This is a genomic window from Winslowiella sp. 2C04 (assembly GCF_050037805.1).
GTDB lineage: Bacteria > Pseudomonadota > Gammaproteobacteria > Enterobacterales > Enterobacteriaceae > Erwinia > Erwinia toletana_A.
In genome coordinates, this window is sequence record NZ_CP188300.1 from 4605166 (window position 1) to 4720508 (window position 115343).

The 115343-nt window shown below is 51.6% G+C and carries 93 protein-coding genes, 1 tRNA gene and 2 pseudogenes (2 of these 96 only partly in view); 49 read left to right on the forward strand and 47 right to left on the reverse strand.

Going from position 1 to position 115343, the window contains the following annotated elements; all coding sequences use genetic code 11:
• Positions 1-179, reverse strand: partial view of a fluoride efflux transporter CrcB gene (gene crcB / locus ACP3TC_RS20985; RefSeq protein ID WP_426818308.1) — the 5' end (the start) only. The gene continues 196 nt to the left of window position 1, outside the view; 179 of the gene's 375 nt are visible here — the first part of the coding sequence; the start codon lies at positions 177-179; the stop codon falls past the left edge of the window.
• 103 nt (positions 180-282) lie between these two features.
• Between crcB and ACP3TC_RS20990 the strand changes: the two genes are divergently transcribed.
• Positions 283-870 (forward strand): sugar O-acetyltransferase, encoded by a 588-nt coding sequence (locus tag ACP3TC_RS20990; RefSeq protein ID WP_313854890.1) that lies wholly within the window; start codon positions 283-285, stop codon positions 868-870.
• A gap of 8 nt (positions 871-878) precedes the next feature.
• Here ACP3TC_RS20990 and ACP3TC_RS20995 read toward each other — a convergent pair whose 3' ends face one another.
• A complete protein-coding gene (locus tag ACP3TC_RS20995) occupies positions 879-1901 on the reverse strand; it encodes a zinc-binding alcohol dehydrogenase family protein (RefSeq protein ID WP_313854889.1) in 1023 nt (340 codons plus the stop codon).
• Between the two features lie 138 nt (positions 1902-2039).
• Here ACP3TC_RS20995 and ACP3TC_RS21000 point away from each other — a divergent pair, with 138 nt between their 5' ends.
• Complete coding sequence (locus ACP3TC_RS21000; RefSeq protein WP_313854888.1) at positions 2040-2942, forward strand: GntR family transcriptional regulator; 903 nt, start codon at positions 2040-2042, stop codon at positions 2940-2942.
• Between the two features lie 229 nt (positions 2943-3171).
• Positions 3172-4530, forward strand: a complete 1359-nt coding sequence (locus ACP3TC_RS21005; protein ID WP_426817188.1) for an MFS transporter — start codon at positions 3172-3174, stop codon at positions 4528-4530.
• A gap of 40 nt (positions 4531-4570) precedes the next feature.
• Here the strand turns inward: ACP3TC_RS21005 and ACP3TC_RS21010 are convergent, their stop codons facing one another.
• Both ACP3TC_RS21010 and azuC read right to left on the reverse strand, forming a co-directional pair.
• Positions 4571-5113: a cysteine hydrolase family protein gene (locus ACP3TC_RS21010; protein ID WP_426817189.1), complete on the reverse strand. Its 543-nt coding sequence runs from the start codon at positions 5111-5113 to the stop codon at positions 4571-4573.
• A gap of 178 nt (positions 5114-5291) precedes the next feature.
• Positions 5292-5369, reverse strand: coding sequence for a stress response protein AzuC (gene azuC / locus ACP3TC_RS21015; RefSeq protein WP_390902558.1), 78 nt, complete (start codon positions 5367-5369; stop codon positions 5292-5294).
• A 285-nt stretch (positions 5370-5654) separates the two neighbouring features.
• Between azuC and ACP3TC_RS21020 the strand changes: the two genes are divergently transcribed.
• A complete protein-coding gene (locus ACP3TC_RS21020; RefSeq protein ID WP_426817190.1) occupies positions 5655-6086 on the forward strand; it encodes a DUF1090 domain-containing protein in 432 nt (143 codons plus the stop codon).
• Between the two features lie 127 nt (positions 6087-6213).
• On the opposite strand, the gene mntP is transcribed toward ACP3TC_RS21020, so the two are convergent.
• Positions 6214-6786, reverse strand: coding sequence for a manganese efflux pump MntP (mntP, locus tag ACP3TC_RS21025; RefSeq protein ID WP_426817191.1), 573 nt, complete (start codon positions 6784-6786; stop codon positions 6214-6216).
• Between the two features lie 340 nt (positions 6787-7126).
• Between mntP and ACP3TC_RS21030 the strand changes: the two genes are divergently transcribed.
• Both ACP3TC_RS21030 and ACP3TC_RS21035 read left to right on the forward strand, forming a co-directional pair.
• Positions 7127-7369: a DUF1158 domain-containing protein gene (locus ACP3TC_RS21030; protein WP_313854880.1), complete on the forward strand. Its 243-nt coding sequence runs from the start codon at positions 7127-7129 to the stop codon at positions 7367-7369.
• Positions 7370-7391: 22 nt separating this feature from the next.
• On the forward strand, positions 7392-8843 hold the full coding sequence (locus ACP3TC_RS21035; protein WP_313854879.1) for an alpha/beta hydrolase: 1452 nt from the start codon (positions 7392-7394) through the stop codon (positions 8841-8843).
• On the opposite strand, the gene ACP3TC_RS21040 is transcribed toward ACP3TC_RS21035, so the two are convergent.
• A complete protein-coding gene (locus ACP3TC_RS21040) occupies positions 8821-10275 on the reverse strand; it encodes a PLP-dependent aminotransferase family protein (protein ID WP_426817192.1) in 1455 nt (484 codons plus the stop codon). The two genes, ACP3TC_RS21035 and ACP3TC_RS21040, sit on opposite strands and share 23 nt — an antisense overlap.
• An 82-nt stretch (positions 10276-10357) precedes the next feature.
• Here ACP3TC_RS21040 and ACP3TC_RS21045 point away from each other — a divergent pair, with 82 nt between their 5' ends.
• Together ACP3TC_RS21045 and ACP3TC_RS21050 are read left to right on the forward strand one after the other, a co-directional pair.
• Positions 10358-10813 carry a carboxymuconolactone decarboxylase family protein gene (locus ACP3TC_RS21045; protein ID WP_426817193.1) on the forward strand — a complete coding sequence of 152 codons (456 nt, stop codon included), beginning with the start codon at positions 10358-10360 and terminating at the stop codon, positions 10811-10813.
• Between the two features lie 314 nt (positions 10814-11127).
• Entirely contained in the window at positions 11128-12765 is a 1638-nt protein-coding gene (locus ACP3TC_RS21050; protein ID WP_426817194.1) for a malate:quinone oxidoreductase, read from the forward strand.
• A 323-nt stretch (positions 12766-13088) separates the two neighbouring features.
• Here the strand turns inward: ACP3TC_RS21050 and ACP3TC_RS21055 are convergent, their stop codons facing one another.
• A complete protein-coding gene (locus tag ACP3TC_RS21055) occupies positions 13089-13313 on the reverse strand; it encodes a helix-turn-helix domain-containing protein (protein WP_313854877.1) in 225 nt (74 codons plus the stop codon).
• A 394-nt stretch (positions 13314-13707) separates the two neighbouring features.
• On the opposite strand from ACP3TC_RS21055, the gene ACP3TC_RS21060 reads away from it, so the two are divergent.
• Genes ACP3TC_RS21060 through queF form a run of 3 tightly spaced genes read left to right on the forward strand, consistent with a single transcriptional unit; the run spans position 13708 to position 16056 of the window.
• Positions 13708-14331, forward strand: coding sequence for a helix-turn-helix domain-containing protein (locus ACP3TC_RS21060; protein WP_426817195.1), 624 nt, complete (start codon positions 13708-13710; stop codon positions 14329-14331).
• A gap of 26 nt (positions 14332-14357) precedes the next feature.
• Entirely contained in the window at positions 14358-15236 is an 879-nt protein-coding gene (locus ACP3TC_RS21065; RefSeq protein WP_426817196.1) for a queuosine precursor transporter, read from the forward strand.
• Positions 15220-16056, forward strand: coding sequence for an NADPH-dependent 7-cyano-7-deazaguanine reductase QueF (queF, locus tag ACP3TC_RS21070; protein WP_426818309.1), 837 nt, complete (start codon positions 15220-15222; stop codon positions 16054-16056). Before ACP3TC_RS21065 ends, queF begins: the two co-directional genes overlap by 17 nt.
• A gap of 47 nt (positions 16057-16103) precedes the next feature.
• Here queF and ACP3TC_RS21075 read toward each other — a convergent pair whose 3' ends face one another.
• The gene (locus ACP3TC_RS21075) at positions 16104-16688 is read right to left on the reverse strand and encodes a LysE family translocator (protein ID WP_313854873.1); all 585 of its coding nucleotides are present in this window, start codon (positions 16686-16688) and stop codon (positions 16104-16106) included.
• Between the two features lie 136 nt (positions 16689-16824).
• Between ACP3TC_RS21075 and ACP3TC_RS21080 the strand changes: the two genes are divergently transcribed.
• Positions 16825-18282 (forward strand): PLP-dependent aminotransferase family protein, encoded by a 1458-nt coding sequence (locus ACP3TC_RS21080; protein WP_313854872.1) that lies wholly within the window; start codon positions 16825-16827, stop codon positions 18280-18282.
• Positions 18283-18285: 3 nt separating this feature from the next.
• Here the strand turns inward: ACP3TC_RS21080 and ACP3TC_RS21085 are convergent, their stop codons facing one another.
• Positions 18286-18909 carry a glutathione S-transferase family protein gene (locus ACP3TC_RS21085; RefSeq protein ID WP_426817197.1) on the reverse strand — a complete coding sequence of 208 codons (624 nt, stop codon included), beginning with the start codon at positions 18907-18909 and terminating at the stop codon, positions 18286-18288.
• Between the two features lie 113 nt (positions 18910-19022).
• Between ACP3TC_RS21085 and ACP3TC_RS21090 the strand changes: the two genes are divergently transcribed.
• On the forward strand, positions 19023-19874 hold the full coding sequence (locus ACP3TC_RS21090; protein ID WP_313854868.1) for a PhzF family phenazine biosynthesis protein: 852 nt from the start codon (positions 19023-19025) through the stop codon (positions 19872-19874).
• 64 nt (positions 19875-19938) lie between these two features.
• Here the strand turns inward: ACP3TC_RS21090 and ACP3TC_RS21095 are convergent, their stop codons facing one another.
• Complete coding sequence (locus ACP3TC_RS21095) at positions 19939-20697, reverse strand: SDR family NAD(P)-dependent oxidoreductase (RefSeq protein ID WP_426817198.1); 759 nt, start codon at positions 20695-20697, stop codon at positions 19939-19941.
• 116 nt (positions 20698-20813) lie between these two features.
• On the opposite strand from ACP3TC_RS21095, the gene ACP3TC_RS21100 reads away from it, so the two are divergent.
• From ACP3TC_RS21100 to ACP3TC_RS21110, 3 genes are all read left to right on the forward strand, one after another.
• A complete protein-coding gene (locus ACP3TC_RS21100) occupies positions 20814-21713 on the forward strand; it encodes a LysR family transcriptional regulator (protein WP_313854862.1) in 900 nt (299 codons plus the stop codon).
• Between the two features lie 54 nt (positions 21714-21767).
• On the forward strand, positions 21768-22790 hold the full coding sequence (yhjD, locus tag ACP3TC_RS21105) for an inner membrane protein YhjD (protein ID WP_426817199.1): 1023 nt from the start codon (positions 21768-21770) through the stop codon (positions 22788-22790).
• Between the two features lie 327 nt (positions 22791-23117).
• Complete coding sequence (locus tag ACP3TC_RS21110; protein ID WP_313854858.1) at positions 23118-24440, forward strand: MFS transporter; 1323 nt, start codon at positions 23118-23120, stop codon at positions 24438-24440.
• A 54-nt stretch (positions 24441-24494) separates the two neighbouring features.
• Here the strand turns inward: ACP3TC_RS21110 and ACP3TC_RS21115 are convergent, their stop codons facing one another.
• On the reverse strand, positions 24495-26555 hold the full coding sequence (locus ACP3TC_RS21115; protein ID WP_313854857.1) for an AsmA family protein: 2061 nt from the start codon (positions 26553-26555) through the stop codon (positions 24495-24497).
• Positions 26556-26617: 62 nt separating this feature from the next.
• Positions 26618-27391, reverse strand: coding sequence for a cyclic-guanylate-specific phosphodiesterase (gene pdeH / locus ACP3TC_RS21120; protein WP_313854856.1), 774 nt, complete (start codon positions 27389-27391; stop codon positions 26618-26620).
• A gap of 285 nt (positions 27392-27676) precedes the next feature.
• Here pdeH and ACP3TC_RS21125 point away from each other — a divergent pair, with 285 nt between their 5' ends.
• Positions 27677-28609: a sugar kinase gene (locus ACP3TC_RS21125; protein ID WP_313854854.1), complete on the forward strand. Its 933-nt coding sequence runs from the start codon at positions 27677-27679 to the stop codon at positions 28607-28609.
• A gap of 166 nt (positions 28610-28775) precedes the next feature.
• Entirely contained in the window at positions 28776-29036 is a 261-nt protein-coding gene (locus ACP3TC_RS21130) for a type II toxin-antitoxin system prevent-host-death family antitoxin (RefSeq protein ID WP_426817200.1), read from the forward strand.
• Positions 29037-29332: 296 nt separating this feature from the next.
• Here the strand turns inward: ACP3TC_RS21130 and ACP3TC_RS21135 are convergent, their stop codons facing one another.
• From ACP3TC_RS21135 to bcsR, 8 genes are all read right to left on the reverse strand, one after another.
• Entirely contained in the window at positions 29333-30823 is a 1491-nt protein-coding gene (locus ACP3TC_RS21135) for a M16 family metallopeptidase (protein WP_426817201.1), read from the reverse strand.
• A 266-nt stretch (positions 30824-31089) separates the two neighbouring features.
• Positions 31090-32364: a dicarboxylate/amino acid:cation symporter gene (locus ACP3TC_RS21140; RefSeq protein WP_313854847.1), complete on the reverse strand. Its 1275-nt coding sequence runs from the start codon at positions 32362-32364 to the stop codon at positions 31090-31092.
• Positions 32365-32555: 191 nt separating this feature from the next.
• The gene (hmsP, locus tag ACP3TC_RS21145; protein ID WP_426817202.1) at positions 32556-34580 is read right to left on the reverse strand and encodes a biofilm formation regulator HmsP; all 2025 of its coding nucleotides are present in this window, start codon (positions 34578-34580) and stop codon (positions 32556-32558) included.
• Positions 34581-34747: 167 nt separating this feature from the next.
• The gene (gene bcsC / locus ACP3TC_RS21150; RefSeq protein ID WP_426818310.1) at positions 34748-38203 is read right to left on the reverse strand and encodes a cellulose synthase complex outer membrane protein BcsC; all 3456 of its coding nucleotides are present in this window, start codon (positions 38201-38203) and stop codon (positions 34748-34750) included.
• Positions 38204-38247: 44 nt separating this feature from the next.
• Positions 38248-40575, reverse strand: a complete 2328-nt coding sequence (gene bcsB / locus ACP3TC_RS21155; protein ID WP_426817203.1) for a cellulose biosynthesis cyclic di-GMP-binding regulatory protein BcsB — start codon at positions 40573-40575, stop codon at positions 38248-38250.
• Between the two features lie 10 nt (positions 40576-40585).
• Positions 40586-43180 (reverse strand): UDP-forming cellulose synthase catalytic subunit, encoded by a 2595-nt coding sequence (bcsA, locus tag ACP3TC_RS21160; RefSeq protein WP_426817204.1) that lies wholly within the window; start codon positions 43178-43180, stop codon positions 40586-40588.
• Entirely contained in the window at positions 43177-43908 is a 732-nt protein-coding gene (bcsQ, locus tag ACP3TC_RS21165; RefSeq protein ID WP_313854842.1) for a cellulose biosynthesis protein BcsQ, read from the reverse strand. Before bcsQ (ACP3TC_RS21165) ends, bcsA (ACP3TC_RS21160) begins: the two co-directional genes overlap by 4 nt.
• Positions 43908-44117, reverse strand: coding sequence for a cellulose biosynthesis protein BcsR (gene bcsR / locus ACP3TC_RS21170; protein ID WP_313854840.1), 210 nt, complete (start codon positions 44115-44117; stop codon positions 43908-43910). The genes bcsQ (ACP3TC_RS21165) and bcsR overlap by 1 nt, the downstream gene beginning before the upstream one ends.
• A 165-nt stretch (positions 44118-44282) precedes the next feature.
• Between bcsR and bcsE the strand changes: the two genes are divergently transcribed.
• From bcsE to bcsG, 3 genes are read left to right on the forward strand one after another with little or no spacing between them, the layout of a single operon-like run.
• Positions 44283-45836 (forward strand): cellulose biosynthesis protein BcsE, encoded by a 1554-nt coding sequence (gene bcsE / locus ACP3TC_RS21175; protein ID WP_426817205.1) that lies wholly within the window; start codon positions 44283-44285, stop codon positions 45834-45836.
• Positions 45837-45841: 5 nt separating this feature from the next.
• Positions 45842-46024, forward strand: a complete 183-nt coding sequence (locus ACP3TC_RS21180) for a cellulose biosynthesis protein BcsF (protein ID WP_426818311.1) — start codon at positions 45842-45844, stop codon at positions 46022-46024.
• On the forward strand, positions 46021-47682 hold the full coding sequence (bcsG, locus tag ACP3TC_RS21185; RefSeq protein ID WP_426817206.1) for a cellulose biosynthesis protein BcsG: 1662 nt from the start codon (positions 46021-46023) through the stop codon (positions 47680-47682). Before ACP3TC_RS21180 ends, bcsG begins: the two co-directional genes overlap by 4 nt.
• Before the next feature lie 181 nt (positions 47683-47863).
• Here bcsG and ACP3TC_RS21190 read toward each other — a convergent pair whose 3' ends face one another.
• The 16 genes from ACP3TC_RS21190 to ACP3TC_RS21265 form a co-directional block, all read right to left on the reverse strand.
• Positions 47864-53158 (reverse strand): hypothetical protein, encoded by a 5295-nt coding sequence (locus ACP3TC_RS21190; RefSeq protein ID WP_426817207.1) that lies wholly within the window; start codon positions 53156-53158, stop codon positions 47864-47866.
• A 266-nt stretch (positions 53159-53424) separates the two neighbouring features.
• On the reverse strand, positions 53425-54438 hold the full coding sequence (locus tag ACP3TC_RS21195; RefSeq protein WP_426817208.1) for a glycosyl hydrolase family 8: 1014 nt from the start codon (positions 54436-54438) through the stop codon (positions 53425-53427).
• Positions 54439-54450: 12 nt separating this feature from the next.
• Entirely contained in the window at positions 54451-54918 is a 468-nt protein-coding gene (bcsD, locus tag ACP3TC_RS21200; RefSeq protein ID WP_426817209.1) for a cellulose biosynthesis protein BcsD, read from the reverse strand.
• Between the two features lie 2 nt (positions 54919-54920).
• On the reverse strand, positions 54921-58865 hold the full coding sequence (locus ACP3TC_RS21205; protein ID WP_313854833.1) for a cellulose biosynthesis protein BcsC: 3945 nt from the start codon (positions 58863-58865) through the stop codon (positions 54921-54923).
• Between the two features lie 7 nt (positions 58866-58872).
• A complete protein-coding gene (gene bcsB / locus ACP3TC_RS21210; protein ID WP_313854831.1) occupies positions 58873-61365 on the reverse strand; it encodes a cellulose biosynthesis cyclic di-GMP-binding regulatory protein BcsB in 2493 nt (830 codons plus the stop codon).
• 6 nt (positions 61366-61371) lie between these two features.
• Positions 61372-63462 carry a UDP-forming cellulose synthase catalytic subunit gene (gene bcsA, locus ACP3TC_RS21215; protein ID WP_426817210.1) on the reverse strand — a complete coding sequence of 697 codons (2091 nt, stop codon included), beginning with the start codon at positions 63460-63462 and terminating at the stop codon, positions 61372-61374.
• A gap of 91 nt (positions 63463-63553) precedes the next feature.
• Positions 63554-64351, reverse strand: coding sequence for a cellulose biosynthesis protein BcsQ (gene bcsQ, locus ACP3TC_RS21220; RefSeq protein ID WP_313854828.1), 798 nt, complete (start codon positions 64349-64351; stop codon positions 63554-63556).
• Positions 64342-64938, reverse strand: a complete 597-nt coding sequence (gene bcsO / locus ACP3TC_RS21225; RefSeq protein WP_426817211.1) for a cellulose biosynthesis protein BcsO — start codon at positions 64936-64938, stop codon at positions 64342-64344. The genes bcsQ (ACP3TC_RS21220) and bcsO overlap by 10 nt, the downstream gene beginning before the upstream one ends.
• Before the next feature lie 306 nt (positions 64939-65244).
• Positions 65245-66252: a dipeptide ABC transporter ATP-binding subunit DppF gene (gene dppF, locus ACP3TC_RS21230; protein ID WP_313854825.1), complete on the reverse strand. Its 1008-nt coding sequence runs from the start codon at positions 66250-66252 to the stop codon at positions 65245-65247.
• The gene (gene dppD / locus ACP3TC_RS21235; RefSeq protein ID WP_313854823.1) at positions 66242-67228 is read right to left on the reverse strand and encodes a dipeptide ABC transporter ATP-binding protein; all 987 of its coding nucleotides are present in this window, start codon (positions 67226-67228) and stop codon (positions 66242-66244) included. The genes dppF and dppD overlap by 11 nt, the downstream gene beginning before the upstream one ends.
• A 12-nt stretch (positions 67229-67240) precedes the next feature.
• Positions 67241-68143, reverse strand: coding sequence for a dipeptide ABC transporter permease DppC (gene dppC, locus ACP3TC_RS21240; protein ID WP_313854822.1), 903 nt, complete (start codon positions 68141-68143; stop codon positions 67241-67243).
• Between the two features lie 10 nt (positions 68144-68153).
• On the reverse strand, positions 68154-69173 hold the full coding sequence (gene dppB / locus ACP3TC_RS21245; RefSeq protein WP_313854821.1) for a dipeptide ABC transporter permease DppB: 1020 nt from the start codon (positions 69171-69173) through the stop codon (positions 68154-68156).
• Between the two features lie 184 nt (positions 69174-69357).
• Positions 69358-70968 carry a dipeptide ABC transporter periplasmic-binding protein DppA gene (dppA, locus tag ACP3TC_RS21250; RefSeq protein ID WP_313854820.1) on the reverse strand — a complete coding sequence of 537 codons (1611 nt, stop codon included), beginning with the start codon at positions 70966-70968 and terminating at the stop codon, positions 69358-69360.
• Between the two features lie 690 nt (positions 70969-71658).
• A tRNA-Pro gene (locus tag ACP3TC_RS21255) sits at positions 71659-71735 on the reverse strand.
• A gap of 115 nt (positions 71736-71850) precedes the next feature.
• Entirely contained in the window at positions 71851-73542 is a 1692-nt protein-coding gene (eptB, locus tag ACP3TC_RS21260; RefSeq protein ID WP_313854819.1) for a kdo(2)-lipid A phosphoethanolamine 7''-transferase, read from the reverse strand.
• Positions 73543-73815: 273 nt separating this feature from the next.
• Positions 73816-74244, reverse strand: coding sequence for an organic hydroperoxide resistance protein (locus tag ACP3TC_RS21265; protein WP_313854817.1), 429 nt, complete (start codon positions 74242-74244; stop codon positions 73816-73818).
• A 256-nt stretch (positions 74245-74500) separates the two neighbouring features.
• Between ACP3TC_RS21265 and ACP3TC_RS21270 the strand changes: the two genes are divergently transcribed.
• A complete protein-coding gene (locus tag ACP3TC_RS21270) occupies positions 74501-75082 on the forward strand; it encodes an HD domain-containing protein (protein WP_313854816.1) in 582 nt (193 codons plus the stop codon).
• A 14-nt stretch (positions 75083-75096) separates the two neighbouring features.
• Here ACP3TC_RS21270 and ACP3TC_RS21275 read toward each other — a convergent pair whose 3' ends face one another.
• Both ACP3TC_RS21275 and ACP3TC_RS21280 read right to left on the reverse strand, forming a co-directional pair.
• The gene (locus ACP3TC_RS21275; protein WP_426817212.1) at positions 75097-76149 is read right to left on the reverse strand and encodes a Fic family protein; all 1053 of its coding nucleotides are present in this window, start codon (positions 76147-76149) and stop codon (positions 75097-75099) included.
• A gap of 128 nt (positions 76150-76277) precedes the next feature.
• Positions 76278-76574 (reverse strand): HTH-type transcriptional regulator, encoded by a 297-nt coding sequence (locus ACP3TC_RS21280; protein WP_313854815.1) that lies wholly within the window; start codon positions 76572-76574, stop codon positions 76278-76280.
• A gap of 282 nt (positions 76575-76856) precedes the next feature.
• Here ACP3TC_RS21280 and ACP3TC_RS21285 point away from each other — a divergent pair, with 282 nt between their 5' ends.
• Positions 76857-78458 carry a gamma-glutamyltransferase family protein gene (locus ACP3TC_RS21285; protein ID WP_313854814.1) on the forward strand — a complete coding sequence of 534 codons (1602 nt, stop codon included), beginning with the start codon at positions 76857-76859 and terminating at the stop codon, positions 78456-78458.
• A gap of 47 nt (positions 78459-78505) precedes the next feature.
• Here ACP3TC_RS21285 and ACP3TC_RS21290 read toward each other — a convergent pair whose 3' ends face one another.
• On the reverse strand, positions 78506-78931 hold the full coding sequence (locus tag ACP3TC_RS21290) for a putative T6SS immunity periplasmic lipoprotein (RefSeq protein ID WP_426817213.1): 426 nt from the start codon (positions 78929-78931) through the stop codon (positions 78506-78508).
• Between the two features lie 237 nt (positions 78932-79168).
• Here ACP3TC_RS21290 and ACP3TC_RS21295 point away from each other — a divergent pair.
• Positions 79169-79636 (forward strand): annotated as a pseudogene (locus ACP3TC_RS21295) (gamma-glutamyltransferase); the annotation flags it as partial.
• Positions 79637-79670: 34 nt separating this feature from the next.
• On the opposite strand, the gene ACP3TC_RS21300 reads toward ACP3TC_RS21295, so the two are convergent.
• Positions 79671-80108, reverse strand: coding sequence for a putative T6SS immunity periplasmic lipoprotein (locus ACP3TC_RS21300; protein ID WP_426817214.1), 438 nt, complete (start codon positions 80106-80108; stop codon positions 79671-79673).
• The gene (locus ACP3TC_RS21305) at positions 80105-80653 is read right to left on the reverse strand and encodes a hypothetical protein (protein ID WP_426817215.1); all 549 of its coding nucleotides are present in this window, start codon (positions 80651-80653) and stop codon (positions 80105-80107) included. The genes ACP3TC_RS21300 and ACP3TC_RS21305 overlap by 4 nt, the downstream gene beginning before the upstream one ends.
• Before the next feature lie 273 nt (positions 80654-80926).
• On the opposite strand from ACP3TC_RS21305, the gene ACP3TC_RS21310 reads away from it, so the two are divergent.
• The 5 genes from ACP3TC_RS21310 to ACP3TC_RS21330 all read left to right on the forward strand — a co-directional run bounded on the left by ACP3TC_RS21310 (position 80927) and on the right by ACP3TC_RS21330 (position 86311).
• On the forward strand, positions 80927-81643 hold the full coding sequence (locus ACP3TC_RS21310) for a DUF3053 domain-containing protein (RefSeq protein WP_313854808.1): 717 nt from the start codon (positions 80927-80929) through the stop codon (positions 81641-81643).
• A 462-nt stretch (positions 81644-82105) separates the two neighbouring features.
• Positions 82106-84037, forward strand: a complete 1932-nt coding sequence (locus tag ACP3TC_RS21315) for a PTS mannitol transporter subunit IICBA (RefSeq protein WP_313854807.1) — start codon at positions 82106-82108, stop codon at positions 84035-84037.
• A 100-nt stretch (positions 84038-84137) separates the two neighbouring features.
• Positions 84138-85292 carry a mannitol-1-phosphate 5-dehydrogenase gene (mtlD, locus tag ACP3TC_RS21320; protein ID WP_313854806.1) on the forward strand — a complete coding sequence of 385 codons (1155 nt, stop codon included), beginning with the start codon at positions 84138-84140 and terminating at the stop codon, positions 85290-85292.
• Between the two features lie 45 nt (positions 85293-85337).
• A complete protein-coding gene (gene mtlR, locus ACP3TC_RS21325) occupies positions 85338-85883 on the forward strand; it encodes a mannitol operon repressor MtlR (protein ID WP_313854805.1) in 546 nt (181 codons plus the stop codon).
• 65 nt (positions 85884-85948) lie between these two features.
• Positions 85949-86311 carry a YibL family ribosome-associated protein gene (locus tag ACP3TC_RS21330; RefSeq protein ID WP_313854804.1) on the forward strand — a complete coding sequence of 121 codons (363 nt, stop codon included), beginning with the start codon at positions 85949-85951 and terminating at the stop codon, positions 86309-86311.
• A gap of 129 nt (positions 86312-86440) precedes the next feature.
• On the opposite strand, the gene ACP3TC_RS21335 is transcribed toward ACP3TC_RS21330, so the two are convergent.
• The 5 genes from ACP3TC_RS21335 to fdhD all read right to left on the reverse strand — a co-directional run bounded on the left by ACP3TC_RS21335 (position 86441) and on the right by fdhD (position 91918).
• Positions 86441-87514, reverse strand: coding sequence for a sugar ABC transporter substrate-binding protein (locus ACP3TC_RS21335; RefSeq protein ID WP_426817216.1), 1074 nt, complete (start codon positions 87512-87514; stop codon positions 86441-86443).
• Between the two features lie 30 nt (positions 87515-87544).
• A complete protein-coding gene (locus tag ACP3TC_RS21340; RefSeq protein WP_426817217.1) occupies positions 87545-88543 on the reverse strand; it encodes an ABC transporter permease in 999 nt (332 codons plus the stop codon).
• On the reverse strand, positions 88540-90045 hold the full coding sequence (locus ACP3TC_RS21345) for a sugar ABC transporter ATP-binding protein (RefSeq protein ID WP_426817218.1): 1506 nt from the start codon (positions 90043-90045) through the stop codon (positions 88540-88542). The genes ACP3TC_RS21340 and ACP3TC_RS21345 overlap by 4 nt, the downstream gene beginning before the upstream one ends.
• 303 nt (positions 90046-90348) lie before the next feature.
• Positions 90349-90966 carry a superoxide dismutase [Mn] gene (gene sodA / locus ACP3TC_RS21350; RefSeq protein ID WP_052898057.1) on the reverse strand — a complete coding sequence of 206 codons (618 nt, stop codon included), beginning with the start codon at positions 90964-90966 and terminating at the stop codon, positions 90349-90351.
• Positions 90967-91117: 151 nt separating this feature from the next.
• Complete coding sequence (gene fdhD / locus ACP3TC_RS21355; RefSeq protein ID WP_426818312.1) at positions 91118-91918, reverse strand: formate dehydrogenase accessory sulfurtransferase FdhD; 801 nt, start codon at positions 91916-91918, stop codon at positions 91118-91120.
• A 913-nt stretch (positions 91919-92831) separates the two neighbouring features.
• Here fdhD and ACP3TC_RS21360 point away from each other — a divergent pair.
• From ACP3TC_RS21360 to ACP3TC_RS21450, 19 genes are all read left to right on the forward strand, one after another.
• Complete coding sequence (locus tag ACP3TC_RS21360; protein WP_095922324.1) at positions 92832-93023, forward strand: DUF4762 family protein; 192 nt, start codon at positions 92832-92834, stop codon at positions 93021-93023.
• A 138-nt stretch (positions 93024-93161) separates the two neighbouring features.
• Positions 93162-93836, forward strand: coding sequence for a DsbA family protein (locus tag ACP3TC_RS21365; protein WP_313854790.1), 675 nt, complete (start codon positions 93162-93164; stop codon positions 93834-93836).
• A gap of 185 nt (positions 93837-94021) precedes the next feature.
• Positions 94022-94783 carry an ABC transporter gene (locus tag ACP3TC_RS21370; RefSeq protein WP_426817219.1) on the forward strand — a complete coding sequence of 254 codons (762 nt, stop codon included), beginning with the start codon at positions 94022-94024 and terminating at the stop codon, positions 94781-94783.
• A 63-nt stretch (positions 94784-94846) separates the two neighbouring features.
• Positions 94847-96985, forward strand: a complete 2139-nt coding sequence (locus ACP3TC_RS21375; protein ID WP_313854787.1) for a peptidase domain-containing ABC transporter — start codon at positions 94847-94849, stop codon at positions 96983-96985.
• Positions 96982-98163, forward strand: a complete 1182-nt coding sequence (locus tag ACP3TC_RS21380) for an efflux RND transporter periplasmic adaptor subunit (protein ID WP_390902476.1) — start codon at positions 96982-96984, stop codon at positions 98161-98163. The genes ACP3TC_RS21375 and ACP3TC_RS21380 overlap by 4 nt, the downstream gene beginning before the upstream one ends.
• On the forward strand, positions 98156-100099 hold the full coding sequence (locus ACP3TC_RS21385; RefSeq protein WP_426817220.1) for a MacB family efflux pump subunit: 1944 nt from the start codon (positions 98156-98158) through the stop codon (positions 100097-100099). Before ACP3TC_RS21380 ends, ACP3TC_RS21385 begins: the two co-directional genes overlap by 8 nt.
• On the forward strand, positions 100096-101490 hold the full coding sequence (locus ACP3TC_RS21390; RefSeq protein ID WP_313854784.1) for an efflux transporter outer membrane subunit: 1395 nt from the start codon (positions 100096-100098) through the stop codon (positions 101488-101490). The genes ACP3TC_RS21385 and ACP3TC_RS21390 overlap by 4 nt, the downstream gene beginning before the upstream one ends.
• A 3-nt stretch (positions 101491-101493) precedes the next feature.
• Positions 101494-102765 (forward strand): beta-ketoacyl-[acyl-carrier-protein] synthase family protein, encoded by a 1272-nt coding sequence (locus tag ACP3TC_RS21395; RefSeq protein WP_426817221.1) that lies wholly within the window; start codon positions 101494-101496, stop codon positions 102763-102765.
• Positions 102765-103589: a MaoC/PaaZ C-terminal domain-containing protein gene (locus ACP3TC_RS21400; RefSeq protein WP_426817222.1), complete on the forward strand. Its 825-nt coding sequence runs from the start codon at positions 102765-102767 to the stop codon at positions 103587-103589. Before ACP3TC_RS21395 ends, ACP3TC_RS21400 begins: the two co-directional genes overlap by 1 nt.
• A 54-nt stretch (positions 103590-103643) precedes the next feature.
• A complete protein-coding gene (locus tag ACP3TC_RS21405) occupies positions 103644-103898 on the forward strand; it encodes an acyl carrier protein (protein WP_313854778.1) in 255 nt (84 codons plus the stop codon).
• A gap of 8 nt (positions 103899-103906) precedes the next feature.
• Entirely contained in the window at positions 103907-104641 is a 735-nt protein-coding gene (locus tag ACP3TC_RS21410; protein WP_313854777.1) for an SDR family NAD(P)-dependent oxidoreductase, read from the forward strand.
• Between the two features lie 702 nt (positions 104642-105343).
• A complete protein-coding gene (locus ACP3TC_RS21415) occupies positions 105344-105892 on the forward strand; it encodes a tyrosine-type DNA invertase (RefSeq protein ID WP_095922315.1) in 549 nt (182 codons plus the stop codon).
• A 496-nt stretch (positions 105893-106388) separates the two neighbouring features.
• A complete protein-coding gene (locus ACP3TC_RS21420; protein ID WP_313854769.1) occupies positions 106389-106910 on the forward strand; it encodes a fimbrial protein in 522 nt (173 codons plus the stop codon).
• Positions 106911-107000: 90 nt separating this feature from the next.
• Positions 107001-107687 (forward strand): fimbrial biogenesis chaperone, encoded by a 687-nt coding sequence (locus ACP3TC_RS21425; protein ID WP_426817223.1) that lies wholly within the window; start codon positions 107001-107003, stop codon positions 107685-107687.
• A 102-nt stretch (positions 107688-107789) separates the two neighbouring features.
• The gene (locus ACP3TC_RS21430) at positions 107790-110348 is read left to right on the forward strand and encodes a fimbria/pilus outer membrane usher protein (protein ID WP_313854764.1); all 2559 of its coding nucleotides are present in this window, start codon (positions 107790-107792) and stop codon (positions 110346-110348) included.
• Positions 110349-110362: 14 nt separating this feature from the next.
• Entirely contained in the window at positions 110363-111451 is a 1089-nt protein-coding gene (locus ACP3TC_RS21435; RefSeq protein ID WP_426817224.1) for a fimbrial protein, read from the forward strand.
• Between the two features lie 32 nt (positions 111452-111483).
• A complete protein-coding gene (locus ACP3TC_RS21440; protein ID WP_313854761.1) occupies positions 111484-112041 on the forward strand; it encodes a fimbrial protein in 558 nt (185 codons plus the stop codon).
• Positions 112042-112183: 142 nt separating this feature from the next.
• On the forward strand, positions 112184-112897 hold the full coding sequence (locus ACP3TC_RS21445) for a response regulator transcription factor (protein WP_313854759.1): 714 nt from the start codon (positions 112184-112186) through the stop codon (positions 112895-112897).
• Between the two features lie 75 nt (positions 112898-112972).
• Positions 112973-113623: a LuxR C-terminal-related transcriptional regulator gene (locus ACP3TC_RS21450; protein ID WP_426817225.1), complete on the forward strand. Its 651-nt coding sequence runs from the start codon at positions 112973-112975 to the stop codon at positions 113621-113623.
• Between the two features lie 119 nt (positions 113624-113742).
• Here the strand turns inward: ACP3TC_RS21450 and ACP3TC_RS21455 are convergent, their stop codons facing one another.
• Complete coding sequence (locus ACP3TC_RS21455; protein ID WP_313854757.1) at positions 113743-114294, reverse strand: tyrosine-type DNA invertase; 552 nt, start codon at positions 114292-114294, stop codon at positions 113743-113745.
• A gap of 720 nt (positions 114295-115014) precedes the next feature.
• Between ACP3TC_RS21455 and ACP3TC_RS21460 the strand changes: the two are divergent.
• Positions 115015-115343: pseudogene (locus tag ACP3TC_RS21460) on the forward strand (fimbrial protein) (it continues 193 nt past the right edge of the window).

Consider the following 115343-nt stretch of genomic DNA (forward strand, 5'->3'; position numbering starts at 1 on the left):
TGCGGATTTTTAATAAAATACGCCAGCGCCATACCGATAATAAACCCGCCCACCAGATTAACGATCAGCGTTCCCGGCGGCAGATTGGGAAATAACGGATTAAAGCGCACTGAAATCAGCCAGCGTATTACGCAGCCTACCGAGCCCCCTACCACTACCGCCAGCAAAGATTTAATCATCATTGAAACATCCTCAAATCTGTCTGCCAGAGAGTATAGTTGCGCTGGGTGTAACTAAAACTAAACTGTGAAGCATTACTCAGCTGAAAACCAGGTTTCACTCATGAAAGAGATGGAAAAAGCCGCTGCGGGATTGCTGTACGACGCTAATTACGATGCAGAAGTTTTGCGTCAGCGCGAAGAAGCGAAAGCGAAGTTATTTGACTACAACCATACGCATCCGCGTGACGGTGCCGGGCGCACGGCGCTGCTGCGATCCCTGCTGGGAAAGACCGGTGAAAACTTCCTGTTTGAACCGCCATTTTATTGTGATTACGGTTTTAATATCGAAGTCGGTGAAAACTTCTACGCCAATATGAATCTGGTGATCCTCGATGGCGCGAAAGTCACTATTGGGGATAACGCGTTTATCGCGCCGAACGTCGGTCTGTATACCGCCGGGCATCCGCTGGATGCCGGGCGCCGTAATCAAGGGCTGGAATACGCTTTTCCTATCACTATCGGCAATAATGTGTGGATTGGCGCAGCCGTCTCAGTGATGCCGGGCGTGACGATTGGCGATGGCTGCGTAATTGCCGCCGGCAGCGTAGTGACTAAAGACCTGCCGCCAAATGTGCTGGCCGCCGGTAATCCCTGCCGGGTGATGCGTGAAATTACCGAGGCCGATAAACTGAAGTATCGCGAGGCTTAAACGCGGCTTCAGAAGTGAATCACAGCCTTAATTAACTGCCGGTTATTAATCACCTGCTCCTCAAACACGTCAGCCAGACTGGCAAATTCGAAGTGCTGATTCAACATCATACCGGCGGTGATTTTACCTTCGCCCATCAATTGTCTGACCCGGGTAAAATCCTCCAGCGTGGCATTGCGGCTGCCCATCATTGTGGTCTCTTTCTTGTGGAACTCCGGATCAGAGAACTGCAAATCGCCTTTAAACAGCCCGACAAACACAATCGTGCCACCATGCCGAATCAGGCTGATGGTGTTGTTCATCGCCTGTGGACTACCGGTAGCATCTATCACTTTCGCGGCCAGCATGCCGGAGCAATGCTGACGCAGTGCCATTTCGAAATCCGCGTCGAGCGGGTTCAGCACCGGTAAACCAAGCGTGTCGGTAACATGCTGACGACGAAACTCGCTGGTGTCGGCGACGATGACATTCGCTCCTGACGCTTTGGCTATCGCCGCCACACCCAGGCCAATCGGCCCGGCACCCACCACCAGCAGATCTTCATCCGGCTGCAATCCGGCGCGGCGCACCGCGTGGGCACTGATAGCAAAAGGCTCGATCAACGCCGCGGTTTCCGCCGGTAGATCGTCAACCGCCAGCAGATTCGCCGCAGGCACGCTGAGATAGTCGCCAAACCCCCCATCCTGATGAACACCAATTACCGAAATATTTTCGCAGCAGTTGGTTTTACCGCTGCGGCAAGCACCACAACGTAAACAGGACACATAAGGAATCAGCGCCGTGCGTTGACCAATATGCAGATGCTTCACCTCACTGCCGAGCGCCACGACTTCGCCGCACAGCTCATGACCGAGTACGCGTGGATAGCTGAAAAACGGCTGATTTCCTGCCCAGGCATGAATATCGGTGCCGCAAATTCCTGCGGCGATGATTTTGATCAGCGCTTCATTCGCTTTCGGGGTCGGTTTCTCAACCTGCTGATAAACCATTTTTCTCGGTTCCGGGCATACCAGCGTGTTCATCATCGTCATGGCTAATCTCCTGTTGTCTGTGCGCTGTTATGGCGTAAAAAAACGACGCGGAAATTTCATCAGTGCAGAACTGTGACCGTCGACTGATTTTTTGGTCTTCATGTGGTTTTTAATAGCTTAAAAAAACCGGGAGACACCATGAGCCGATCGCTGGAACTTCGTCAGAACGTGATCAATCAGATGATTGACGCCATGGTGCATCGGCATATCCGTTCACCGCTGCCCCCGCAGGCGGCACTGGCCGAAATGTTTAATATCAGCCGGACCACCGTGCGCCATACGCTGGCGCATTTTGAGCAATGTGGCGTGCTGGAGAACGTTGCCGGATGCTATCTGATTGCCCGTCAGCCCAATGAGCAGGACGGTTTTAGCGAGCTTTATCCACCGGTGGATAAACAGACCACACTGTTTGAACAGGCTTTTTTCCAGATGATTAATCAGCGCCAGCTGAAAGCGGGCGACACGTTTTCGGAAATTAAGCTGGCACAGTCGGTAAAGGTCAGCCCGGTGGTGGTAAGGGAGTTTTTACTGCGCTTCTGCCGCTATGACCTGATTGAACAGGTGCGGCGCGGCTACTGGCATATGAAAAAATTCGATCAAAACTACGCGGAAAAACTGTTTGAGCTGCGCGAAATGCTGGAAACGCACGCGCTTAATCGCTTTATGAATCTGCCTGGCGATGACGGACGCTGGATGCAGGCCAGAGATCTGCTCGATCGCCATCGCCAGATGCGCGATACCATTGCCAGCAGTTACCGCATGTTTGCCCAGCTGGATAAAGAGATGCACTCACTGATTCTGTCAGCGGCAAATAATCCCTTCTTCAATCAGTCTCTTGAAATTATATCGGTCATTTTTCATTCACATTATCAGTGGGATGAAAGCGATTTAAAATCACGCAATATCGTTGCGCTGGAAGAACATATGGCGATTCTCACCGCGATGCTGAGCCGCAATGACGTAGACGCTCACTGTGAACTGCATCGCCATCTGTCTACCGCCAAGCAATCGATGATTCGCTCAATTAATCAGTACAACTGAGTCTGCGGCAGCGTTTTTTTTCATCCTGTCGCCAGAAAAAGCGATTAAGTACCGATAAAAAACCGCAAAGCATTAGCTGTCGCACGGAAATGAAACAACCTCGTAACACGCTCAATTTTTGCCCTCTAGTCTGCTGATCTGTTAATCCCCAAACCCCGACTGGCAACCGACCCTCTGGTGAGGTTGCCGATGCAAAATAATAAAACTCTACATATTCCGGGAGTGAGTAATGGAAAATAGTCGCAGCGTAACCGGTAACGAAGCCAGTACCGCTAAGGGCGCCGATCCCGTTGATTTCGTGCCTGCTCGCGGCGCGATTTTACGATCGCCACGGATCAAAAAGATTCAGACCACCGCAATGATATTGTTGTTCCTTGCGGCCATCATCAACTATCTCGACCGCAGTTCACTGTCGGTCGCAAATATGACGATTCGCGGTGAGCTGGGCCTGAGCGCCACTGAAATTGGCTTTCTGCTGTCTGCTTTCTCACTGGCCTACGGCATTGCTCAGCTGCCCTGCGGCGCGCTGCTGGACCGCAAAGGGCCGCGCATCATGCTGGGTATCGGCATGTTTGTCTGGTCATTTTTCCAGGCGCTGTCCGGGCTGGTACATAACTTCACCCAATTTATTCTGGTGCGCATCGGGCTGGGTATTGGTGAAGCGCCGATGAACCCGTGTGGCGTTAAAGTGATCAACGACTGGTTTAATATCAAAGATCGCGGCATGCCGATGGGGATTTTCAACGCCGCTTCTACCGTCGGCCTGGCGATCAGCCCCCCCATCCTTGCGGCAATGATGCTGGTAATGGGCTGGCGCGGCATGTTTGTCACTATCGGGATACTGGGGATGTTCCTCGCGGTGGGCTGGTACATGCTGTATCGCAACCGCGATAACAGCACTCTGACCAGGGAAGAGATTAATTATCTGGAGGCGGGCAGCGTCCGCGCCAGCAAAGAACCGTTGAGTTTTCGCGAGTGGCGTGGACTGTTCAGAAACCGCACCATGTGGGGGATGATGATTGGCTTCAGCGGCATTAACTACACTGCCTGGCTGTATCTGGCCTGGTTACCGGGTTATCTGCAAACCACGTATAACCTCGACTTAAAAAGCACCGGCCTGTTGTCCGCGATTCCTTTCCTGTTTGGCGCTGCTGGTATGTTGCTGAATGGTTTTGTCGTCGATGCGCTGGTGCGCAAAGGCATGGAACCGCTGAAAACCCGCAAAATCTGTATTGTCGCCGGTATGCTGTTCTCTGCCGCCTTTACTGCGGTGGTGGTGCGCGCCGACAACACCGGCAGTGCGGTGGTGTTAATTGGTATGGCGCTCTTCTGCATCCACTTTGCCGGCACCTCCTGCTGGGGCCTGATTCACGTGGCGGTTAACTCGCGGATGACCGCGTCAGTCGGTGGCATCCAGAACTTTGCCAGCTTTGTCTTTGCCTCATTCGCCCCGGTAGTCACCGGCTGGATCCTTGACACCACTAACTCGTTCAGTCTGGCACTGACCATCTGTGCCTGCGTCACGGTGCTGGGTGCGATGTCCTACCTGTTTGTCGTTCGCGACCCGATTATCGATACGAAACTCTGAGTTTGTAACCGGCTGGCGGCAGCACTGTCGCCAGCTTTCATCAGCGCTTAAAGCTCACTTCATCGCTTGTCAGTAAAGTAACAAATGGACCCGAAAGCAGCTTATTGTGGTGAGCCACGATTTGCTCAGCGCTCTGCACACCATTAGCGAAAGTACTGTGAGCATCACTGACCAACACGGTGTCCAGACCCAGATCGCGGCCAGCACGACAGGTGGTATCGACACAGTAATCCGTCTGCATTCCCGACACTATCAGCTTTTTGATACCTTTCTCTGCCAGCAGGCTCATTAACGACGTCTGGTAAAAACAACTTGGCCGCGTTTTGGTCAGATAGCTGTCGTGCTCTTCCCGCTGCAATTCGGGCGCGATCTGCCACATCTCGCTGCCTTGCGCCAGAATCGTTCCATCCGGCCCGGTATGCTGCACAAAGATAATGGTTTGCTGGCTTTCGCGCGCTTTAGCGATCAGCTTATTAATATTATTAAGTAAGCTTTCTCTGGCCCAGGGCGTCTTTTCACCATTTACCAAACCATTTTGCATATCAATAATCAGCAGAGCAGCAACGTGTTGACTCATCATCATCTCCGGTTAAATCGCCTGTAGGGATAGCCAGACTGGTTTAACTAATACATTGCCTGATAAGGGAAAAATAGCAAGAAGAGAGAATTTACAGGGAGAAAAGCAGAGGTTTGATAACCATCGGTCGATCCTTAACCGTGGCTATCGAGGGTTCTTTGCTGACCGGTTTCGGGATGAAAACTCAGTGCAGTGCGCCCGGCGGTACGTGCTTATAAGCTTCAACGTAGGTGCGAAATACATATTTAAAGAATTTTTTCATGGTGCTACCTGGTTCAAATTTTGTTTAATAACGCAAAAAATTATACAATCCGCACGTTTTTCAGGCAAATTTATTTGAAGTAGATCACAAAATCTTACCTGAACAGCCAGATTCAACGTTAATGACCACTTGATTAGTGTTGACTTATCAGCTTGCGCCCACCACCATCCATGCCTGCTCGCAGGGAATGTTTTTCAAAAAAATGAGAGCGCATCTGCACGACTCTTCAGCCTGCAAAACTTGCCGTAGCATTTGGCTCCGGCGACTCATCAATTAAGGAAAAAGATGATGAAAAAATTAGTATCCGTTCTGGCCGTTGTGGCTTCAGTTGGTATGTTCGCCTCTGCGCATGCAGCAGAAAGCTGTTCCGCGAAAAGCGCAGCTCTGGAAAAAGAGATCAGCATCGCTGAACAATATGGCAATACCTATAAAGTCGCCGGACTGAAAAAAGCGCTGGCGGAAGTGAAAGCGCACTGCACTCCTGCAAGCGTGCTGGCTGACGCGCAGCAAGACGTGAATAAGCTGGAGAAAAAGCTGGCTGAAAAAAATGATGATGTTGCTGAGGTTGAAGCAGACCTGAGCACCGCGAAAGCCAAAGGTGATAGCCAAAAAATCGCTAAATACCAACGCAAGTTAGCCGAAAAGCAGTCTGATGTGAGTGAAATTCAGCAGGAGCTGAAACAGGCACGCACTGAGCTGAATGCGCTGCAAAAATAAGTCGTGATAAAGCTTATTGCGGGCAGCACGTCTGCCCGCAATACTTATTTAATCAGGGATGAAGTTTCGTCGCCGATTGCGGAAGAAAATCATGCCATTTCAGTGAGATAAGACGTTTTAAGCGCACTTAGCCCAGCAGCTCTAAATGTTCCACCAGAATGCTACAGCCAATACCAATCAGCACCACACCCCCGACCACTTCAGCCCATTTTCCCATTACCGGGCCAATAAAGCGGCCTAACAAAATCCCGCTTGCCGCCATCAAAGCCGTCATAGCACCAATGGTCAGTGCGGTTGCCACAATATTGACCTGCAGGAATGCCAGACCCACACCAACTGCCATGGCGTCGATGCTGGTCGCTATCGCAGTGGTGACCAGCAGTAAAAAGCCGTGGCGCTGTGGCTGTTGATGCTCTTCGTGCTGCGGGCGGCGAAAACCTTCAACGATCATCCGCGCACCGAGAATAAACAACAGGGTGAAAGCCACCCAGTGATCCCACGCCATAATATACTGGCTGGCCGCAAGGCCGATGGCCCAGCCGATCAACGGCGTTAAAGCTTCAACCGTGCCAAAAATCAGCCCGGTACGAATCGCTTCTTTCAGCGTCGGGCGGTGCAGCGCGGCGCCTTTACCCAATGCAGCGGCAAAAGCATCCATTGACATAGCAAATGCAAGAATCAGTGTGGCGTAAACGTTCATTGTTGTTATACCGACTGCGTGCTGACGAAATTAAAAGTCTGCTTTTCGTCAAAATTGTGCGAACTTTCCAAAAGAGCGCGCATGCTATCACGCAGTGGTTCAGATAAAAAGACAATAAAATCATGGATTTGAGTATAGCCTTGGCTATACATTTTAACGCAGGCTAACTTGCCCGTTGCTGAATTCTGTGGGCCAGACGACGCTGGCCCTATACAGATCAAAGCGTTATCTTTGGAAATGCCTGAGAAGATGCGCAGCCTGCTGGCACGGGCATGAATATTGAATCTGAAGGAATATTATCTGACAATGCCGGTTCACTTTAGCGAACAAGTCTGAACGCATGAAAAGCACCTTTGAAACCTTTCTGATCCCAATGGGCATCCTGATGCTCGGTTTTCTGTCAGCCCTGCTGCTGCCGGCACCGTGGTTTGGCGTGCAGCTGACTAAATCGCTGATGGCAACCTTCCATTTGCAGGATATTGGCCAGCTGTACACGCTGGTATTTTGCCTGTGGTTTCTGTTATTAGGCGCTATTGAGTATTTTGTTATCCGCTATATTTATCGCCGGTACTTTAAAATTTAATCGCTAAAGGCACAAAATCACGATGTTAAAACGGACCAGGACCTGGCTGAAACGCGCAATCATTTCGTTTGTCATCGTGGCAATTGTGCTGCTGGCAATACGTATTACCGTGACAGAGCGCGGGCCAGATCTTGAGCTGTGGCACACCTATGTACCGGAAGAGCTGAGCGCCAGCGCGATGGACAGAGCCAACTGGGCTACGTGGGCAGAAAATGAAAACCGTGTTTTTGCCGCAGTAAAAGCCAACGTCACTGACAAACTCAGTGACGATCAGCCGGAAACGTTCAATCGCTACGCCGCGAAAAGTCCGGTTTATCCACCCGGCTTTGCCCATGACTGGAACCGTTCTTATATCTTGCTGCCAGAAGGAAAACCACGCGGTGCGGTAGTGTTGCTGCACGGCCTGACGGACTCGCCTTACAGCCTGCGTCATTTTGCGGAAAATTATCAGCAGCACGGCTTTGTTGCTGTCGCTATTCGTCTGCCAGGACACGGCACCGTGCCGGGCGGACTGACGCGCGTCAACTGGGAAGACTGGATGGCGGCCACGCGGCTGGCAGTGCGTGAAGCCCGCCAGCGGGTTCCGGCCGATGCTCCACTGCATATTATGGGATTTTCCAATGGCGGTGCGCTGGCAATGAAATATGCGCTGGACGCGCTGGATGATCCACGGCTGGTGATACCGCAGCGTTTGGTTCTGATTTCACCAATGATTGGCGTCAGCGGCTATGCCCGTTATGCCGGACTGGCCGGGCTGCCTTCACTGTTACCGGCATTTGCCCGCACCGCGTGGCTCGGCATCCTGCCGGAGTTTAATCCATTTAAATACAATTCATTTCCGGTAAAAGCTGCGCGGCAGTCTTATTTGTTAACCCGTGCGCTACAGAAGGAAATTCTCGATTTTGCGCGCGCTGATGGCTTAAACCGACTGCCTCCGGTACTGACCTTCCAGTCGGTAGCGGATGCCACCGTCAGTACGCCTGCGGTAATCAATGCGTTATACAATCAGTTACCGGCTAACGGCAGCGAACTGGTGTTATTTGATGTCAATCAGTCGGTACGCCTGTCACCGTTAATGCGCAGCAGCTCACTGCATGCAAGTGAACACTTACTACCGCCCCCTCCAAGGCGTTACACTACTACACTGATCACCAGCGCCTCCCACACCAGCAGTGAAGCTGTCGCTATACGCACGCTGGCCGGTGAAACCGTCTCGGTGACCGAGCCGCTGGGGGTGAAATATCCGACGGATATCTATTCACTGTCGCACGTCTCGCTGCCGTTCCCACTTAGCGACTCGCTGTATGGCCGCTACCCGGACAAACCAGAAGAATTTGGCGTCAGTTTTGGCAGCCTGACGCCGCGCGGCGAACGCTCGGTGCTGATTGTCAGCCTTGATATGCTGATGCGTATCTCATCCAATCCGTTCTATCCCTGGATGTTGCAGCGCGTCAATCAGACCCTGGAGAAGTAACCACCGGCAAATGTGCGTCAACTAACTGGCGCAGTTTTTGCGCGCACTGTTCAAAGCCGTCGCCTGGCATATTGGTCACCCCTAATATCAGGCCATACTGGCGCAGCTCATCACGCTGAAACCATGCTGACAGCGGCGAGGGAGCCATACCCCAGGCCAGCGCTTCACGAGCAATGATACGGTCGGCGATTCCCGCCGGTAGCTGCACGATAACCGCCAGCCCGCCGCGCCGGAGCTGGGGAAAATGCGGTTGCAGCGCCTGCATCATTTTCTCCATTCGCTCGGCATAGAGGCGCTTCATGCGGCGCAAATGGCGTAAAAAGTGACCCTCACGCAGAAACTCCGCCACCGCGTTATGCGATACAGCACCCGATGCCGGAGCCATTGCCGCCGCGATATCACCAAAGCGCGCAGCCAGCGCCAGCGGGACGACGACAAAACCGAGGCGCAGCGCGGGACTGAGCGTTTTGCTGAACGTGCCGATATGGATGACCCGCCCGGCGCTGTCTCTTGAAGCCAGCGCCGGAGCCGCGCGGCTGCTAAGCTGCAACTCGCCTAAGTAGTCATCTTCAATAATCCAGCGGTGATTTTCCTGTGCCCATGCCAACAGCTCACTGCGACGCTCCGGCGACAGTGCCATACCCAGTGGTGACTGCTGCCCGGCAGTCACCAGCGCGAAGCTGGCGGCAGGCGCACGCTGTATCCCTTCACTTACCCTGATGCCCTGCTCATCAACCGCAATCGGCACCGGCTCAATACCGACTAATCCCAGCGCCTTACAGGCCAGTAAGTAGCCCGGTTCCTCAATCCACGCCTGAGCGTCACGAAAACCCATTGCCAGACAGACCAGCCCCAGCGCACCGGCGTAGCCGTTAGTAATAATGATTTGCGCTGCCTGACAGTTAACGCCACGCGACATCGCCAGGTACGCCACCAGTTCCTGACGCAGTGCCAGGCTACCACGCGGATCGGGATAACAGACTGGCTGGGTGGCACTACTACGTGCATGGCGTTGCAGAATACGTGACCAGACGCTGGCCGGAAAGGCATCAGTTGCCGGTACGCCCATCTGAAAGGTCAGTGGCGGCGTATCATAGTCACAGACGATATCCGGCAGTGGCGTCAGTGCCACGGATGGCACGGAGTTTGAAATTGTGATCGGCGGATATTGGGTAATAAAGGTTCCGGCCGCACCTTTCGCTTCCAGCAGCTGACTGTCAGCCAGCATATCGTAGGCGCTTCGCACAGTGCCACGCGCAACGCCAAGCTGCGCGGCAAGGTCGCGGCAGGACGGCATTCGCGCCCCCGGTTTTAATCGTCCTTCACCGATCGCCTGAGTAATGGCACTGCGAATCTGCTCGGTTAATCCGCTACGCGCATCGCGATTGACGCTGATTCTGAATGGACCACTATTTTTATCAGTTCCTGGCACTTTTTCTATTCCATCACAGAGAAGAGAATACTCATCAACGCCACAAGGCTAACCCAACATTAATGATGGCAGGAGAGATATAATGAGCGAACGTATTGATTTTTCTCAGGTTGCACCGGCAGGCATGAAGGCACTCGGCGTGGTTTACAGCTATGTCTCGCAAAGCGGCCTTGCGCATGAGCTGGTCGAATTGGTGTTCCTGCGCGTTTCACAGATTAACGGCTGTGCATACTGTATCGATATGCACACTAAAGCGCTGCACAAAGCGGGCTTAAGCTGGGATAAAATCGTGCTGACGCAGGTGTGGCATGAGTCGGGCACGCTGTTCAGCGCAAAAGAGAAAGCAGCGCTGGCGTGGGCCGAAAGCCTGACATTAATCGCAACGCAAGGCGCGCCTGACTCATTATATGCGTCACTGGCTACTCAGTTCAGCGAAAAAGAGATTATTGATCTGACTATCGCGATTGGCCTGATGAATACCTATAACCGGCTGGCTATCAGTACGCGAAAATTACCGGACAGCGCGCCGCGCGACTGATCCGCTGTCGATAATCTTTTGAAAGCAATTTTTGTTAACATTTCAGGCTGATACCCTCTTCAGCCTTATCGTTTCAGCCCGTCAAAATCCCGCTACATATTTTAAATTTTAAACAAATTGTTCAAATTAATTTCAGGAATGTTATATTTCTGCTCGCATGTATAACGTGCAGTTAAGCAAAATGACGCTTTATGTTGCTTTACTCGTGAGTGTCCTTTTTATCGTGGTGGAAATAGATTAACCGCTCATCAGAAGCTGGAACTCTATCGCCTGCAAAGAAATGTTGAGAAATCAACGGTTGGAGATGTCGCATAATGCGCAAAACAGCATTAATTCTCGCGCTGTGTATGAATGCTTTTGGCTTTAGCAAACAAGCAGTTGCAGAACAAGAAAAGAACGTCGATGTATTGCTGATCGGCGGCGGAGTTATGAGTGCCACTCTGGGGACTTATCTGCATGAACTTGAACCGAATTGGTCCATTGAGATGGTCGAACGTCTTGATGGCGTAGCACAAGAGAGCTCTAACGGCTGGAACAACGCCGGTACCGGCCACTCAGCGCTGGCTGAGATGAATTACACGCCGGAAAAAGAAGATGGTTCGATTGATATCTCCAAAGCCGTAGAGATTAACGAATCCTTCCAGATTTCACGTCAGTTCTGGTCTTATCAGGTACAGAAAGGCGTGCTGCAAAATCCACGCAGCTTTATTAACACCACTCCGCATATGAGCTTTGTCTGGGGCGACGATAACGTCGATTTCCTGCGCAAGCGCTATGCCGCACTGCAACAGAGCACGCTGTTCCGCGGAATGGAATTCTCAGAAGATCATCAGCAAATTGAACAGTGGATCCCACTGGTGATGGAAGGTCGCGATCCTAAGCAGAAAGTTGCCGCGACGCGCATTACCATCGGTACTGATGTTAACTTTGGCGAGATCACCCGTCAGTTAGTGGCATCACTGTCAAAAAGCGACAAATTTAATCTGCAGACCAGCCACGAAGTGCGCGATATCACGCGTAATGACGACGGTAGCTGGAATGTCACCATCGCTGATCTGAAAAATAATGGCGCAGAGAAAACCATTAAGGCGAAATTCGTCTTTATCGGTGCCGGTGGCGCAGCGCTGCCACTGCTGCAAAAGTCAGGTATTCCTGAAGCGAAAAACTATGCCGGTTTCCCGGTTGGCGGCGAATTCCTCGTCACTGAAAACCAGGAAGTGGTAAAACGTCACCTGGCGAAAGTGTACGGTAAAGCCTCCGTTGGCGCGCCGCCAATGTCCGTTCCGCACCTCGATACCCGCGTACTGGATGGCAAACAGGTTCTGCTGTTTGGTCCGTTCGCTACCTTCTCCACTAAGTATCTGAAAAACGGTTCACTGTGGGATATGTTCGGTTCCATCACCACCTCTAACGTGATGCCGATGATGCACGTTGGCATGGATAACTTTGATCTGGTGAAATACCTGATCAGCCAGGTGATGCTGTCTGATGACGATCGTTACGAGGCGCTGAAAGAGTACTTCCCGGACGCGAAGAAAGAGGACTGGCATTTAGTGATTGCAGGCCAGCGCGTGCAAATCATCAAGAAAGATGCCGAGAAAGGCGGCGTACTGCGCCTGGGCACCGAAGTGGTCTCCTCGCAGGATGGCAGCATCGCCGCACTGCTCGGTGCTTCACCTGGCGCATCAACTGCGGCACCTATCATGCTGGATCTGATGAACAAAGTGTTTAAAGACAAAGTCGCTACGCCAGAGTGGCAGGCTAAACTGAAGGAGATCATCCCTTCTTACGGCCAGAAACTGAATGGTAACGTTGCCGCGACAGAAAAAGAGTTGGGTGATACCAGCCGTATTCTGCAGCTTGATTACACGCCAATGACCCCAGCGGCGAACGACGATTCAAACGCTAACGACGCTCCGGCAGCAGCACCCGCCGCGGCAGCGCAGAACTAGTCGATAAGTCAGCTTGTCTGAACAACGGCGGCAATTATGCCGCCGTTTTTTTTTGCGATAATCCTGTTTCGTAGACATTATTTGCCCTTTAACTCACGCGGCAATTCCTTACGCAGGAGAACGTTAAGCCGCGCCTTACCGAAGGGGAATACCGCGGTAATCAAGCTCGCTGTCAGACTTTTTAGCCAGATTCTTTAATTCAGCCTGGCGTTTATCAGTCAGCATCTTCAGCAAAATAAAAATCTAAATTTCCCTGGTGTGGAGCAAAGAGATAACAGCAAAACAAGCTGTTATGTAAGGCTATGAAAATAAATATTAATTTATTAAATTTTATTCAGATATCGGCTGGGCCATATCTCTTCAGGTGCGACTCCAATGGCGTGAGAGATAATCTTTTCCCCACGCGGCCAGGGCCTTTGTAATGCGTTAGTCAGCGTACCTGATGACAGACCATTTTCTCTCGACAGAGCAGCAAGCGACTTTTTCTTCTTTCTGACGGCAGCAAGGATATCTTCCCGATGCCAGTCTTGCGAAGTGACTCCATTCATTTTATCTCCTGAGAATAAAAATTTTAAATTAAGAGTTAACAATCAAGCCCCGTCACTAATTTACGCTCCATTCTACTTCTGACTCTAAATTTTCAGTTAAACCATCAGCCAGTCATACTTACGATGAAAATTAACTTTTCCCCTCAATAAAAGTCAACATAAATAATATATTTCATAAAAGTAAACGTAAAAGAATACAGTTTGCATAATTAAATGTATCTAATTAGAACATGTAATTACAGCAACATGTAAAACATTGGCCTTATTGAAAAACACAATTAATAATAGCGTATTTTTATATATTTATACTTTCTTTTACTATTAAATTATAGTAAAGAAATTAGAAGTACCTATATTCTGAAACAGTTATGTCAAATGCAGGGAAAGCTAATCTATGAAAGTATCCGGCTCTCAAAGAAAAGAAAACATAATCAATAATATAGAATATATTATACGAAGTCGGGGTGAAACGAAGGTGTCGTTTTCCAACCGCACCGGCGTAACGCGTGCAACGTTATATAAAATCCTTGAAGGTAAGGTAGATAACGTCCAGCATTCTACCATAACCCGTATTGCTGACTTCTTTGGCGTGGCATGCGATATCATTGAAAACCATGATTTAGAGCAGATTGAGTTCATTGAGAAGATGCTCTCACCTGAAGGAGATAAAAATCCTGCGGCAATTCCGGTGATACCGCAGTCAGTTTTTATGTCGTGTTTTAAACAAAGAATTGGATTTCTGGCTACTCAGTATCCGGTAACATGGTACTTTGGTGACGTGTCTAATATGGTGGCATTAAAAGTAGAAGACAATATAAAAAATATATTTTTCCCTGGAGATATACTTATTATAAAGCGTCACAGCCCGCCATCTAATAAACAGCTTGGACTCTTTTATTCAGAAAAAAACGGAATAAATTTCAGTCAAAATAATAATGTTGATGATAATATGCTACAATATAATGAAATTCTGCTGGGAGCAGTTATTGAAGAAAGAGTGAGTTTAAATGAAATGTAGTTTAAATATTTAAGGATGAATATTAAATGGACTGCAATAAAAAATACAAGCTGCTGGGATTTAGTCGCGCCAATACAATAAAAGCCAATATTATGGTTCTTGCAACGGGCAAGCATATTAATATTGGATTACAAGAATTAGAAAACAGTATAATAACCGATGACTTTAGTCGCAATGAGCTTAAGGCTCTCTATCGTCGTTTATATGGTGATACCAATACTATTACCTCTTACGATCTGACTGATCGACATGAACGATCCTGGTATGCTTATCTAATCATCAGTGTTGCAATGAGTGTGATCTATATTCTCTGTACTATCAGCGGGGTTAAAGCCATTCATATCTCTCTGATTAATTTTGTAGTTCCACCGGCCATTTTCTTTTACCCTTTAACATTTATTTTCGTTGATATCCTTAATGAATTTTTCGGGCTAAGAATGGCCAGAAGAACCATTCTTATCTCTTTTATCGCCAATATCTTATTTGTTACCGGATTATGGGCTACCAGTCTGTTGCCCGGCCTGAGCGAATGGGATCTGAATAAATCCTACAGTGAGTTTGTCGAAAGCATTATCGCCGTGCTGTTTGCATCAAGCTGTGCCTATCTGATTTCAGAAAATATAAACTCCTTACTGTTATGTAAAATAAAAGAGCTGACTAATTCCAGATTTCTGTTTATCCGGGTGATTACCAGTACGGTGATAGCTTCGGCTATAGACAGTATTATATTCTGTACTCTTGCTTTTTATAACGTACTGAGTACAGAAACCATACAAACCATGATTATTTCACAATTTATCATAAAGTTAGCCTACGCCATCATCGGTGTCGGGCCGATCTATGCAGCTCGTGAGTTATTCAGTAGATATATTAACGCACAAAAAAGGAATGCCTGTGAAAAGTAACGAAGGAATCACCCTGCTCGGTAAAAATACTGAATATATTCAGTATTACTCACCCGATTTACTGGAATCTCTGCCAAGAGCTTATGGCCGGGATGAAATTGATATTAAGCCAGACAACTTGCCATTTTCAGGCTTTGATCTCTGGACTGGATTCGAGCTTTCCTGGTTAAATCCGCGCGGTAAGCCGATTGTTGCTATTGCCGAGTTTATTATTCCGGCAACCAGCAGTAATCTGATCGAATCGAAATCTTTTAAACTCTATCTTAATAGTTTTAATCAAAGCAAATTTGATACGCCGGATCATGTTTCGGCAGCACTTAAAAAAGACTTATCCCAGGCCGCCAACGGTCAGGTTAGCGTTAAAATTTATCCTCACCTCAATCATTATCCCTTATTAACCACCTCACTTCCGGGAGAGTGCATTGATCATCTTGACATACAGATCGATGATTATGACTTTAATCCTCAATATCTTTCTGACGCCACTTCCGGCGACTATGTTTATGAGTCACTCTCTTCTAATCTGTTAAAGTCTAATTGTCTGGTGACTAATCAGCCTGACTGGGGAAGCGTTGTAATTAAGTATAAAGGAAACAGGATAGACAGAGAAAAACTATTGCGATATCTGATTTCATTCAGAATGCATAATGAATTTCACGAACAGTGCGTTGAACGAATTTTTAATGATATCAACCATTACTGCCGTCCCGATAAATTAACTGTTTTTGCCAGATATACGCGCAGAGGAGGTTTAGATATTAATCCATTCCGCAGCAATTTTGAAGAAACTCCTGAAGTTCCGCGCTTAATCAGACAGTAAACCAACCTGCCCTCATTTGCGATGAGGGCTTTTTATCAGATGTGCCATTAATATTGCAGCGCCTCAATCAGCATCCATAGTGTGGTAGCCACCAGCGACAACGCCATTACGCTATTAAACAGCTTCAGCTTCCACGGTATTTGCAGATGATGACGTAAACGATCGCCCATCACCGCCCAGACCAGGATACAGGGTAGATTAAGCAGCATAAAACCTGCCATCACGGTTAATACTCCGCTGCTGGCGCTGTACAACAAGGCAACATTGGTCGCCATCAGCCAGGCTTTGGGATTTACTGCCTGAAACAGTGCGCCGCCAATCAGCGTCATGGGCCGACCGTTGGCCCGCATTTCCGGTGCCGATGAGCGAAACAGTTTCCACGACAGCCAGAGCAGATAAGTACAGCCGAGCAAAGTCAGCGGCAAACGCACCTGGCTCATCCAGTGCAGTAACACCTCCAGCAGTAAGCCAGCCAGCATGGTTTGTATCGCACAGCCAACTAAAATACCGAAAACCATTGGCAGCGTCCGCCGCAGGCCAAAGTTAACCCCTGACGTTGCCAGCAACAGGTTATTTGGGCCGGGTGTGATCGACATTACGGTGACATAACTGAAAAATGAGGGATCGAGCATGGTGCACCTGTTTATGAATTATCAGAGCACCAGTGTAAAAACTACTGCATGATGGTAACAGATACACAAAATGACTATTGTATTGAGTACAATCTGACAAATGAACGCATTGTAACCATCAGGTCAGGAGGAAATTGTGTCCATCATCGAACCACAGGAAACGACGCTCTATCATCAGCTGGCCGAAACCTTTGCCACTGCGATTCATCATGGCACTTATCCTCCTGGCAGCCGATTACCGGCGATTCGTCGGGTTGCAGGTTCACATCAGGTTAGCGTCAATACGGTGTTAAATGCCTGGCGGATCCTTGAAGATCGCGGCCTGATAGAAGCGCGACCGCAGTCGGGTTATTTTGTCCGTGGGGTACTGCCGTCCGTGACCAAAGCCAGTAAGCATCGTGCTCAAGTTTCGTCACCGAGTAGTGAAAAACTGGATCTTATTGATACCGTTTTTGCCGCACAAAATCATCCTGACTACACCAATATTTCACTGGCCTGCCCGCAAAATGGCGATTTCTATCCGGCGGCCAGGTTGAGCCGCATTATGGCCTCACTGCTGCGCCGCCAGCCGGGAATGATTGGTCGCTATGCCATGCCGCCTGGCAGCATGCGCCTGCGCCGGGAGGTCGCCAGACGCGCGATGGATTCCGGCATGGCACTGGTTGCTGACGATATTACGCTGACCCACGGCTGTATGGAGGCGCTGCAACTGGCACTACGCGCCCTGACTAAACCGGGAGACTGTGTCGGACTGGAGACTCCGACCTATTTTTTCCTGTTTCCGCTGCTCGCCAGCCTCGGACTAAAATCGATTGAAATTCCCACCGATCCACAGCGTGGACTGTCGCTGGATGCGCTGGAAATGCTGTTAATTGAGAAACGCATCTCGGCGCTGATAGCCATGCCGAACGTGCAGAATCCGCTGGGTTGCAGCATGTCACTGGAAGATAAAAAGCGACTGGCGCAGCTGGTTAATCACTACCAGGTTCCGCTAATTGAAGACGGGTTATACGGCGAGTTACAGTTCTGCACGCCGCTATCACCTGCGGTAAAAGCCTTTGATCGCGATGGCTGGGTGATTTACTGCTCCAGCTTTACCAAAACGCTCGCACCGGATTTCCGTGTCGGCTGGATAGTAGCAGGTCGCTTCAGCGCGGAGATTGCGCGATTAAAAGCGGTGTCATCGATGTCAGAATCGATACTGCTTTCGGAAACGCTGGGGCATTTCCTTGAGTCGGGTGGTTACGATCATCATTTGCGCAGTCTGCGCCGTCGCTATATCAGTCAGCTGGATGAAGCGCGTGGTCTGATTGCTCGCCACTTCCCCCAAGGTACACGCGCCACCCTGCCGCAGGGCGGCTTTGTCTTTTGGGTTGAGCTACCGGGTAATGTCGATGGTATTGCGCTGTTCCACCGTCTGCTCCAGGAGAAAATCTGCGTTACGCCAGGCGCACTCTATACCCTGAGTGAACGCTGTAATAACGCGCTGCGACTCTCCTGTTGCTACCCGTTTGATGAGCGTTACACTTACGCAATTAAACGTACCGGCGCGCTGGCCTGTGAGATGAGCGGCCTGTCGCCGGGCATCGGTTAAATCTCAGGGCGTTCCGTTACGTCCCCAGGTGGCATAGCCGCTGCGCTCGGTCAGACGCTCGTAATAGGCGCGCACCGCGGGCAAACTCGGATGATCCAGCGGCGTCTCATACCAGCGGTTAACCGACAGCCCGACCGGAATATCCGCCAGCGAAAAATGACGCCCCGCAACATAGCGACCGGTTCTTTCCAGCTGTTTATTCAGAATGCCCATGGTGTGCGACCAGCCTTTACAGGCGGCGGCCAGTAACCTTGGGTCCTGATGCGCAGGCGAGTTACGCACCAGCGACATAAATGCATAGCGCCAGGACGTGTTGAGTTCAGTGGCCTGCCAGTCGATCCACTGATCAACCGGCGCACGGGCGCGTGGCTGCTGGGGATAGAGCCATTCGCCGCCATAAGCGTTCGCCAGATAGCGAATAATGGCGTTCGATTCCCACATCACCAGATCACCGTCCTGAATCACCGGAATCATTGCATTCGGATTAAGGGCTAAAAATTCTGCTTCATGAGGCGATTTGAACCCTTCGCCCCACTCTTCACGATGAAAATCGATATCCAGTTCGTCGCACAGCCACAGTACTTTTCTGACGTTAATCGATGACGCTCTTCCCAGAATTTTCAGCATAAAACCGTCACTTTCTCTTAAGGTACATAGTGTTATTCATAAACCCATTGGTTGACGATGGCAATCTCTTCGCAGTAGTAATAGAGCTTATTCGTCAGCATAGCGAGATCTCAATGTCACAATTCATACCGTTTAAACAGGTCGATGTTTTCACCAGTTCTGCTTTTAATGGCAATCCGCTGGCGGTGATTATGCAGGCCGACGGCTTAAGCGATTCACAGATGGCTGATATTGCGCGCTGGACCAATCTGTCGGAAACCACGTTTGTGCTGCCAGCCACTGACGCAGCGGCTGACTATCGCCTGCGCATTTTCACGCCGGATTATGAATTGCCGTTTGCCGGGCACCCGACGCTTGGCAGCGCCCATGCGCTGCTGGAAGCAGGCATTGCGTGTAAAAACGCCGGGCAAATCGTGCAGCAGTGCGGTGTTGGTCTGGTGACGATCAATATTGCCGACGACGGCTCGCTGGCCTTTGCCGCCCCGGCCGCTACTCTGACACCGTACAGTGATGCACTGCTCACGTCGGCGTTAAACAGTGATGCCTTTGATCAACAGCAGCCGGTTATGGTGGCAGATATGGGGATTCGCTGGCTGCTGGTGCCGATGCTTTCTGCGGAGGCGGTACTGGCAATAAAGCCGAATCCGGCAGATCTCGAACGCCTGCAACAACACGCCAACGTCAACGGCGTGATGCCGTTTGGTCCACTGGCCGAAGGGGATGAGCAGTATGAAGTGCGTGGCTTGCTGATTGAGCAGGGATCACTGACGGAAGATCCGGTAACCGGCAGCGCCAATGCCTGTCTCGCTCGCTATTTTCAGCAGCAGGGAAAAAACGATGATTACCGGGTGCGTCAGGGCACGGCGATGCAACGCAATGGCCGAGTGCAGGTCAGCTACAAGAATGATGACATCTGGATTGGTGGCCAGACGGTGACGGTGATTGATGGCACTATCCGGCTTTAATCAACAATGACATCAGTACGGGAGCCGAAAACGGCTCCCGTACGCCAGAGGCATCAATGCCGCCTCAGATAAACATCCCGCCAGACACTTCAATACGTTGCGCATTGATCCAGCCGCTTTCATCACTGAGAATCGCCGCAATCGCATCGCCAATATCATCCGGTAACCCAACGCGCCCCAGCGCAGTTTGTGAAGCGATAAAAGCATTTAACTCGCTGTTATCCCTGACCACGCCACCACCAAAATCAGTTTCAATGGCACCCGGCGCGATAATATTTACCGCAATGCCACGTGCGCCCAGCTCTTTCGCCTGATAACGCGTCAGCACTTCCATCGCGCCTTTCATTGCTGCATACGCGGAGTAGCCCGGCAGGCTGAAGCGCGCCAGCCCACTGGAAACGTTCAGAATACGGCCACCGTTAACCAATAGCGGCAACAACTTTTGCGTCAGGAAAAATGGCCCTTTGAACTGAATATTCACCAGTTGATCGAATTGCGCTTCACTGGTCTCTTCAAACGGAGCGTGAATGCCAATACCCGCATTGTTTAATAAATAATCAAAACTCTCGCGCTGCCACAGCGTTTTTAGCTGATGTCTCACCTCAGTGGCAAAAGCATCAAAGCTGCTGCTGTCCGATATATCCAGTTGAAGCGCCACCGCACGCGCGCCGAGTGCTTCAATCTCCTCAACTACCGCCTGCGCTTCCTGCTGTTTGCTGTGGTAGGTCAAAATGATGTCACTGCTCTTTTTAGCCAGCTTCAGGGCTGCATTCTTACCTAAACCGCGGCTGCCACCGGTGATCAATGCAATTTTACGCGTCATTTTAAGCTCCTCGGAGATAAGTGGGGACGAAAATCAGGATATTCCTCTCGTTTTGATCTATAAACGCCTATAGCTACGTTTCATTGTTTCACTACAGATAACAATCGGTGCACAAAATGGATAAAATTCACGCTATGCAGGTTTTTGTCAGAGTAGCTGAAATGCAGAGTTTCACCCGCGCCGCCGAAAGCCTGGGTCTGCCTAAAGGCAGCGTTTCGCGCCAGTTACAGGCACTGGAAAATCAGATGGGCGTCCGGCTGTTGCATCGCACTACGCGGCGCGTCCAGCTCACCCAGGACGGCATGATCTACTATGAGCGCTGTCGCGACCTGCTGGCGACGCTGGATGAGATGGATTCACTGTTCCAGCACGATCCCGCCACTCTCAGCGGACGGCTGCGGGTGGATATGCCGGTCAGTCTGGCGAGTAATTTTGTTATTCCACGGCTGCCGGAATTTTTACAGCACTATCCGGCGATTGAGCTGGAACTCAGCAGCAGCGACCGGCTGGTTGATGTAATCAGTGAAGGCTTTGATTGTGTGGTGCGCGTCGGTACGCTGAAGGATTCCGGCCTGATCGCCCGTCCGCTCGGACATCTGCCAATGATAAATTGCGCCAGCCCGAACTATCTGACCCGTTTTGGTACGCCGCAAACGTTGGATGATTTGTCACAACATGCGATGGTGCACTACAGCCAGCAGCTGGGTAGCCCACCCGTTGGGTTTGAGTTTTTTGATGGTCAGCGTTGCCATATCATTCAGACCGGGGGCGTAATGACGGTAAACAGTACCGAAACTTATCGCGCAGCCTGCATCGCTGGATTAGGAATTATTCAGGTGCCCCGCGTTGGGGTACAGAGCGAATTAAAAGCGAAAACGCTGCAAGAGGTGCTACCGGCATTTTGCGCCCAGCCGATGCCGGTTTCACTGATTTACCCACACCGGCGTAACCTGGCTCGTCGGGTGCAGGTGTTTATGGAATGGCTGACTCAGGCGATGAAACGCTACGCAGAGTGACAGCCGGGCTATAATTATTATTCAGGCATTTAAAAATAAGGACAAGAGCGGTTAATGACGGACAAGCAAAATCAACCCAACCAACCCCATGAAGTGGCTGAAGAGAAGCCACTGATCTCCATTAAAACCGGTAATAAAACCGTTGATCACTCGATTACTCGCGTGTCACGTTTTGTCAGCTGGTTCCAGGCTATCCCTGCGGTGGCGCATTTTATCCGCGCGGGTGAACGTTTTAACGATCGTCTCGGCAGCCAGTTCGGCGCGGCGATTACCTACTTTTCCTTTTTATCGCTTATCCCGATTTTAATGGTCTCCTTTGCCGCCGTCGGCTTTATTCTCGCCTCGCATCCCACGCTGCTGACCGAACTGATCGATAAAATTGTCAGCAGTATCAGCGATCCGACGCTGGCTCAGACCCTGAAAAATACCGTGAATACGGCAATTCAGCAGCGCACCACCGTCGGCCTGACCGGTTTGTTGATTGCGCTCTATTCCGGGATTAGCTGGATGGGTAATCTGCGCGAGGCGATTCGCGCCCAGTCGCGCGATGTCTGGGAGCGGAATCCCACCGACAAAGAGAAGATTTACTTCAGATATACCCGCGACTTTATTTCGCTTACCGGTTTGGTGCTGGCGCTGATTATTACCCTGTCGCTGACTTCAGTGGCGGGTTCGGCGCAGGCAGCAATTGTCAGTGCCCTTGGTCTTGATCATATTGAATGGTTACGTCCGGCGCTGACGGTGATTGCCCTGTCGATTTCGATATTTGCCAACTATCTGTTGTTCTTATGGATTTTCTGGATTTTGCCGCGCCATAAACCCCGCAAAAAAGCGCTGTTACGCGGCACGTTGCTGGCGGCGATTGGCTTTGAAGTGATTAAATTTATTATGACCCTGACGCTACCAAAACTGGCCTCTTCCCCTTCGGGTGCCGCGTTTGGCTCGGTACTGGGGCTGATGGCGTTCTTCTACTTCTTCGCACGTCTGACGCTGTTTTGCGCCGCGTGGATTGCCACCGCGCAGTACAAAGATGACAAGATAATGCCAGAGTCAGTGACCGACTCAGGCACGCAATAATCGACCGGTGCGCCACACAGACTAGCGGTGGCGCACCGCCTCCACACCGATGAAACGCTGAAAAAACAGTTAAAAATCTCGTCCTGCGGTTGAATTTTGCGCAGTATCCAGCATTAATCGCTGACAGCTAACTTTTATTTAGCCCTTTGCCAGTGATTCCCGCTAAAAAATGGCTCAATCGCCTTGGCATTCGCCAGCAAATATCCATTGATAAAAATTATCGACTTTTCAACCAACAAGGTCCGTTTCGACACCGCCTTTCGCCATTGAATGCGCCATTTGCTGTGCGTAAGATTCCCTTTCACGTATTAAAAATAAGAAACAATTATGCAAGCCTCCATCGCACCAACTCTCGACGCCGAACACGATGCCACACCAGTAAACTCACGCGGAAAAGTGCTGGTCGCTTCGCTGGTCGGCACGGCTATCGAATTCTTCGATTTCTATATTTATGCCACGGCAGCGGTTATCGTCTTCCCGCATATTTTCTTCCCACAGGGCGATGCCACCGTTGCCACGCTACAGTCGCTGGCGACTTTTGCCATTGCCTTTATTGCACGCCCCATTGGTTCTGCGGTGTTTGGCCACTTCGGCGACCGCGTAGGCCGCAAAGCCACGCTGGTTGCTTCGCTACTGACCATGGGTATTTCAACCGTAGTAATTGGCCTGCTGCCCAGCTACGAGACCATTGGCGTATTCGCTCCTCTGCTGCTGGCGCTGGCGCGCTTTGGTCAGGGCCTCGGTCTTGGCGGCGAATGGGGCGGCGCAGCGCTACTGGCAACCGAAAATGCCCCGGCGAAGAAGCGGGCACTGTATGGCTCTTTCCCACAGCTGGGGGCACCGATTGGTTTCTTCTTTGCCAACGGCACCTTCCTGCTGCTCTCATGGCTGTTAAGCGATGAGCAATTTATGGAATGGGGCTGGCGCGTCCCGTTTATTCTCTCGGCGGTGCTGGTGCTGATCGGCCTATATGTCCGCGTATCGCTGCATGAATCGCCGGTGTTCGCCAAAGTACAGAAAGCCAATGCGCAGGTTAAAGTTCCGATTGGCACCCTGTTCAGTAAGCATATGAAGGCAACGATTATCGGCACCTTTATTATGCTGGCGACCTATACGCTGTTTTATATTATGACTGTTTACTCAATGAGTTACGGAACCGCAGCTGAACCAATTGGTCTGGGTTATTCACGTAATAGCTTCCTGTGGATGCTGATGGTGGCAGTCATTGGTTTTGGTATTACCGTGCCAATTGCCGGTGTACTGGCGGATCGCTTTGGCCGTCGTAAAACCATGATTGTGATTACCCTGATGATTATCGCCTTCTCGCTGCTGTTCCCGTCGATGCTGGGTTCAGGTAATCAATGGGTGGTGATGGGCTTTCTGTTGCTGGGTCTGAGTATTATGGGCCTGACTTTTGGCCCAATGGGTGCGCTGCTGCCGGAGCTGTTCCCGACCGAAGTGCGGTATACCGGTGCATCATTCTCCTACAACCTGTCGTCAATTCTTGGCGCTTCAGTGGCACCTTACATCGCCACCTGGCTGGCAACCACCTATGGTCTGTATGCGGTGGGTTTATACCTCGCCGCGATGGCCTGCCTGACGCTGCTGGCGCTGATCGCCTCGAAAGAGACGCGACACCAGACGCTTTGAGGGCATCCCCCCATCACTGAGTGAACAGCCGGACATCGTCCGGCTTTTTTTGGTCTACTTCTTCGACTTCATCTGCTGCAACACATTACTGCACTGATTATCATCACCATCGCTGGTTGAAATCAGTGCCAGCAACGCTGCCGCAGGTGCAACCACCGCGCCCAGTGCCACGGCCGCCGCACCGCGTGCAATCAGTGGGCCGGCTTTCACACCAGCATCCGGATTTTTAAAGGTGCCGCGCACATACAGCGGTGAACGCAGGGTAATAATGCGCATGCCCTTACTTTCCGGATCGATCGACAAATCAAGCCGCTCATTAGCAAAATTGACGGTGCCGGAAATATTAATCACCGCATTTTCAGTATCAAACACAAACAGCCGCGTTGATGCCAGGCCATTGCGTACATTGAGGTCGGCGGCGGCGCAGTTAATGCGCACCTCGTCATCGCCAAACAGTTTGCCGACCAGGTAGTTACCGACGTTGAGTCCGACAATCTCCATCAGGCTGCGGCTGATCAGACCGTCATTCATCAGTAATTTCAAATTACCGTTGCTGGTTGCCAGCAGGTCAGCCACCGAATTGCCGGTACCGCTCAGCGTTGCATCACCGTTCATCTGCCCCAGACTGCTCTGCATCGCCTCCACACCTGGGAAGAGCTGGCGCAGCTTCAGCTTGCGCGCGTGAATATCGGCGCGTCCGCGCATCGGCGTTCTGTCACCTTCTAAATGAATGGTGGAATTCAGGTTGCCACCGGCCATGGCAAACCGCAGCGGATCGAGGCGCAAATCCCCCTTCTTCAACACCAGATGAGTGTAAAGATCGCTTATCGGTAGCGAATTGCTGTGTTCAATACGCTTACCGCTGAACTTCACATCCGCATCCATCACGTCCCAGCTTTTGGTATCGAATTTATCATGCGGTAGTACCCGATCGGCTGGCTGAGAAGAGGCTTCACCGCGTTTTGCCTTCGCCTGTTTGGTTTTCTCACTGCCTTTACCCGAATCGACGCCGATCAGCGGCCCCAAATCAGCCATACGCAGCTGGCGTGACTCAAGTGAACCTTCCAGTTTTGGCCGTGGTTTACCCTGGCTGTAAGTCAGAGTACCGTGAATATCGCTGTCGCCAATCTTGCCGTTAAAGTTCTGATAGCGGAATACCGCGCCGCCTTTTTGCTGGAAACGCGCCTGCAAGCGACCATCGGTTTCATAAGGCGGCGTGTCCGGCAGCAGCACGCCGGTCAGACCATACAGATTGGCCAGCGTATCACCTGAAAAGCGCAGGCGCAGATCAACGCCTCCCAGATTCATCGGGTCCTGCACGATACCCGCAATACGAACGCGAGTGGTGCCATTGCGCACGTCAGCCTGAATCGGGAATGGAGTCGTTTTACTGCGTAAAGAGAGCATGCCGCCGATTTTGCCATCGCCGTTCAACTGCTCATTATTGTAGGTACCGCGCGCTTTCCAGCCGAAAACAAAGTCGGCCGCATTTTCCTGTTTATCGTCACCGCCAGCCAGCTGGCCGTAAGGCACCGGTTTGCCCAGCGGATCAACCAGTATCTGCACTTTGGCTTTATTGATTTCGTCGCGATAGTCGATTTGCCCGCGATCAAACATAATATTATCAAGACGGAATGACCAGGCAGATGGTGTCTGACTGTCATCCTTGTTTTCGCTCTCTGCCAGATTAAACGTCCAGTTATTTTTACCGTCGGCGGTCTGGATCAGTTTGGCATCCGGCTGCTGCAGTTTGATCCACGGAATCCACACCTGCTTACCGATCAGCGCTAACGGTGCCAGCGTGGCATCGACTCGTTGCAGATGCACCATGCTGACTTCAGGAATTTCAGGCGGGTTGCCGAGCATAATATCTTCGGCGTGCACATGCGGCCAGGGTATCCAGCTACGCCAGCCCGGTTCATCACGATTGCGCTGCCAGGCGACACCCAGATCGCCCCGAATAGCGAAGGGTCTGTTTAGCTCCGTCGAGACTTTCTGGTTGATGGTGGGTTTCAGGCGGTTCCAGTCAAAGAAAGCAATAACCAGTACCACAATGATCACCAGCAACAAAAAAATCCCGACGATCCAGCTTATTATTTTCCCACTACGCGACATCTCCAACTCCTTGCTCATCCTTTATCTTTGATTAAAGATAGTAGAGACCAATGAGATCGGCATCAGATCAGTTGCAGAGGAATATCCGTCAGCTGCTCAAACGGTAACGGCCGCGAGAAAAAATAGCCTTGTGCAGCAAAGGCTGAAGAGCTTTGCACCTGCGCCCACTCCTCCGCAGTTTCCACACCTTCAACAATCACCCCCTTACAGTAGCGATTGATTAACGCCAGTAACATCAGAAAAAGATTACGGCCTTCTTCGGTGGCGCGCAGCAGAACAAACAGCTCACGCGCCAGCTTGATGTAGTCATACTTTAATTCGGTCAGTGCAGAAAAATTTGCCATGCCGGAGCCAAAGTCGTCCAGCCACAGTGGGCCAAGTTCAGGCATCTGCGCGACAATCTCTTCCTGTGGTAATACGTGATGCTCAACCAGCTCAAAGCGCACCCACGGCAGCCGGGCAATCAATGCCCGAATGTTGTGGTGATGCTGTATGGCTAATAGCGATGGCCCGTCGATATTGACGGAAGCGACCAGATCACCATCAATAAATTTACTTTCCCACTGGATCAGTAGCTCAAGCTGTTCCTGGACGATATGTAACCGCTGTGAAATATCAAGCGCGGCAAAATAGTCTTCGGGCGATAACCTTTGACTCGGCGCGGCAGGATGAAACACCGCGGTAAGCAACTCAATTGCCATCAAGCGACCAGTGACCTGGTAGATCGGCTGAAAAGTGTACAATCGCTGACACTGTTTCCAGAACAGACGCTCTTCCTGATGTTTTTGCACAACAATTGAGGAAGGAAGCCGATGACTGATTTTTTTCAGCATCATGGTTTACATCCTGGTTATTTGAGATTGCCTCAAATGGCATCCCGCTCAGCAAGTATCGGCACTGGCCTGCATAACTTTACCGGCATTGAAAGCCAGTTTCACACCCTCCAGTTTATCAGCTCCTTAACTTTTCAATCGAATTAATAGCGATCACTTTAGCGGTCAGCCAGGCTATTTAATCATCATATATTCGCTGTAAATAAATTTAAAACAGCGTTTTAAATCATTGACTGAGGCTTGATGCAAAGCGAGACTAGGAACTGATATTTCCTGAGGCTGGAAACCATGACGCATAAAAAAATTGCCATCATTGGCGAATGCATGATTGAACTGTCGCAAAAAGGCGCAGATTTAAGCCGTGGATTTGGCGGTGATACCCTGAACACCGCGGTCTACCTCGCACGTCAGTTGCCCGCCGGCACGATCGCGGTCGAGTATGTCACCGCGCTGGGAACCGATACCTTCAGCAACGAAATGATTGACGCCTGGCAGCAGGAAAATGTCAGTACCACGCTGGTCCAGCGCATGGAAAACAAACTGCCAGGGCTCTATTTTATCGAAACTGATGCTGCGGGAGAGCGCACTTTCTGGTACTGGCGCAATGAAGCGGCCGCCCGTTACTGGCTGGAAAGCGAACGCGCCGATGAAATTTGTGAAGAGTTGGCGCTGTTCGATTATCTCTATCTGAGCGGTATCAGCCTGGCAATTCTTAACGACAACAGCCGTGCCCGACTGATGACGCTGTTAGCCGAGTGTCGCGGTAACGGCGGTAAGGTGATTTTTGATAACAACTATCGCCCGCGCTTGTGGCAAAGCCGTGAAGAGGCGCAGCAGACTTACGCCGCGATGCTGGCCTGCACCGATATCGCGTTTCTGACGCTGGATGATGAAACCCTACTGTGGGGTGAAGCGACCATTGAGCAGGTTGTGGCGCGCACGCTTGCTGCGGGCGTTGAAGAGATTGTGATTAAACGCGGTGCCGAATCCTGCCTGGTTGCGACCGGTGATACGCCATTAGTCGAAGTGCCTGCGGTCAGACTCGCCAGCGACAAAGTGGTGGATACTACCGCAGCAGGTGACTCTTTCAGCGCCGGTTATCTTGCGGTACGCTTATCCGGCGGCAGTGCAGAGCAGGCCGCCGGGCGCGGTCACCTGACGGCCAGTACCGTTATTCAGCACCGCGGGGCGATCATTCCCAAAAGTGCTATGCCACAATAAGTGCAGTTAATCTTCCAATCAGTGCCCTGCCGGGCACTGTTAACTCTATGGGTAGTCAGAGCATAACCAATGTGATTAAGCGCCAAATCGCTGAGATTACCGCAATCCTTTTAACTCCGCCCTACACCTTGCCACTCATTTACGTCACGCCTGCCAGTGCTTCGTCATGATTTTCGAATTAGTCGAACTAAGGTGGACCATCCTGTCATTAGCACCTTTAGCTTTTGAGCCGCTGATGAAAACGCAGCGCGAACCGATTGAGATCAGTAAACATGGTAAACGCGTTGCTGTTCTGATTTCTGCAGAAAAAACGACCAAATCGAGGTATGAAAACTTCTGCACCTTCAAGCTGAACTGGCCCAGTCTATTGCTCAGACTAAAGCAGGCCTTGTTCATGATGGTGATGCAGTATTCGATGAGCTTATGAAGGATATGTAAGTGAGCGCTGCAAACTAACGGAAAATGCGCTAATGGATTTGCGCGACACCCTGCATTTGCTGGCCTCTCATCCAAATATTAGCCGTACAGAAGATTTAACCCTGTTACCCGGAGTGTTCAGTTTAAGCTATGTGATTTATTACCTACAGCCGCCTGGCGGTGTTGAGGTGATCGGCGTTATACATCAGAGCCGGATGCCGAAGATATTACTTACGCGAAAGCTGTAAACGGGGTTACTGAAATCCCTAAACGGGAGCCGTTTCCGGCTCCCGCCCTGCAATCCTGTCAGGACTGCGGAACCGGAATATCTGACACTTCCGGTTTATTGATGTCAGCCGGTGCGCTGGCCGCAGTCGCCGGAGTCATAATGCGCTGCCAGCTCTCCTGCAGTGATTTGACATTGGTTTCGGCTTCACCCTGCGGCTGCATCAGCACCATGGTCAGTTCCTGCGTTAGCTGCTGACGTAACTCCTGATTTAACATCGGCAGCGTTAATTCAGACAGGAAGGCCTGGCGCAGTTTCTGATACTGCTCAGGAGCGATATCCACCACCGCATTCTGCTGCGAGCGCAGACGCTGACTCATCAGCACATCAGTACTGGTGCGCGCATAGGTAGCAAACAGCTTGTTCAGCTCAGCGGTTTTCTGCACCATCAGCGCATCAAACTCATCCTTTGGCAGGCCGTTATCACGAATATTCGCCAGCTCGCGGGCAATGAGATTCATATTTTCCAGTAACGTACTGTTGCTGGAATCCATATTAATTCCGCACTGGGCGCGCTGATACAGCACACGGCAATCGAAACCCACCTGCACGCCCTGCGCTTTACTGTCACTCAGCACCCGCTGCACATGCCAGAACAGCGCCTCACGTGCCAGGTCACTCTGCCAGTAACGCGTCAGGTTTTGTGAATCACGAATCGGCGGCCAGGCGGTATCCCATATTAGCGACAGGCGATCCTGGCTGACGTCATTATTCACCAGATTGACCGGCTGATGCGGCAACGGCGAAAGAGTCGGCATCGGTGAAGGCGCTTCACGCTTGCCTTCCAGCGAGGAGAACGCTTTATTAATCTGCTCTGACAAGCTGCGGGTATCGACATTACCGACCACAAACAGGGTCATCGCATCAGGGGTATACCACTGCTTGTAGAAGCTGCTCAGCTGGTTGATATCAACAGGCGCTTTGGCGGGTTCAGAGGGATCGTGCCCCAATAACAGTGAGCCTTTTAGCCGGTAGCGCCACCAGACATCCTGGGGATTCGTCGGCCAGGTTTTCACCGGGTTATCAGCATTGATCGCAGTATTCACCACCTGATCGTTAATCGTCATTTTGCCGGCAGTAGCGGCCAGCCAGCTCAGGGCATCTTTGACCACTTCCGGGCGATTGTTCGGCAGGCTGAGATTATAAAGGGTGAAATCATACGAGGTAACGGCAGGCGGCAATGGGCGGCTTGGGTCGATGCCCTGGGCCCACAGTGCTCGCTGCTGCGTAGTATCCAGCGCGGTATTATGCACCAGCGCCAGACGTGGTAATAAGTGGCTGAATCCGATCTGTTGGGCGGTCTCCACCAACGATCCGGTATTCACCAGCAGTCGAATTTCGACCCGGTCACTGGGGCGCTGCGGCGTACTGAGCACCTGCCAGTTAAATCCATTTGCTAATTTCCCCTGCTGCCAGGCAGGATCTGGTTGTAGTGTTTCAGCCTGCACCGTGTAACTGACTGTTGCCAGTAACAACCCACCAACCAAAAGACGTAATCTGGTGCCCTGCATGTGAACCCCTACTCAATAACAAACCAATAATAATCACTGGCGCTACGTTATCCTTTGTTATCAGTTCATAAGATCACAAAGGGAAGCTGCTGTTTTAAGAGAACAGCTTCTTAGACCACGCGATTAGAAAGATGTCGCGCAACGAAGTGAAATATCATGAAAAAAAATGCTAAGTGGGGATTATTATGCAAATGCCCGCAGCAAGGGCAAGCTGCTGCGGGCATTTCAGGGGCTTTTTAGCTGAATTAGTCGCTCAGAGTGATTTTTCAGGCGGTTTTTTCAGTTTTAACCGATGACGACAGCGTTTCTTTCATCTTTTTCTCATCCAGCTGTCCAACCCATTTGGAAACAAACACCGTCGCCACACCGTTACCAATCAGGTTAGTCAGCGCACGGGCTTCCGACATAAAGCGGTCGATACCGAGGATCAGCGCCAGGCCCGCCACCGGCAGATGGCCCACCGCTGAGAGGGTAGCAGCCAGCACGATAAACCCACTGCCGGTGACGCCTGCCGCGCCTTTCGATGACAGCAGTAACACGACCAGCAGGGTAATCTGATGGACGATATCCATATGGCTGTTGGTCGCCTGAGCGATAAACACCGCGGCCATAGTCAGATAGATTGAGGTGCCGTCGAGATTAAACGAGTAGCCGGTCGGAATCACCAGTCCCACCACCGATTTCTTACAGCCCAGCCGCTCCATCTTCTCAAGCATGCGCGGCAGCGCTGATTCAGAAGAGGAGGTGCCAAGCACAATCAGTAATTCTTCTTTGATGTAACCGATAAATTTGAAGATATTGAAGCCGACGTAACGCGATATCAGCCCCAAAATCACCACCACGAACAGCACACAGGTGATGTAGAAGCAGATAATCAGCTGTCCGAGTTGCACCAGCGAGCCAACGCCATATTTACCGATGGTAAAGGCCATCGCGCCGAAGGCGCCTATCGGTGCCAGACGCATAATCATATTAATGATGCCAAAGATCACTTTGGAGAAGCTCTCAATGACATTGAAAATCATCGTGCCTTTATCACCGAGGCGATGCAGGGCAAAACCAAACAGAATGGCAAACAGCAGTACCTGCAAAATATTCCCGCTGGCGAAAGCGCCAATCACGCTGGAAGGAATGATATCCAGCAGGAACGGTATTACCCCTTGCTGCTCAGCCTGCTGGGCATAGACCGCCACCGCAGAGGCATCCAGCGTGGCCGGGTCGACATTCATCCCGGCGCCAGGCTGCACAATGTTGACCACCAGCAGTCCGATAATTAGCGCAATGGTGCTGACAATTTCGAAATAGAGCAGTGCTACCGCACCGGTTCGCCCGACCGCCTTCATACTTTCCATACCGGCAATACCGGTAACTACCGTACAGAAGATGACCGGGGCGATAATCATTTTAATCAGTTTAACGAATGCATCGCCAAGTGGCTTCATCTGCGCGCCCAGATCCGGGTAGAAATGCCCGAGCAGGATGCCGATGGCGATAGCAGTAAGAACTTGAAAATAAAGGCTTTTGAACAGTGATGTTTTCATAAAAAGCGTTTCCGTTTGCGGCCGAACATGCGATTTACATCGCTATCATTAGAATTGAACAACAGCGCGGAAAATAACATCGGGGTAACAAGATTGATATATCTTGACACAAGCTGATGAAAGCATAATCAATAACTATGAACTGAAACGCTTCAGCATGAAAATCCATAACCCTGGATTAACCTAAAGCGTTATCTGGAAGGGTTTGATTTCAGATAATCCGCACGCAGTAACCACTGATCAAAACTGGCCAGCGGCAATGCCGGAGAGTAGAGATAGCCCTGACCAATATTAATCCCGCGCGCCAATAGCCAGTCGCGCTGCTCGTCAGTTTCCACTCCTTCAGCCACCACATCAATATCAACAATTTCAGCGATCGCCGCGATGATTTTGACCATAGTATCGTCAGCAGGCAGTGCCGATACAAAGCTGCGGTCCATCTTCAACTTACTGATTGGCAATGATTTAAACTGGCGCAGATAGTTAAGATTGGAATAGCCCATCCCAAAATCATCCAGCGCTACCGCCACGCCAACTCGCTGCAATGCACTTAACAATGCGGCGGCCTGTTGCGGATCGCCAATCTCGGCGGTCTCGGTAATTTCCAGCACCAGACTGCCAGGCAAAATTCGATGGCGCGCCAGCAAATCTTGTAAATGCGGCACGATGCCGGGATCGCGCAGCTGTACCGCTGAAATATTGACGCTAAGCGGCAGAATAATATCGCGCTTTTGCCAGCCGGCCAGTACGCGACAGGACTCTTCAAATACCCAGCGGCCCAAATCGCCAATCACGCCAAGCTCTTCGGCACCGACAATAAAATCTTCCGGCAAATTGTAGCTGCCATCCGGCTGACGCATGCGTAACAGCGCTTCAGCCCCCACCAGCTCACCGGTTTGCATATTGACCTGGGGCTGCAGATAGAGCGCAAATTGTTCCTGTTCCAGTCCGCGCAAGATGTCATGTTCCTGCGTCAGGCGCTTTTGCGCGCGCTCGGTCAGCAGCGGATCATAAAACAGAATCTGATTTTTCCCCTGATGGCGCGCCGACATCATCGCTGAAGTCGCGCGACCCAGCAGGTCAGCCACGGCGAGGGTGGCGGCATCACGCTGCGCCATACCAATACTGGCAACCGGACGAATTTGCATATGTTGCAGCGACACCGGTTGTGTCAGACGCATCATCATATTGCGCGCCAGACGCACCGCGCGAAACGGGCTGTTGGCCCTTTTCGCCAGCAGCGCAAAATCACTGCCGTTCAGCTGCGCCAGCACCGTTCGGTCATCCAGACAGCTGCGAATTTTTTCCGTCAGCGTCAAAATAAGGGTGTCGCGTTGTTCATCGGTCAGAACGCCATTGGCTTCCTGCAAAGTCTCAACACGCAGTACCATCACGGTAAAACCACTGAGCGTACCGGCCGATCTCATATGCTGCTCCAGCAGCGCAAGAAACAGCGTTCGGTTTGGCAAATCGGTCAGTGCAAAGTGAGTGGTCAGGCGGCTCATCTCATCATGTATTGATTCCAGCACCTGCTGATTGCGATTATAACTGCGAATCAACATGCCAATTTCATCATCACGATGCAGCGGCGGAATAGTCAGTTTATGGGTGAGAATATCCTGCGGCGGCAGCGCCTGCAGCTCGCGTGAAATATCACGCAGCGGATGAATCACCAGCCGGTTGATACACCAGCTGATCGCCACTGACAGGATCAGCGCCAGCAGCAAATAAGTGGTCAACATGGTGGCGACGGTGCTGAGGATAAACTGATAGACACGCCATGAGTCAGCCTGCAACACCAGATATGCCAACGGTTTCGGTGCCGCAGTGCGCTCCGTTGCATAGAGCGGCACCGTAATCTGCACCGGCAGTTCAAACACGCGAGCCACCAGCCGTGGCACCGGTTTTTCCGGCGAAAAATCCGTGTGCAACGCCTGAAATGCATTCGGCAGCACCACATCAGCTCGTGACAAAATTCCCGCCGGTTTAAGCGAATTAAGGATGCTCTCTGCCTCAGGGATGTCGGCGCGCAGTACCGCTTCAGACAAGGGCTGACGAACGGTGTGCGCGATGTTTTCCATTTGCTGGGCGTAGTCAACCCTGCGCTGCTGCACAAAATGGAAAAGCTGAATAACGATAAAGATGCAGATGGTGATAATGGCAATCGCTGAAACCGTTGCCATCTGCTTGATCGTAAGTGAACGACTAACGCGCAAAGCTGTTCTCCAGGCTCCTCGTAAGGATAAGTAGGAAAAAACTGTCCAGAGTATATCCCATGCTTTCAATTTTATATGACAGCAGAATGCCTGATAGTGGTGTTTAAGTCTTTTCCGAGTCGAAACCCTCGTTCAGCAGTAAAATAACAAGATTTTACCGCAACATACTATTTAAAATCGGCATAGGGCGTCAGCGGTTGTGGCGGCATATCCAGATCGCCTTCCCAACCTGCCAGCGAGTATCGCAGATAGAGCAGCCCGTGGCTGGGGGTATAATCTTTTGCCTGCTGAATATCAATGCCAACACCCAGCGTCCAGTGCGCGGTTAATCGCCGCTCTACCAGCGCGTGCAACGTGTAACCCACTCCACCACCGGAACTGTCGGATGAGATCGGATTCGCCGTGGTCTGAAAACCCGGGTTAACCGGATAGCGCGCCTGCGCTTTGGTGGTTGAGTGTGACCATGACACTGAACCGCCCAGTTCATACGACCAGTTTTCGCTACGCTGACGCCAGGTCAACGGCACCGCCAACGAGAAATAACTTTGCGGACTGTAGTAACCGCCCTGACCAAATGCGTAGTCACTCAGGTCTTTCTGGTAATGCCACAGCATGCTGTTCAGACCCATCGTGGCGCGACGGTTATTTTCATTAATGAGCTTATAGTAGTAGCCCGCCATCAATCTTTCACGTGAGTTGTTCGCCACGTTTTTACCGGTGATTTGGTGCGCGCTAAGATCCGCCCATACGCCATGCGCGCCGCCCCGATCGTAGCTCATACCGATGCTGCCACCGGTGGCGACCACCCCGCCCCAACTGCGGCCTCCTTCAATACTCGGATCGCGAGCGCCAGCAAAAGAGAGTAGCGAGCTGGCAATTGGACGTCGTGAAGCCGTAAATGACAAACCGATATCTCTGTAGTCGGTATCCCAGCTGACGCCCCCCACCCAGTTCACCACCTCAAAACCGACTGGCGTGGTGCCAATATCGGCGGACCAGCGATCGTTGCGCCAGCCAATCGCCGGAGCCGTGCCTTCGGCACGCTGTTTCAGATCGCGGCTACAGCCATTGGTATTGTTGTCAGCGCAGCTGCCGAACACGTCGCGATGAGACCCGTCAGTGGTAGAGAAACTGCCTGCCGAAGCGGCAACATGATCCAGCCGCAGAAAACCTTTGCCATCGGCCAACGGTGTTTCCGCTTCAAACATGGTGGTGTGGGCGGTAAAGTCAGAAATTCCGCCGGTTCCTTTATTACGTGAATAATCCTGCTCCAGCGTCAGCGTGGTGTCCTGCTGGCGATACAGATCGGCGGCATCGCTGCGTATGCCACGTTTCAGCCAGTCATCACGCGCGTCATTGCGCATTAGCCGGGTGAATTCATTATTATCCGGCGGAAGTTGCCGGGTGATACCGCTGGCAACCATCGCCTGACGATAATCATCCAGTGCTATCTGCGGCTGGCGCTGTTCAGTTTCCAGCCGCGCCGCGTCGCGAAATACCAGCGCACTGCTTTGCGACGGCATCTCTTTAGCCGCACGCGCTTTCAGGCCGTGATACAGCGTGGCTGCACGCTGAGTTTCACCGACGCTCTGCCAGGCACTGGCAACCCGACGTTCAGTGTTACTGCTTTCGGCTACTGCCGCTGGCGGCAGTGATTGCAACGCGCTACGTGCCTCGGCACTGCGCTTCAGCGCCACCAGCGCATCAATTCGTCCCAGCGCGGCATCATTGTCTTGCGGTAGCCGGGTGAGAACCTGCTGATAACCCTGCAACGCCTGAGCGGCGTTGCCGCGCGCCAGCGCCCAGTCCGCCAGCGTATTATCACGGCGCGCCGAGAATGGCTGCTGCTGTAACAGCGCAATCGCTGAGGCTTCATCGCCTGCGTCACGCAATGCACTGGCACGCTCAAACACTTTGTCCTGCTCCAGTCGCCCGGCAAGACTGACAATATCTTCGTCCCATTGCGCTCTGGGCAGAGTACTGAGCTGCGCCAGAGCCCGATCGCGCCGATCGCTGCCCGAGAGATACAGCCCGTAAGCATAAACCTGCGCCGGATCGTCAGCACGCTTACTCGCCATTGCCGCCATCAGCCGATCCGCCTGCTGCAGTTGCCCTGACTCACGCAAAGCGCCAGCCAGACGATAGTTAAGCCAGACGTCATCCGGCGCATCGCGCTGTGCCCGACGGTATTTCTCCGCCGCCTGCGCCCAGTTGCCCTGCGCGGCCAGCGCATCCGCTTCCGCCCGTTGCGCATCGCTGCGCAGGTCATTAAGCGTATTGCCCAGCGCACGTTGCTGGGCGGGTGTCAGCCGGTTAATAAAATCGACCGCCTTTTGTGGCGATTGCTGCTGATACAGCGCCGCCAGACGACGAGTCGCGGTACCATTGCCCGGCTCAAGCCGCAAGGCATGAAGAAACTGCTGTTCAGCACTGGCGTTATTTTTATTCGCCAGCGCCACGTCTCCGAGGCCAATCAGCGCATAGCTGTCGCTGTTATCCAGCGTACGTGCCAGCTGATACTGGTGCTGTGCTGCGGTAATATCGCCCTTCGCCAGCGCCTTATCGCCTTTATCAATTGCCAGCCAATAGCGATTCGATGTCAGCAAACTACGCCATTTACCGATACGGGTACTTTGCTGGCCCGCCTGAATCGCGCGTTCAAAATAGCCAATCGCGCTAGCCCGACGATTAGCGCGCGATTGCGCCTGTCCCATGGCACCAAGCAGTTCGGCATCGTCCGGTCTGGCCTTTAGCGCCGCCTGTAATGCAGGAATCGCCGCCGCACCTGCTCCTCTGTCCACTAACGAAATCCCACGCTCACGCTGGCGAAATATCGGATCGGCCAGCAATTTTTGTCGACGCTCCAGCTCCTGTTGGCCATTGCGCTGCGCATCTCCGCCAGTAAACGTCTCCAGATACCGCTTCAGTTCGGCGACACTGCTCTCGGTAACCGCCTGCGACTGAATTTTTGCCAGCCATAGCGCTCCCGCCGACTCACGGCCTGCCGGGTCCTGCGCCACTTTTTTCAGCTCAACAATGGCCTGATTGTTTTTGTTGTTCTCCAGCTGCATCCGGGCAATCTGTAATCGCAGGCCGGAATTACCCGGATACTGCTGATCCAACGCCTGTAGCTGAGCTAACGCCTGCGGCTGCTGGCCGTCTATGCGTGCCACCAGCCGCCAGTATTCCAGCGCGATATCGACGCCCGGAAACTGGCGGTTAAAGAGTTTGTCGTAAGCGGCTTGCGCCTCTTCAAGATGACCCGCCGTCGCCAGTAAACGGGCTTGCTGCAACTGCTGGCGTCCATCCGGGGTGATCAGCAGCATACTGGCAGCCGACTGCTTTGCCGCCTGAGAATCTGCGGCGGTTTTATTCAGCTGTTCCATCAGGCGCTGAGCTTTGGCCTGATCGCCCTGACGCAGCGCCAGCCGCAGCTGCGCGGCCAGCACTTCAGGATTATCCGGATCGATTTTTTGCAGCCGGTAAAGCGACTGCGTCACCAGATCGAATTTATTGGTGGCTTCACCAATACGTATTTGCTGCAGCAACCACGCTACCGGTGCCACTTCGTGTGACACGGGTGTCTCTGCCGCCACCGCAGCAATTGGGCCAAACAAAGCCATGCCGGGCAGTATCAGGCCCAGCCACGGCAGCGCTTTAATGGCCACTATTTATCATCCTCATCGCCAAAGCGGCGGCGGCTGACCAGCCTCATCACCCGCCAGATCAGCAGGGCAAACAGCACGACGACGATCACCGCGAATACCGCCAGCCATACCGGATGTGTTGCCAGTGCATTCCACACTCGCTCCCACCACGGCAGATAGCCGACGTAGTAATTATCCCCTACGCGCAGGCTGTTTACTCCGGATTCGCGCACAATCGCCACCGTACCGAAAATCGCCGCGCGCTTACCGGTATCCAGCAGCGCATTATTGAGTAATTGCCAGCCACGAGAACTGTCGGCCAGCAATGCAATGACGCTACGCTGTTCGTCAAACGGTGACTGAAAGCCAACAATCGCCGCCAGCGGACCGCTGGAACTGATCGCCGTATGGCTCTCTGCTTTACGGTCGCTGTCGGAAACATCGCTGTTATCGCCCGTCGTTCGACGATTCGGCGTGTTTACCCAACTTTTCGCCGCCTCAACCAGCAAATTGATCTTCGTATCATCACGCAGATTCTCCGGGATCGTGCCGATCATCAGCAGATCGGCATCACTTCCCTGCGCCTTATTCCAGTCATCGGTCAGTTGGATTTTCAGCGCCGGATAACCGGTCTGCGCACCCACCGTCCCGAGCGCATTCAGCAGAGTACTGATTTGCTCCGCGGAAGGCTGCGGACTCATCAGTACCAGCGTCTGCGACAGATCGGTATAACGGCTGAAAGGGAAACCAGCGTTAGCAAAGGCACGCAGTGAGGGCATCTCGATATAGTGGCGATAGCCTGAGAAATCCACCGTCGATGTACCGTCAATCACCACATGATTACCAACCGGCGTCACCGTTTCGCAGCGGCCATCACTGGTGCCGCCGATAAAGGTGGTGGCGTAATCAAAATCAAACCGCATCTGATTCACCACACCAAGCCGTAACGCGGGGATGGTCAACGCGGTATTGCTATCCTGAAGCCCCTGAATCAGCGGGATATGCAAAAACTGCTTACCCTTATCCTCTTTTGCCAGCAACGGATAATCCTGCATAAACTGATTGTTCAGGTGAATCGCCAGACGCGAACCGTCGTTATTCTGCAACGGCGAAGTGTAGCGATAGTGGATGTCCATATTGATGCCACGCGCCCGCACCAGGAACAGATCGGGTGGCAAATTCATATTAAGCACTATCGGAGCAGGTTGAAGGCCGTCGGACTGCAGCTGAGTTTCATAAGCCTTCAACTCGGCAAAGGTGGTCGGACGATCGGTTCGTACCCAGCGAGGCGCATCATAGGGCTGCCGCGCCTGTAATGATTTCACACTATCAACAGCCGATGTCTGACCCCGCAGCAGCACCTCACCTTGCGCAATCCCTTGTACTGCGGTGATCAGGTCCTGGTCATCACGCCCGAGTATCAGCAACATTTTCTGATAAGGATTATCCGGCTGGCTGACGATCTCCACGGTCGGTTTCTGCACCGCAGGATAATCCTTCAAAAAATCTGGCCGCTTATTATTGGTGGCAAATACCACCGCATGCTGCTGCTGCGGCAGCTGGTTGTACAGCACCGGATAGGACTGGCCGCGCCAGTCTGCCTGCACGCCAAACCACGATGCCAGTACCGCCGCAGCCTGCTGCGCAGCGAGATCCGGCGCGCTGGCGAATATCATCGGCAGCGTCAACGGACGGTTATCGCGGGCATCAAAAAAGGGCTCCGGGAAGTGCGAAAGGTCATTTTTCAGCGGCAATTTTTGCAATGTCAGGTCGAGCGAGCTGTCTTTACCGATATCCAGCCAGATCGAGCTATATGCCGGGTTTTCACAGACGTTGGTGTAATGCCCCACCAGCTCCATTCGGATCTGATTGAAGTCACCAATAAATCGCGGATCGATATTGATCTGCACATGATTATCTTTTCCCAGCTGATCTGTCGTCAGCGTTACCAGCCCGACTAACTCATCATTCAGATAAATTTTCAGATGCGATAACGTCGGAATCAGTGCCGGAGAGGGACGAAAGTGAAGATTCAGCAGCGCCCTGGTGACCACTTCGTCACTGCGCACGCCAAATTCAATCTGCCCCTGAGGTCGAACGCCGCGCAGGTTAAACGTTCCGGGCGGGGGCGCAACTTTGCTGAATGGCAGCACCACATCGCGTAACGGCGCAGCAGGATCGACCGGCATCGGCGCAAAATCGGCGGTCGGGGCATCACTGTTTAGCGGCATGACCGATGGCGATGCCGTCTCTTGTGTCTGCAGCGGAACAATTCCTTCAGGAGCCGCCTGGCACAGCGGCATCGAACCCATCAGCATTGCGGTAAACCAGCTTAATTTTCTCATCATAGTGTCATCATCATGTAGTGAGTTTCGCCGGGCTTCTTGGGAAAAACGAGGCGATCCAGAGAATAAAAGTGGTCAATAGCCTGAACAGACGACGCACGCCTGTTGGCCCATATTCCGCCAGACGGATATAGCCTTTGAATCCCAGCAACATAATGTCGGTCAGACTCTGAATAGGCTTATCTTCCGGAAAACCGTCCTGCCACAACGCCCAGGTATCCGCCCGGGCGAAAGTGCACTGAATAAATTCGATATTCTGTTTAGTGGTTAACTCTTTCAGGCTGATCCCTGCTCGCCTGCCAAACACGCGCTGTACATAGCAAGGGAAGCTGAACTCCTGCTGACCACGTTTAAGCAGCAGAAAAATCTGCTCGTTATCCTTCAGCATTCCCTCTTCACGCAATTCAATACCGACACTGGCGTCGGAGTAGTCACGCAGGGTACAGGGCAACATATGTCCGTCGGCACGCATCACCGCCGCCGGCATCGCAATTTCTACCCGGTGAGATTCCCGGATCTGACGCGCCTCGACGGAAACCGCCACTGCGCCGCCGAGAATAATCATGTTGTAAAAAACCCAGAGTAAACTGACCAGTACGGTCAGCATTTCGGTTTCTGGCCCATAGCTAAAACGCCAGATAGCGGCAAAAACGCCGGCAAGATTGAGCAGTACCAAAAAGATATAGGGCCGGGTAATCACCCAGTCGAGATGCTGACTCTCAACCAGCCCGCCTTTGGCGGTGACGTTAAATTTGCCTTTATGCGGATTAAACAGCGCCACTGTGGTGGGCCGGGCGATATACCAGGCCAGCACGGTTTCATAGATATCACTCCAGAAAGAGTGGCGATAACGCCCCTGAATACGTGAGTTGGTAAGGCTGGTATGAATCATATGCGGCAGCACAAAAATGGCGATGGCCAGCGCTGGCGCGAAAATGATGTAGGCATGGCACAGCAGAAAAGCCAGCGGTGCCAGCAGGAAGATCAGCCGCGGAATACCGGAAAGAAAATGCAGCATGGCATTGGCATAACAGAGCCGCTGTACCAGCTTCAGCCCCTTGCCGAACAGCGGATTATCCAGCCGGAAAATTTGCGCCATACCGCGCGCCCAACGAATACGCTGACCGATATGCGCCGATAAACTCTCGGTGGCCAGCCCGGCCGCCTGCGGAATGCGGATATAGGCTGAGGTGTAGCCTTTGCGGTGCATACGCAGCGAGGTATGCGCGTCCTCGGTTACGGTTTCCACCGCAATCCCACCGACCTCGTCCAGTGCTTTACGTTTTATAACGGCACAGGAACCACAGAAAAAGGTGGCATCCCAGACGTCATTACCATCCTGCACCAGACCATAAAATAGCGTGCCTTCGTTCGGCGTACGGCGAAAACGGCCCAGATTACGCTCGAAAGGATCGGGGGAGAAAAAGTGATGCGGCGTCTGCATCATCGCCAGTTCGGGCTCTTTTATAAACCAGCCCATGGTCATTTGCAGGAAAGAGCGGGTTGGCACATGGTCACAGTCAAAAATCGCCAGATATTCGCTACGACAAGCCACGCGTAGCGCATGATTAATATTGCCTGCTTTGGCATGTTCATGGGTGCGGCGCGCGAGGTAATTGATGCCAACGCTGTCGGCAAACTGGCGAAACTCCGGGCGATTACCATCATCAAGCAAATAGATACAGATTTTATCCTGCGGCCAGTCAATACCCAGCGCGGCATAAATCGTCGGCTTCACCACGCTGAGCGGTTCGTTATAGGTCGGGATTAACAGATCCACCGTTGGCCAGCTGGCGATATCTTTCGGTAACGAAACCGGCTGACGATTAAGCGGCCACAGGGTCTGAAAATAGCCAAGAATCAGTACCACCCATGAGAAGGTCTCAGCGGCTATCAGCATCAGGCCAAAGGTCAGGCTGAGTGGATCATCCCAGTTCAGCGTGGCGGTGTAGCGCCACCACAAATAGCGACAGGAGACCGTCAGCGACAGCACGATCAGCATAGTGGTTGATAAACGCCCCGGGATCCGGCGCACGACCATCGCCACCGACCACAACAACACCACGAATATAAACTGAGTAAACAGGTCAAAAGGCTGGGAGATGCATAATATCGCCAGCAAAGTACCAATGGTGGCACAGACGCCATACAACAGCTTACGCACCCCTGGACTAAGCTGTTCCAGCCTTTTCTCCGTGCGCGCTTGCAGGTTTTTTTTCGCCGCACGTTTAGGCAGGTTATCGAGCCACAGATTAAAGCGCTGACGCCATTGATATAGCGAATGGAATGCATTGAAGCGCTGGCGCTGACTGCGGGTTGAAGCATCCACCGGCAGAAACAGAATTAGCCACAGGCTTTGTACCAGATACCGCAGCGCATCAGCCGGGCGCGGGCGCTCAGGAGAAATCTGCGGATAAAATAAACGTCGCTGGTCGATAATTTTTTGCCACGCCGGCGTCTCTAAACGCAACAGCGACCAGCTGAGAATAATCCACAAACAGTGAATCGAGGCGGCAAATCGGCTGGCGCCATTGCGCCGCCAGCCACTATATCGCTGACTCAGTGCCTGTCTGGCGGGCGGTATTAACAACCAGCGTAGCGGGTTCATTTTCGCGCCTCAGCGAGATTGATCAATAACCAATTGGCCAGCGTGGTGATCTCCTCCGCTGCCAGGCTCTCGGGGCGATATTCACCCGTCGGTTGTTTTACCAGTAATGCTTCTGCCATCGCTTCATCACGATGAATAACAACCGGAATCAGCCTGTCCAGCGTGCTGAGCCATAGCTGTTGCAGATCCTGTTGTGACTGACTGTTAGCATTAAAATTATTGATCAAAAATAGTGTGTTACTGCCTGGCTGCCGTTGATGCAGGTGAATATGGCAGTTGGCATCAGCCGTTATCACACTGATAACACGATCGGCGTGGGCCAGAATTTGTCGCGACCAGCGGTTTTGTTGCGCCGGAACATCCAGCAGCAACCAGCGATAGTCGGTTTTTAGATCGGTAAGATGTTGTAACCACGACAGTAAAATATCGATACCGCCCGCCTCCAGCGTCTCACACTCCCGTTCGCTGAGGGTGCCAAAAGGCACCAAATCCAGGCCTGGCAAATAACGTAATGCGCTCTGCTGCCAGTCGTCACTGTCCAGCGCGCCCCGCATCCAGCCACGTGTCAGCCCGACTGGCGCATTGAAATGCAACGCCAGTTGATTGCTGCTGGAAAAGTCCATCGCCAGCACTTCCTCACCCAACTGATTAAAAGCCCAGGCCAACGCGGCGGTGACTGAACTGGCTCCCGTGCCGCCACGAAGCCCCTGCAGTGCGATAATCGGCATTATTGACGATTCTCCTGAGTGTCGGGAAAGAACTCCTGCAACAATGACCAGCGCGAAAGTATATTTTCGAGACGCTCGTCTCTGGCAATGTCAATATAGTGGAATGCGTTTAAAGAGAATGCCTCGCTCAGCGCGCTGATATCATCATGCTGCCCGCTGGCGTTGGCCACAACAGAAATGGCTATATCACTTTTATCATCGATCGCCATGAAAACCCGCCTTTTTTCTTGCGGTTAATATACGGCTAAGCCATTTGGCTCATAAAAATGTGACGGCTTATTTAGTGCTATACACTATTTTTAAATTACAGTTAGTGCCAGAGGTTCCTTTCTATAATACAGTAGTCCTGGCTTACCAACTTTGCGAAACATCACATGACGCTATCATATACGCTTGGTATTGATCAGTTGCAGTGCGAGTTAATGCTAATGCAGCCGCCGGGTTGCTATTGGATAACCGCCGATCGCCAGCCAGATGCCCGTTTGCTGGCACGGCAGGTTATTGCCGCGCAACAGGCATTAACCCTGATAAGCAACGCCGACAGGCCGCAGGATTTATTAACGCCTGCGCCCGCTGGCATTACGCAAAAAATCCCGATGTACTCACTGCCCGCAACACGTAAGGCTCTGATAAATATTGATGAAGATCTGTCACGTGCGTTAGCGCCCCGGCCAGGGCTGATCCTACTTTATACCTCATATTCGTCCTGGCAAACGTTAACTACCACCGAAATCTCATCATGGCTTAAAAAAATTACCCGATTGTTAATCACGAAACAATCCACGCTATTAATTATTTCCTCCGGTGCAGGTATTAATAACCTGCGAAACCAATTACAAGGTTTTTTTCGCTATCTGGATGGCACTTCACATCTGGAATGGCAACAGGACAGCTGGAATTACAGAATTAACTGGTGGTGTAATGGCAATCAGCTTATGGCCGACCGTGCTGTTCGCCTGGGCATTAAAGATGAGATTTATCTGTTAATTAATGATGACGAACAGAGCAGACCACTGACGCTGGATGATGAGAATAGTTTTATTGCAGAAAAGCATGTTTTAGAAGGTGCACCGCCTTTATCACATCAGTGGCTTATTTTTGAAAATAATGACGCCGTTTATTCCCGCGCGCAGCAGGCCAGCTCAGCGACGGTTATTTTTAGCCTCAGTAACAATCAACAAATTAATACTCTGGCACAGAGTATTCACAGCCTGCGTCGGGCGCGTGGCAGCGCGATGAAGATTGTGGTGCGTGAACTGGAAACCAGCTTGCGTTACAGCGATGAACGATTACTGCTGGCCTGTGGCGCCAACAATGTAGTGCCTTTTGATACCACGCTTTCGAAATTTCTGACCACGCTTGAAGGCCTGCAGGGTCAACGCTATCTTCGTCATGTTCCGGCCGATCTGTCCCGGTTACTGGCGTCAATGCAGCCACTGCATGAAAAGGGCTATCTGCCACTGGAACGTTTCTGCGACGCGGTGACGTTACTGATCGGTAATACTCAGCTGCCCGAAGATGGTAAGGGGTTGTTAGTCGCGCTGCGCCCGGTGCCGGAATTGCAGACCGACCAGGCGTTAACATTGTGTAAGCCAAGACGTTATGGCGATCTGGTCACCATCATAAACGACCGACTCTACCTGTTTCTTTCTTCCTGCCGCTTTAACGATCTTGATACTGCTTTAAAATCTATTTTTCGCCTGCCTCATAATGAAATTTTCTCCAATCGGCTTATTTGGTATGAAGATCTGCAAATCTTGTCAGAAGTGAGGCAAATTAAGGGGCTGATCCCCACCGCATGGCGTGATGTTAAGCCGGTGAGTGAGGCAGATAAAGTGATTGATAAACAGGATAAAAAACCTGTTTCACGCCGCGTGCCTCAGCCCATTACTCTGGGTGTCGGCACCCGCCAGGCCAGCCAAAAATGAACATCATGGACGCGGTGCAGATTCTGATATTACTGCTGATAATTTTGCTAATTTTAAAGCCATTTTATACCCGCTGGTTACCAGCAACATGGCACCGTATTATCCATCGCATTATGCCGCCACGCCACCTGAAGTATGAGGGGACTTGGCATCGAAAATCCTCAAACAACAATGAGGATAAATCATGAGTGATCCGAAAAGGCCATACCGTTCCTCTCCCTCGCTGTGGGCCTGCTGGCGCGGTCTCGAAGGCTGGAACTTCTATTTTCTGCTGAAATTCGCGCTGCTGTGGTTCGGTTATCTCAATTTTCATCCGTTAAGTAACCTGGTTTTTCTCGCCTGGTTGCTGTTTCCAGTTCGCTCTCTGCGCCTGCATCGCATTCGCCACTGGATTTCAATTCCCATTGGTTTTGCTCTGTTCTGGCACGATACCTGGCTGCCAGGCATTGCCAGCATAATCAGTCAGGGAGGGCAGCTGTCTGGCTTCTCCTTCGACTATATTGTTGATTTACTGAATCGCTTTATTAACTGGCAAATGGTGGGTTCCGCCTTTGTGCTGCTGGTTATTTACCTGTTTATTTCACAATGGATTCGCGTCACGGTGATCGTCACGCTGCTGCTGCTGTGGATTAACCTGGTGAATATTGCCGGGCCAGCATTCTCTTTATTGCCAGATAAAATCGCGACGCCAGCAGTGATGTCAGACAACCAGACGCCGGAAAAACCGCAAGCGGCATCGCAAAATGTGCTCGATCAGTCAGCACCGCCGACCAGCGCTAACCTGACGGCATATCTCAATCGCTTTTATGACGAAGAGAAAAAGCGCGTCAGCCATTTTCCGCAAACGCTGCCGCCAGACTCGGCGCCGTTTGATCTGCTGGTTATTAACATCTGTTCACTTGCCTGGTCAGATATTGACGCGGTGCAGCTGCGCGATCATCCGTTATGGAAGCATTTTGATATTCTGTTTAATAACTATAACTCGGCGACCGCTTACAGCGGCCCGGCAGGGATTCGCCTGCTGCGTGCCAGCTGCGGACAGAGCTCACATCACGATCTCTATCAGCCAGCTGACAGCCAGTGCTATATGTTCGATAACCTGGCGAAGCTGGGCTTTAAAACTGAGCTGATGATGGATCACACCGGCGAGTTTGGTGGCTATCTGGATAATCTGCGCAAAGACGGTGATATGCAGGCGCCGTTGATGTCGCTGGCGGGCATTGATCCTGAACTGACCTCATTTGATGGCACACCGGTATTCAGTAATGCCGAGCTGATGCGACGCTGGCTCGATAACCGCCAGAAAAGCAGCGATACGCGCAGTGCCACTTTCTACAATCTGATTCCACTGCATGACGGCACGCGTGAACTCGGCAGCACCAAAACGGCGCCATATCTGCCACGGGCCAAGGCATTGTTTGACCAACTGGACACCTTTTTTACCAATCTGGATAAATCAGGCCGTCGGGTGATGGTGGTGGTGGTGCCTGAGCATGGTGCAGCGGTGGTGGGCGATAAAATGCAGATGTCTGGTTTGCGTGATATTCCCAGCCCGAGCATTACCCACGTGCCGGTGGGAATTAAGTTTGTCGGCATGAAAGCACCCCATCAGGATCAGCCGCTGAGCGTAAATACGCCAACCAGTTTGTTAGCGCTTTCCGACCTGATTTCCCGGGCAGTGGATGGCAAAGTGTTTAACGCCGCCAATGTTAATATGTCGGCGCTAATCGAAAATCTGCCGCAGACGCCGGTGGTGTCGGAAAATGATAATGCCGTGGTAATGATGTATCAGGGCAAGCCGTGGATTCGACTTAATGGCGGGGATTGGGTCGCTTATCCGCAATAGCAGCACAGCCACCTCGTCGGTGCTTAAGCCAATTTTTCGGCCATCGCACTACGGGGTGGATGCCAGCAGCAGGATAAAACGAACTTGCCCGCCTTGCCCGCCTTGCCCGCCTTGCCCGCCTTGCCTCGCGGCTACGGCGGGCAAGTAATACTACTGCAACCCGGTCTGTCTGGCGCACAGTTTAGTTTTTCGATTTTATCACCTGAACAGCGCTAACCGGCAGTTCTCCCCAGTCACTATCCGGAAATTTACCCATAAAAAACACTTCATGTTCTTTTTTAGACAGTGGGAGCATAGTTAAAACACTTTCTAATTGATTTGATGTTATCAATTTTTTATCAAGTGCATAACCAGCATATTTTTTAACTACCTGTGGCGCGGTTAAAAACAGCCCTTTATTATTGCCCGGATTTAATTTAACCAGGACGTTATTATCGTTACCTTCACTTTTAAAAAAATCTTTAGAAATCTTTTTTTCAGTCGATAACGATAACGCTTTACCTCTGCTCCCGGTTCCGCCTGCATGTATGAAGACATTTTTCAGATAGGTATCAAATTTTTGTACCGCATCAGTACCACCGATATCCTCACCCACACTGTGGCGACGAATAAGCCCGCGAGAAAGTATTTCATCCTTAGTTCCGGCGTGAGCACGATATAACTCATTGCCTACTTTATAGTCGAGTTTATCAAGATGCTCTATTTTTGAAATAAATTTATCTTTAGTGTTCATTAGCTCATGAAACAACTTATGATCCGGGCTTTCCAAAAAGGTGGTAAACGCCGCCTCTTTTGATACAAGGTCTTCGATGCTGACAGGGCTGGGTATACAGGTGACATCATCCACTGAACGTTTGATTAAACATTTAAATCCACCCACTTCGGCAACGGGTTGATCGGCTTTTATATTCAGGCTTAACGCGTTTTTTTCTAAGGCCTCTACTTTTACCGCATTTGTTCTGAATTCTGTTAAGTCAGATTTAAGCTTATGCTCCATTGTTTTCATCTGGCCAGCAGACAACTCAGGTATCTTATCGTTAACTTTAGGATTAATGTTAGCACGATCAAAATCCACTAATCTGAATTTATTTTTACTCTTATCGAACATGATATTACCGGCATTAATATCCAGATGATTAATACCGTTTTTCTGCAAATCGGCGAGCACGTCATTGACGACAAACTGCATATTTTTTTCATCCATCAGTAATGCTTTAGCACTTCTGATAGTCGGTAAGTCAATATCTTCCAAAATCGAACTTAAAGAATGACCCGGAACTTTAGGCATCGTCACTGAGACAGTTTTAGCACCTGCCACATCATCAATAAAGACAACGGATGATCCCTCGCCATAAAGACGGTTATAAGCCACGGCGTTATTATTGGCCTCGTGCAATGCACCCGAATAGCTGCTGGTTTTCGCCTCCGCTGAGGATAGCGCCTCTTTAGAGAAAGTCCCCTCTTTCAGTGGACGCTTATATTCTTTAACCATGAAATTGTCTACATTGTAGACCTTTGCTGCGGTTCCCTCACCAACAGGCGCAGTAAGTCGGTAATCTCTGCCCATTTTTGCTGATATTACGACATCCGGCAGCTTGAAATTGCCTCCTGCTTTTGGCAACGCAGACTTTATTGTCGTTGCCAGCTGATGACGGAAGAATTTTACGGCCTGAGCTAACTCGATACCCGTATCAAAAAGACCGGTCATTAATGCGCCAAATACCGCATCCATCTTTTCATCCGGGGTGTCTGCGATGAAGTACCTGGCAATCTGCATCGCAGTAGCGCCAGTACCCATGGCCGCACTGCAGAATATACCCAGCGGGCTGGCCGGTGTGAATATGATTGCCGTTGACAGTAACTCAGCCCCTATCCTGAGGAGCGCATCACCTGACTTCTCCATTAGCGTCTTTATCATGCTGTCAGCATCATCTGTCATTTTGTCAAAATGACGTTGCGCCAGCTCTGATTTGTAATTATCTACGCCACTGTATTTTACCGGATATTCATAAAAGTAGGCCGCATGCATCGCGTCAGTTAAGTGTGGTTCAAAAGAATTCTTTACTGCGTTTTTCTGCGAGTCATAATGTGAAAGGTGGCTTAATAACCAACCCTGAACGTCCTTATCACTTTCCAGTTCTGCTGCTTCGGGAACGATCCTGCACTCCTGCTTGAGCAGTGAAACAGCTAAATAACGGTCTGATGCTCCTTGCAGGGCGACAATATCAGACATCTTATTATCAAATATTTGTAATACCTTAGGCTGAATTTTTCCCGCAAGGAAATTATCAATGGCAACGCCAAACTCTTTTTTCTCGCTGTCTGTCGCACTTTTTTTATAATCTAACAGAGCATTTCTGATTGCAATATCATTAAACTTTTCTACTACATTTTTCGCATCAGGACGCGAGATACTTTCCTCAAGTGTTTGTTTTAACCTTTCCTCAACTTTACCTGGCAAAAACTTCAGTCCTGAAAAGTAAGCGTCGGGGTGATCAACCGTATAATCTTTTCCATTTTCATCTTGTTTAATATCAATTCTGATATTGCCAAATAAAGAAGAGTGCTTATAAATAGCGCCTATCGCGATCTCTTTTATTGTAAAATCTTGTCGTGGTACATCAAGGCGGCCAGGCGCAGACGCTATGGTTATGGAATCATTAAGCCGCGCATTCTCCAGGCCAGGTATTTTCCTCACCTCATCAATAACAATATCTTCCAGCACGGTATTGAAATGGAAGTTTTTTGCATAATCCGCAATAGCCGATTTTCCTTCATTAAATCTTTCTACCGAATCAACATATTTATCCTGTGTTATCAGGGCGCTTACGCCATTATTTTTTGCTGCCGACTCGACATATCCACTTATTTGTGCATCGGAGATGACAGAAGATAAATCGTTAACTGTTTCTGCTACACCGGCCTCAGTATACCAAAAATCATAATTGGCCAATATTCCATGCTGGTTAAAAAGAGTTTCTTCTTCTATATCCTCATGCATATTACTGTAATGCAGGGCGTATACCTCCATCATCTTGCTAATATGATTATCATCAAAACTCTTCGCAGCCAGTCGCACTTCGGCTCCGCCATCAGGGAAATAATAGCGGCTAATCTGATTCTCTACTCGAATTTCATGCGCCTGGCGCAGCCCTTCCTCCACCAGTGAAAGCATTGGTGGCGTTCTGGAGAAGAGAGGTTCCATCTTCTTCTCCAGACTACCAGCCTGAAGAAGAGGATCGTTAATTTCACCTTTCACCAACATTTTACTCAGCTCATAGATAAACTTCTTCTCTTTGAGCATTTCGCCGGGTAACAGATCTTCAGCCAAACCTGCTCTGTCCCTGGCGATAATCATTGACTGAAGAATCGGCTTTTGAGAGCGATTTTCGTCGATATATTTTAAATCATTGAGATATTGCTGCGCATAACTTTTGCGTGCATCGATTACCAGACGGTTTACTACGCTCTCTGATATTCCGTTAAAATCATCTGACATCTGAGCACGGATAATACCCGAGCTGGCGTCTCTTATCGCCTGATGGATTTGAGATACATTGGCGTCAAACACAGGCTTTTGCTCAGGTTGCTCTTGCCCAACGTATTTTTTTACGGTTTCCTTAAGCGAGGGTGTCCATTGCGCGGGTAATAACATTTCCCAGCCTTTAAGATAGCCCTCATCTCTTTCTATTTCTATCACCGAAAGGGCTTCTTCAAGGTTAAGCGTTTTCCCCCACGTTTCTAAACCAATTCTGCTGGGTTGCAGGAGTCTCACTTCAGGAAAACGGGAAATTTCCTTTTGATACTCTGCGGACAAAGAATCCATAAACTGCTCGGCTGACTCCGATTTAACCTCATCACTGACGCTCAGTTTAGTTACCCATACATTGGGCACAGGACGGGCTTCAGCGCCGACTATCGCGCCCAAAGCGCCGCCCACCACCGAGCCAACAGGACCAGCCACTGCCATACCTGTTACTGCCCCTGCCAAAGAATTTAGCCCCTTATCAGATAACTTAACTAAGTAACTGATCGGATCCCCCTGGCGGGTCAGGCTATAGGGCGTGGTCGGTATACCCTGTTTTATTGCTGTATAGACTTTATCTCGCGCATAGATCATTTCGTCAGCCGATACTTTTCCCTCATCAACGTTGCGCAGATGGGTTTTATCCAAATACTTTTGTAGAAATTCTGTCACTCTTTTCTTTTCTACCAGAGTATTGGCGTGCAAATCAGCACCTTTGCGAATGCCAATAACATTGCCCAACGTTGACGTCAGCAATCCACTCAGCGTTACCGGCTGTGATGACTTGTAACCCGCTTTTTTCAACATCTGGTCTAATGCGCCATTAATTTGCTGTTGAAAAGAGCTTCCTTCTTTGCTGTCCATCATCATTAACAGGCCGACTGCCTGTTTTTTTACCTGATTCTCCAGCTCCTGAGTAAGACCATGTTGTTTAACGTTCTGGAGTATATGGAAAAGCTCAATTACTGCAGGTAACCCCGGGTGCAGACTGGCTGACAAATGCGTTAATGCCGATGGCAGCAGATTGCTGACCATTCCCCGAAGATGATGAACAGGATTTTCTACGATAGCCGTAATGTCGGGTACCGCGGACGCCGCTGCCCGATGAAACTCTGCGTTTAATAGCATCATGAGGTCAGGACATTTCTCTTTCAACGCTTCAAAAGACAGGTCATGACCTAATGTATTTTCAGTTAACAAACGCAGTTGTGAATCACTGAGTGCGATTGGAAATAAAGGCCCCCGCGTACTGGCTTCCGTCATTAATTTTTCGAAGCCATTCGGCTGTGACTGGGCCAGAATCGTTTTTGACTTCTCATCATCGTTTAATTTATCGCGCACCAAAAGAATAAGGGAATCTATATCCGTCGGTGAGGCTGATTGAAATACTTCACGCGCCTGCGCGCAGGCGCGTGAAGGATCATAAACCGCTGATGCCTGCGTCCAGGGCAGAAGGGACTGCGCAAATAATTTTGCCGCTCCCAGCAGGGATAACCCGCCGGCCGCAGGAGCTGCGCCCTCGCCTGATACTTTCTGCTGCTCAGCAAAAGCTTCATTCCACTTTGCTGGATTCTCCCCAAGCTTATCCCGCAGAGCGTTGCTGAAATTCTCCAGCTCCCCTGCTCCAATATTTTCGCTTGTTTTTCCCTGGTGTTTTGCCAGTAAACTTTTTAGAAAATCCTCAGAATCAGAAAGTTCTGTCGCGTCAGAGTCGCTGTTCTTAATATCGTTTTTTTCATTTTTATAAAGTTCTTGCGCCACTCTATTTAATAAATCGCGTTCTGGCGCAGTAAACTTTTCATTTGTTTTTATCAGCTTACTGTAACAATTGCTCAGGTCGTCACTCATGCGTTCTGTCGCGACTTTTAACGATGCATCAGGAGATTCTGAGTGGGATACGCTCGGGTTGCTGTACGTTTCTGGTGTAAGTTTAGGTGATATCGCTTTCATTATAAAATTCTATTCCAGTTTTCTATTACTCCGGATACTAGATATATTCAAAGAAAGTATTTTTCGTAAAAAACATTTTTCTTACGGAAATAATGTATGGGAAAGTAAAGAATATTCAGCGACGTTAACAAAGGCAGATATTTAAATATCAGTATTTTTCAGGTACTGCGTTTTCACCATGCGTGCCGGGGTTTTGCACGCTACATCACACCAAAAAGGGAGCTAAAAGCAGCGCCCCCTTCAGGAGAGAGGTATCGAAACAGCGGCTATTTAGCTTGCCGACTCTGCCATGCACTCCACACCAGCAGACGTAAACTGGCTGAATAGTAATTCTCTTGTGCATCCAGCCTGTCGGTCAGCTGAGCCGTGTCGCCCATGATCAAATCACGTACCGCCAGCAAACCACCGTCCATATTATAGGGGGCGGCTTCATTAGTGCTGACATTGATCCACGCCGGTGTTTGTAAGCGGGAATAGTTAGCCCAGTAGCGCTGGAAAGGCACCAGCCGCAGGCTTTGCGGGTCATACCACCAGATATACAGCGGAATACGGATGGCGTCGTAGCTAAAGCGTGGCGGCCAGGCAATCGCCGGAGCCATGCTGCCATCCACATTAAGCGCCACCCAGTCGAGCGGCAATGCGGAACGACCAAAATGATTCATCTTGCCCAGCAGGTCAAAGCCGTCATCAATCAGCTGGCTCCAGATTTTTAAATGGCTGCGGCGCGCGAAGTCTCGCCAGGCAGGAAACAGAAAATAGGACGGATTTAATACGACATAGCTGGTTTTATTGAAGCCCTGCGCACCCGGCAGCATAACGGTATATCCGGCAAAGCGAATGACGTTACGCGAAACAATCGCCCGCTGAATCTTGTCAGACTGGGTCAGGTAGTCTGCAACATTCCACTTCTCACCAGCGCGTAACAGCGCCCAGGCAATCAGTACGTCACCATCCGAGGCATTGTTTTTATCAATAACAGGATCGGCGGCGGCCGGATTGTAGCGCCAGTAAAACAGCCCATTATGCTTATTACTAAGGTGGAGGCGCGTCCACTGCCACAGGCGTTCAAACCCCTGGCGATCATCATTGTCTACCGCCAGCAACATGGCAAAGCCCTGGCCTTCGGTATGGCTAACATTGTTATTTGCGGTGTCCTTGATACGCCCGTCGGTAGCCATGAAGCGAGTTTTGTAACTGCTCCATCCTTCACTTGCCGCCACCTGCACGCTAAACATCCCCAGTACAACCATCATCAGCCAATGACGCCAGACAAACTTCACCTTTCAACCTCGCTAACTATTTTGATAACGGAATAATAAAGCAGCATCGTCAGATACCGAGTCACACACCAGAGGAACCTGTTCACTCCCCCCTTGCGCACGTAACCAGGCAGCATACAGCCCGGTCAGTACGGCACCCATAGCATCGCGCCAGTGTACCGCCTCAAGATGCTCATCACCTGCCGGTAATGCGCGATGGGTAATCACTAATGCATTTTCCAGCGGCTCGATATCTACAAATCCCCAGTTAAAGCGGGATAACGCCAGATTAATCTGCAGCTCAAGGTCGCGCACCGTGCGGGCGCTCTCCAGTGGATAACGCTGCGCCAGTTGCTGACCCATTTGCTGCAAAAACAGCTGACTTTCCTGCTCACCGGCATTTTCCAGCATGCCAGCCACAATCACGCTCAGCAGATCAAACCAGCCAGGCTGATGAGAGTGTAGACGGGATTGATGCAAAGTGTTGGACGGTTCACTCATCGTTATTTGTCTCCCAGCATGTAGCGGAAATAGAGTTGCGCGGTGCTTTCGTTGTAATCACCAAAGGTGTCATAGCCCAACTGTCCGCCAATGGTGACATCTTTATTCACCTTATAATCCGCTCCGGCATGCAGGTTATAGCCAATGCCGTTTTTGCTGCCACCCGAGTAGTACGCTTCTGTCGCATAACCATTGGTGACTGCGGTCTCTAACTGACTCTGCCATTGAGGATTGTTCGGGAAGTAGGCGCTGCGATCCTGTGAATAAGATTGATAGCCTGCTGAGCCACCGAAACGCACACTTAAATCATCATACTTTTGCGTGAACTCCACCGGGAAAGAGACGCTGACATAGTCCTGCGGGCTGAAATAGCCACCCTGGCCGTAACTGAAATAGCTGAGGTTTTTTGAGAAATCCATCCAGCTCATACTGATACCGGTCTTCAGCTCGCGGTCTTCGTAATGGTAAGGACGAATATAAGCACCGGCATTCGCTACCACGCTGTTGTTACTGGTGACATTCTCGCCGAGATAACTGTATGCGCCCACACCGGCATAAAAACCGGCATCGCCGTCATCATAGCTGAGTAAGGCATTGCCGCCATTTTTAGTGACGCGCCCCCAGCTTTCGCCGGAAAGTTTATCCGTTGCACCGACATAAGAGAGCAGACTGTCGGTGACCGGACGGCGCTCACCGGTCAGGATCAGCGTCAGATAATCGGTAATTTTTGGCGACCACTGAATGCCACCCACCAGCGTACTCAGATCCTGACCCAGTGGCGTGCTGCCGAGATCAATTTTGTATTGATCGCCAGTCAGTGCCAGTTTCAGCTCAACGCCAGAGGCGTTTTGTGAACCCGGAGAGTCGACGGTGACATCATCAAGATTGGCTTTATCGGTGGCAGCGGCCAGCGAATTCTGCACCGATTGCAGCGTCGACAGACCTTTCGTCGTCAGCGGATTAAGATCGTCAAAGGTGAAATCAGTGCCGTCGCTCTTGGTAATTTTCTCATTCTTCAGGGTCTGAACCGCGGCGGAAACCGCCTGCGACAGCGCACCGGTTCCGAAGCGGCGGCTTGACTGACCGTCGGCACTGCCAGCATTAAGCGAGACCGGTGTGACGGTAAATTCAAAGCGCGAATCGCCAAACGGCACGCTTGACCAGCTCAGCGGCGCTTTGGCTTCAGTCAGCTTACTCAAACCGGATTCGCCATCACGGCCGCGAATCTGTACGCCACCCTGCGCCCAGGTGCCGGTGCGTTGTTGCAGATCGTCCATCATGCTGTCGATCTGATGCAGCGTCCGGCTCTGCTGTGACGGCACATCGATAGCCGCCGTCTGACCATCGATATCACGATAGCTGGTAGCATCCGGCGCCTGCTGCCATGGCATAGTGGCACCGTAAGTTGAAGCTGTACGTCGCCGGTCTGGGGTGCTGCGGTTTATAAATGGATTATCCGCCAGCGCCAGCCCACCCACTGCTGGCACGCTGCCGGTTTCTGCACCTTGCAGCCCTATCATTTTGCCGCGTGCGGTACGTAAGTAACCCAGTGCCTGGTTATGCTCGCCTTCCGCTTCAGACACCCGCGCCATCAACAGCAGGCGTTCCGGTGTCTGTTCGCCACGCAGGCCGTTGGTTAATGCGCGAGCTTTCGGCACATCATTCAGTGCCAGCGCCACGTCAATTGAACCGACGCGTGCATCCTGGGTTGGGGTATCACGGGTTAACAGATAATCGTAAACCACGCCGGCTTCTTTATTCATTTTGCCGGATTGATACAGTCGCGCCATGGCAAACATCAGATCGCTGTTCTGCGGGTCGTTTTGCAGTGCGCCAATCAGCTTGTCGTAAGCCGCTGCGTATTGCTTCTGCTCACGCAACCGGTCGACTTCATTGATGATATAACCATTACGAATACCAGCCAGCTGGGTCGGCGTACTGCGCGATTGCAACTCCGGACTACTGAGAAAACGCTGTGCTTCGGCGCTCAGGCCCGCCTGATTCAGCACAGCCACCTGCGCAGCATAATCGCCAGCGTTGCCCTGCACGCCACGCTGCATATTGCCGCGTACTACCGCTATCGCCGTTGAAATATCTCCGGCCTGCGCCAGGTTTTGTGCCAGCTTGCCAGCATCGGCCGGATTCGACGGCGGATTGGCTGCCAGCGCTTTCAAGGTATTAGCCGCGGCCGCATCAGAACCCTGTGCCAGATACTGCGCGGCGGTCGCCATTTGCAGATTAAAGTTCACCCGCTGTGCCAGCGCGCGCATCTCCGCATTCTGGCTACTGACAGGAATGCGCGCCAGCAGTGTGCTGGCTTGCTGCCATGCGCCACTTTCGCTGGCATTCAGCGCACCGGCGTACAGCTCGTTGCTGCTGGCCCCGTTACGAAACACCGGCTGCATGACACTTGCAGCCGCGGCGTTATCACCCTGCGTCCGATAAATTCGTGCCAGATCAAGACGCAGCCAGCCATCATTTGGAAAACGTTCAATACCCTGCTGCAACAGCGTCATCGCCTGTGAGGCGTTCCCTGCCGCCAGCGCCTGTTTCGCTTGCTGACGCACCGGCTCGCTGGTGCTGACAGCTCGTGGCATCACACTCTGACGCACGCTGTCAGGCAGCGATGACAATAAGGCGTTGGCTTCTGTAGCGCGATTCTGCTGACGCAGCACGTAGAACAGGCCTTCTTTGGCGTTACGGTTATCCGCATCACTCTGCAACACCGAGCGATAGGTTTGTTCTGCCTGCGTCAGCTGGTTAGTACGGCGCAACACATCGGCACGAAATAACCTGGCCGCAATGCCCTTTTCTCCGTCGGCCTGCACCAGCGGCTCACTAAGCGTCAGCGCCTGGGCAGTATCACCAGATTTCAGCGCCTGCTGCGCCGAAGCTAACTGCGCATAAAAACGCGCGTCACTGGCCTGTTGTTGACGCTGTTGACTGTCATTTCCTCCCAGCTTCGCTGAGCGCTCGAGATAATCAGCGGCGGCGCTGTAGTTACCGCTGCGCTGCGCGGCATAACCCATACCGGCCAGCGCATCGGCATCTTGTGGATTGGCCTGCAGCACCTGTTCGAAGGCGCTTTGCGCACCAGCAACATCCCCACTGTTCAGTGCGGTAAAGCCCTGGCCTTTCTCGGCACCACCGACATTTTTGCGATAGTACTCCAGCACGGCGCTGTCCTGAGGATGGCGCTGCTGCCAAGTCTGGTACAGTGCGGCATCTTCCGGCTGCGGCGCTAACCACAATAAAGCCTGACGCATTGAGCGATCGGCATCAGGGTTACCGTCGGCCATTCCCTGCAACATCTGCAACCCTTCGCGCCGCGTCGACTCTTGCCAGGTCAATGCTTTACCCAATGCCAGCTGAGCGCCAGCATCCTGTGGATGCTGAGTAGCAAACTGGCGCAGACTGTCGATAGCCTGCGGACGCAAGCTGCGATCGCCCGCCATCGTCAGATAATATTCCGCTGCGATACTGGCAGGCGGTTCGCTACCGGCAAAAGTATTACGCCAGGTTTGCAGTGCCGCACTGACGTTACCACTACGCGCCTGCTGACGTGCCAGCGAGAGCTGCGCCTGAGGAATCGATTGCAACTGTCTGGCATTGTCCAGCTCGCTCAGTCGTGGGTCCTGCGGCGAGACGCTGCTCAGACGATTACGCCACTGAGCCGCCGCCGCGTTGTCGCCATTTTGCTGCGAATAGAGCGCCATTAGATACAGCGCCTGCGTATTATTGGCATCGACCATCAGCACTTTTTGCAGCGCATCTTTAGCCAGATCATCATGCGATTTCTGATGCCAGTAAGTGGCCTGGTCGAATAACGCCTGCAACGCCGGATTATTTTCTGCCGCCAGCAGCATGGGCGAAAACGCGCCGGCAGCCATTGCACTGCTTAGCAGTAGTGCCTGACGAACTCTGGCGGTTAACGTGGTTATTTTCATGGTTGTATCACTTCTGTTCGCCAGAGGAATCATCTTTTTTATGCCCATGCAGACGCCGCCACGCATGGCGCTTCAGCATCAGATAAGCACAGCTACCTATCACCACAGAGACCAGTAACGCCATCAATGCCATCAATACTGAATGCTGGTTGGCATACCACACCACCATCATGTACCACGGCATCTGGCCGCTCGGAAACTGCGGACCGACGCGGAAGCTGCGAATACCGTTTTCATCAGTGATGATCGCAGTATCGCCGCGAATCCCGGCATTAATCCGCGCAGAATTCAGGTCGTTATGTAAATTAAGCAGTTGCTGATCGTTACTGCCGATGGTCATCACCACCAGACGATCCTGACTCCATGGCGAGCGATAGCTGACAAACCCGCGCCAGGCTTCGTTAGAGGAGAAGTAGCGATCGGCGTCCAGTGGCTTGCGATACCAGTCACCGGTCAGCCAGCTGCGCAGTTTTTCCAGCGTATCCGGTGCTTTGACGCCAAAGGTCCGCGCGTTGGTGTAATAGGGTGAGGACTGCAACATCTGCTGATTAAACGCGCTCTGTCCGAGCGTCGACACCGCCAGCACATCGCTTTTTTGCAGCCGTGCGAGATTCGCGCCGCCAGCAGGAATACCAAACATCACGCTGCTGTGGTCGAGCGTCGCACCGGTGGCGTTGCCTGAGCGCCCGGCCATATCCAGCAGCGCGGTAATTTCTGCATCGGTGGGTTTTTCCGGCAGCAGCATCACCGTTTGTGAATAATCAGCCAAACGCGAGAACGGGAACGATGCGCCAACAAAGTAAGAGAGGTTTGGCAACAGGGTAAAATGACGGGTATTGCTCAGATCGATCGACGAACTCTCTTCGATACGGCTCTTGATATTATTATTCAGTAACACGCTGCAAGGCGCATCGGCCTTTGGCTGGATATTAAAATAGAGTTGCAGCTGGTTATCGCCATAAATTAGATAGGGTTCCAGATTCAGCGTGTACTTTTCCTGACGCGCATCCCCCCCCAGCCGATGCCAGATATTCTCCAGCAGACCGACTTTATTCACCGTCAGATTACGCAAAAAGGTGCCATTCAGCGTGACATTGAGCAGTGATTTATTCTCATCGATCCAGTTTTCTGACGGAAAGCGATAGTTAAGCTGCACCGGAATGGTATCGCCGTCCCACAGGAACAGATCCGGCGCGGCGCGGAAGTTAACCCGCAAGGCGTCGTGCCAGATTCCGTTGGTGGTCAGACTCTGGTCCTTGCGCAATAATTCACTTAGCAGCACCGGTCGATCGGTATTAATCCAGCGCGGCGCATCATAGGCTTTACGCTGCGGAATAGTTTGCGTCGCAACCGTCAGCGTCGGTGAATCCTGCGCCAGCGGCGCATTGATTAAACGGTAAGCGGCCTGACGTAACTGATCTTCATTTTTACCGATCACCAGCATCAATTTATAAGTGGGGTTATCAGGATTATCTACCAGTTGCAGCGTTGGCGCGTCTACCGCAGGTAGCGTCAGGCTGCCCACTCTTTCGCCTGGCTGGCCAAACACCATACCGTTTTTCTCTGGCAGCTGATTACGCAGCACCGGGAAGCGCGCGCCACGATAGTCTGCCTGGATGCCAACCCATGAAGCCACCATCGCCGCAGCGGTAACCTGTGCTGGTGTGACCTTGGCAGGAAAAGCCATCGGCACCGTAGCAGATGTCATCTGCAGCGGATCAATAAACGGCCGCGGGAAGTTACGCATACTGGTGCCGATATTCAGCTGCTGACCTTCCAGTGACAGGCGGGTCTGCGGCAGAATAGTGACCTGATATTGATCGGCACTGTCACGCTCGCACAACAGCTGATCGGCGTCGTTGATTTTAAAACTCAGGTTGTTACTTGATACCACCATCGCCGCCGGAATATCCAGCTGGAAACTGGCGCTGTCGCTGTCGGAAGCGCTCAGCGGCAGCGTACCCAACGGCTGGCCGTTGAGCATCAGCTGCATTGAGGTGTTGCGCGCGGCCAGCGCGGGTGAAACGTGCAACGTTAAATCGAGATGCGCATTGGTAATCACCTGGTCGCTCGGCAGGGTAAACACGATGCCTGACTGCAACTGACCCCCGCTGAGCGTAATACCCTTCTGCTGCCCCATCTGCGCCACGGTCACGCTGCTGGAAATCGGCTGAAACGCCAACGCTGGCGCATTACCAGCCACCGGCGGCAAATCGGCCGGAGTGAGCTCAGCAGGTTGCGCGATCGCCGTTTCCGGTGCCGCCGTCGTGGCTGGATCGGTTATCTGGCTGCCGGTCAGCAGGCTTTCAGGCGCATACGGCATCGCTTCAGCAGAAGAACGCAGGCTGCTTTCTGCGGTATCAATATCCGCTGGCGGCGGAAGTTGCGACAACGCATTGCTGTCGACGGTGACGCTCTGCTCCACTGCCCCGGCGCTGCTCAACGTGATACTGCCGCCAATCAGGGTTGCCAGCATCGCCTTGATAAAAAGTTGCTTCATGCGGCGTTATCCTCTTGCAGCGGCTTTGCTGGCTTTGCGTTTGTCACGACGCGCCTGCCAGGTAAGCCAGAACAATTCAAAAACGGTGCGGATAATGGTTAACAGCGAACGCAGCGGGTTATCCGGTTGATGCGGTGGTTGAATCCAGGCATCGGCACGCGCCAGCACAACGCGTACCAGTTCACGCCGCCGCGATAGCGGCATTTCTTCAAATTTCATGCGGATCACGCCATCGCTGGCACCCATGGTTTTCACCGGGATAGAGATAGCGCCAGACTGCAACAGCAGATCAATCTCTTCAATCTCATCATTTTCATGACGATTATCCGGCGCGACAATTTGCGCACCGCCCATCGACAGATTCACCGTGGTGCTGCGTGAAGAGATACCGCTGGCGTAGTGAATAATCACCGGCACTTTTACATCAATACGGATGGTTTTACGCGTCTGGCGAGTTTCACGCGCCACGGCGATTGCCGCCATCAGAATAATCAGGCTGAAGATCGCCCAGCCAACGTTCAGCGCGATAACGTAAGGATCAACACCAAAGTAGTCATGCGCGACGGCACGGGTAATACCGGCAACAATGCCGATAAACAGCAAGGCTGCGGTAATAACGTGCGGTCGCACGATGTTAAAATCGAAGAAGCCAACGTCCAGCAAGCCGCCCTTATCGGTAACGTTAAATTTGCCGTGCTTTGGCGACAACAGGGTTAATATCGTCGGGATCACCAGATGAAATGCCATCACCGTTTCGTAAATTTCACCCCAGAAGGTGTAGCGGAAACGGCCATTCATTCGTGAGTTGACGAACACTGACATCACCAGATGCGGCAGTACATAGGCAAAAATCAGTGAAGCCGATGAGTGAATGATATTCAGATTAAACAGCAGATAACACAGCGGCGCGGTCAGAAACACCACGCGCGGCAAGCCAAACTGGAAGTGCAGCATCGCGTTAAGATAACAGAGACGCTGTTGCCACTTCAGGCCGCGACCCAGTAAAGGATTATCGACGCGGAAAATCTGCGTCATGCCTCGCGCCCAGCGGGTGCGCTGCACCACGTGCAGCCCCAGACGCTCGGTCGCCAGACCGGCTGCCAGCGGGATCGCCAGAAACGCGGAACCCCATCCGAGACGCTGCATCTTTAATGCGGTGTGGGCATCTTCGGTCACCGTCTCAACCGCAAAACCGCCAATCTCTTCCAGCGCCGAGCGGCGAATCACCGCACAGGAACCGCAGAAAAAGGTGGCATTCCAGTTATCGTTGCCCTGCTGAACCGGCCCATAAAATAAAGCGCCTTCATTGGGTACATTGCGTGCCGCGCGCAGGTTACGTTCGAACGGATCGGGAGAGTAAAAATAGTGCGGGGTTTGCAACAGCGCCAGCTTCGGATCGTTCAGAAATGGCCCCACCGTCGCCTGCAGGAAAGTCCGCGTCGCCACGTGGTCACAGTCAAAGACGCAAATCAGCTCGCCTTTAGTGATTTTCATCGCATGGTTAAGATTGCCCGCTTTCGCATGCGAGTTATCTTCACGGGTAATATAGCCGACGCCGACATCGGCGGCGAACACTGCAAACTCACTGCGCTTGCCATCATCCAGCAGGTAGATTTTGAGTTTATTGCGCGGGTAATCAATACACTGTGCCGCCAGCACCGTATCACGGACTACATCAAGGCTTTCGTTATAGGTCGGCACGTAAACATCGACCGTCGGCCACAGATTGATATCATCCGGCAGCGGTTCGATAGTGCGCTTTAGCGGCCAGGTGGTTTGCAGGAAGCCGAGGATTAAAATCAGCCAGACATACAGTTCGGCAATAAATAAGCCAATCCCGAGGATCGCTTCAATTTCAGAATTGAAATGCAGCGTCTCCGTGGCGCGCCAATAAATATAGCGGGTGGACATTAACGCCGACAGGATCACCATCACAATTGAGACTTGCTTACTTTTACTCAGACCGAGTAAAAACAAGATTCCGATACTAATTAAGCCAAATATATATTGCTTCTGACTGTCCATTGGCGTGATGACAATCACCGCTGCAACTGGAAATAATACCAGCAACAGCAGGTAAAAGAGCGCTTTATTCATTGGGAATCCCGCAAGCAAGGATAGATTTTAATGCTTATAAATAAGCTATTTGTAACCCACTACTGGGTGCGGCATCCTTGCCACGTCAACGTCAGAATGAACGCAGATTGGCATGAACTTCGCCATCACCAACCTTAATATTCAGTAAGCCAGCCAGACGTTTACTGACCAGCTCAATATCAAACGCCGCGGCGGATACCGGGCTAAAGTCAAAAATCGAACGCTGCGACGCATTGGCTTCCGCCACACTCTCATCGCGATGCACGACACCCAGCAGTTTTTCACCAAGACGCTGCTGCATAAACGCCGTGACATCGCGGCTGATATTACGGCGCGAATCACTCTGGTTCAGAATAAAGTAATGTCCTGATTTTTGGTTCAGCGCTTTACCGATCATCCGTTCATTTTCAATTTGTGGCAGCAGTGATAAGGACGCGGTATCTGCCAGCATCACCACCAAATGCAAATCTGCCAGCTCACTCATCGCTTTCAGCGCCGGGCCAGGGCCGGGAGGGAAATCGGCAATAATCACCAGCCCGGGATAATTGAGTACCGTATCCAGCCCACGTCGCAGAAAGTGGGGGTCGTTCGCCAGATTATTTTCAAACGCTACGCGTTGATCTTCAGTGACATCGCCGTAAGGCAGTACAAAGATATTACCGCCGGTAGTCAGGATCGACTGGCTCCAGTCGGAGTTTTCGGCCGAACGGGCAACAAACCCGCGCCCGTCAGACAGCGGTACGCCAAAATGCAGACGCAGCGCATTTTGCACGTCAAAATCAATGGCCAGTACCTTACTTCCCCCGCGCGCCAGTGCGTAAGCCAGATTAGCCGCCATGGTGGTTTTACCCACGCCACCTTTTGGAGAACACACACAAACTAACGGCATAAAGCAATCTTCTCCAGCAGGGGTTTAAGTAATGCATCTTTGGTCAGACTGATTGCCGGGCTGGCAGAACGGGAGTGAAACAACTGTTTGTAACGCGACGTATTTTCAGTATGGCTGACAGGCGGCGCAGCAGCCAGTTGAGCGGCGGCCTGCTGAAACAGGGGAACAGCAGCAGCTTCAGTCCACGGCGAAATGGAAGCCGCAGCAGGCGGTGTCATTTGTGCAGCTGGCGGCATGTCTGGCCGTGCTGACGACAATTCGGCAGCGGGCTTTAGCGTTGCCGCAATACTGTCAAACAGTGAGCCGTCCTGATGAGTCACCGACGGAGCGGCAATAAAAGACTTCACCACCTGATGCGCTGAGACCGGTGAGGCAAACTGATCTTTTGTTATCGGTTGCGGTTGAATCACATCAATACTTTGCCCACGCTCCAGCGCAGAATCGCCGTTATTGTCATTGAGTAATTGCTTGATGATTGCCCAATTAGTGGTATCAGATTCAAGGGATTGCTCGGACATGTCCTTGAATTTGATGTTATTTGTTTGCGTTTTTTCTTTGAATCGCTGCAAATCATCATAACTTTTCATATGATTCAACGTATTAATGGCTTGATTTGAGAAAAATATAGCACACTCCAAAATGTTGAGTCAGAAGATTCTAATTAATTAAACGTGATGATCCATCATTGTTTTTAATCCAATGGATTAGTTAATTCCAGAATGATTACGTCTGTTATTTATGGTCACCGTAACTATTTAAAATTCTTAAATGGATAAAGCGGGATTTTTCTCATGCTGAAAGATGAGTAAGAAAGAAATTAATCATCACTGAATGAAGGGGTTAGTCAAAGTTATGTCGGTAAAAAAGGCCGACAGATGTCGGCCTGATTTGATTTACACCGCGTGTTGCTGCTCATCCTGATCGACGGCAAAACAGGCGATTTGTTGTTCACCATACTGCTTCAGCGTTGGCTGCAACTGCGTGCAGGTGCTGAAACGACGACGACAGCGGGCATTAAACGCACATCCCGGCGGTGGATTAAGCGGGCTGGGCAGTTCACCTGTCAGCTTAATACGTTCACGACGGTCGTCCGGATTCAGACGCGGTGTTGCCGACAACAGCGCCTGAGTATACGGATGACGTGGATTGGCAAAAATCGCCTCTTTGCTGCCCTTTTCCACGCAGCGGCCAAGATACATCACCATCACTTCATCGGCGATATGTTCAACAACCGATAAGTCATGGGAAATAAACACGTAAGAAAGGCCGAGGTCTTGTTGCAGATCCATCATCAGATTCAATACCTGCGCCCTGACCGATACATCAAGCGCGGAGACCGGTTCATCAGCGATCAGCACATCCGGATCGAGCATCAGGCCACGGGCAATCGCGATGCGCTGGCGCTGACCACCGGAAAACATATGCGGATAGCGATCATAATGCTCGGTTTTCAGACCCACTTTCGCCATCATCTCCAGCGTTTTTTCACGGCGCTCGGCTTTGCTCAGGCTGGTATTGATCTGTAACGGCTCTTCCAGTATCTGGCTGACCTTTTTACGCGGATTCAGCGAGCCATACGGATTCTGGAACACAATCTGGATTTTCTGCCGACGCAACTTCTGCGCCTGGGGATCGTGTTTCAGCAAATCCTGACCGTGCCAATACAGCTGGCCTTCGGTGGGCGTCTCAATCATCGTCAGCAGGCGGCCAAGCGTCGATTTTCCGCAGCCCGACTCACCGACTACCGCCAGCGTTTTGCCGCGCTCAAGATTAAACGAAACGCCATCCAACGCTTTAACCAGGCGTTCCTGACCAAACAGCCCTTTCTTCACCGGATAGTGCTTTTTCAGATCGATAGCCTGCAACAGATACTGCTGCTCCAGCGATTTATCATGACTCATAAGTTGGTCTCCCGGCATCATCCAGAGGGAAATGGCATTTGGACTGACGCCCTGGAATATCACGCAGTTCAGGTTCTTCGGTACGGCAGCGCACGTTGGCATACGGGCAGCGCGGGTTAAGCAGACAGCCCTCTGGGCGGTCATATTTACCCGGCACCACGCCCGGCAACGAAGCCAGACGCGCTTTATCGGCGGCAAACTCCGGCAACGCGCGTAACAGCGCCTGGGTATACGGGTGCCGCGGTGCACGGAAAATATCGACCGCTTTCCCGGTTTCCACCACTTGCCCGGCGTACATCACAATAATGTGCTGTGCCGCTTCCGCCACCAGCGCCAGATCGTGAGTAATCAGGATCAGCGCCATATTTTCCTGACGTTGCAGGTCGAGCAGCAGCTCAATAATCTGCGCCTGAATCGTCACGTCCAGTGCGGTGGTCGGTTCATCGGCAATCAGTAATTTAGGGCGGCAGGCAATCGCCATGGCGATCATCACGCGCTGGCTCATTCCGCCAGAAAGCTGGTGCGGATAAACGTCGAGACGCGAGGCCGGATCGGGAATCCCCACCTGGTTAAGCAGATCGATGGCGCGCTGACGACGAGTACGGCGGTTGCCGCCCTGGTGAACCTTGATCGCTTCCATAATCTGAAAACCGACGGTATAGCACGGGTTAAGGCTGGTCATTGGATCCTGGAAAATCATCGCCACTTCCGAACCCACCAGCTGACGCCGCTCTTTCTCCGAGATTTTCTTCAGGTCGCGCTGGTTAAACTCCAGCTTGTCGGCCATCACCCTGCCGGGATAATCGATCAGCCCCATAATCGCCAGCGAGCTGACCGATTTACCGGAGCCAGACTCGCCGACAATACCGACTACCTGCCCCTGCTCAACCTGGTAACTAATGCGGTCAACCGCACGAAACGGTGCCTTTTCGTCGCCGAAATGCACCGATAATTTATCTACATTTAATAACGCCATGTCGGTGCCTCTTTACTGCTTGAGTTTCGGGTCGAGGGCATCACGTAAGCCATCACCCATCAGGTTAAATGCCAGAACCGTCAGCAGAATCGCAACACCCGGGAAGGTGACGACCCACCAGGCACTTTGCGCATACTGCAATACGTCGGAGAGCATGGTGCCCCACTCCGGCGTTGGCGGTTGCGCGCCCATACCCAAGAAGCCCAACGCAGCCATATCAAGAATCGCGTTGGAGAAGCCAAGAGACGCCTGCACGATCAGCGGTGCGAGGCAGTTCGGCAAAATATTGACGAACATCTGCCGCAGTGCGCCAGCACCCGCGACTCTCGACGCGGTAACATAGTCACGGTTCACTTCCACCAATACCGCGGCGCGGGTTAAGCGGATATAGTGCGGCAGTGCCACAAATGTCAGCGCAATCGAAGCATTAACGATCGACGGGCCAAAGATGGCAACCAGTACCAATGCCAGCAGCAGGCTTGGCAGCGCCAGCATGATATCGACCAGACGCATAATCGCCGCATCTACCGCACCACCGACGTAACCGGCGATTAAGCCGAACACCACGCCGAGGATCAGTGACAGCACCACCACCATACAGCCAACCAGCAGCGACAGGCGTGCGCCGTACATCAGGCGTGACAGCACGTCACGGCCAACATCGTCAGTACCCAAAATAAACTGCCAGCTGCCGCCTTCCTGCCAGACCGGCGGGCGCAGTAGTGCATCACGGAACTGCTCAGCAGGCGCGTGCGGTGCCAGCACGCTGGCGAACACCGCGATTAAAATCATGACCACCACGTAGACCAGGCCGACAACCGCACCCTTGTTACGCTTAAAATAGTGCCAGAATTCCTGAATCGGGGTCATCGGCTTTGGTGCAGCGCTGACGCTGCCCGGAGTAATTTGAGACATCCTGGCCCCCTTATTTTTTATGTCGGATACGTGGGTTAACCACGCCATACAGCAGGTCGACCAGCAGGTTTACCAGGATAATCAAGGTAGCAACCAGCAGGACGCCGCCCTGAACCACCGGATAGTCACGACGCTGTAAAGCATCGATCAGCCAGCGGCCCAGTCCCGGCCAGGAGAAAATGGTTTCGGTGAGGATCGCACCTGCCAGCAACGTGCCGACTTGCAGACCAATCACGGTGACCACCGGTAACATCGCATTACGCAGCGCATGCACCACAATCACCCGCATGCGCGTCAGCCCTTTAGCGCGAGCAGTACGGATGTAATCCTCGCCCAGCACTTCCAGCATTGATGAACGCGTCATACGCACAATTACCGCCAGCGGTATGGTGCCCAGCACTACCGCAGGCAGAATCATATGCATCACGGCATCATGGAAGTTGCCTGGCTCGCCCCAAATCAGCGTATCAATCAGCATAAAACCGGTCAGCGGCATGGTATCGTCAAGGAACACCGTATCGCCGATGCGCCCGGAGACCGGCGTCAGGTTAAGCTGCACCGACACCAGCATGATCATCATCATGCCCCACCAGAAGATTGGCATTGAGTAACCGGTCAGGGAGATCCCAACAGCGGTATGATCAAAGATTGACCCGCGTTTTACTGCCGCCAGCACGCCAACCGGAATGCCTACCGCAATTGCAAACAGCATCGCGCAGATGCCCAGCTCCAGCGTGGCTTTAAAGCGCGGTACAAATTCGTCCCATACCGGGATGCGGCTTTTCAGGGAGATACCCAGATCGCCATGCAACACACCATTAATGTAGGTGAGGTACTGCTTCCACATCGGCTGGTCCAGCCCCAACTGGGCCAGTAACTGGGCATGACGTTCAGGAGAGATGCCACGTTCACCGGCCATAATCATTACCGGGTCGCCCGGAATCAGGTGAACGAAAGCGAAAGTTAACAGGGTGATACCAATAAACGTTGGGATAACCAAACCCAAACGTCGGAGTATGAACTGCAGCATAATCCGTAATCTCTGTATTTTCCCGCAGCGCGTAGCCGACGGGATTATAATTGCTCACATCTTGCGGTAAACCAGACAGCGCTCACCGCGACGCTCTGACTCTCACAGGAGCCAGCTCGCGCCTTGACCAGTTTATTCATCCGGGAAAAGGGCCAGCCAGGCTGGCCCTGCAGGGTATAACGACTTACTCTGCGATATCGACGTTGACGAAGTAGTGGCCGCCTAATGGATCGACGACATAACCACTGACTTTCTTACTGACTGGCTCATAGACAGTAGAATGCGCGATAATCAGAGCAGGCGCCTGGTCGTGCATCACAACCTGAGCTTGCTTGTAGTAAGAGATACGTTTTTCGTGATCTTCAGTTGCACGGGCAGGCTGAATCTGATCTTCAAACGGCTTGTAACACCAGCGCGAATAGTTAGAACCATCTTTCGCCGCTGCGCAGCTGAACAGGGTCGCGAAGAAGTTATCCGGATCCCCGTTATCACCGGTCCAGCCCATCATAACCGTCTGATGCTCACCGGCTTTGGCACGCTTCAGATACTCGCCCCACTCGTAGGTTACGATTTTGGCTTTCACGCCGATTTTCGCCCAGTCAGCCTGAATCATCTCAGCCATACGGCGCGCGTTCGGGTTATAAGGGCGTTGTACCGGCATCGCCCACAGATCGATGCTGAAGCCATCTGCCATGCCCGCTTCTTTCAGCAGAGCTTTGGCTTTTTCCACATCGTATGGGTAATCCTGCACTTCATCGTTGTAGCCCCACATGGTTGGTGGGATCAGGTTTTTAGCCGACTGGCCTGCACCCTGATAAACCGCTTCGATGATGGCTTTCTTATTTACCGCCATGGTCAGCGCCTGACGCACTTTCAGATTATCCAGCGGTTTTTTCTCAACGTTAAATGACAGATAGCCGACGTTCAGGCCAGGCTGCTCCATCAGGTTGATGTTTTTATCCTGCTTCATGCGCGCGATATCTGCCGGATTCGGGTACGGCATCACCTGGCATTCGCCTTTCTGCATTTTCGCGTAACGCACGGACGCGTCTGGCGTGATAGAGAACACTAAGCGATCAATCTTCGGCTTGGTGCCCCAGTAATCGGCGTTAGCTTTATACAAAATGCGTGAATCTTTCTGGTACTGCAGCAGCTGGAATGGGCCAGTCCCTACCGGGTTCAGGTCCACTTTTTCCGGGGTGCCGGCTTTCAGCATGTTATCGGCATATTCGGCAGACAGCACAGAGGCAAAATCCATCCCCAGGTCAGCGAGGAACGGTGCTTCAGGACGGGTCAGCACAAAGCGCACGGTGTTATCGTCCACTTTCTCAACTTTGCTGATCAGATTAGGCATATCCATGCCTTCGAAGTATTCGTAGCTGCCGCCGGAAACGCCGTGATACTTGTTGTTTTTATCCAGCTGACGCTCAAAGGTAAAGATAACGTCGTCGGCATTAAAATCGCGGGTTGGCTTGAAGTCTTTGGTCGTGTGCCATTTCACACCTTTACGCAGGTGGAATGTATAGGTTTTGCCATCTTCACTGACGTCCCATTTTTCAGCCAGCGCCGGCTGAATTTCGGTCGTACCAATTTTAAATTCAACCAGACGGTTATAAATCTGACGAGAACTGGCGTCATAGGTAGTGCCGGAGGTGAATAACTGCGGGTTAAAGCCCTCAGGTGAGCCTTCTGAACAGTAGACGAGGGTTTTCGCCTGGACACCTGCGGCAACGGTCATAGCGATCAGGCTCAGACCAACCTTCAGCATCCCTGATTTAGCCAAGGAAATACTCATGCTTATGCTCCAATTGTGATGTGTTGTTGTGTGCGTTACGCCCGACCTGTGTTTTTTTAATGTGGTCAGGAGATCAATGAAGAATTTCGGTTAAAAGCAGTTTTATTTACGTCTGACTCCGTGGAATCCATCAGACGAATCCGCTTACTTCCACTTCACTGAGGCATCAATTTGTCAACAGTTGCAACCAACGTCAATACAACTATCAGGTATTTACACAGAGTGTGAGAAACAGCAAGCAAACATAAAAAAAACTTCCTGCTAACAATTACAGTTAAAAAACACTCTACAGCCACCAATAACCAGACAATGATCGCGTGTAACAAAAATTTACCAGCGATTTACACCACTAAAAAACAAATAAAAATTGTCGTTAAACGCTGAATAACTGCTCGATAAATTTTGTTATCCAGCACCAAAGCAGCTAAATATGCTGGCATTGTGGCATAAGAAATGGTCAACAAGCGGGAATCGGTCATAAGAAGAACGTGTCGCGAATTAAGCGCTCAGCCCGTACGGTGCAAGGGTTTAAGGCAAATCACAGCTATCAGAATGCAGAGAAGTGTTTTACGTCGAATAAAACAGCGGCAGAGAAAGGTTAAGCTGGTCAGATTACTGAAGAGATAACAAAGAAAATGGCGGATGCAAAAAGCAAAAAACCCCAGTCATTGCTGACTGGGGTTCTGAAGATGGTCGGCGAGAGAGGATTCGAACCTCCGACCCACTGGTCCCAAACCAGTTGCGCTACCAAGCTGCGCTACTCGCCGATGGGGGCGCATGTTACTGCTACCCCCTGATAGCGTCAATGACTTTTTGAAAAATGCTTACCGATTGCCTGGAAAGCGTGCGAACGTAAGCTAAGTGCTTCCTTTAAAAGCAGGATCAGGGATTTTCCTGCCCACTCTTCGCCGGAGCCTGACACCAGTTATTTGCCGGGTTAATACCCCCATCCGGAGAGGTATAACCTAAGCAGCCCAGAATGGTATCGTACAATTCAACATGGCGATGGGTTTTCCCCAGACGCTGTTGCGCCTGCAGCCGCTCAAAGGCGCTCTTATTGTCTGCATCAGCCAGATATTTATCCGATGCCCAGATAATCATTGGCACCCGGAACTGCTCTGGTGGGGCCATTTCACGCGGCGTGCCGTGCAGATGCATATTCTCGTCGATGGATTCACCATGATCCGACGCATAGAAGACAATGGCCTTTTTATCGCGCAGCTGATCAAACACGCTGTGTAATACGGTATCGGTGTAGAGTACCGAGTTATCAAAGGCATTAATCAGCTGATCTTTGCTGCAGAAATCATCAACTCCCATACACTCCGGCTGATAGCGGGCAAACTCACGCGGATAGCGCTGAGAATAGAGGTAATGCGAACCTTTAGTATGCAGCACCACCAGGTGCTTACCGTTTGGATGACGGTCAACGGAGGCTTTCAGCTCCGGCACCAGCAGCATATCATCCACTGCTTTGCCCTGATTGCGCTTCTCTGAGCCAATTTGCTCACGGAAAGCGTAGTTATCCGCATCGGTATTGTTGTAAAACCAGACTTCGCTCTGCATCGCGAACAGCTCAGAACTGAAGCCCAGCGCTTTCAGCACCGCAAACACGTTCTGCTCTTTCAGCGTACGGCCGGGATTATCCATCGTCCCGCCTTCACGGACAAACATGCAGCGCAGCGAGAGTTTAGTCGCGGTATCACAGGATTCGCCACGGAACGCCACCAGGTTCTTCTCTTTAGAGAGATTTGGCGTGGTATCACGCTCGTAACCAAGAATTCCCATATGGTCCCAGCGCGTGGTTTCACCAATCACAAATACCACATAGGTATCATCAAGACCGGCAGGGGCCACATAAGTAAACTCCTGCGCCGGATCCAGTAAGTCCTGATCGTTCATTGACTCATCAGCACGGGTATATGCAAATAAACCCAGCGCGGCAAGCCAGTTGGACGGCAGATAAGAGTGCGCCACCACGCCGCCATAGCTTGGCAGATCGACATTGGTGATTTTCTCTTGTTTTGACTGTGCCTGATCAAAGTAGCGAATCGGCAGATAGACCAGTGCCAGCGAGATCACCATAACGATCAGGGGTCTGATCCGATGCCCGGGGGTTTTTAGCTGCTCAAGCAGCGTCAGGCTTAACTTGTTACGCCAAATCATCAGCAGCGGAAGTGCACTGACCACCACCATCCAGATGACAAACTGGAACCCTACCGCTTCTTTAGACAGATCAATATCGGTAGTCATTACCGACGCCACAATGCCGTAGCCAATCACCACGTTGAAAAACGCCATGTAGTAGCTGGCCGCTACGGAAATAAGCACCATTAAGCTGGCGACAATGCGATAAAAGATTTTCCCGCCGAGCGATAATATGCGCATCAGAAAGAAGGTCAGTAAAACAATAGCAACGACTTCAGCGGTGGCAGACAGCCAGCTTTTCAAAGAAGAGTGGGTCAGTAAAGGATCAAAACGTCGATAAAAGACGGGGAGATTCAGCAAGATACCAATATAGAGGGCAAGCAGAATGGATAACTTCTGTTGCGTTAACGATTTTATAAAATTCATTCGACCTTTTTTCCCGGCGTAACGAAGTAAACTCTAAACGCTAATCAGACCCTGTTGTCGCGCCAGAGTTCGGGAATAAGGGCAATTAGACGTTCTGAAATCATGATCAAGATGATTCTTAAGCGAAATGTCTGACGTTTTCGCTGAAATCGCCGCGTAGTTAAACATATTTAGCGCTATTGTTCAGGGAAAATTAAATTTGTAACGGGAAAGGCGCGTTTTGGACAAGTCGGCGGGATAAAACAGAGGCGGCAGGGTTGCCGCCCGGGAAGCTTAGTTAATGATATTCAGCGTCACATCAATATTGTTGCGCGTGGCATTAGAGTACGGGCAAACGATATGCGCGGCATCGACCAGCTTCTGAGCTTCAGCTTCGTCCATACCTGGCAGGTGAATATTCAGCTGCGCTTCAATACCAAAACCGGTTGGCAAAGGGCCAATACCCACTTCACCTTCGATAAACGCGTCTTTAGGCATCGCAATTTTGTCGCGTCCGGCAACAAACTTCATTGCACCCAGGAAGCATGCAGAGTAACCGGCAGCAAACAGCTGCTCAGGGTTTGTCGCCTCGCCACCGGCCCCGCCCATCTCTTTTGGCACGCCCAGTTTTACGTCCAGCACGCCGTCGGAAGAGGTTGCACGACCATCACGACCGCCGGTTGCTTTAGCTTTTGCACGATAGACGACTTTTTCTAATGACATAAACAGTATTCCTTATTGTCAGGGATTCGCCCTCAGGGGCATCTATATACACTATTAAATCGCGAGCGATTTATATTGAAAATCACTATAACTATCAACCATCAGCATAGCTGATTCCGGCCTGAGCAAGAGGGCCAATCAAGCAACAGTGGCGCGTCCGGCTCTTTTTTGACATTTTGTTGTAATGTCATGGAATAAAATATAGATAGTGCGCTATATAATTGCAAGCAACTTTTTTACTTGGGGAGACAATGGCATGCAAACTCTGGAAGAAAAGGCGCGGCGCTACGCCACAAAAGCGCATGCCGAGGCCGGACAACGGCGTAAATATACTGACGAACCGTATATTGTTCATCCGGCGGCGGTGGTGGAACTGGTACGCAGTGTGACGGACGACGAAGCGATGCTGACGGCGGCATGGTTACATGACACAGTTGAAGATACCGCCACCACGCTGAATGATATTGAAAGTCATTTTGGCGATGAGGTGGCTAAGCTGGTCGCAATGCTTACCGATGGCGAACAGCCACAGGCGAAAAACCGCGCGATGCGCAAAGCGGCGCATTTTCGCCACACGGCTGAAGCCAGCCCCGATGCGCAAACCATTAAACTGGCTGACATCATCGACAACACCCGCTCGATTATTCATTACGATGCCAGCTTCGCACGGATTTATCTGGTGGAAAAGCGGGTGCAGATTGATCTGCTTAAAGAGGGTAATCGCGAGTTGTGGCAGCAAGCCTCGGTGATTATTGAGCAAGGCATCAGGCAACTGAGCGAGCCGCCGTACAATATTCCGGCTGACTGGTTTACCCGACAGGCGGCGCGCTACGTTTAGTGGTGATGCGGCCGTCAATGTGGCAATTGATTTAACTGCCGTAATCCCGCTTCCGTCAGGCGATAACGCTGCAACCTACTTTGCGGTTTTTCCGGCAGTGTCATTTCAATCAAGCTGGCATTGAGCGCAGGTTGCAGATAGCGTTCTCGAAAAGACTTTCTGTCCTGTAGACCAAGTGCCAGCTGTAGTTGTTCCCGAGACACCTCCCCCGTTACAGCCTTTAATAGCATTCTGACTTGGGGGGTGACTTGAGGGGTGACTTGGGGGGTGACTTGGGGGGTGACTTGGGGGGTGACTTGGGGGGTGACTTGGGGAATCAGTGCCTGCTTAATCGCGCTTAATATCATTTGCAGCATAAATTCGACGAAAGGAGCAGAATCGCTACGGGCCGTACTTAAATTTATCGCCTGATAGTAATCTGCCTGATGATCGTGGACCAGGCTCTCAACCGGAATATTGGCAAACAGCGGATTCCACTGAGACATAATCAATGTTTGCCATAAACGCCCCATACGCCCATTGCCGTCGGCAAAGGGATGAATAAATTCAAATTCATAATGAAAAACACAGCTGGCAATCAAAGGCGGCAAAGACGTTTTTTTAAGCCAGTCCAGTAGCTGTTTCACTAACAGTGGTACACGACTGGCAGGTGGGGCCATATGTATCACCTTCGTTCCCTGCATCACTCCAACGCCTTCCTCACGGTAAGCTCCGGCAGTGGGTAGCAGCCCCTTCATTAACATATTGTGTGCGGCTTTAAGATGGGACTCTTGCCAGGATAACCAGTGAGATAATTCGCGATAGCAGGCAATAGCATTCTGCGCTTCCAGAATCTCTTCCGGTGGCGCAATCACTCTTTTACCTTCGAGAATCGCCGTAATTTGTGCTTCACTCAGCGTGTTTCCTTCAATGGCGAGTGAACCCTGAATAGTGCGAATACGGTTTATGCGCCTTAGTTTTAAAGCCTGGTCCTGTTGAAATTCCAGCCGAACGCAAGCGGCACCAATATCGGTAGCCAGCGAGACAATTAACGGGGTCAGTGTGACAGGCGGATTATAAGCGGTCATAAGGTCCGGCAAGAGAGAACATGATGCGCAAAGATTATCCTGAATAATGAAAAATACCCAAATCTAATCTGCCCGCATTATCACCGCAGAAATAATAAACCCGCCAGTGGGCGGGTTTTTACATCAACTCAGTCTAACAATTGTCGACCAAGGGTTGGATTCGAATGGAGCAACTGCATCAGCTTCTGCGCCGAACCTGAGGGTCTGGTGCGCTTCGCCTCCCAGCTTTTCACTGAAGAGATACTTACGCCCATTACCCGGGCAAATTCATCAACCTGCATACCGGTAATCTCTCGCAGTCGCTGCGGTTCCGGCATCACAACAGGTTGGGCCTGCAAAGCAGGGGCAACGTTAACCACTCCACGAGCCAACACAATTTGTTCAAGGCTACTCAACAATTCAAACATTGGATCTTTATTTTCCATCGAGAACTCCTTACAACTCGCAATGAAATGACATGACCAGAACAGAGAAAGAGTGCCAAAAAACTGTGGCGCTCAAGACTGGCAAGCAGCAGCTGAAAAAGACGTCAGGTCAGCACAGAAATTCACCAGAACGGTAAGTATTAGTTGAAGGAAAAAGTTTTGCGCCCCCTTTTTTGACTATATTTTAATCCTGCTTTATGAGGCTCTGGTCTCATTTAACAAAAGTCGTTGTAGCACCGAATGTTAGCGATTTGTGCAGCGATTAATCCTTAAGGAACAGTGATGAGTGGAGAGAGTGATTTTAACGTCGGATATCCCTCGTGGCGTGCGCCAATGATGGGACATAACGCAGTGGCCACCTCGCAGCCACTGGCCGCACAAGCGGGGCTGCGTATGCTGCAACAGGGCGGAAACGCGGTCGATGCGGCAATTGCTACCGCCATTGCGTTGACCGTGGTTGAACCGACCGGCAACGGTATTGGCAGCGATGCCTTTGCCATTGTCTGGGATGGTAAGCAATTACATGCACTGAACGCCTCTGGCCGCTCCCCTGCTGCCTGGAAACACGAGGATTTCGCCCATTTAGCAGCAATGCCAGAGACGGGCTGGGATGCGGTCACCGTACCAGGCGCAGTTTCTGCGTGGGTTGAACTGGCAGAGCGGTTTGCTACTTTGCCACTGACCACCCTCGCCCAGCCGGCAATCGACTACGCGCGCCACGGCTTTCCGGTCTCGCCGCTGATCGCTGAACTGTGGCAGCGCGGCTATCACAAGCTGGGCGATCAGCCTGGCTTTAGCGACTGTTTCGCTCCACTGGGGCGTGCGCCGCGTGCTGGCGAGCTATTCCGCAACCCTGACCAGGCCGACACGCTGGAAAAAATCGCCGCGACTAACGGCGAGGCTTTCTATCGTGGCGAACTGGCGGAAAAGATCGCTGCTTTTGCCCGCGAGCATCACGCTGCACTGAGCCTCGACGATCTGAAAAACCATCAGGCTGATTGGGTAGAGCTGCTGTCACGTCCGTTTGCTGACGGTTCAGTTTATGAGCTGCCACCTAACGGTCAGGGCATCGCGACGCTGATTGCACTCGGCATTCTTGAGCACTGGGATATTGGCCGCTATCAACCTGATTCCGCTGAATGGCTGCACCTGTCGATTGAGGCGATGAAACTGGCGCTGGTCGATCTGGAGCGCTATATCGCTGATGAAGATCATATGGTATTTCCAGCCGGGCATTTGCTGAGTGATGAATATTTGAAAACCCGTGCGGCGCTGATTGATGCAAAAAAAGCGGGTGATTTTACCTTCGGTGCGCCAACACAAAGCGGCACCGTCTATCTCACCACTGCCGATGCCGACGGCATGATGGTGTCATTTATTCAGTCGAACTACATGGGGTTTGGCTCCGGCGTGGTGGTACCCGGAACCGGTATCAGCCTGCAAAATCGCGGTGCAGGCTTTGTGCTGGATAAGCAGCATCCCAACGTGGTGGCGGGCAACAAGCGCGCATTTACCACCATTATTCCGGCCTTTGCGCTGGGCGGTGACGGGCAGCCATTAATGTCTTTTGGCGTAATGGGCGGGCCAATGCAGGCACAGGGTCATCTGCAACTGGTGCTGCGCATTATGCTTCATAAGCAAAATCCGCAGGCCGCGATTGATGCACCGCGCTGGCGAGTGGTGTCAGGCCGTGAAGTGATTGTTGAGCCATCAATCGATCGCAATACGCTGGCAACTTTACGCGCGATGGGCCACAAGATCGTGCTGGAAGATCCGCTGCAAAGTTATAATTTTGGTGGTGCGCAGGCGATCGTGCGCGATCCACAAGGATTCTATATTGCCGCGACGGAAAGTCGTAAGGATGGACAGGCAGTGGTGTTTTAGATCTGTTAAGGGGGTAAGTGCTGGCCCCCTAAAATTTTTACTCGCCGTTAATCGCTTAGTTTTAGTTGCTGTGTGTGGGGGTCGCGAATCAGGGAAAATTTAACACGATAATATCTTTTATCTATCCCATCATCGAACCATACTCCGGTTGAAAGAGCATATTTTCCCGCCTGCCAGTTATCAAATTCCACTAGCAGACATTCATTGATCTTTACAGGCAGGCTGACATTATCAGGTTTGCCTTGGGTTGCCCAAACTAATTCATATTTTCCATTAACTACTTTTTGCAACATAAAGCCATTATGCATTAGATTATGTTGCCTTATCGCACGGTCACCAGGGATTGTGAAACAGGGAAAAGCATTTATAAGTTTTACTGTTATTGGATAAGACCATGGCCGTTGGAAGTAAAAACACCCACTTAATAGTAAGATCACTATTAATGATTGGAGTGTTCTAAAAATAAGTTTCATCTTATGCACCTGCTGTCTTTAGGATTTTCAAGAAAGTACAGCAATGTACTTTGATAAAGCTGCTGTATGTACGTGGTCGCGACTGGCCTTTTTCTGAAGTCATAATACTCATTCCTTGAGTTATTTGATATTACGCTACCAGATTATAAATAAAGCTGATAAAGAAAAATAAAGTATTCCTCTTTAATCAGAGCATCCTCACAGATTCTTATTAGCCTTAAATTTTATGCGTTCTGGATACCCGGAACCGGTATCAGCCTGCAAAATCGCGGTGCAGGCTTTGTGCTGGATAAGCAGCATCCCAACGTGGTGGCGGGCAACAAGCGCGCATTTACCACCATTATTCCGGCCTTTGCGCTGGGCGGTGACGGGCAGCCATTAATGTCTTTTGGCGTAATGGGCGGGCCAATGCAGGCACAGGGTCATCTGCAACTGGTGCTGCGCATTATGCTTCATAAGCAAAATCCGCAGGCCGCGATTGATGCACCGCGCTGGCGAGTGGTGTCAAGCCGTGAAGTGATTGTTGAGCCATCAATCGATCGCAATACGCTGGCAACTTTACGCGCGATGGGCCACAAGATCGTGCTGGAAGATCCGCTGCAAAGTTATAATTTTGGTGGTGCGCAGGCGATCGTGCGCGATCCACAAGGATTCTATATTGCCGCGACGGAAAGTCGTAAGGATGGACAGGCAGTGGTGTTTTAGATCTGTTAAGGGGGTGAGTGCTGGCCCCCGCAGATTATTTTATCCGCCGCTGATCGCTTAGTTTCAGTTGCTGTGTTTGAGGGTCGCGAATCAAGGAAAATTCAGCATAATAAAGCCGCTGATCTGTTTCACTATCAAACCAAATACCGGTATCAATTGTATATTGCCCTTCCTGCCAGTCATCAAAATCGTTGACTAAGCACTTTCCAGGAATAACAGAAACGTGGTTCTTCCTGCCCATTATCTGTGCCGTCCATATCGTTTGGTAACTTCCATCAACCCATTTAGATATCATCAACCCATTGTTTGACATGTGATGATTACGTGTTTTAACGTCTGCAGGTATCAGAAAGCAAGGAGCATTATTAACTATTTCAACCTCCATCAACCAGGACATTTGACGATGAAAAAGGCAAGAACTTAATAATACTGTTGCTAACACCATAAATAAAGTTCGGATATAGTATTTCATCGTATACTTCGAACCTCTTTAGCATCTTCAAGAAAGTAGACCAGAGTACTTTCATAAAGCTGCATCAAATTAGGCCCAATAATTCCAATAAAATTTTTACGCTGTTCAAAACCATTCAAACCGAATTGCATAATATAGTAATAGTCAGCAATAATCGAGGCTTGTTGCTCCAGACTATAATCACGCAGAGTTTTATAGTGTGGTAAACTATACTTATATGAGACTATTGCGCTAACCAATCCACGCATTCTGACATTCATACCCATTTGATATTGCCAGACATGAGCCATTTCATGGATAAAAAGATGTTTTCCACGAGGATCCTCGTGAAAGAAGTCATCTCTATAAAGCTCTGTCATAAAGTAAATACTACCGTTCGGAGCCATTGCCACCTGTTCACTTTGCAGATCAAACGGAAAGTAACTGCCATGATGAATTTCTACCCGACTGTAATCAATCCCATGACGAAATACTGATCGAGCTAATGATATTTCACCTGTAGTAAGTGGTCGCGACTGGCCTTTTTCTAATGTCACAATACTCATTCCTTGAGTTATTTGATATTACGCTACCAGATTATAAATAAAGCTGATAAAGAAAATAAATTATTCCTCTTTAATCAGAGCATCCTCACAGATTCTTATTAGCCTTAAATTTTATGCGTTCTGATTTATTTTTTTGCGGAAAACCGCATTCTGCCGCAGTAGAAAGCCCATTGTAAGGGTATTCAGCGCAGGCACATTAGACTATCCTTGAGGCTCGAAATGTTGCTAAGCGTTATCAGGTAGTTAACCCTTTTCAAAGACAGGAGTTTATTTATGGCGGCAGGAATCTCCCGTGTCTGGGCCCGCGTATGGGTGCCACTGGCGGCACTGTTTATCGTCTTTCAACTGACCGGCTGCGGTGATAAAGAGCCGGATCAACGTAAAGCCTTTATCGATTTTCTACAAAACACCGTGATGCGTAGCGGCGAACATCTGCCCGCGTTAAGCGAAGATCAGAAACAGAAAATGGGTAACTACGCCAGTGATTACGCCATTATTTATGGCTTCTCGCAGCAGGTGAATAAAGCGGTTGATAACGGGTTGAAACCAGTGGTGGATGAGCTGCTGACGATTCGCGTACCGCAGGATTACCTGACGCGCCGCAATAGCTTACGACAGGCCAGTGGCTCGCTTAATGTGCTGGCGCAACAGATCCAGAGTGCAAAAAGCCAGGCAGACAGCAGTAAAGCCACGCTGAAACAGCCAGAAGATTTAAAAGCGGTCTATGACAGCGTCTTTACTAAAGTGGTCACTCAGCCGGCTAATTCACTGATTCCTTTATTACCTGCACTGCAGTCGCTGAGCCAGGACGTGTTACAGGCTGGCGATTTCCTGCAGCAACAGGGCACCAGCGTCACCTTTAATAATAATGGCGTGCAGTTTGCCACCCGTGAGCAGGCCGCGCAGTACAATACCATTATGAGTAATTTGTCGTCGAAAACACCGGCGCTGGAGCAGGCGAAAAGTGCCGTTCAGGGTGGTTTTCAGTAAGCGGTAAATTCTGATTATGCGGCAGTTCTTTTCTTATAAAGGAAAAGGATTGCCGTAACTTTCTTACATTATTCTCGCTGGCAAATTTATCAGCAGGGTATTCTGTGATGGTACGCATTTCAGGCTAAAAATAAATTGTGATGTCAGTCACAATTTAGTCACAAACCCTCAGCAACTTTTCGTGATTCAAGTCACATTTATCCACTATCTCAGTCTAATTATTCATCAGCGTCCTTTTTTTACAGCTTATTTATGTGATCTGTATCACTAAAAATACCTCTTAACCCCCTCACTTAGCGTGATGAATATCACATTTTTTCCCCTGACTACGCAGCGTCATATTGGCGTGTTAGAGTCCGCCTGCATACAGTAATGGTGTCGTCGGCTCCCCGCCGGAATGTCTCATACAAAAATCAACGCGCTCTCTTATTTATCAGCGCGTAACAATAAGGGGTGTGTTTTATGTCCTCATCAGATATTAAGATCAAAGTTCAGAGCTTTGGTCGCTTTCTGAGCAATATGGTGATGCCGAATATCGGGGCGTTTATCGCCTGGGGTATCATCACTGCGCTGTTTATTCCGACCGGCTGGTTGCCAAACGAAACCCTGGCCAAGCTGGTTGCTCCAATGATTACTTATCTGCTGCCGCTGCTGATCGGTTATACCGGTGGGCGTCTGGTTGGTGGAGACCGCGGTGGCGTGGTCGGTGCGATCACTACCATGGGTGTGATTGTCGGTGCCGATATGCCAATGTTCCTCGGCGCGATGATTGCCGGCCCGCTGGGCGGCTGGGTCATCAAAACTTTTGACCGCGTGGTTGACGGCAAAATCAAAAGTGGCTTTGAAATGCTGGTTAACAACTTCTCTGCCGGTATTATCGGTATGTTGTTGGCAATTCTGGCGTTTCTGGCAATCGGTCCACTGGTTCAGGGCTTGTCACATATCCTCGCCGCAGGTGTAAACCTGATGGTGCAGAACAATCTGCTGCCACTGACTTCCATCTTTGTTGAGCCAGCGAAAATCCTGTTCCTCAACAATGCAATTAACCACGGTATCTTCTCGCCACTGGGTATTCAGCAGGCCAGCGAAGCGGGTAAATCGATTTTCTTCCTGATCGAAGCTAACCCAGGCCCAGGTTTGGGCGTACTGATGGCGTATATGTTCTTTGGTCGCGGTAATGCCAAACAGTCTGCGGGCGGTGCGGCTATCATTCACTTCTTCGGCGGTATTCACGAGATTTACTTCCCGTATGTGCTGATGAATCCGCGTCTGATCATCGCCGTAATCCTCGGTGGTATGACCGGCGTATTTACCCTGACCGTGCTGAACGGCGGTCTGGTTTCCCCGGCTTCACCAGGCTCTATCCTGGCTATCCTCGCAATGACGCCAAAAGGTGCCTACTTCGCCAACATCGCGGCGATTGCAGCAGCCTTTGCCGTCTCTTTCGTGGTTTCCGCGATTCTGCTGAAAACCAGCAAAATCAAAGAAGATGACGACATCGAAGCGGCTGCACGCCGCGTGCAGGATATGAAAGCGCAGTCTAAAGGCCAGAGCGGAGCCGCGGTTACCGCAGCGGATGGTCTGAACAGCGACCTGAGCCACGTGCGTAAAATCATCGTTGCCTGCGACGCCGGTATGGGTTCCAGCGCCATGGGTGCCGGTGTACTGCGTAAGAAAGTCAGCGATGCGGGTCTGAGCAATATTTCAGTGTCCAACAGCGCCATTAATAGCCTGCCGGGCGATGTCGATCTGGTGATTACTCACCGCGACCTGACCGAGCGAGCGATGCGCCAGGCGCCTCATGCGCAGCATATTTCTCTGACTAACTTCCTCGACAGCGGTCTGTATAATGATTTGACCACGCGTCTGGTCGATGCCAACCGTTCCGCTGACCATCGTGAAAAAGTGATGAGCACGCTGAATGACAGCTTCGACGAAGGTCAGGATCATCTGTTCAAACTGAGCGAAGGTAATATTTTCCTCGGTCTGCAGGCGACAGAAAAAGAGCAGGCAATTCGCTTTGCCGGTGAGCAGTTGGTAAAAGGCGGTTATGTTGAGCCGGAATATGTACAGGCGATGCTGGACCGTGAGAAATTAACCCCAACTTATCTTGGTGAGTCGATTGCGGTGCCGCACGGTACTGTTGAAGCGAAAGATCGCGTGCTGAAAACCGGCGTGGTGTTCTGTCAGTATCCACAAGGCGTGCGTTTCGGCGAAGAAGAGGACGATATTGCGCGTCTGGTTATCGGTATCGCCGCGCGTAATAATGAACACATTCAGGTGATTACCAGTCTGACCAACGCGCTGGACGATGAAAGCGTGATTGAGAAGCTGGCTGCCACCACCAGCGTTCAGGAAGTTCTGGATCTGCTGTCAGGTAAAAAATCGGCCTGATTAGTCGCTCAGGCAACACTTTCCCAGGGGCTGCGCATGCCCAGCCCCTTCATTCGGGGCAGGCATGCCTGGCCCTTTGATCGTTTAAATGGGTAATCATATGAAAGCTCTACATTTTGGCGCAGGTAACATTGGCCGTGGTTTTATTGGTAAATTGCTGGCAGACGCCGGTATCGAACTGGTTTTTGCGGATGTGAATCAGGCAGTATTGGATGCGCTGAATGCGCGTCACGAATATCCAGTCCATGTGGTGGGTGAGAATGCCCAGACTGAGATAGTCAAAGGCGTCAGCGCGGTTAACAGCACCAGTGATGACATTATCGCGCTGATTGCTGAGGTTGATATCGTTACCACGGCGGTTGGCCCGCAGATTCTTGAGCGCATCGCAGGTAGCGTCGCGCAGGGACTGGCCAAACGCAGTGATAGCGGTAATGTCCGTCCGTTAAATATTATTGCCTGTGAGAATATGGTGCGCGGCACCAGCCAGCTAAAACAGCATGTACTGAAAGCGCTGCCGCAGCAGTATCACGCCTGGACAGAACAGCATGTCGGCTTTGTCGACTCTGCCGTTGACCGCATTGTTCCGCCATCCGAAGCGGGCAGCAGCGATGTGTTGGAAGTCACAGTTGAAACCTTCAGCGAATGGATTGTTGATAAGACCCAGTTTAAAGGTGAGTTGCCGAACATTCCGGGTATGGAACTGACTGACAATCTGATGGCATTTGTTGAACGTAAACTGTTTACCCTCAATACCGGCCATGCCATCACCGCCTATCTCGGTCAGCTGGCGGGGCATCAGACCATTCGTGATGCCATTCTTGATGAGAAGGTGCGTCAGGTGGTGAAAGGCGCGATGCAGGAGAGCGGTGAAGTTCTGATTAAACGTTATGATTTCGATGCAGCTAAACATGCCGCCTATATCGAGAAAATCCTTGGTCGCTTTGAAAACCCGTATCTGAAAGATGATGTGGAGCGCGTTGGCCGCCAGCCGCTGCGTAAACTGAGCGCTGGCGATCGCCTGATTAAACCGACTCTCGGCACGCTGGAATATCAGCTGCCCCATAGCAATCTGGTTACCGGTATTGCTGCCGCGATGCATTACCGCAGCGAACAGGATCCGCAGGCGCAGGAACTGGTGGCGCTGCTGGATAAGCTGGGGCCACAAGCAACGCTGGCACAGGTATCCGGGCTGGATGCTGATAGCGAGGTTGTTGCCGCAGTGGTGCGGGCTTATAACGCCATCTCCGCAAAATAATTGGAAGGGCAACAAGGGCACAGCACAGCTGTGCCCTCAGGCGCAATGACAGATATGCAGGCGATAATGGAAGAGAAGCGGGCTTTTGAAAATCGGGTGCTTGAGCGCCTGAATGCCGGTCGTTCGGTGAGAAGCTTTCTGATCGCTGCGGTAGAACTGTTGGCAGAAGCGGTCAACATGCTGGTTATTCAGGTGTTTCGTAAAGACGATTATGCGGTGAAATACGCCGTAGAGCCGCTGTTATTAGGTGATGGCCCGCTGGGCGATCTGTCGGTACGCCTGAAGCTGATTTACGGCCTTGGGGTGATTAACCGCAGCGAATACGAAGATTGCGAACTGTTGATGGCATTGCGTGAAGAGCTGAACGACGATAGCACTGAATATCGCTTTAACGACGATGAAATCCTTGGTCCTTTTGGCGAACTGCACTGCGTCACTGCTTTACCCCCCCAGCCACACTTTATCAGCGAAGATGACGAACTGCGCGCCATGCAACGTCAGCGCTATCTGCAAGTGGTACGCTCCACAATGGTTCTCTCCCTGACCGAACTGATTTCCCGCATCAGTATGAAACAAGCCTTTAAAAAGTAACGCCGCGAGCCGATGAATTTTGGTGTATCCTTTGCCGCATAGCGTCAATTTATCAGGTAACAATCATGAAAGAGCAGGAAAAAGCAGAAATTAAACGTCTGAGCGATCAGCTTGATGCCCTGAATCACAAAGAGCCAGCGCTGCTGGAATCAGGTGATGCAGAGAAACTCGGCGAACTGCTGAAAGAGAAAGATAAGCTGTTGGCAGAGATCGAACGTCTGAAAGGTGTGCGTGAGCAGAAGCTCAGCCTTGAAGCACAGAAACTGCAGCAGTTACCGTTCAGCCGTCCGATCACCAAGAAAGAGCAGGCTGATATGGGTGGCCTGAAGAAAGCGGTACGCGGCATTGTGGTGGTTCACCCGATGACCGCACTGGGCCGGGAAATGGGCTTGAAAGAGATGACCGGTTTCGCCAAGAAAGCGTTTTAATCAAAACGGTCGTAAACATTTTTCAGCCGAAAAATAAATTTAAGTTCTGGAATAACTTGTCCTGATCCAGAAGCGTAAAGAAGTAGCAGAATGAATCAGGGTCGCATTAATGCGACCCTTTTTTTTTGCTTATTTCTTAGCGTACTTTGCTTCCAGGGTGGCAAACCACGGGGCGATAAAGTCATCCGTCTGGCCCCAGCCCGGAATGATGTTACTTAAGGTCGCGACGTTGACCGCACCCTGCTGGCTGTTCAGCAATGATTGTGGGATTGCGGCAGCTTTAAACTCATAGGTTGCAGGCGTGTCTTCACCAGCAATCTTGTTAGCAATCAGACGCATATTAACGGCGCCAATCAGTTTAGTGTCCACCGCCACGCTGCTGACCCATGGGCTTTTCGGCTGACGCATCAGCTGCAAATCCTGGTTGGAGATATCAATACTGTACAGTTTGATCTCAGTACGACCATTCTCCTGCAGCGCTTTATAAGCACCCTGACTGAAAGCGTCCCAGGTTCCCCAGATGGCGTCAATTTTACCTTTCGGATACTTCGCCAGAATTGCGCCAACTTTGTTCGCCGTATCACCCTGCACGTCCGAAGAGACCGCACCAATCGACTCCAGCTGTTTAATCTCCGGCCAGGTTTTCTGCAATTTTTCAAATTCGGCCTGGCGGCGTTCCATTGCCGGGAAGCCCGCAACCCACAGTTTGACGATATTCGCTTTACCGTTGAAATCCTTCGCCAGCTGGCTAATCGAGAGGTTCGCCAGCGAGGCATCATCCTGCTGAGAAACCGTCACGCCTGGCACTTCACTGTTTACCGGCGTGTCGAAAACCGCCACCTTGATTCCGGCATCGGCAATGCGCTTCACCAGCGCGGTTGAATACGGATCGCGACCATGGGAGAGAATAATGCCGTCGTATTTCTGGCTAATCGCCTGATTGACGAAATCCTGGAAGCGCGCATCGTCGCCGTTACTGAGAAAAGTGCTGACCTTAAAGCCCAGCTTCTTCCCTTGCTGGATTGCTCCGGCAACAAACTGCGTGGTGTTATCGTCCGAACCGAGGTTACGGATCACCGCCACGCGCACCGGGCCATCATGATTAGCGATCGCCGCCGGAACCGGTGCCAGGGTTTGTGCGGCAAAAGCAGGAACCGCCGTCAGCAAGCTCAGAGCCAGCAGTGATATGGTAAATTTTTTCATTTTAGTCCCTGTCCTGAAGTGAACAGCGCGTTAGCGGCGCTGGATATAAGTGATCGCCAGCGCAACCGCCAGCACTAACCCTTTAATAATGTCCATCGCGTAATAAGGCACGGAAAGCATCACCAACCCATTTTGCAGCACACCGAGAATCACCGCGCCCAGAAGGGTTCCCAGCGCATTCGGCTTGCCGGAGCCAGCCAGCGACAGGCCAATCCACGCCGCCGCCACCGCATCCATCAGATAGCCACCACCGGCGTTCACCTGAGAGGAGCCGATACGTGATGCCAGCAGAATGCCACCGAGGCCCGCCAACAGTGAAGCAATCACATACGCCGCGACACGGTAGCGGGTGGTACGAATCCCGGAAAGACGCGCCGCTTCAGGATTTCCACCAATGGCATATATCCGCCGCCCATGTTTGGTCAGTGACAGCAGCAACTGAGCAACCACCGTCACCGCCAGCATAATGATGACGATGGTCGGCACTTGGCCGAGCAGCGAAAACCCGGCAGGAATCGTGCCTTCCGCCATATCACCGCCTGGCAGCACCATATTTTCGGTAATCGAGCCGCCAAAACTGTAGGTCATCGCCACGCCCTGCACCACAAACAGACTGGCCAGCGTTGCCAGCATGTCGGGAATTTTCAGCACCACAATCATAAAGGCGTTAAACAGACCGACCAGCGTGCAGAGCAGCAGCGTCACAACAATCGCCTGCGTCGAGCCAAAGCCGTACCAGACGAACAGCGAGATCACCAGTGAGTTAGCCAGTGACGCCGTGGAACCTACCGACAGATCGAAACCGCCGATGGTCAGCGACACCGACACGCCGATGGCAATCACCGTCACGATGGCGATGGAGCGTAAAATATTGATGATGTTATTGGGATCGAGGAAGCTGTCCGATGCCATGCCGAAGCCGGTAATCAGCGCAACGACCGTCAGTAACATTCCCCACTTGTAGAGAAATTCAAAAAACTGGTGACGCCATAATGGCGACCCCTTCAGGGAAATGTCTTTGCTGCTCACGCAGGCGTTCCTCCGGTGGAATAAAGTAAAAGCGTCTCTTCGTCGACGTTACGCGCATCCATTTCGGCGACTATCCGGCCATCCCATAGCACGCATATGCGATCGCACAGGCCAACCAGCTCGGCAAATTCTCCGGAAGCATAAATGACCCCCTTCCCTTCGCGCGCCAGCCTGTCGATCAGCACAAATAAATCAGTTTTTGCTTTAACATCAACGCCTTTTGTTGGCTCATCAAAAATCAGCACGTCGGCGTTATTACGCAACCATTTGCCGATCGCCACTTTTTGCTGATTACCGCCGGACAAACGGCGCAGCGTCTGCTGCGGCCCGGTAGTACGAATACCAAGCCGGGTAATGATGTTCTCAGCCCAGCGGCGCGCCGACCCATGGGAAAAGAAGCTGAAACGGGAGAAACTGTTATCCGCACTGACGCTGAGGTTCATGCTGATCGGCTCATCAATAAAAATGCCCTCTTTGCGCCGCTCTTCCGGCACCAGCGCCAGCCCTTTTTCAACCGAGGCATGCGGTGAAGAGGGTTTCCACGCCTTACCGTGCAGTTCACCGCGGCGCACCCGACTGCGGCTGGCGCCAAACAGCGCTTTGCACAGCTCAGTTTTGCCCGCGCCGGCCAGGCCGGCAATGCCGAGGATTTCGCCTTTGCGCAAAGACAGCGAGATATCCTGCAGCAGCTTATCATCGTGCAGGCCTTCAATACTCAGCAGGGTTTCCCCCTGAAGATCGGCACGGCGCGGCGGATAGATATCATCCAGCTGGTGGCCGAGCATTTTTTCAACGATCTGTTCGCCACTCAGATTTTGCATCGATCCGGTTTCAATCAGACGGCCATCGCGCAGTACCGTGAGCTGGTCACAAATTGCTTTCAGCTCATGAATACGGTGGGAAATAAACACCACGCCAATCCCGTTGCGCTGCAAGCGGCGCACCACGCTAAACAACTGCTCGCTTTCATGCTGATCGAGCGGCGCAGTCGGTTCATCGAGGATCAGAAAGCGGCAGTGGTGAGATAACGCCCGCGCCAGCAAGATTTGCTGTTTTTCTGCCAGTGAACACTGGTCGATACGACGACTGACATCAATCTGCACCTCCAGCTGCGCCAGCAGTTCGCGGGCCTGTCGGCGAATCTGACCCCAGCGATACAGCTGCCCGCCTTCCGCCAGCCGGTCCAGCATGATGTTTTCCGCCACGCTGAGCGTCGGCACCAGCGCCACATCCACTTCCTGCTGCACCAGATGAATACCCAGCTGTTTCGCATCGCGCGGCGAGTTGATGGCTACCGGTTGGCCATCCAGCAAAATATCGCCGTGATAATGGTTGTATGCCCCCGACAGCACCGCCATCAGCGTCGATTTTCCCGCACCATTAGCACCCGTCAGCGCATGGATCGATCCCCCTTGCAGGGTGAAATCCACTGCGGTCAGCGCTGCGAAACCGCCAAAAGCGATGGAAATGTTGTGCATTTCAAGGCGATTTAACAGGGTCATCAGGATTTCTGCTCTCGGATTTTAGCGCCAGGTTGGTCGCATTCTTATCGGAATGATTGCCCACGACAACCATCGAAAGCGCATAAGCTAACACAAAAAGTTATTAGCCATCCAGACATCCAGACATAACAGAGAGTTAGCGAAGAGAAAGAGAGAATTAGCAGAGTGAAACAGATAACAATTCGGATTAAACCAACAGGATATGCTGGCGTCCGCTTTCGGCAGGCTGAACGACAGGCAATAAAAAACCGACGAAGCCAGCTCCGTCGGTTGGTCGTCACGCGTTAGCGTGAGGAGAAGATCTTATTTAGCTGAAGCGAAACGCGCTGCGGCTTCGTCCCAGTTAACCACTTCCCAGAATGCTTTGATGTAGTCAGGACGCTTGTTCTGATATTTCAGGTAGTAAGCGTGTTCCCACACGTCCAGGCCAACAATCGGGAAGCCGGAAACGCCAGAAATGGCTTCACCCATCAGTGGGCTATCCTGGTTAGCCGTTGAAACAACTGCCAGTTTGTCGCCCTTCTTAACCAGCCACGCCCAGCCAGAACCGAAGCGGGTAGCAGCAGCTTTCTCGAATTCTGCTTTGAAGGCATCAACGCTACCGAAATCTTTTTCGATTGCCGCTTTCAGGTCACCCTGCAGAGTGGTGCCGGTTTTCAGGCCTTTCCAGAAGAAGCTGTGGTTTGAGTGACCACCTGCGTTGTTACGCAGCACGGTTTTCTTGTCAGCCGGAACCTGATCCAGTTTGGTGATCAGTTCATCGACTGGCAAGTCAGCGAATTCGGTACCTTCCAGCGCAGCGTTAGCGTTGTTAACGTAGGTCTGGTGGTGTTTGGTGTGATGGATTTCCATCGTCTGCTTGTCGAAATGCGGTTCCAGTGCGTCGTATGCGTAAGGCAGGGATGGCAGTGAATAGCTCATGTTCATCATCTCCATTAATGTTGGGCGGCACTCATTATTTGGTTTAGCACCGCGTAAGCAGTCGGATCATTATAGTTAAATAAATGATCTTGAAAATGGTTATCAATGCCCCGCCTTTAGTATGGTTATTTTTTATCCGCTTTAGCGTAGGCTAAATCAGTCGCTGCGGGTGGGTATACACCGTTGCGCGCCCGGGTTTACTGAAGCCGATTAACGTCAGATTACTGCGCTGCGCCACTTCAACCGCCAGCCGGGTGGCCGCGGAAACCGCAAACAGAATTTCGACGCCGCACATCGCTGATTTCTGCACCATTTCATAACTGGCGCGGCTGGAAACTAACGCTGCTCCCTGTGTCCACTGTTGCTGGCTGCGATAACCGAGCAGCTTATCCAGCGCCACATGACGCCCGACATCTTCATAGCCGCCCATCAGCTGACCATCAGGCGTAATCCACGCGGCGGCATGGGTACAGCCGGTATATTCGCCAAGCGGCTGGAATTGACGCAGTTGGCGTAATGCCAGGTCAAGATGCTGCAAATCAAAAGTCTGGGTAAAAGGCAGCGGTTGAATTGGCTTGCCGATCTCAGCCAGTTGCTCAACGCCACATACGCCGCAGCCGGTGCGTCCGGCCATTGCTCGACGCTGGGCCTTCAGCGCCATAAAACGGCGGCTTGAAAGCTCGACCTGTACTTCGATTCCGTTACAGGAGTCGACCACATCGATGCCATAGATATCCTGCGGCGCAGCGATAATCCCTTCTGACAATGAAAAACCAATGGCAAAGGCTTCAAGATCTTTTGGCGAGGCCATCATCACCACATGCGAAATGCCGTTGTAGACCAGTGCAACCGGTACTTCATCGGCCAGCCAGTCTGGCTGCGCATGCTGCAAATCCTCTTTTTTCCATACCTGAACCGAGCTTATTCCGGCAAGCTGCTGCGGATTAATCACTGAATCCGGTGTTGTACCTTTCACGTTAACGCTACCTGTTGGTCTTTATCTGCAGCGATTTTGAACCGTTCGGCGTGCCGGCGCAAAAAATTCGTCAGCATCGGCAGTCCAAATCGGGTTATGAATAAATTTTGAGCAGAAGTGCACCTTCATGGCTGCTATCATCAGCCAATCGCTCTCAGCCCATTAGCGGTTTACCAACAGCGGATGGGCGTAAACCACAGAAAAAAGCCCCTGATGAGTATTCGCATAATCCCGCAACAGTCGCTGGAGGAAAGCGATCGGCACGTGGCGGAAAACATTCCTCCGCTGCTTTCCCCTGCTGAACAGACTGCCCAGAATTCGCTCGTGCAGATCAATAACTTCGTCTGTCAGGGTGGCTCTGGCTGCCGATACGACACAAACCAGCGAAGCATAACGGCGAACATCCGTCAATTTTGCAGGTCGCGGCTATTCATTTTCCTGCCTGTGTCCCCGCTAAAGCTTTGCATAACGTTTCCCTCAAATTATTTTTAAAAAATTTTGCCGTCTCAGGATCCGCTATTCTTGATATTTTCTGAGAAATGTCCTGCATCATAAATTAGACAGATCTGGCATTGGGCAAGTCTGAATTTGCCCGGTGCGTTTTATCTTGATTTTATATCAGAAAACTCCTGCAACCTGTGTAATAGAACGATTGATTTTGCTCGTTTCATGTCATTTCAGGTGTATTGCCCAATTAAAAAACCGCCGCTACAATGCGCCGGATCCGATAATGAAATCCTGAATGTTTTTCTTCAAGGGGATTATTTCGGAGTGCAGGGGACATGTTTTTATCATGTTTTCTCTGTGCGGAGAGTCACTGGAAGCAGGTCAGTGAACGATATCTGCAGACTATTGTTATATTAATTCTAACTAAATAAGGATATCACAGATGAAAAAGATCAACATGAATGAAGCAAGCGCAATTGTTGGCGGCACCACTACTTGCGTAAACAGCTTTGAATTAAACCTGGTGGGTGATGCAACTGTTTGTAACGCAGTGAAAACCTGTACTGATAAAAATGGCGTTGTGACTAAAACGTTCACCGCTGCAGCAATCATCAACTGCGGTAACGTAGGCTGAGAAACATCCGTTTCTTATTAAATCAGAATAAATAGTTGTACTGTTTTTCTGACAGGGCGTTGTATTTCATATACAACGCCCGCCTGATATTTCCCCTGTGAGCATCGCGTATTATTATTTCAGGATGAAAAGCCCCCCATGAAAAAAAGAATTCTGCCCATTCTGGCGTATACTGTTTTTGTCGCGGTTATTTCAGCGCTGATTACGACAGCCTGGATCCATTACCTTGTGCGCAACCAAGCCAGCGATGACGGACAACAGGTTCTGACGTCGTTGTCGGCGGATAAATTAGCCAAAAGTCCAATTACGGATGGTGAAGATATTATTGAAATCTTCTCATACGGTTGTCATTACTGTGCAATAAACGAAAAGAATGTTGAGGCGCTGGAAAAACGTATGCCAGCGGGTAAAAAACTGGTTCGCCTGCACTTAAGCCTGGATAATCAGGCCGGACTGGCGCGTTTTGCACCGGTATTTGCCACATTGCAGGTAATGGGTATTGAAGAAGCCCATCGTGAAAGCGCCTATGACGCGGTCATGAAAAATCACATCGATTTAGGTGATGCGGCAAAACGAGATGCGTGGCTGGCAGAAAATAAGATTGATGTCGATGAATACCATAAAGTCAGTCAGTCGGCAGAAGTCAAAGACCTGCTGGATTATATGACCCGCGTTTCGCAATATTACGACATTAATGCGACCCCGACCTTTATTGTGGCCAAAAAATGGGTAGCGATTCAGGACCGTGATTTTCCGTCATTCTCTGACAAATTACTCTCTATTTTAAAGAATGATCAAGCGCCGGAGAAATAATGAAATTCGTTGCCCTGTGGTGCGCGCTGTTTTGGAAAAACCTCACCGTCAGATGTCAGTGGTTTTTGTATAAACTTCGGCTTACTGGCTACAGGGCGCATTGTTTATTATTCCGGCATATGCATTATCGCGTTATTTTTGCCTTGTCCCACGTCAGCCGCTTTTTAGGGCTGACAGGCCGCGATGTGAAATTACGGGCGGCGGTCGCGCAGTCTAACCGTCAGTGTCTGATGAATGACAATAAGAAATTTGATTATATCTGGCTGACCCAGCGGCGACAGCTACTGATTCAGGCGGTGACCTACGGACAGAACCGCCGTGCATTACGTGAGCTGGCCGACTGCTCGGCCAGGCTCAATGCGGTGGTCGAGCCGCTGCAACGCGCCGGTCAGCCGGTGATCCTCGCGCCATTACACATGGTGTCCGACGTACTCACTACTATGGTCGGTGCTGCGGCGTTTCCGGGTAAAGCGACGGTCATCACCTCGCGCAGCGCGGATGCACATTCCGCAGCGGAACGGCAACTGGGTGGCGTCGATCTGACCTATTGTTCGATACATGCAGATAATAAAAACATTGCCGGGAATTTGATGACGTCGGTCATGGAGGCAGCCGATAACCAGCGGAATATTATTTTATTCCCGGATATCACGCCTGATTTCACGCAGTTCGCCAGTAAAGACAAAGCTGAAAAATTATCCTGCCGGATGTTTGGCCGTCCTGCCAGTTTACACAGCGGTATTATCCGGCTGGCACGAATGATGTCTGCGAAGGTGATTTTTTATCATCTTTATTACGACAAGGGGTTGAATATCGTTATTCATGACCCGGTCAGTGCAAAAGAATTAAAAGAAAAAATGCCGCGCATTATTGAACAAAGTATTCGTGAACACTCAACCGACTGGATGCTGTGGCATTCACATTCGTTATTTTTTATTAATGAATGAAAACCAATCCGCAACAGCGCAGCGATATTACTGAAAAAAACAGGGCGTTTTAAGGTATCGATTATGGATAATATTATTCCTAAGCTGGTTTATCAGGCAGAAACGAATGAGTGCGCGCTGGCCTGTATTTCTATGCTGGCGGAGACTCAGGGCATCAGCGCACCGCTTGAAGTGTTACGTGAACGTTTCCCGACATCGTCCCACGGCACCGCGCTGTCGACCCTGTGCGACATCTTATCTGAGCTGGCGATCCCGGCGTATCCGGTGGCGTTTGATTTCGATGAGCTGGCAGAACTGCCTTTACCGGCCATTTTGCACTACGGTGCCAGTCACTATGTCCTGCTAGCCTATCGTCAGGGAAGCTATGTCTGCGTGATGAATCCGGCGATTGGCGAACAGCTTCTGCCGATTGCCGCGCTCAAATCTGAAATCAGCGGTTACGCGGTAGTGCTCGATCAGGAGGCGCCGCGCACTGCGCAGCCGGCAGAAAAACAACCGCGCACGCGTCGTTTCCGTGCGCTCGAATGCATGAGCCTGAAACAAACGGCGGCGATCCCCGGCATTTACAAGCTGATGCTGCTGGCATTTCTGGTATCACTGACCTTGTTCATCATGCCGGTGATGGTCAGCTCGGCAATCAACAACGTTTTCTCTTCCGGCGGCAAAACCGAATTCCCATATTTCTATTACCTGCTGGCCTTCGTTGTCTCGACGTTGCTGGCGTTTATTGTGCGCAGCGTGACCGAGCGGTTTATCAAACGTTTTGTCGTGATGCAGAGCGTCAGCGGTTTTGCCCGGTTGCTGAACAACACGCTCTCTTTCTTTGAGAAACGCAGCCCCGGTGAAATCTACAGCCGTTTCTCCAACTGGCAGATGGCGGCGGCGCAAAAAATCGAGCTGGATAACGGCCTGCGTGTGGACTGGGTCGTCGGCGTGATTGCGCTGGCGGTGATGTGCTATATCAGCCCGCTGCTGGCCGGAATTTCCGCCATCGGCGTCACGCTGATGGGGCTGGTCAGCGTCTGGGCGATTTTCCGCGACCGCTATTACACCCAGCAGGTTCAGGTAAAGAGTGCAGAACAAAGCGACTTCCTGCTGGAAACTATTCAGGGTTTCGCCACGCTCAAATCCGCCGGACTAAACAGCCAGCGTCAGGCGGCATTCGCCGGATATGCGCTGTCGCTGTTTGACTGCCGCCAGAAACAGAAAGTGTACGAGCAGGTGAAAAGCAGCCTGTATCAGCTGATTGGCAGCCTCGAGATGGTTTTCTTTATGCTGCTGGCGCTACCGTTGCTGAAAGATAACCGGATTTCACTGGGTGAATTCTTCGCCTACAGCTTTGTCCGTCAGATTTTTACCGCTTACATCACGCAGATTTTCTTCTCAGTGCTGCAAAAGAATCAGCTGCACGTGATTGATACCCGAGCCGCCGATCTGTTCCCGCAGGTCAGAGAAGAGGCCGCCGGTGACTTACTGCTGCCTGTCCGCTTCAGCCAGGAGCTTATCTACCGGGAACTTCAGTTTGCTTACGATCCTGGTAAACCGGTGCTGGATCACGTGTCGATGACGGTGCGTCATGGCGAAACGCTGGCGATTGTCGGTGAGTCGGGCGCGGGGAAAAGTACGTTGCTGAAAGTCATTACCGGACTTATCGAACCTCAGGGCGGAGAAATCCTGGTCGACGGACAGTCGGTCAGCAGCCGTCAGGTACAGAAGCTGTTCTTCCTGCAAAGTCAGGAGGACATCCTGTTCAATACCAGCGTTCTGCAAAACATCACGCTGTTTGATCGTGAACACGACGCGCAAAAACAGCTGCGTATCGATAAGTCGCTGCGCGGGCTGAACCTGACGGAGGTGATCGACCGTCTGCCAGGCAAACAAAACGCGCTGATCCGCGAAAGCCATCCCGCGCTGTCGCTGGGGCAACGTCAGCGTCTGATGCTGGCACGTGCGATGTACAGCGATTGTCCGGTGATGGTGCTGGATGAGCCGACGGCCAATCTCGATGAAGAGACGGCGCAGCAGGTGATGCAAACCCTGATCAGTCATTGCCATGAATACGGAAAAATTCTGATCACCGTAACGCACAGTGAAACCGCGCTGGCCTTATTTGACCGCATCTGTGTGATGAGAAATGGTCGCGTAGCCGCAACGACGAGCACTGTGATTTCCACTATCACCCCGCAAGGAGAACCGGCGTGAGTTTCTCGATCAGACAAATCGCCGTCGGACACCGCAAGGTATTTTATGCACTGATCATTGTGTTGTTGATCCTGCTGGCCGGTGCTGCGTACGGTGTACATAGCATAATGTCCGGCACTGCTGCGCCGCTGGTTTCACAGGCTATAGGTCGCGGGGATATCGAAAAAACCGTACTGGCGACCGGTATCCTCAAGCCTTCCGCGCAGGTCAACGTCGGTGCGCAGGTCAACGGTCAGTTGAAAAAACTGTATGTCCGTGCGGGCGACCGGGTCACAAAAGGCCAGTTACTGGCCGAAATCGACCCGACGCTGCAACAGAGCGAACTGCGTAAATCCGAAGCGGAACTCGACAGTGCCGTGGCGCAAAAGCAGGCGTCGCTGTACACGCTCACGCAATATCAGCTGGAGCTGAAACGTCAGTTACAGATGGATCGCGATGGCTCAGGCACCAAAAGCAATCTCGAGCAGGCGCAGGCTAAAGTCGATACCCAGAAAGCGCAGATCAAAGTCAACGAAGCGCAGATTGTGCAGGCGCAGATGGCGCTGGAAACGGCGAAAGCCAATCTGGGCTATACGCGGATCCTGGCACCGGTGGACGGGCAGGTGCTCGGCATCGTCACCAAAGAAGGGCAAACCGTGGTCTCTTCGCAGACCGCACCGACCATTCTGGTGCTGGCCAACGTCGATACGATGACCGTGCAAACCCGTATTTCAGAAACCGACATCCTGAAAGTGCATCCCGGCCAGCCGCTGTGGTTTTACGTAGTCGCCGATCCCAAACATCGTTATCAGAGCGTAATGGGCACCTTGCAGGACGCGCCAAACGACGCCTTACAGGATGAAAGCACCAGCAGCCAGACTCAACAACCTTCTGCGGTCTATTACAACGGCGTATTCAGCGTGCCGAACCCTGACCATCTGCTGCGCACCTCAATGACCGCGCAGGTATTTATCATCACCGAACAAGCCAAAAATGTGCTGCGTCTGCCGGTGATGGCGCTGGGGCAGCCACTGGGCGATGACCGGTTTCAGGTGCAGGTGGTGAACGGTGACAAGACCGAACAACGGGTTATCCGCGCGGGCATCAATGACCGTCAGTTTGTCGAAGTGAAAGACGGGCTGAGCGAAGGTGAGCACGTGGTGGTGATGCAAAATGAGGGAGAGACGGCAAATGGCTAATTCTCCGGTCATCGAACTTTCGCATATCTCCCGCCGTTTTGGTGAGGGCAACGCCGCCGTCACGGTGCTCAAAGATATTTCCCTGCGCGTCAATGCCGGGGAAATGCTGGCAATTATCGGCGCGTCCGGTTCGGGTAAATCGACGCTGATGAATATTCTCGGTTGTCTGGATAAGCCGTCGGAAGGCGAAATGCGCATTATGGATGTGCCTGCGCATGTGGCGACCAGCGAACAACTGGCGCAATTGCGCAGCCAGTATCTGGGCTTTATTTTTCAGCGCTATCACTTGATGCCCTATCTTACGGCCCTCGAAAACGTCACTATTCCGGCGCTGTATACCGACATGCCCGCGGCGGCGCGTCAGGCGCGGGCGGAACATTTGCTCAACCGGTTAGGTCTTGGCAACCGCATGAATTACCGGCCCGCGCAGCTTTCCGGCGGGCAACAGCAACGCGTCAGTATTGCGCGAGCACTGATGAACGGTGCGCCGGTGATCCTCGCCGACGAGCCGACCGGCGCGCTCGACAGCACCAGTGGTCAGGAGCTGATGGCGATTTTGCATGGCCTGCATCAGGCCGGCCATACGCTGATTATCGTCACCCACGACCGCAGTATCGCCGAACAGTGTCAGCGTATTGTCGAAATCCACGACGGCGAGATTATCGCAGATCGCATCAATCTGGTGATGCAGCAGGGCAAATCTCAGGGATTACCGGCAATAGCCGCCACCGGACGCACGCCGATGTGGCAGAGTCTGAAAGAAGCGGTGCGCATGGCGTGGCGTTCCCTGCTCGGGCACCGGATCCGCGCCTTTCTTTCCATGCTCGGCATCATTATCGGCATCTCTTCGGTGGTGTCCTCAATGGCGGTGGGTGAAGGCGCGCGGCAGAGCATTCTCAGCCAGATAAGCCAGCTCGGTACCAGCACCATCGAAATTCAGCCCGGTCTGGGCTGGGATAAACCGCGACCTGATTTTGAACGTTCCCTGACGCTGGAAGACGTGGATTTGCTCGGCAGGCAGCCGTACATCGACAGCCTGTCGCCGGTGGTGAGCAAAACCGTAATGGCAATCCGTGGCGGTAAACAGGTGCTGGTGTCGTTGTCGGGCGTCAGTAACGGATTCTTTCGCGTGCAGGGGCTCAATTTTATTGCCGGAAACCGTTTTACGCCCCGCGATCTCGACGACCGCGAGCCGGTGGTGATCATTGACCCGAATGTGCGCAGCACCTTGTTTCCCGGACAGGATCCGCTGGGCGAAATTATTCAGCTTTCCGGCGTGCCTTATCGGGTGATCGGCGTAGCGGATAAAAAAGGGCCGAAGTATATCGGCGAGCAGCTCGGCGCGTGGATCCCTTACACCTCCTTGCTGGAGCGCATGTCGGGCGATACGCCGCTGCAATCCATCACCCTGCGTATTGCTGACGGTTATCCGACGGATGTCGCCCAGCGCAACGTCGAGCAACTGCTGGATTCGGCGCATGGCAAACGCGATTTCTTCACCATGACCAACGACCAGCTGACGAAGACTATCCGTAAAACATCGGAATCAATGACGCTGCTGATCACCGCCATTGCCGGGATTTCGCTACTGGTGGGCGGTGTGGGCGTGATGAACATCATGCTGGTGTCGGTGACGGAAAGAACGCACGAGATTGGCATTCGTCTGTCGGTTGGCGCACGTCCGGCGGACATCATGCGTCAGTTCCTGATTGAGGCGGTGGTGATTTGTACCCTTGGCGGCCTGATCGGCATTGTCGGATCCGGCGTGGCAGGGCTGATTTTTTCTCAGGTTACGCAGGAATTTACCATGATTTTCACCTGGCCGCCGATCCTTTTAGCCTGCGGTTTCTCGGCGCTTATCGGTCTCGGCTTCGGCTTTTTCCCGGCACGTAACGCCGCGCGTTTGCATCCGACAGAGGCGCTGGCACGCGAATGAACAAACTGAATTTACTCTCAATGGCAGTGATGACGTTACTGATCACCGGCTGTGGTCAGGCGCTGAAAAGCGAATACCAGCGGCCGATGCTGTCGGTGCCGCAAACCTGGCGGGTGCAGGATACCGGCGAGGGCGTGGCGAAATTTTCTCCGCACTGGTGGGATAACTTTGATGACCCGCAGCTGTCACGGCTAATTGTTTCCGCGTTGCAAAGCAATAACGATCTGGCGTTGGCGGGCATAAAACTGCGGCAAGCGCTGCTGACGGCGGGTATCTCAGATCTGAATCTGACCCCTGATTTTTCTGCCAATGCATCGGCCAGCAACACCAAAAATATGCGCCGCGAGACCACGCCGGTCGAAAGTTACACCAACTCACTGTCGGCCTCTTATGAGCTGGATCTGTGGGGGAAACTGGCGCGCACCCGCGAGCAGTCCGACTGGCTGGCAAAAGCCTCGGAGCAGGATTTGCAGGCCACCGCACTGACGCTCATCGGAACCACTTCACAGCTTTACTGGCAGATTGCCAGCCTGAATCAGCAGATCAGTAATTTGCAGCAAAGCCTGGCGATTGCGCGGAAAACCGTGGTGATGGTGACGTCACGCTGGAAAGCCGGTGATCTCGGTCAACTGGATTATTTGCAGGCACAGCAAACGGTGCTGAGCCGCGAAAACAACCTGCGCGATTTGTATCAACAGCGCGATGAAAACCGTAATGCACTGGCGATTTTACTTAGCCGTCCGCCGGGTCAATACCTTGCAGAGCGTCAGTCGCTGGATATTCATCAGAGCGTGCCTGTGGCGCAGCGTTTACCGCTTGAAGTAATCGCCAGAAGGCCGGATGTGCAGTCGGCTGAGATGAATCTGCGTGCGGCGCTGGCCGGTTCGGACGTCGCACGGCTGAGCTTTTATCCGTCGCTGACGCTGAATGCGTCACTGAATGCCGGGGCTTCTGTGTTTCAGCAATGGTTCAGCAATCCGGCCAGAACGCTTGGATCTGCGCTCAACTTGCCGTTTATCGAATGGAACAAAGTACGGCTGACCGTTGAACAATCCGGTCTGGATGTACAAACCGCGGCGATTCAGTTCCGCAGCGCATCGTACAGCGCGTTGCAGGATATCGACAATGCCATGTCGCAGCGCCTGACCTATCAGCAGGAAAAACAGCGACAGCTGGAAGATCTGGTATTAAGCCAGCAGCGGCTGGCGCTGGTGGAAAGCCAGTATCGTCACGGTTCGGTGGCGTATCAGACGCTGCTCGACGCGCAGAACACCTTGCTGGACAGCCAGAACACGCTGGTAACCACGCAATATAACTACCTGTATTCAACCATGAAACTCTGGCTGGCGCTGGGTGGCGGGGAAGACAACACATTGAGTCAACAAGGATAAAGCATGCAAAAGGATGTTTTACAGACGGCAGACACGCCGCGTCGGGTGGTTGTGACCGGTTACGGTGCGGTGACCCCGCTGGGGTTGAACTCCGCCGTAAGTTGGGCCGCGATCATGGATTACACTCCTGGTTACCGCTACTGCGACAAATCAGCTGCCGGGATTAAATCGCGTTTTTACGGTCTGATTGATCATGAACCTTCGCTCAAAGGCGTGCCTGCGGCGATCCGTCGCCGCCTGCCGCGTTATGCACGGCTGACGCTGGCGTCCGCGCGGGAAGCGATGCAGATGGCGTTTGGCGATGACAAGCCGGAGCAACATTACGATTTGCGCGACTGTGGCGTCATTATGGGTACCGGCTGGGCGGGCCAGGATGAAACTCAGCTGCATTACGAAGACTATCTGCGTACCGGTATGGGATCTCCTTTTGGCTGCTTTTTCTCCATGCCGAATTCCGCCACGGCGGCAGTCAGTTTGCTGTGGGGATTGCGTGGCTATCAGAACACGCCGGTTGCGGCTTGTGCGACCGGAACTATCGCGGTCGGCGACGCTTTCGAACTGATCCGCAGTGGCCGGGCCAGCATGATGCTGGCGGGTGCGGGAGAATCACTGCGTTCTGATTCGGCGGTATGGAATATCGACGTGCTGGGCGCGCTGGCCAGTGAACAGGAAGCGATCACCCGCGCCTGTTGCCCGTTCAGCCTGCATCGCAACGGTTTTGTGCTCAGCGAAGGTGCTGCGGTGCTGTGTCTGGAAGAACGGGAATCGGCCGTTGCGCGCGGCGCAAACATTCTCGGTGAGATTCTGGGTTACGGCAATTTCTCAGATGCGTTTGATTTTACCGCACCGGCTGAAGACAAAATTGCGCGGGTGCAAACCATCCGCCATGCGCTGGCGCAGGCCGGTATTGCCGCCAGCGATCTGGATTATATCAATGCGCACGGCACCTCTACGCCACTCAACGATCTCAATGAAACCGAAGCAATCAAGATTGCGCTGGGAGAAACGGCGGCTTATAGCACCCCGTGCTCAAGCACCAAATCCTATACCGGACATCTGATCGCGGCGGCTGGCAGTTTTGAATCAATCATCTGCCTGCAGGCACTTGAGCATCAGATCATACCTGCGACCTGCCATCTCGATGCGCCCGATCCTGCGTGCGATCTGGATTACGTCCCCAATGTGCATCGCCCGGCGGTACTGAACACCACGCTGAACCTGAGTTTCGGCTTCGGCGGGGCGAACGCCGCGCTGGTGATCGGAAGGGGAAAATAATGCTGGCGGCTGACACTTTGCGTTACAGCCTGTCTGATGCCGAACGCTGGGCGGCATTTTCCGGTGATTACAATCCGATCCATTTTGATGCTGCTGAGGCGCAGCGTCTTGGTCTGACCGGATTATGTGTTCACGGAATGCGCGCGATGCTGGATATGAAATCGGCGCTGAGTACTTCGCGGGAAAAGCACGGGGTTACGGCAGACGGACTGATGTTCACCAGCCGTCTACGCGAACCGGTGTTGTGCGACACGCTGTATCAGCTGCCGGTGCGCGAAACGCTGCGTGATGACAGGGTGCAGCTGAGCGCAAGCTTGCGTCATGCGCAGACACAGCAGGCCAGCATCAGCAGCAAACTGACGCCGACGCAGGCACTGGAGCTGTCACCGGTCACGCAGGTGAATACGCTGGGCGCGCAGGAACTGGCAACGCTGCATACGCAGTTTCTGGCTGTCGGCAGTCCGGTGGTTCCGCCGTGGAGTTTTCTCGACGCGGTGCTGTTTCGCCAGCTGGTGAACGCCCCGCAGACGCTGGAAACCGTGCACAGTCTTTTACCGTCGGTTCATGCGACCCGCCTGGGTGACGTTTTTACTCTGGTACAGGTGGTGCAGACGCATCATGAAACGCATTTTTCCCCGCGATTACTGACGCAGACAGAACAGGAACCGCGTTTCGGCGCGATACATTACGCCATCCTGCCGACGCTGGTCATGGGCGAAAAACAGCGCGGGCTGGTGCTGCTGGCAGGCATTCAGGCATGGCAGGACGCTGAACCGCTGATGTCCGTCGCGGTCACGCTTAAAACCGGACCGCTGACTGAATGACACACTAATTTTTCATAAAAAAGAAATACAAATTAATCACTTAAAGGAATAAACATGCCGAATTATGATGAGGTTTACAGCAAGGTTTGCGAGATGCTGTGTGACGCGAAGGATCTTGAGCAGGAAGATCTCACCCCGGACATGCCCTTGTATCAGCTCAAACTCGATAGCCTGGATTACGTTGAACTGATGGTGCTGGCGAAGAAAGAGTTTGGCGTCACCATCGAGGCTGATTTGTTCGTCGATAACGTGAACATTACGGTGCGTGAGCTGTGCCAGTATCTCAGCGAAAAAGCCACTAAGCCATGAAAGAAGTCATGGAAAATCAATGGATTTTAATCACCGGTGGCAGCCGGGGGATCGGACGCGCCGCCGTACAGCGTCTGGCGAAAGAATGGAATGTGGTATTTACCTGGTGTCAGGGCGAAAGCGCCGCGCATGAGGTGGAGCTGGCCTGTGCGGGGTTGCCCGGCCGGGTCGAAAGTCATCAGTGCGACGGGCGTGATGAGCAGGCCGTTATACATCTGGCCACTGACCTGCTGGCACGCTACGGCGCGCCGCACGCCGTGGTACACAATGCGGGTATCACGCTTGATGCGCTGCATATCCACCAAAACGCCGATAACTGGCGTAAAGTCATGGACACCAACTTAAACGCCATCTTCTACTGGAACAGCCAGTTAGTTGAACCGATGATGATGCAGGGCGGTGGTTCGGTGGTAATGATGTCGTCGGTGACGGGGATAAAGGGTAACAGTGGGCAGAGCGCTTATGCGGCGAGTAAGGCGGCGATGATCGGCCTTGCGCGAACGTTATCGGTAGAACTGGGGCGCTTTAACGTTCGGATTAACTGCCTGCTGCCCGGTTATATCGACACCGAAATTCTCGCTGATATGCCTAAAGACAAGCTTGTTGCGCTGCGTAAAACGATTCCGATGAAACGTTTCGGAAAGGTGGACGAAGTGGCAGGCGCGGTGGCGTGGCTGGTCAGTGAAGACAGCACGTACATGACCGGACAAAGTCTCATTCTGGACGGTGGTCTTTCCGCCTGATCTCCCGTTACGTCTGCCTGATCAAAACAGGACGCATTGCGTCCTGTTTTTTTTTATTTCCGCGCTGTCTCAGGTTGTTCCTGCTTTGCTAATCCCCGCCGTAGCCGCGAAAAAACGACTGGTGGTTGCCAGATCGCCGTTTATTCGGCACAACTTTCGGATGTTAAGCTATACACTTGAAATAAACTTCTCGCCCGCCCTGAAAATGCGTAAAAAGCCTCAGAAATTTCCTTGTAAAAAATTCCTGCCACAGGCAGGATAAAATGCCTCCGTAGCACCGAAAATGAGAGGGTGTTAAAGGATAAACGCGAAAATACGCCATGCTGATTGCCACGTACTTGATCTGTTAATATAGTTCACAACAGTTTAAAACCGTGAATTATTTTAAATTACGCCTACGTTATGGCGAATATGATATAAACTTAATTGTCAGTGATGATAACCATAAAGCTTTGATTTTTATTTTATTTGATGGCGTTTGGTTTAGGACGTATATTGAAAATGAATGAATTGACTTTATACGCATCACTTTAAGGAGGGCCTTAACCACACAGGGATATTAAAAACCCCTGTTATTAAACGATGAATTAATGAACCGTTGTGCAGCAGGCGATCACTATTTCCATTTTCGGAAAAGTGTTGAATGATGAGTGCCACCGAAATCAATACTTATCCGGGACACTATGAACATGAAGAGGCACTATGAAAAATCGTAAATATCTGACTCCGTCTGAGGTTGAGAAACTGCTTGAGGCTACGTTGCGCGGAAGGCACGCAGAACGGGATTATTGCCTGATCTGGATGTGTTTTATCCACGGTTGCCGGGTCAGTGAAATCAGCAGCTGGCGGCTCTCGGATATCGACATGGAAGGCAATAATATCTATATCCACCGGTTAAAAAATGGCTTCTCTACCGTTCATCCCCTCTATATGCGGGAAAGGAAATCGTTAATGCTCTGGATGAATAAAAGAAAGCAATACCGTGGTGCGGATTCCGACTGGTTGTTTCTTTCTAATCGTGGTTCTAAATTATCACGACAGCGCATTTACTGGTTAATAAGAAATTATAGTCAGGCCGCTAATCTAACTATTAACGCCCATCCGCATATGTTAAGACACGGCTGTGGTTTTGCGCTGGCAGACAGAGGGATTGATACCCGCTTAATTCAGGATTATTTAGGTCATCGTAATATTCAGAACACGGTTTTATATACGGCGAGTAACGCCAAAAGATTTAAAGAAGTCTGGTAGCCAACCTGTAATTAATTGTTTCAATGGGGTCATTTTGAACTAAATTGGAGCATACTCTAATCAGCCGGTAAATTTCTGTCAATACTGAGTGCCACCCTCCGCAGAAGTTTATTAAAATCATATAAAATTCAGTTTCTTATAGATTAATTTGTTAATTCGACATACCGGAAGTCTCTCGGTTTTTTCTTACATCCCCTTCGCTTGATTTCTCACGCCATACTCACTCTGCCGGCAAATACTTTAGTTTTATCTCATAATAACCCCATATAAAAGCATTAGATTCTGCACAAAATTCCATATTTAGCACAATAAACCAAAGGAGTCACTTTAGTTCAAAATGAATCGTTTGGGTTTCGGGATTAAACACGCCCGGCGGCTTATTAAGTGGGGTGGAACCTCATGAACTAAATAAAGGAATGACAGATGGTTTTGTCAAAACTAATTCGAACACCGGGAAAGGTGTTTCGATTTGCATTATGTTAATAGGAAAAATTTCGTGAAAAAGAATCTTCTTGCTGTTGCCCTGATCGCGTCTTCTGCATTCGCTTCTTCCGCTTTTGCAGCAGATGGCGCCGTTAACTTCACTGGCACTATCACAGATGCGGCTTGTACGATCGATACTGCTTCTCAAAACCAGGATGTCTTCCTGGGTAATATCGCCCGTACCGCGTTCCCTGTTGCGGGTTCACTGGCCGCTGCCAAAAAATTCACTTTAGTTCTGACCGACTGCCCTGACACCGTGACCGGTGCGACCGTGCGTTTCGACGGTACTCAGGTTTCTGGTGACAACACCGTGCTGGCGCTGACTGCCGGTGACAACACTGCCTCAGGCGTAGGTATTCAGATTTCTGACAACCAGAACAAAGTGGTTCCGTTGTACGAAGACTCCTCTGTTTATCCGCTGGTCAGCACCGGTCCTAACAATCTGGACTTTAGCGCTCGTTACATCTCCCTGACCGACTCAGTCACCGTGGGTGATGCAAACGGCGTGACTCAGTTCACCGTGGTTTATCAATAAGCCCTTTTGATTCGCTTCAGTTGAATTAAGTCAGACCAGGGGAGTGCATGCCCCTGGTCTATTTGAATGGTTAAGACAGGCAGGGACACGATGAAAACATGGCGCGCTACAGCGGTGGCAGCATTATTAATGACCTTCGGCATGGCCGCACAGGCGGGTGTCGTGGTCGGCGGCACGCGTCTCATCTATGACGGCGGCAAGAAAGAATCCTCCATCAATATCAGTAACCCCGATAAAACGCCTTATCTGATCCAGTCCTGGGTGGATGGCGCTGAAAACGGCAAAACAGCATCGGCTGACAAAGCGCCGTTCATCGTGACTCCACCTTTATTCCGCCTTGATGGTAATCAGCAAAACATTCTGCGCGTAGTGCGTGCGGGCGGTAATTTGCCCGAGACCAAAGAGTCGCTGTACTGGCTGAACATCAAATCGATCCCTTCCGCCGAGAAGCGAGAAAACACCCTGCAGATTGCCGTGAAAACGCGCATCAAGCTGATTTTTCGCCCGTCCGGCGTGAAAAGTACGCTGGAAGAGTCCGCTAAAACGCTGACATGGAAACGCATCGGTAACCGCATTCAGGTGACCAATCCGTCGGCGCATTACATCACTTTCTTTAACGTGAAAATCAATGGCGGCGCGATGAAGAACGTCACCATGGTCGCACCGCAGTCTGATGCCAGTTTTGACTTACCGGCCGGCGTCACCGGCGGCTCACTGAGCTGGCAATTCATCAACGATTACGGAGGCACCAGCAAACCTTTTATTGCCAGTCTCTGACCTGAATTAATGACCAGAAGAAATCTGTCACGGCGGTAAACAAGGAAGGCGAGGGAGTAGCGCCAGAAATTCTGGCTGCGTTGCAAACATGGAATTAACAAAATGAAGAACAAAACGAAAAGTCATAATTCGACCGGCTTTACGCGTTCCCGGCTTGCCTGGCTGGTGTCGTGCCAGATAGCAATGTTAATGGGCGGAACACCTCTGGCCAGCGCAGCGGAATATTTCAACCCGGCCTTACTGGAAATCGATAATCCTGCACAGGGTAATGCCGATCTGTCGATTTTCGAAGAGGGGGATTTACAGCCGCCAGGCACTTATCGTGTTGATATTTATCTGAATGGTTCAGCGGTCGATACCCGTGACGTAAAATTTACCCTGACAACGGATACGGCGGGTAAGCAAAGCCTGCAGCCCTGTCTGAGCGGCGAACTGCTGCGAGATATGGGCGTGAAGATTGGCATGTTCCCCGGTATCCAGGCTACAGACGAGTGTGCCAATTTCACCGGTGCGATAGCGCAATCCTCTGCTGCTTTCCGCTTCGATCAGCAACGGCTGGATCTGAGCATTCCCCAGGCGGCGCTGAATTCGCAGGCGCGCGGTTACGTGTCTCCTGACAAATGGGAACCGGGCATTCCGGCTTTGCTGATGAACTACAGCTTCAGCGGCGCGAACACCGAAGCGCGGGAAAACGACGCTCGTAACAGCAATACCTATTACCTGAATCTGCGTTCCGGGGCGAATCTGGGTGCCTGGCGTTTGCGTAACTATTCCACCTGGAACCGCGACAGCAATGGCACTGACCACTGGGATTCCATCAATACCTATTTGCAACGTGATATCCAGGCGCTGCGGGGTCAGCTGACGTTAGGCGAAAGTAACTCACCGACCGAAGTGTTCGATACGGTTCCGTTTCGCGGTTTGCAGCTGGCCTCTGACGACGATATGTTGCCGGACAGTATGAAAGGCTACTCGCCGGTGGTGCGTGGCATTGCGAACAGTAATGCGCAGGTGACCATCCGCCAGAACGGGTATGTCATCTACCAGAGTTACGTGCCTGCCGGGCCTTTTGCCATTTCAGATCTCTATCCGACAGCGGGCAGTGGCGACCTGAATGTGACGATTAAAGAAGCCGATGGCAGTGAGCGAAATATGGTGGTGCCTTTCGCGTCGGTGCCTGTGCTTCAGCGCGAAGGACATCTGAAATACAGCTTCACCAGCGGTCAGTACCGCTCGTATAACGATAACGTCGAAAAGACGCCGTTCACTCAGGGCACCGCGATTTATGGTTTATCGCACGGTGCGACGGTGTATGGCGGCTTGCAGGCGGCCAGCAAATATCAGTCGGTGGCGATGGGGCTGGGTCAAAACCTCGGCAGCATCGGTGCGCTTTCCGCAGACGTGACGCAGGCCTGGACTAAACAGAAAGACGCGCCAAAAGACAGCGGTCAGTCTTACCGTCTGCGTTACGGCAAAAGCTTTGTCGAGTCAGGCACCAACTTCAGCCTGGCCAGCTACCGCTATTCCACCGCCGGTTTTTATACCTTGCAGGAAGCGCTGGAAAGCTACTCCGGCGGCAGCGGATATTACAGCGATCACAAGAAAAGCCGCGCTGAACTGACCCTGAGCCAGAACTTGTGGGAAAAGGGCGGTGCGCTTTCGCTGAGTCTGGTTAAAGAAGAATACTGGAATAATAACCGGTCAACCCAGTCGGGCAGCGTGGGCTACAACAACACCTGGGAAGGCATTTCCTGGGGGGTTAACTACACCTACAACCGCAATGGCACGGACAGCAACGGCAACCGGACCTATTACACCGATCAGATTGTGGCCGTCAACATCAGCGTGCCGTTGAGCAAATGGCTGCCGGGCAGTTACGCCACCTATAACCTTAACAGCAGTAAAAACGGCAATACCTCACATAACGTCGGGCTGAGCGGCACAGCACTGCGTGATGACAATTTGAATTACAACATCAGTCAGGGTTACACCACGCAGGGGCAGGGTGCGAACGGCTATGCCAGCGCAGACTATAAAGGCGGTTACGGCGAAGTGAATGCCGGTTACGGCTATGACCGCACCCAGCGCCGTATGGATTACGGTCTGCAGGGCGGCATTTTGTTGCACGAAAATGGCGTGACCTTCTCGCAACCGCTGAGTGAAACGGTGGTGCTGGTGAAAGCGCCGGGCGCCGACGATGTCAGCATCGCCAGCAATACCGGGGTTAAAACAGACTGGCGCGGCTATGCGGTGGTGCCTTACGCCACGGCGTACCGGCGTAACCAGATTTCCCTTGATACCTCAACCTTGCCGGACAATGTCGATATGACGCTGACCAGCACCACGGTGATCCCAACGCGTGGCGCGGTGGTGCGTGCGGACTTTGATCCGAACGTCGGCCAGCGTGTGCTGATGACACTGACCCGCGCCAACGGCGAGCCGGTGCCATTTGGTGCCACCGCAGGCGTGAACAACGGTGGCAAGGAGAACAGCAGCATTGTCGGAGACGGCGGGCAGGTTTATCTGTCAGGCATGTCCGACAGCGGCACGCTGACAGTGAAATGGGGTAATTCAGCGGCGCAGTCCTGTCAGGTGAACTATCGCCTGCCTGAACAACCGGCCACGTCGGGTATTCAACTTATTAACGGAGACTGCCGGTAAGGCGGAACATGGAAATGACCGATCGTATGAATCAATTATCAACAGACGTGACTTCACCACGCCAGCCAATCCTCCGCCGCGTGTCCGGGGGTAAAAAGGGTGCATTGTTCGGGCTGATGCTGGCCGGTGGCATACTGAGCGCCAATGCGCAGGCAAGTGACTGCGCCCCGACTGACGGGACAAAATCTTATACGTTCAACATGAGTTATTTGTTAACCGACCCGACCCAAAACACGGCCGGAAAGATCGTTAACAACGCCTATCAGTGGAACCTCAGCGGTAACTACAATGTTACCTGTTCCTGCACTGGCAGCTATGTCGGGGGTTACGTGACCGCAAAAGTGCCGGATACCGGGCTGGCGTACGCCGACGGTGACCTGAATTATTACAGTATCAACGAGTTTCTCGCCGTGGCCAGTCAGGTTTATATCGCCGGAGGAGTTGGCGATTTTAAATCGACGCCGTTCACCAGTGTCAGCAACCAGAATACCGCCGCCAACTGCGCCCGATATCCTTATGCCACCGGCGCACGCGGCACCATTTCACTCTATTTCCGCCGGCCTTTTGTCGGTGTACAAACCATTCCGCTGACCAAAGTAGTGGATGTGTATATCGCTTCTGATCCGACGACGCAGTCGGCCGTTCCTGTCTCGACCGTCTGGATGAGCGGCACAGTGACTGTGCCGCAGTCGTGCGTTATCAATGGCGGTGGCGTGATCACGGTACCGTTCGACGACATCTTGTCGGGCGATATCGCCACCAAAGGTCAGATGGCGAAAAACTTCACGCCGAAAAACGTCAATTTCAACGTGGCCTGTACCAATATTTCCGAGGGCGTCAATGTCAGCCTCTCTTTCCAGGGAACGCCGGATGCCAACGATCCGACCGCACTCTCGACCACTAACGCCGATGTGGGCGTCAGGATCCAGGACAGCGCGGGTGCCACCGTGGCACCGCTCAGCGGCCGCTTACCGCTGACGATGGATTACGCTACTCAGGTGGGAACGTCGCAGATTAACTTATTTCCGATTAACACCAGTGGTAAAGAGCCGGGCACCGGTGATTTCACCGCCACCGCGACCATCCGCGCAGAAATACAGTAATTCCGGGACGTGACCGGTAAGGGAATATCACCATGATGAAAGGCTTAACGGCATTTGTAATCACTAAGGGAAAAGCATCGGCGCTGGTTCTGGCGCTTGGACTGGGGCTGACGGCCAGCACGCTGTGGCAAACAGCCAGCGCGGACACCGTGCTGAATATCACCGGCAATATTAAAGCGTCGCCGTGCACGATCAGCCTGCCTTCCGGCGGAATGAATGTGGATCTGGGGCAGAAGATTCTGGCCTCGTCGATGGCAGAGGCCGGCTCATCATCAGACTGGAAACCTTTCTCGATTGCGCTGACGGCGTGTCCGGCCTCGACCTCCGAAGCCACCATGACCGTCAACGGGACGCCGGATGAGACTGAAAGCGACATGTACGCCAACACCGGCAGCGCCACGCAGGTGCAAATTCAGCTGGAAACCAGCGACGGTACGGCACTGGGAAACGCGGCGCAGAAAGTTCAGAACATTGACACCGCCACCCGCAGTACCACGTTTGATATGCGCGCCCGGGCATACAGCGCGCAGGGGAAGGTGACGCCGGGAACGATTGTCGGCAGCGTGCAAGTCACGTTTACCTACCAGTAAGCCCATTTGAACGATCAGCAACTGAGGAAAATCAGCAAGTACCATGAATAAGAACCATCAATAAGAACCATCAATAAAGAACGTAAGGATTTTGTCCCGGATTATGTTCCTGTCGGGAAGTGACTGAGAAAACAAGGAAGCTATGATGAACAGTGTCGAAAACCTCACGCCGGGTCATGGTACCCATGACGCTTTCAGCCGAAATTTACCGGTGGAAGGCGTATTGATTATGGACGCTTGTCCCGTTACAGCTCTGGGCATGAAGCGTGTACTGACCGGTTCCTGCGGCATCACAAAATCCGTCAATTATGTACAACGCCTTGCGGATATCCCGGCGGCCATCGCCCGCTCGTTACCGGCCCTGCTTATCATGGATATCTGCGGCGAAAAGGAATCGGTGCTTGATGGCCTGCTGTTGCTGGCCCATCTGCAAGATTCACATCCGGAGATGAAAATCATCATCTGCACTGATTTCAGCGATCATCGCGTGCTGGAACTGCTGGCGTCCTCTCCGGCCAACGGTGTGTTACTTAAACACGAGCCGGAGCTGGCGCTGGTGCAGTGTGTTTTTGACGTGATGACCGGTGGGGAGCAGTGGCTTAGCCCGAAAGCAAAGAGGCTGGTGACGAACACTGCGATGAAAAACCCGGCACTCACCGCCCGTGAACTCGAGGTGCTGACCTGTCTTTTCTCGGGTATGAGCGTTTCCAGCGTCGCGCAGACGCTGTATCGCGATATCCGCACGGTGAGCACACATAAGCGCAATGCGATGACGAAACTGGGTTTTCACAATGACAGTGAACTTTTTGCCCAGGGCACATGGATGGCGAAGATTGGTCCGGCTGCCAGCCATTAATCCCGGTGGCAAAAGGGCATCCGCAAATGGAACGGTGTCGGGAAATGAAGCCCGGCAGCAAGGAGCAAGAGAGTTATGTATCATACTCATACATCGACCCGCGCCGTGGCGCTGATGGACAGCCAGCCGCTGACGCTCTCCGGACTGTCATCACTGATTAAGTCCATTGATAGCGGCTGCGATATCCGCGTGAAAGAAACATGTCTGGAGAAAATCTCAGAAGCCCTGATGTATCACTCCGTGGATATTCTGGTGACAGACCTGCAAAGCGCGCAGGAAAACCTGCACCAGGGGCTGGATATTCTGCTAAATCTGAGTGAGCAATTTCCCCGTCTGGATATCGTGGTCTATACGCTTTGCCATAACGGCAACGAACTGCGAAAGCTGGTCAACCAGCGCAATATCAGTCTGATCGCACGCGGTGAATCGCTGAGCGACACCGAAGATTATTTCAGACAGGCATTTGCCCGAAAGCGCGTCTTAAGCCCGCGGATCTGTTGTGACCTGGTGCGTCTGACTGAACAAAATATAAAGGTTTCCGCGCGGATCACGCGAAGCGAAACTGAGGTGCTCAGGCATCTGTTTAACGGCATGGACCTGCGTGAAATTGCGCAAGCTAAGCAGCTGAGCATCAAAACGATCAGTGCGCACAAATGCAATGCGATGCGCAAACTGGGAGTGAAAACCGATTCCGAGCTGTTCCTGATGTTGAAAAACATTTGTTAAATAACAGGAGTTAAAAAAAGGTGCTGAACAGGCCGTGAAGGGGAAAGGCCTGCGGGCGGAGGAAATGCCCCTTCATAAATAAAGCGGGCATTCCCGTTTTGGGGCGCAGAACACGATGACTATATATTGATGGCCCTGAACCGCTCGGCATTACTTGCCGTGTAAATAACAGTATTCTGAATATTTCTGTGGCCGAGATAATCCTGAATCAGCCGGGTGTCACATCCTTTATCTGCCAGCGCAAACCCGCAGGCATGCCGGAGCATATGGGGGTGAACATTGACATTGATACCGGCTTGTTTTCCATAGTTGCGTATTAAACGGTAGATCTGCTGGCGGGAGATCTGACCACCGTGTCGTGAGAGAAATAACCACTCAGTGTCTGAATCAAGATATTGTGAACGTACTTTCAGCCAGTCTTTAATTGCCTTTACCTCGCGGATTTGTAACGGGTGATGGACCGAAAAACCATTTTTCAGACGGGATATGTGAATTATATTCGTTGCCAGCTCAATGTCGTTTACCCGTAACTTTGTTAATTCACTGACGCGAAGGCCATGAATAAAACACATTAATAACATGCATTTATCTCTGACTGCGTTCTTTCCGACCGCAGTTGCGGCGATCAGTTTCTCAATTTCCAAATGAGTGAGGTATTTTCTCCCTGCCATTGTCCTAATCCTTTGAGTAATTCTTTTATTCTACAGGTTGTTGTGTTTCATACGCGATGGTGAGCTATTTAAGCATTAGATTATACATTCAGCAAATGAATTATTAACACTAAGTATTATTCGCCGGCTTATGTAATTAAATGTCGGGATTCATGTTGGGCTCGTCACACCAGGCCTGAATGGCCGACTCATCAGGCCAGAATGTCAGAGCCCCGATGGATGAGCGCCGTGTTGTAGGTAGCCCAGCTGGTGATTTTGAACTTTTTTTGCCACGTGATATCGCTGCAGGATCAGGAGTGTGGTGATCTGATCCTGACTACCGTCAAAAGTTCGATTTATTCAACCAAGCCCGAGCTATGGCAAAATAACACACTCCACAGATATGTTTTTTTTAAATAAAGAAAATTTATTTTATATCATCCAGGATTCTTCTTGGCTAATATCCTTAGTTACTTTTTAATTGTTGAGTTAAATATTTTAGAGTAAGCCCTATTTCGTTTAAAACTCAATTATATAAAATACTATAAAAACCAAACAAACAACATAAAACACTACGCAAGCGGTGATTGTGTAGTTTTAATATTTACATTTTCAATGATTATCGACACAAAAAAAATCAAAATTTTAATTATCATTTTCCCACTTGAGTCATGGTCATTACGGTTTGATTACTTAACTTAAGTAATCGCTTTTAACATGATTACAAATAGGGAAATTTGAATGAAAAAGAATCTACTTATCGCTGGAAGTTTGTTCGCTATCTTTGCTTCAAGCCATGTGCCAATAGCGTCAACTAACACCATATCGTTCCATGGTGAAGTAACGGATGAGACCTGTTCATTGATGGTAAATGGGAATGAGGCTCCAGCTGTTATTTTATTACCTACCGTTTATGCAGGAGACGTGGCCGCAGCGGGTGATGTTGCCGATGCGGCTTCATTTAATATGGGGGTGTCTGGTTGTACTGGCAGCTCTACGGCTACAAATATCAGCACAGTTTTCGTTGGCAACCTTGTGGATAATACACATACTGGTACAGCTCAGAATGT

Bases quoted from the DNA above. Each gene is read 5' to 3' on its own strand.
- ACP3TC_RS20990 (WP_313854890.1), top strand. From the start codon at position 283: ATGAAAGAGATGGAAAAAGCCGCTGCGGGATTGCTGTACGACGCTAAT.
- ACP3TC_RS20995 (WP_313854889.1), bottom strand. From the start codon at position 1,901: ATGACGATGATGAACACGCTGGTATGCCCGGAACCGAGAAAAATGGTT.
- ACP3TC_RS21000 (WP_313854888.1), top strand. From the start codon at position 2,040: ATGAGCCGATCGCTGGAACTTCGTCAGAACGTGATCAATCAGATGATT.
- ACP3TC_RS21005 (WP_426817188.1), top strand. From the start codon at position 3,172: ATGGAAAATAGTCGCAGCGTAACCGGTAACGAAGCCAGTACCGCTAAG.
- ACP3TC_RS21010 (WP_426817189.1), bottom strand. From the start codon at position 5,113: ATGATGATGAGTCAACACGTTGCTGCTCTGCTGATTATTGATATGCAA.
- azuC (WP_390902558.1), bottom strand. From the start codon at position 5,369: ATGAAAAAATTCTTTAAATATGTATTTCGCACCTACGTTGAAGCTTAT.
- ACP3TC_RS21020 (WP_426817190.1), top strand. From the start codon at position 5,655: ATGATGAAAAAATTAGTATCCGTTCTGGCCGTTGTGGCTTCAGTTGGT.
- mntP (WP_426817191.1), bottom strand. From the start codon at position 6,786: ATGAACGTTTACGCCACACTGATTCTTGCATTTGCTATGTCAATGGAT.
- ACP3TC_RS21030 (WP_313854880.1), top strand. From the start codon at position 7,127: ATGAAAAGCACCTTTGAAACCTTTCTGATCCCAATGGGCATCCTGATG.
- ACP3TC_RS21035 (WP_313854879.1), top strand. From the start codon at position 7,392: ATGTTAAAACGGACCAGGACCTGGCTGAAACGCGCAATCATTTCGTTT.
- ACP3TC_RS21045 (WP_426817193.1), top strand. From the start codon at position 10,358: ATGAGCGAACGTATTGATTTTTCTCAGGTTGCACCGGCAGGCATGAAG.
- ACP3TC_RS21050 (WP_426817194.1), top strand. From the start codon at position 11,128: ATGCGCAAAACAGCATTAATTCTCGCGCTGTGTATGAATGCTTTTGGC.
- ACP3TC_RS21055 (WP_313854877.1), bottom strand. From the start codon at position 13,313: ATGAATGGAGTCACTTCGCAAGACTGGCATCGGGAAGATATCCTTGCT.
- ACP3TC_RS21060 (WP_426817195.1), top strand. From the start codon at position 13,708: ATGAAAGTATCCGGCTCTCAAAGAAAAGAAAACATAATCAATAATATA.
- ACP3TC_RS21065 (WP_426817196.1), top strand. From the start codon at position 14,358: ATGGACTGCAATAAAAAATACAAGCTGCTGGGATTTAGTCGCGCCAAT.
- queF (WP_426818309.1), top strand. From the start codon at position 15,220: ATGCCTGTGAAAAGTAACGAAGGAATCACCCTGCTCGGTAAAAATACT.
- ACP3TC_RS21075 (WP_313854873.1), bottom strand. From the start codon at position 16,688: ATGCTCGATCCCTCATTTTTCAGTTATGTCACCGTAATGTCGATCACA.
- ACP3TC_RS21085 (WP_426817197.1), bottom strand. From the start codon at position 18,909: ATGCTGAAAATTCTGGGAAGAGCGTCATCGATTAACGTCAGAAAAGTA.
- ACP3TC_RS21090 (WP_313854868.1), top strand. From the start codon at position 19,023: ATGTCACAATTCATACCGTTTAAACAGGTCGATGTTTTCACCAGTTCT.
- ACP3TC_RS21095 (WP_426817198.1), bottom strand. From the start codon at position 20,697: ATGACGCGTAAAATTGCATTGATCACCGGTGGCAGCCGCGGTTTAGGT.
- ACP3TC_RS21100 (WP_313854862.1), top strand. From the start codon at position 20,814: ATGGATAAAATTCACGCTATGCAGGTTTTTGTCAGAGTAGCTGAAATG.
- yhjD (WP_426817199.1), top strand. From the start codon at position 21,768: ATGACGGACAAGCAAAATCAACCCAACCAACCCCATGAAGTGGCTGAA.
- ACP3TC_RS21110 (WP_313854858.1), top strand. From the start codon at position 23,118: ATGCAAGCCTCCATCGCACCAACTCTCGACGCCGAACACGATGCCACA.
- ACP3TC_RS21115 (WP_313854857.1), bottom strand. From the start codon at position 26,555: ATGTCGCGTAGTGGGAAAATAATAAGCTGGATCGTCGGGATTTTTTTG.
- pdeH (WP_313854856.1), bottom strand. From the start codon at position 27,391: ATGATGCTGAAAAAAATCAGTCATCGGCTTCCTTCCTCAATTGTTGTG.
- ACP3TC_RS21125 (WP_313854854.1), top strand. From the start codon at position 27,677: ATGACGCATAAAAAAATTGCCATCATTGGCGAATGCATGATTGAACTG.
- ACP3TC_RS21130 (WP_426817200.1), top strand. From the start codon at position 28,776: ATGATTTTCGAATTAGTCGAACTAAGGTGGACCATCCTGTCATTAGCA.
- ACP3TC_RS21135 (WP_426817201.1), bottom strand. From the start codon at position 30,823: ATGCAGGGCACCAGATTACGTCTTTTGGTTGGTGGGTTGTTACTGGCA.
- ACP3TC_RS21140 (WP_313854847.1), bottom strand. From the start codon at position 32,364: ATGAAAACATCACTGTTCAAAAGCCTTTATTTTCAAGTTCTTACTGCT.
- bcsC (WP_426818310.1), bottom strand. From the start codon at position 38,203: ATGGCTTTGTTTGGCCCAATTGCTGCGGTGGCGGCAGAGACACCCGTG.
- bcsB (WP_426817203.1), bottom strand. From the start codon at position 40,575: ATGATGAGAAAATTAAGCTGGTTTACCGCAATGCTGATGGGTTCGATG.
- bcsA (WP_426817204.1), bottom strand. From the start codon at position 43,180: ATGAACCCGCTACGCTGGTTGTTAATACCGCCCGCCAGACAGGCACTG.
- bcsQ (WP_313854842.1), bottom strand. From the start codon at position 43,908: ATGCCGATTATCGCACTGCAGGGGCTTCGTGGCGGCACGGGAGCCAGT.
- bcsR (WP_313854840.1), bottom strand. From the start codon at position 44,117: ATGGCGATCGATGATAAAAGTGATATAGCCATTTCTGTTGTGGCCAAC.
- bcsE (WP_426817205.1), top strand. From the start codon at position 44,283: ATGACGCTATCATATACGCTTGGTATTGATCAGTTGCAGTGCGAGTTA.
- ACP3TC_RS21180 (WP_426818311.1), top strand. From the start codon at position 45,842: ATGGACGCGGTGCAGATTCTGATATTACTGCTGATAATTTTGCTAATT.
- bcsG (WP_426817206.1), top strand. From the start codon at position 46,021: ATGAGTGATCCGAAAAGGCCATACCGTTCCTCTCCCTCGCTGTGGGCC.
- ACP3TC_RS21190 (WP_426817207.1), bottom strand. From the start codon at position 53,158: ATGAAAGCGATATCACCTAAACTTACACCAGAAACGTACAGCAACCCG.
- bcsD (WP_426817209.1), bottom strand. From the start codon at position 54,918: ATGAGTGAACCGTCCAACACTTTGCATCAATCCCGTCTACACTCTCAT.
- ACP3TC_RS21205 (WP_313854833.1), bottom strand. From the start codon at position 58,865: ATGAAAATAACCACGTTAACCGCCAGAGTTCGTCAGGCACTACTGCTA.
- bcsB (WP_313854831.1), bottom strand. From the start codon at position 61,365: ATGAAGCAACTTTTTATCAAGGCGATGCTGGCAACCCTGATTGGCGGC.
- bcsA (WP_426817210.1), bottom strand. From the start codon at position 63,462: ATGAATAAAGCGCTCTTTTACCTGCTGTTGCTGGTATTATTTCCAGTT.
- bcsQ (WP_313854828.1), bottom strand. From the start codon at position 64,351: ATGCCGTTAGTTTGTGTGTGTTCTCCAAAAGGTGGCGTGGGTAAAACC.
- bcsO (WP_426817211.1), bottom strand. From the start codon at position 64,938: ATGAAAAGTTATGATGATTTGCAGCGATTCAAAGAAAAAACGCAAACA.
- dppF (WP_313854825.1), bottom strand. From the start codon at position 66,252: ATGAGTCATGATAAATCGCTGGAGCAGCAGTATCTGTTGCAGGCTATC.
- dppD (WP_313854823.1), bottom strand. From the start codon at position 67,228: ATGGCGTTATTAAATGTAGATAAATTATCGGTGCATTTCGGCGACGAA.
- dppC (WP_313854822.1), bottom strand. From the start codon at position 68,143: ATGTCTCAAATTACTCCGGGCAGCGTCAGCGCTGCACCAAAGCCGATG.
- dppB (WP_313854821.1), bottom strand. From the start codon at position 69,173: ATGCTGCAGTTCATACTCCGACGTTTGGGTTTGGTTATCCCAACGTTT.
- dppA (WP_313854820.1), bottom strand. From the start codon at position 70,968: ATGAGTATTTCCTTGGCTAAATCAGGGATGCTGAAGGTTGGTCTGAGC.
- eptB (WP_313854819.1), bottom strand. From the start codon at position 73,542: ATGAATTTTATAAAATCGTTAACGCAACAGAAGTTATCCATTCTGCTT.
- ACP3TC_RS21265 (WP_313854817.1), bottom strand. From the start codon at position 74,244: ATGTCATTAGAAAAAGTCGTCTATCGTGCAAAAGCTAAAGCAACCGGC.
- ACP3TC_RS21270 (WP_313854816.1), top strand. From the start codon at position 74,501: ATGCAAACTCTGGAAGAAAAGGCGCGGCGCTACGCCACAAAAGCGCAT.
- ACP3TC_RS21275 (WP_426817212.1), bottom strand. From the start codon at position 76,149: ATGACCGCTTATAATCCGCCTGTCACACTGACCCCGTTAATTGTCTCG.
- ACP3TC_RS21280 (WP_313854815.1), bottom strand. From the start codon at position 76,574: ATGGAAAATAAAGATCCAATGTTTGAATTGTTGAGTAGCCTTGAACAA.
- ACP3TC_RS21285 (WP_313854814.1), top strand. From the start codon at position 76,857: ATGAGTGGAGAGAGTGATTTTAACGTCGGATATCCCTCGTGGCGTGCG.
- ACP3TC_RS21290 (WP_426817213.1), bottom strand. From the start codon at position 78,931: ATGAAACTTATTTTTAGAACACTCCAATCATTAATAGTGATCTTACTA.
- ACP3TC_RS21300 (WP_426817214.1), bottom strand. From the start codon at position 80,108: ATGAAATACTATATCCGAACTTTATTTATGGTGTTAGCAACAGTATTA.
- ACP3TC_RS21305 (WP_426817215.1), bottom strand. From the start codon at position 80,653: ATGAGTATTGTGACATTAGAAAAAGGCCAGTCGCGACCACTTACTACA.
- ACP3TC_RS21310 (WP_313854808.1), top strand. From the start codon at position 80,927: ATGGCGGCAGGAATCTCCCGTGTCTGGGCCCGCGTATGGGTGCCACTG.
- ACP3TC_RS21315 (WP_313854807.1), top strand. From the start codon at position 82,106: ATGTCCTCATCAGATATTAAGATCAAAGTTCAGAGCTTTGGTCGCTTT.
- mtlD (WP_313854806.1), top strand. From the start codon at position 84,138: ATGAAAGCTCTACATTTTGGCGCAGGTAACATTGGCCGTGGTTTTATT.
- mtlR (WP_313854805.1), top strand. From the start codon at position 85,338: ATGACAGATATGCAGGCGATAATGGAAGAGAAGCGGGCTTTTGAAAAT.
- ACP3TC_RS21330 (WP_313854804.1), top strand. From the start codon at position 85,949: ATGAAAGAGCAGGAAAAAGCAGAAATTAAACGTCTGAGCGATCAGCTT.
- ACP3TC_RS21335 (WP_426817216.1), bottom strand. From the start codon at position 87,514: ATGAAAAAATTTACCATATCACTGCTGGCTCTGAGCTTGCTGACGGCG.
- ACP3TC_RS21345 (WP_426817218.1), bottom strand. From the start codon at position 90,045: ATGACCCTGTTAAATCGCCTTGAAATGCACAACATTTCCATCGCTTTT.
- sodA (WP_052898057.1), bottom strand. From the start codon at position 90,966: ATGAGCTATTCACTGCCATCCCTGCCTTACGCATACGACGCACTGGAA.
- ACP3TC_RS21360 (WP_095922324.1), top strand. From the start codon at position 92,832: ATGAAAAAGATCAACATGAATGAAGCAAGCGCAATTGTTGGCGGCACC.
- ACP3TC_RS21365 (WP_313854790.1), top strand. From the start codon at position 93,162: ATGAAAAAAAGAATTCTGCCCATTCTGGCGTATACTGTTTTTGTCGCG.
- ACP3TC_RS21375 (WP_313854787.1), top strand. From the start codon at position 94,847: ATGGATAATATTATTCCTAAGCTGGTTTATCAGGCAGAAACGAATGAG.
- ACP3TC_RS21385 (WP_426817220.1), top strand. From the start codon at position 98,156: ATGGCTAATTCTCCGGTCATCGAACTTTCGCATATCTCCCGCCGTTTT.
- ACP3TC_RS21390 (WP_313854784.1), top strand. From the start codon at position 100,096: ATGAACAAACTGAATTTACTCTCAATGGCAGTGATGACGTTACTGATC.
- ACP3TC_RS21395 (WP_426817221.1), top strand. From the start codon at position 101,494: ATGCAAAAGGATGTTTTACAGACGGCAGACACGCCGCGTCGGGTGGTT.
- ACP3TC_RS21400 (WP_426817222.1), top strand. From the start codon at position 102,765: ATGCTGGCGGCTGACACTTTGCGTTACAGCCTGTCTGATGCCGAACGC.
- ACP3TC_RS21405 (WP_313854778.1), top strand. From the start codon at position 103,644: ATGCCGAATTATGATGAGGTTTACAGCAAGGTTTGCGAGATGCTGTGT.
- ACP3TC_RS21410 (WP_313854777.1), top strand. From the start codon at position 103,907: ATGGAAAATCAATGGATTTTAATCACCGGTGGCAGCCGGGGGATCGGA.
- ACP3TC_RS21415 (WP_095922315.1), top strand. From the start codon at position 105,344: ATGAAAAATCGTAAATATCTGACTCCGTCTGAGGTTGAGAAACTGCTT.
- ACP3TC_RS21425 (WP_426817223.1), top strand. From the start codon at position 107,001: ATGAAAACATGGCGCGCTACAGCGGTGGCAGCATTATTAATGACCTTC.
- ACP3TC_RS21430 (WP_313854764.1), top strand. From the start codon at position 107,790: ATGAAGAACAAAACGAAAAGTCATAATTCGACCGGCTTTACGCGTTCC.
- ACP3TC_RS21435 (WP_426817224.1), top strand. From the start codon at position 110,363: ATGACCGATCGTATGAATCAATTATCAACAGACGTGACTTCACCACGC.
- ACP3TC_RS21440 (WP_313854761.1), top strand. From the start codon at position 111,484: ATGATGAAAGGCTTAACGGCATTTGTAATCACTAAGGGAAAAGCATCG.
- ACP3TC_RS21445 (WP_313854759.1), top strand. From the start codon at position 112,184: ATGATGAACAGTGTCGAAAACCTCACGCCGGGTCATGGTACCCATGAC.
- ACP3TC_RS21450 (WP_426817225.1), top strand. From the start codon at position 112,973: ATGTATCATACTCATACATCGACCCGCGCCGTGGCGCTGATGGACAGC.
- ACP3TC_RS21455 (WP_313854757.1), bottom strand. From the start codon at position 114,294: ATGGCAGGGAGAAAATACCTCACTCATTTGGAAATTGAGAAACTGATC.